Origin of the sequence: Prevotella sp., assembly GCF_036570325.1 — a bacterium.
Classification (GTDB): Bacteria; Bacteroidota; Bacteroidia; order Bacteroidales; family Bacteroidaceae; genus Prevotella.
The window spans coordinates 519,043-634,385 of sequence record NZ_DATCYK010000056.1 but is presented as its reverse complement, the minus strand read 5'-3'; the positions used below and the strand labels follow the sequence as shown (position 1 = coordinate 634,385).

Below are 115,343 nucleotides of genomic sequence, written 5' to 3'. Positions count from 1 at the left end.
TGGGCCCGTGTGCCGGTGGCGCAGTTTATTCTCCTGCCCTCACAGACTTTATTCTTATGATGGAAAATACATCATACATGTTCCTTACCGGTCCTAAAGTTGTAAAGACTGTAACAGGTGAGGACATAGATGCAGAGCATTTGGGGGGGGCCAGTGTACATGCAACTAAAAGTGGTGTGACTCAGTTTACTGCGAAAACAGAGGAAGAAGCCATGGAAATTATTAAGACTTTATTGTCTTATCTGCCTTCCAACAATACAGAAGAGGCTCCTCGCACAGAGTGTACTGACCCGATTGATCGTTGTGAGGATAGTCTTAATGAAATCATTCCTGATGATCCTAACAAAGCCTATGACATGTATAAGGTGATTACGGCTTTGACTGATAATAACGAATTCTTTGAAGTTCAAGCTAAGTTCGCAAAGAATATTATCACCGGATTTGCCCGCTTTAATGGCCAGAGTGTAGGTATTGTAGCTAATCAGCCTTCTGCTTACGCAGGTGTACTTGATACTAACGCAAGTCGTAAGGGTGCTCGTTTTGTTCGTTTCTGCGATGCATTTAATATTCCAATTGTAAGTTTGGTTGATGTTCCCGGTTTCTTGCCCGGAACCGGTCAGGAATATAACGCAGTGATTCTGCATGGTGCACAGTTGCTTTACGCTTATGGAGAGGCTACTGTGCCCAAAATCACTATAACTTTACGTAAAAGCTATGGTGGTTCTCATATTGTGATGGGATGTAAACAGTTACGTGCTGACTTGAATTTTGCATGGCCTTCTTCTGAAATAGCTGTAATGGGTGCTAGTGGTGCGGTAGCGGTATTGGCAGCTAAGGAAGCTAAAGCTGTAAAAGAAGCAGGTGATGATGTCAAAGCATTTTTAGCTCAGAAGGAGGAAGAATATACAGATTTATTTGCTAATCCTTACCAAGCAGCCCAGTATGGTTATATTGATGATGTAATAGAACCAAGGAATACACGTTTTCGTATTTGCCGTGGTTTAGCTCAATTGGCCACCAAGCGTCAAAGTTTACCGGCAAAGAAGCATGGTTGCATGCCTATGTAATTAATACAGAACATTAATATTAGAGCATAACTTAGTGATTATGGATAAAAATATACATGCGGCAATTGCAATGGCTCTCTTTGAATATGAGGGTAATAATGTACATGACAAAGAGTCTGGGATTATTACAATCAAGCCTAAAACCACTTTGTGGAATGCAAAGTTTTTGTCAATGACCCCTAAACCATAAATTAAACCAGATAAAAATGAAAGAGTTTAAATATACAATTGAAGGCAAAGAATATCAGGTTTGCATAGGTGATATTAATGATAATATCGCAGATGTAACTGTTAATGGTGAAAAATATGCTGTAGAATTAGAGCAGCCGGCTGAGCCTGAGAAGAAGAAAGTTGTTTTAGGTCAGCCTGTTCAAGAAGGTTCTTCAGAAGAAACAAGTGCTGCACAAAATGTAAATACAGCCAATGCCGTTAAGGCTCCCCTACCGGGTACGATTATTAATATCAATGTTGCCGTAGGCGATGATGTTAAGGCTGGAGATACTGTGTGCGTGTTAGAGGCTATGAAGATGGCTAATAATATTGAAGCTGAACGCGATGGTAAAGTTACAGCTATTCTCGTTAAGCAAGGACAGAGTGTGATGGAAGAGGAAGGCTTAGTTGTTATAGAGTAATTTATACCAGAGATACTTCTTTTCGTATAAAATAATCCCTTGGTTTTTCTAAGCTAAAGAAAACCAAGGGATTATTGTTTTATATTTAAAAAATGCCAATTTCTTTTAGGGGGATGTTGATTAAAATTAAAAAGAGAAACTTTGTCAAGATTTTTTAGTACCTTTGCAAATGTCAAATTTGAACGTATATGCCGAAAAAAGTTTTATTCATTAATCAAGAGATTACACCGTATGTGCCTGAATCTGAATTGTCTATAATGGGGCGTGATTTGCCCCAAAAGGTACAAGAAAGTTCTTTTGAGATAAGGACGTTTACTCCAAAATGGGGAACTATCAATGAGCGTAGAGGCCAATTGCATGAGGTTATTCGTCTTTCTGGAATGAATTTGATAATTGATGATACTGATCATCCCTTGATTATTAAAGTTGCTTCTATTCCCCAATCGCGTCTTCAAATTTATTTTATCGACAACGATGATTATTTTATGAAGCGGCAGATGGATGTTGATGAGACCGGCGAGGAGTATCCGGATAATGGTGAACGAGCTATTTTCTTTGCACGTGGTGTTCTTGAAACCGTAAAAAAACTTAGATGGTCTCCTGATGTTATTGTATGTCAAGGCTGGATGGGCGCAGTTGTACCACTTTATATAAAGAAAGCATATAATGACGAGCCATGTTTCGCAAATACAAAAGTTATCACATCTTTATTTCAGAAGCATCTTAAGAATGATTTAGGAGATAATTTCAAGAAGTGTGTAGGTTTTAGGGGAGCAGATTCTAAGTTACTGAGCAGCTATAATGAAACGTTTAATTTTATAGAGTTAGGTAAATTGGCACTTGATTATAGCGATGGAGTTGTTGTCGCAAGTGAAGCTGTTAATACTGAACTTTTGGATTATGCTCGCCAGCACGGCCTTCCTATTTTAGAATATCCCGGAGAAGATTATATTCAAGCATATACCGATTTTATCAATAAAGTTAGTGAATAGAATCAAATCTATCAAGAAAGTATTGCAGTACAATGAAAGCTAATATATTGGCAAGTTTATTCTTTGCCACTCTTACTCTCGCAGCTTGCGATGAATCAACAGACCAAATTGGAATTTCTTTAGTAGATAATGCTGATTTGCTTGAGGTTACGACTGATTCTTTTAATGTAAGTTCTAAGTCCGTATTGGTCGACGCAGTTCTTGGAAAGAATGGTATTGGCTACTTGGGACGAATCAAAGATCCGGAAACAAAAGACTTAATAAGTTCTAGTTTCATGTCTCAAGTTGCTACTATAGAAAACTATTCATTTCCTCAAAAAACGCTTATTGCGAACACTGTAAATGGAGAAGTACAAGCAGATTCTTGTGTTGTTAGTCTATATTTTTCAGAGTTTTATGGAGATTCTTTAGCTCCACTGAAAATTAATATGCAGGAACTTGTAAAGCCTTTGCCTGAAAGTTCAAATTATTATAGTAATTTTGATTTAGTAAAGAATGGCTATTTGCGTACGGATGGTATCAATTTAGATAAGGTCTGTACGCTAGCTGATTTTACATATTCTGATAAGGAGCGTTCTTCGTCTGCCAATGGTAAGCGTATTCAGTTTAGTCTAAATGCCCCTTATAAGGATAAAAGCGGTGTGACTTATTCCAACTATGGAACGTACATCCTGCAAACTTATTATCAACATCCTGAGTATTTCAAAAACTCTCAAACATTTAGAACTCACGTCGTTCCCGGCTTTAATTTCTCTGTGAAAAGCGGTTTGGGTGCGATGGTTTATATTACAAATGTGCAGTTGAATGTATTTTTGACACGTAAGGAAGCTGATAATAAGAAATCTGTTTACATGGCTTCCTTCCCCGGAACGCAAGAAGTATTACAAACATCTAAGGTCATAAATGACACAGATAAGCTTCAACAGCTTGTTGATGATAATTCATGTACTTATCTTAAAACGCCTGCTGGCATTTTTACAGAGTTAACGATACCAGTGGATCAGATTCTTAAAGGACATGAAAAAGATTCTATCAACTCTGCCAAGATTGTTTTGCAGCGTATTAATGAAGAATCCTCTGATGACTATCAGTTACCAGTTCCTACTCAATTGTTGCTTTTGCCTAAGAATCAGTTAAATACTTTCTTTGAAAATAGAATGATAAATGACAATGTTACATCATATATAGTTTCAAGAGATTATAATGTTGATGGCAATAATCGCTTCAGCAGCTATAAAAATACATATACATTTAGTAACATTGCCGGGCTTATAAAAGCTATGGCAAAGTCAAAGCAGAAGAACTCCACTGATTGGAATAAGGTTGTAATCGTTCCCGTAACAACAACAACTGCTACTATCAACCAAGCGACATATACCACGAGTATTCGTCATAATATGGCGTTAAGTAGTACACGGTTGGCCGGTGGAGAGAAAAATTCTCGTTCTCCTCTTAAAATCAGTGTGATTTATTCAAAGTTTAAATAAATAAGACTGTCGACCATGGCCGATAACTTTTTAGAGAAACATAGAGCTGCTTATGAAGAGCGTAAGGCAGAGTGGCTTAGAAAGAAAAAGTATTTGCCAAAGTATAAAAAAGGCTTGATGATAACCAAGCCTGAAGATGAATCTTTATAAGATAAAGCCATATCTAAACAGATAATGTTAGATATGGCTTTTAATTTATTACCTATTGCAAGAATCGTAGTCCATAGAAAAGGATTTTCTTTTCGTGTAGCTCTCCTATATTATATAGTAGTTCAAAGGGATATGCTGGGCTGATTAGGGAAGTAGCCGTATGGCATAAAATCCAATAAATCAATTCCTAAGTCCATATTATTTCCTTTTCCTATCCATTCGGAGAAAGTGAATCTCTCAGGCAACTGCTCAATTAACGTTATAATCTTTTCTTTAACTTCTTCTACTGTGCCTTGTTTTATATGATATGCAAAGTGCTGATACTCTTTTGGCATGATCTTATGCTTCAGCCATAGCGAATATTTATCCGGATGTTGGGCAATAGTTTTTTCTACGACTTTCAATTCTTTTTTCGTTGGTGGCCATATATAGCTCAGGCGTACATATTTCGGTGTATTGCGTTTGAGCCGTCCATCTTCATAGCAGAATTGCCGATACACAACAATTGAGTTTTTATAGTCGCCTTTGTTATGAGTCTTGGTATAACGCACTTTATCATCGAATATTTCATAATAGTACAATATGACAGCGTCTAACCTGCAATAGCCACTAATCCAATCACCTTCTTTTAAACTTTGTTGAAATAGTTCTCTTCTTGTCATAAGATCGTTTTCGTATGTTAGTCACGCCTATTTTCTTCTTATATCCATATAACTTACAAGAGCCATAGAGGCAAAGAAGTATTATAAAATTAGATATTTCTGCCAGCTCTGTATGGGAACTCCATAATATTTTTGATCAAATAATGGAGATATACAAGGAGGTTGAAGCAAATAGTTTTACGTAAAAAAGGAATCTATCAAGCGATGGATTCCTTTTATATAAAACATAAATAATATTGCTTTAAAACTTATAGCCCAATGTTATCAATAATTGATGACGTTTGAAGTTCACTTTCGATGGTGTAGGTAGATTGTCTTCAATAGACGGTGTTGGGTCTTTTGGATTGTCATAGTATGCCATGAATGGATAGAAATCTCCATTGGTAGCACTATACTGATAAGCTATGTCCGCAAAGAACTTACTAAATGTAAAGCCCATACCTGCTGTTATACGGTTGGTTGCCTTCCAATTTGTATAGTCCGTAGATGTTGCGTTTGCTGATCCTTGTGACAAGATAGAGCCATCTCTATACCCATTTTTATTAAACATGGGAGAAACATAGTTATATCCCAAGCGAACTGCCAAATTAGGCATGGCTTTAAATTCACCACCAATTTTCAATGTAGATACTCCCTTCAATGTCTCTTTTGTATGGGCGTTCATGGCCTCGTCAGAAGAGCTTGTATCATAGTAGTCGTAACCGTAGGGCGTATATTCATAATAACCACCGTCAATCACACGATTATCCATGGCTCCGTAGTCCGCATATTCATAAGTTGCGCCCAATGCCAAATAGTTTCCTACTGTATGCCCCAAGCTCAAACCAAACTTCCATGGAGTATATACTTTGTAATCTAATGAAGAATGATTGCTGACACTTCCATTATTAGGCCCGGTTGACTCATTTGTTTCTTTCAATCCATCAATATAGGCTGTACCCGTTCCGTGTAATGTCAAATCATACCATGTTGGCGTATTGACATAGAGACCAATTCTAAAAGGTGAAGTCTCTATGGGGCGGAATATAGCTCCTAACTTTATATCATAGCCACTGCCCTTGATAGAGAGTTCTTCTTCAGAGCCGGCAATGCCTCCATTTACTAAATCTTCTCCATATACACTAGCGCTTTTATTGCGGACACTGTGAAGGCCGAATGTCAATCCAAGGTAAATTCTATCCTTTATGTTGCCGCTGATATTAAAATCATACTCGCCTATATATCCCTTTTGATATTGAGCAAAGAGATAGTCTGACGCATTGAAATAGGCATACTTATCATCATTCTTACTATACTCTAACAACTTGCTGTAGCCATCATCTATAGCATTCCACATGTATCCGGCCATATTCTTGTCATTCAAGCTAACTCCATAATCATACTTTCTAACGGTTTGCTTGTTTTGAGAAGCATGTGTCAACTGGTTAGCTGCGGTCAAAAGCTGGTCAAAGTTTCTGCTTTTGTGATAATTAAAGGCTATGTTCAAATAAGAGTTACGACCAGTCTTTCTTGCCCAAACAAGACCTATCTGATCAAAACTGGCATTTGTCTTATTACCATTTATTTCCGCATTGGCCCCTCTGTATGATATTTTATTGGCTGCATCTTGTTGTGTCACTAATCCACCGGATAATGATAACTGTGATTTTCTAAACAATCCGATACCGGCCGGATTACTGCTGATCGTTGATATATCAGCCCCCAAGGCCTCCATGGCGCCACCCATACCTACGTAGCGGGCCGTTCCGTTTAGGTCATTGTCTATCAACTTTGTGTCTTGATAGGTTTCTTGGGCTACTGCCGGAGCTATGGCAAGGCTCCAAACAGAAAATAATATAATTGATTTTTTCATAATCGATATGTACAAAAATAAATAACTAATTGATTCTGTGGATATTCTTAACGGTGTCCGAATCGGCCTCCACCACCGCCAAAGCTGCCACCACTTCTGCCGCCTCCGAAGCTGCCACCGCTACTACTGCCACCTCTTGAGCCGAAGCTACCGCCTGATGGGAATGAGGATGAAGGTGTATAAGTGCGTGTAGAATTCTCATTACGCCCGGAGAAAGAACCATTCCTACCCTGATATACATTATTATATCCATTGTTATAGGAATTCCTGCGCGTATTTACAGAGCGGTTGCTTCCGCGTGAAGAGAATACTCTACCCTTTGAACTCTGATAGTTTCCACTTCTATTTCCAAAAGAATAAGTACGTACTCCGGCCGGAGTATTTTGTCTGGCGATATAGCCTCGATGGTAAGGCCAATATCCTCCACTCCAATAGCCACCATAATAGGGGTAGCCCCATCCGTAGCCATACCAATTAGAATAATACCACGGATCATACCAGCCATGATAACTTCCCCAGCGGCTATAATACCATGGATCATACCAAGGATTCATACCGTAGTATCTATGCCAATAATAGGGACTATTCATGCGGTATGAGTACATCCATGGATCATAAAAATCATCCCACATTCCCAGCCTTGCACTGTACCTATAGTCTTCTTCTCCGTCAAGAATGGTGTCAGAATAACGGCCTACGAAAGTAGTATCAATGTAGATGGAATCAGGATATACTCCATTTCCTTTCCGAAATTCTATAATGTCATTTCCATTCTTATCGGTACCAATTTTTTGATAATGGCTCCAAAAGTTTCCTTTTCTATTATATTCATCTACATTTCGTTGGCTGCCGGCATAGTATGTTGGCTGCTCCTTTGTAGTCTGGATATTGGAGATTTCTGTTTTCTCTGTCTTCTTTGGTGTAAAGTAGACATCGTCATCCTGTGCCATAGAAACAAGTGGCATGGCGCCTAATAGGATTAAGGATAAAAACATTTTATTCATAATTTCTACTCCTTTTTATTTGATTTATTATTTTATGATACAAAAATAGATATATCTTTCATGCAAATGTAAGGATTTTCCCTAATCCAAGATAGGATTATCCCTATTTTTTATATATTTGCAATCTAAATTAACAACAAGGCAAAATGAAATATTTTAGTTTTCGTTTTCAGTTTCAATGTTCTGATAGTGTTTTAGAAATCGCTAAGGATTTACTTGCTGATTTGGCTGCAGACTGTGGCTTTGAGTCTTTTGAAGATACAGCCGACGCATATATAGGTTATGTTCAACAAGATTTGGTAGACGAGGAATTGCTTCTTCAGTTGATTAAAACTTTTCCCGTTGCTGATGTGGTAATCACATATAAGAGGGAGGAAATTGTCGACCAAAATTGGAATACCGTTTGGGAACAGCAAGGGTTCGAGCCTATAAATATAGATGATAAAATTATAGTTTATGACGCCAAAAACATGTTGAGTGTTCCTCAAAATCCCAATTGTATTCATATTGGAATTGATGTTAATCAAGCATTTGGAACAGGAACTCACCACACTACTCAAATGATGATTAAGGCATTGTCTACGATGGACTTAAAAGGTAAGTCGGTGTTAGACTGTGGTTGTGGCACTGGTATTTTGGGGATTGCCGCTTCCAAACTTGGAGCGAATCAGGTATATGGATTTGACATTGATGAGTGGAGTGTCAATAACAGCCGGCATAACGCTGACCTAAATGGCGTAACGAATCTTGAAATCCTCCACGGGACAGCCGAAGTTATCCGGCATATTAATGTTTGTTTCGATGTAGTACTTGCTAATATAAATAGGAATATCCTTTTGGATGACATGGCTGAATATATAGCCTCCATGGCTGATGGTGCTCAAATGGCCATTAGTGGCTTCTATATCGAGGATATTCCGCTTCTACTGACTAAAGCCGAGACATTGGGATTGGTCGAAACAAAACGGTTTGAACAAGAAAATTGGGCCTGCGTCATTCTTGAAAAACGATCGATTTGAAGTAATCTTTCAATACACCTTTGTACCCCTTCTGTGAGTCTGAAAGCAAAATAACAACTTGTCTGTTATCGGGTAATTTAGGACCAAGGCACATTCCCTCATAATTTGCGAATGAGCGATTGGTCAAGTTGAAACGTGTGACCCACGAAGCAATCATTTTTTTATGGGTGGTTCCCATCCTTTCCGATCCACGTAGCAATGTTGTATAGTAGATTTTTGTCTCTGCTCGTGCCCCTATTTTATGCTTAGGCATAATGATTTCCCGCTGCAATACCAAGCAAGTAGAATCACTTAAAGCACATATCTCACTAACTCCTATGAACATACTGTTATATAGAGGTTTATCAATTTCAAACAAATATATACCTTTCTGTTTGAAATTTGTATTATATGCCGTGATATAGCATGGCGCTGACTCATTGGCTATAAGGATTGTATTGCCATCGGGAGCGCATGAAAGTGCTTCTAATCCTAAGTTTGCAGGCAAATTCTTATACGCTTGAGGTATGGAGAGTTGCCAATTTAAATAACGTCCCAATGTGTCATAGGCTAATACCTGATTATCTGCTTCCCCGCTAATGAGAATTGTTTGGCTTGGCCTATGAAAAGCTATTCCTTCCGCATCTCGGTTTTTCAGTGTGGAAGTGCGAAACTCTTTGCGTTCTACATGAATTATATCTCCGCTTAAAGAATCGATTTGAATATTGAAAATGTAGAATCCATCAGTTGCCGATTTATCATCCACAACAGCGTATTGGTTGTTTCCTAAATAGGTAATACCACTGTAATTGGCATGTGGTATAGTCCGATGAAACGACTTTTGCGTCCTTATCTGTACATCAAGATTTTGGGCACTGACGGAAGTTTGTGTCGCAACGATAAGATAGATTATCGTAAGTAATATTTTTCGCATGAATTATTGATTTCCGGTTACAAAGTTAATCAAATCATGCTGAAGCCTTCATCATTAGTTGGTATTTCTGAAAGAATTAAGGAGAAAAACTCTAAGCATGAATCCATTTTTTTGTAATTTTGCACCTATTAAATGGCAAACTGTGAGATATGGTTACTTTATTGTGTCTCGAGTGCTTTAAGATTATATGAAATTATCAGAGTTAAAGACAGGCGAACATGGCGTTATCGTTAAGGTAACGGGCCATGGTGGCTTTAGAAAGCGTGTCGTTGAAATGGGGTTCATAAAAGGTAAAAAGATAACCGTATTGTTGAATGCCCCACTCCATGACCCGGTAAAATATCAGATTATGGGCTACGAAGTGTCATTACGACATTCGGAAGCAGACAAGATAGAAGTCATATCAGAGAGCGAAGCAAAGGCTGCTAACTTACTTACGATCGACAAAGAGAAGCCCTTTTTGCAAGACAACTTGGCTGAGTCAGACCTTGCCGTGACCGATAAGCTGTTAGAAAGCGTAGCTGCCAAGCGCCGACATACCATCAATGTGGCTTTGGTTGGTAATCCTAACTGCGGAAAAACATCCTTTTTTAATTTTGCGTCAGGAGCGCATGAGCGTGTAGGAAATTACAGCGGGGTCACGGTTGATGCTAAAGTCGGGCATGCCAGCTTCGAAGGGTATGAATTCGATTTGGTAGATTTGCCCGGAACTTATAGCCTTTCTGCTTACTCACCGGAGGAGTTGTATGTGAGAAAGCAGATTATAGATAAAACTCCCGACGTTATCATCAATGTCATAGATACCAGCAATCTTGAGCGAAATCTTTATTTGACCACACAGCTTATCGACATGCACGTCCGGATGGTGTGCGCCCTTAACATGTTCGATGAGTCCATGCGGCGAGGCGATCATGTTGACTATGATAAACTTGGAGAGCTGTTTGGGGTACCTATGGTTCCCACGGTTTTCACTACGGGGCGTGGTGTTGAGACCTTATTTCATACGATCATCCAAATGTACGAGGGAACGGAAGACGCCGACTCCCACTTCCGACACATCCATATCAATCATGGGCATGAAATCGAGAAGGGTATCTTGGAAATACAAGAACATCTTAAAAAAGAAGAAAACCTTAGGGAGCGCTACTCTACTCGCTATTTGGCCATCAAGTTATTGGAGTACGATAAGGATGTGGAAGATTATGTCGCAACCCTTCCTGACGCCAAAGAGATATTTGAGCATCGTGACTTAGCGTCGCAGCGGGTAAAGGAAGAGACGGGTGATGATAGCGAGACAGCCATCATGGATGCGAAATACGGCTTTATCAATGGCGCTTTGAAGGAAGCAGAATATCGCACCGGGAATAAGAAAGATACTTATCAGATGACCCATTACCTTGATCGTATCATCACGAACAAGTATGTTGGCTTCCCCATTTTCCTTTGTCTATTATTTATTATGTTCTCTGCCACGTTTGTTATCGGTCAATACCCGATGGACTGGATAGAGAGTGGTGTCGCGTGGCTGGGCGAGTTAATTAACCAAGCCATGCCCCAAGGACCACTGAAGGATATGTTGATTGATGGCGTTTTGGGAGGAGTAGGCTCGGTTATCGTGTTTCTGCCACAGATACTGATACTTTATTTCTTCATATCCTTTATGGAAGATAGTGGCTACATGTCAAGAGCTGCTTTCATCATGGATAAGTTGATGCATAAGATGGGGCTGCATGGCAAGTCGTTCATTCCACTTATCATGGGATTTGGCTGCAATGTTCCGGCTGTCATGGCTACGAGAACAATTGAGAGCAGACGCTCGCGTATTATCACCATGCTGATACTTCCCTTTATGAGTTGCTCGGCCCGCCTGCCTATTTACATCATGATCACCGGCTCATTTTTCGCTTTGCAATATCGCTCTTTAGTCCTTATGCTTTTGTATGTCATAGGTGTGCTGATGGCAGTAGTGATGAGCCGTCTTTTAAGTCAGACATTGGTAAAGGGTGAGGACACGCCATTTGTGATGGAACTCCCTCCCTATCGCTTCCCGACTTGGAAGGCCATCGGCCGTCATACGTGGGAGAAAGGCAAACAATATCTTAAAAAGATGGGAGGAATTATCCTTGTTGCCAGTATTATCGTATGGGCATTGGGGTATTTTCCGCACAATGACCAACTGACAAGCCGCCAGCAACAAGAGCAGAGTTTCATTGGGCGAATCGGTAAAACCATCGAACCTGTATTCTTGGCCCAAGGCTTTGATTGGAAGTTAGACGTGGGACTGATTGCCGGAATGGGTGCCAAAGAGATTGTTGCCAGCACGTTAGGAGTGCTTTATAGTGATAATGCCAGCTTTGGAGATGACAATAGTTACAGTGAGAATGGTGGCAAATACGAGATACTTCGTAGACAAATGGTCTTCGATATTGCCCAATTACACGGTGTAGACGAGAAGGCCGCGGAGCCTATCGCAACCCTTACAGCCTTCAGTTTCTTGCTGTTTGTGCTGCTCTATTTCCCTTGTATAGCTACAATAGCCGCTATCAAGGGCGAAACCGGTAGCTGGGGATGGGCGCTTTTTGCCGCGGGATATACAACATTCTTAGCTTGGCTGGTCAGTGCCTTAGTATTCCAAATAGGAATGCTTCTACTGTAATTGGGAGTGAAAGATTATTTTCCCGATAGATATATACAAAGACTAATTTAAATATACGGATGAGTTTCAAGTTATCATGGTGCCTGCCAAGACGCCATCGGTTGATGGTTTTATTACTGATATGCTTGTTGTTGCTTGCTGCATGGGCGATATGGATAATAAAAGCTTATTCTGAACAGCAAGTTAAGAAAAGTATTCTACAATTGGAGCGTAGGTCTTATTTTGTACTCTATGCCAATGGCGAACCGCTACTTACGTTCTCCGAATTTACGCCTGACTCAGTAATGGCAGGTCTGTCTTTCTCTGAAGACTCCGTAAAGCGTACTCTTTTTACCGCAGGAGGCTTTTGGGTGAATCGACATGTAGCCTTTCCCTCTTGTAACGGGCGGGTGATGGCTGTTGTCAGTAAGTTGGGAGAGGTCATCCCAACACCCAATAATGCCAAGCTATTCTTACGGAAAGAAATCTCTTATCTCACTGCGGATTTGAAAGCCATGCGCCTTAGACAGGCTGAGTTGCGCTATTATTTGAGAGTTCACGGTGTGCAGGATGAGGGATATGACATTATCGCCAAATATGCCACACGTCTGCATGCGCAGATCGACACTACCCTTTCGGCACTTGAAAAGTTGAGAAAGATAGGTCCAAATACTACGATAAAAATAAATCAAAAGGCAAAGTTTACCGCTAAATTCCCTGATGGTAAAGGCCAATGGCAAGCCCATGAACTACGCATTGTCAAGCGTTCAACCGGCGGGCGCTACGCTCTTCTTCAGACACTTTCGGAAGAAACACCACAAGATGTCAAGCCTTTGGTTTTATTACCATGGAAATCAGAAAAAGGAAAGGAGGCTGTTGGAGCTTCATTCTTAACCAACGCTCAAGGGAAAATGAATAGCAGTCTGATAGAAAGCTATTTACAAAGTAACGGAAAATACTCGTTCTCTGATTATTTACTGAAAGATGGCTGTCCTATCTTCACTCCTAACGGTACATTTATCGGTATGAAAGTAGATACAACCATTATTTATCGGGAAGAATTAAAGCAGATTTTAAAGGAAGGAGATAATGAAAATAAATAATCTTTTGTTGCTTCTTGCAGTCGCTTTGAGCTCATGCACGGCTAAGTTAGGAACAAATGCTTATAAGCCGGCAGCTTTCGGACAACATGAGAGCTATCAGGGAGAAATGCAGTCGGGTAAGCCCCATGGCTATGGTCAGTTGATGCGAGGTGACAGCATTTTGTATGTGGGCTATTGGAAAAAGGGCCTTCGGCATGGCGAGGGGCAGATTACTGACGCTGTAAGCCGCATCATTAAGGGGCGGTTCAGGGCTGACACGCTCTATTGGGGCCGACGTGAAGATTATCGTGGGGTATATATGGGAGAAATGAATGCCCTTGGGCAGGCTTCAGGGCATGGTATTTATCGTGGTCGTAACGGCTTTAACTATGAAGGGCACTGGAAAAACGACAAGGAAGATGGCTTTGGCATAGCCATGACCGACCATCATCAACTGAAAGTTGGTGAATGGAAAGCAGGCCGGTTTCGGGGTGAACGCCTCAATTATACGTCGGACCGAATCTATGGTATCGACATTTCCAAGTACCAACATGTCATTAAGAAGAAAGTATATGGCATTGATTGGGCCCATCTACGCATAACTCATTTAGGAACATTGAGCCGTAAGAAGATTACGGGAAAGGTAGATTATCCCGTTTCGTTTGTCTATATCAAGAGTACGGAAGGTATCTCGGTGCGTAATAAATTCTATCCATCAGACTATAGGCAAGCCCAAAAACATGGCTATAAAACCGGTACTTACCACTTCTATTCTACCACTTCGCCTGCCCTTGCCCAAGCTCGGCACTTCGTTAAAAGCTCTTTTTACAAGGTGGGTGACCTGCCACCGGTTTTGGATGTGGAGCCGTCGAACCAGCAAATAGCTAAAGCCGGTGGCGCGGAGGCTCTTTTCAAAGGGGTTAGAACGTGGCTTAATTATGTACATGCTAAGTGGGGAGTGAAGCCTATCTTGTATATCAGCCAATCATTTGTAAACCAACATTTGCCCAAGGCGGAGGATTTGAAGCAGAATTATAGGGTATGGATAGCCCGATATGGGGAATATAAGCCCGATGTGAAGCTGATTTATTGGCAACTTTGCCCTGACGGGAGGGTGCAAGGCATACGGGGGGACGTTGACATCAATGTTTTCAACGGCTATCAGGATGAGTGGGACGAATACATAGGACGTATTTGGTAGGAGCATACAAGAGCTTCTCGCATGGTTGATAGCTTATAAAGTACAAAATAAAAGCAGCCTTATGACCTCGTCATAGTGGCTCTTTGAAGCGGTGAAAGCATAGCTTTGAGCAGGTCATAAGGCACCAATGAGAAAAGGTTGGGGCTGATGAAGAATAGAGAACTATAAGATGTGAGGGACTGAAGGGGGACAAACGGTTGACCTTCATAGGCTTTAGCCCGTATCGTAAGCTAATAAAATAAGGGGCAGCAAACTGTAATCTGTTTGCTGCCCCTTATGCTTTAGCGGGATAAGACTTTATTCAAAGACTTCGTCTATCTCATTCATGGGATCTTCTTCTCCCTCCTCTTTTATGCAAGGATTATAGTCGGGAGGAAGTTGGAAAGTAGCCTCCTCGTTATAGCCGAGCGACTTGTCCCTATAAACTTTGCGCATGAAGTAGGCCCAAATCGGTAAGGCCATGGTGGCTCCCTGCCCCATTCTCATGGAATCGAAGTGGATGTCACGCTCCTCACCACCAACCCAGCAGCCACTGACAAGCTCCGGCGTGAAGCCCATAAACCATGTGTCGCTGTTGCGGTTGGTCGTTCCGGTCTTGCCTCCAATCTCACCTTTGAAATTATATTTGTAGCGGAGACGCCCTGCGGTACCCTCATCGACAACAGCTTTGAGCAGTACAAGCATTTTATCCGCACTCTCCGAACTGATGACTTCATTCATACGAGGTTGGAAACGAGCCACGACGTTGCCCTCATTGTCCTCTATACGTGATACGAACATGGGGGCGGTGCGGATTCCGTGATTGGCAAATGTGGTATAGGCACTTACCATTTCGGCAACGGAAACTTCGCATGGGCCTAAGCACAGTGCCATTGAGGGATGGATGTCAGGATTGTTGATACCGAAATCATGGAGCATTTGAACAAACTGACGTGGGTTCATCTTACTCATCAGGTAAGCGGAAATCCAGTTGTTTGACTGAGCCAATCCCCATTTAAGCGTTACCATTTGACCATAACGGCTATGTGAGGTATTGCGAGGGGTCCAACGTTGACCGGCCACAACATAAGACCGCTGGATATTTGGAGCCACATCACAAGGCGAAAAGCCATTCTCCATCGCCATGGCATAAAGATAGGGCTTGATGGTAGAGCCAACCTGACGGCGGCCACCCATCACCATGTCATACATAAAATGATTATAGTCAAGTCCACCTACATAGGCCTTTACGGCTCCGGTAATAGGATCCATGCTCATGAAACCTGAGCGGAGGAATTTCTTATAATAGCGGATGGAGTCCATGGGCGACATAACGGTATCCAAATCACCGTGATAGGTAAAGACCGTCATGTCGATAGGTTTGCGGAAAGCCTCATTAATTTCCTGATCAGTGGCTCCGGCTGCTTTCATGACCCGATAGCGTTCGCTCTGTACCATCGACCTATTCATGATTTTACGTACCTGCGCCGCAGTGAGCTGATTGGTGAAAGGAGCGGTTGGCTTATGAGCTATTTCCTTATTGAATTCGGGTTGTAGGAATTTGGCCACATGCGCATAAACTGCTTCTTCCGCATAGCGCTGCATGCGTGAGTCGATGGTTGTAAACACTTTTAAGCCATCGGTATAAACGTTATAAGGTTTACCATCTTTCTTAAAGTTCTTGTTGCACCATCCGTAAAGCGGGTCAGTATCCCATGCGATGGAGTCGATGGTAAATTGCGATTGGCTCCATGAGGGATAATCCTCACGCTCAGGCCGTGTTGCCATCATGTATTGGCGCAGGAATTCCCTGAAGTATGTGGCCGTACCATCCTTATGATCGGTTCTATGAAAAGACAGTTTTAGTGGCTCATCGCTGTGCTGATGATATTCTGCCTTTGAGAGATAACCCACCTTTTGCATTTGTCCCAAAACGACATTGCGACGTTGTTGGCAACGCTCCGGGTAGCGCACGGGGTTGAAGAGTGAAGGGTTCTTGCACAGACCGATAAGCGTTGCGGCTTCAGTAATGGTCAAGTCCTTAGGTTCTTTGTTGAAATAAGTGTTGGCAGCAGTCTTGATACCGACTGCGTTATGTAGAAAATCAAAGTAATTAAGGTAGAGCGTCAATATCTCTTCCTTCGTATAGGTACGCTCCAATTTGATGGCTATCACCCATTCGATAGGCTTTTGCAGAAGACGTTCCTGCACGCTGTTGGCCGTAGAAGAATAGAGCTGTTTGGCCAATTGCTGGGTTATGGTACTGCCACCTCCCGCACTGGCTTGTCCCAAAATGCCTCGTTTGACGATGGCACGGCCAAGGGCTATGAAGTCGATACCAGAATGTTCGTAGAAACGTTCATCCTCCGTGGCGACCAATGCCTTTATTAAATAAGGTGAGATCTTGTCGTATGGAACAGCTATTCGATTCTCTTTATTCAAGTTCCACGTACCGATAACTTTTCCATCGCTGGAATAAACTTGAGTAGCAAAACGGCCTATAGGATTTTGTAAATCATTGATTGGAGGCATATATCCAATCCATCCATTCCAAATAGCAACAAATGCCAAAACTGTAGTTACTATCGCAATAGCCAAAACACTCCAAAGGAAATGTATAAGCGCTCTTCGCATAGGGTTGAAAATTAAATTTTGACAAAAATACAACTTTTCCATGAATTATAACTATCAAAATAAAAATTATGCCTAACTTTGACGTCGAATTCAGACCTATCCAAACAAAAAGATATGGAAAAACATAATTTTGTAACGATTGCTGACCTGAGTAAGGAACAGATTTTATACCTTATTCAAATGGCGCAGGAGTTTGAGCGCCACCCCAATCGTGAATTACTGAAAGGAAAAGTCGTGGCCACGCTTTTTTATGAGCCTTCTACCCGTACACGCTTGAGTTTTGAAACCGCCGCTAACAGATTGGGCGCCCGGGTTATCGGCTTCTCTGACGCAAAGGCTTCAAGTGTAGCAAAGGGAGAAACGTTGAAAGATACCATCCTGATGGTTGGCAATTATGCGGACGTGATAGCCATGCGTCATTATATAGAAGGGGCTGCGCAGTATGCGAGTGAAGTGGCTCCGGTTCCGATTATCAATGCCGGTGACGGTGCCCACATGCACCCTTCCCAATGTCTTCTCGACTTATACTCCATCTATAAAACACAAGGTACACTTGAAGACTTGAATATCTACCTTGTGGGTGATCTAAAATACGGTCGCACGGTTCATTCTCTTATTACCGCCATGCGCCATTTCAATCCTACTTTTCATTTTATCGCTCCGAAAGAATTGGCTATGCCCAATGAATATAAGTTATATTGTAAAGAGCACAATATAAAGTATCAGGAGCATACGGCATTCAATGAAAAGATTATAGCCGACGCCGATATACTTTACATGACACGTGTGCAAAAAGAAAGGTTTAGTGACCTTATGGAATATGAGCGTGTGAAGAATGTATATATCTTGCGCCGTAATATGTTGGGATTGGCCAAACCCAATATGAGAATTCTCCATCCGTTGCCGCGTGTGAACGAAATAGCTTATGACGTGGATGATGACCCACATGCTTATTACATTCAGCAGGCACAGAACGGACTCTACGCTCGTGAGGCGATTTTCTGCCATACATTGGGCATTTCGCTCGAGGATGTCAAAAATGATAAAACGATTATTGATTGACCAATATGGAAAACAAGAAAGAAAGACTTGTAGCCGCCATTGAGAATGGTACGGTTATTGACCATATACCGGCAGAGAAAACCTATCAGGTAGCCAACCTATTAGGATTAGATAAATTGGCCACGCCTATTACGATAGGTAATTATTTCGCCTCTAAGAAAGTGGGAAAAAAGGGAATCATCAAGGTAAGTGACAAGTTTTTTACGACAGAGGAGATTTCCAGATTGTCAGTCGTTGCACCCAAGGTGGTACTGAATATCATCAAGGATTATGAGGTCGTAGAGAAAAAAACGGTGGAAACGCCCGACGAGTTGCGTGGAATCGTAAAATGCAACAATCCCAAATGTATTACCAATAATGAACCCATGGATACCGTCTTTCATGTGGTGGATAAGCAAAATGGCGTCTTGAAATGCCATTATTGTGACAAGGAGCAGGAAATGGGCAAGGTAGAACTTTGTTAGTAAATGGCGTTTCCCTTTCCGACGAACAAGAATTTTTCATAACCAATAAACATTTTTATAATGAAAAGAGACCAAGAAATTTTCAATCTTATTGAAAAAGAACACCAGCGCCAACTGAAAGGCATGGAACTGATTGCTTCAGAAAATTTTGTGAGTGATGAAGTGATGGAAGCTATGGGTTCATACCTTACCAATAAATATGCTGAGGGCTATCCCGGTAAGCGTTATTATGGTGGTTGTCAGGTGGTTGATGAGGTAGAAACATTGGCCATAGAGCGTGTGAAGAAACTGTTTGGCGCAGAGTATGCCAATGTTCAGCCCCACTCCGGTGCGCAGGCTAACCAAGCTGTGTTCTTGGCCGTGCTGAAGCCGGGTGATACCTTTATGGGATTGGATTTGGACCAAGGTGGCCACCTTTCACATGGCAGTGAGGTGAATACGTCAGGCATGTTATATAACCATATAGGCTATACCTTGGATAGAGAAACCGGTCGTGTTGATTATGATGAAATGGAACGGTTGGCATTGGAGCATAAGCCTAAACTTATCATTGGTGGTGGTTCTGCCTATAGCCGTGAGTGGGATTATGAAAGAATGCGCAAGATCGCGGATGAGGTAGGTGCGTTGCTGATGATTGACATGGCCCACCCTGCCGGTCTTATTGCAGCCGGAATATTGAATAATCCATTGAAATATGCGCATATTGTTACGACAACTACGCACAAGACTTTACGTGGTCCTCGTGGTGGTGTGATTCTCTTGGGTAGGGATTTTGATAATCCTTGGGGATATACAACCAAGAAGGGCGAGGTAAAGAAAATGAGTACATTGTTGAATTCTGCGGTTTTCCCGGGCAACCAAGGTGGTCCCTTGGAGCATGTCATAGCAGCTAAGGCTGTGGCTTTTGGTGAAAATTTGCAACCATCGTGGGTTGAGTACGCTACACAAGTGAAGACCAATGCCGCGGTTTTGGCAGACTCACTGATACAGCATGGTTTTAGCATTGTGAGTGGTGGTACAGACAACCATTCCATGTTGCTCGATTTGAGACAAAAATATCCCGATTTGACGGGAAAAGTGGCAGAGAACGCACTTGTGGCTGCCGATATTACCGTTAATAAAAACAAGGTGCCCTATGATGAGCGCTCTGCATTTCAGACATCAGGTATTAGATTGGGTACGGCCGCAATGACGACTCGTGGCGCAAAAGAGGATATGATGAGGTTAATAGCCGACTTGATAGACGAGGTGTTGGCTGACCCTGAAAACGGTCAGGTAATTGCTCGCGTTAGACAAAAAGTCAACGATACAATGAAAGATTACCCCTTGTTTGCTTATTAATTTTCAACTTCATTCTTTAGGTATATGCAGATAGCGATTGTTAGTATTATTTTGTTGGTTTGTGCCATTTATGCGGGTTACCGTATAAGGGAGTCTATCAGGCACGCCAATGATAAATGCTACGGTTGTTCGGGCTGTGCCCTAAAGGACTTAAAGAATTGCAAAAAGAAATAAGCAAGACTATAAACAAATATAAAATAGCCATATCTAAATTCTCTAAGAGAAAAAGATATGGCTATTTCTATTGATAAAGAAGCAAATATTAATGGTCGAGAATCCAGTCAGCAATCCAACTGCCGACTTCTTCTGTTCCATATTGTTCGCCACCTTCTACTTGTATTTCAGGTGTGCGGACATTGGCTTCAAGACTTGCGTCGACTGCTTGTCTTATTAACTTGCCTTCATCGTAGAGCCCAAAATGTTCTAAAAGCATTGCCGCGGAAAGTATTTGGGCTATGGGATTAGCAACATTTTTGCCGGCTGCTTGAGGCCAAGAGCCATGTACTGGCTCAAAAAGTGGTGTATGCTCACCTATGGATGATGAAGGTTGCAGTCCCATTGAACCGGTAATACAAGATGTTTCGTCGGTCAGAATATCCCCAAATGTATTTTCCGTAACAATGACATCAAAGAATCTGGGCTCGGTTAAGACACGCATGGCTGCATTGTCTACAAACATATAGTCGGTAGTAACTTCGGGATAAAGCGGTTCCATTTCTTTTGCGATCTGTCGCCATAGACGAGAGCTGGCAAGGATATTTGCCTTGTCTACAACCGTTACATGTTTGTTACGTTTCATGGCATAATCGAATGCAACTTTTAATATTCGTTCAATTTCAGGCCTTGTATATATGTCAGTGTCGTACGCTTTATCATTGTCTTGATATTTTTCACCAAAATACATGCCCCCGGTAAGCTCCCTGATGACTATAAAATCAGCTCCTTTTATAATATCTTCTTTCAGCGGACTTTTGTGTAGCAGGCAGTCAAAAGTGGCTACCGGTCGGATATTGGCAAAGAGCCCGAGTTGTTTACGCATGGCGAGAAGTCCTTGCTCAGGGCGTACTTTGGCCGTTGGGTCATTGTCGAATATAGGATCACCGACAGCCGCAAAGAGAACTGCGTCTGCATTGAGACATGTTTGAAAAGTTTGCTCGGGAAACGGATCCCCTACTTCACGTATGGCGTGAGCGCCACAAATGGCCTCTTTAAAAGTGAAATGGTGATGGTATTTGTCTGCTATGACTTGAAGGACAGCCAACCCTTGTCTCATAATTTCAGGGCCGATACCATCACCGGACAAAATTGCAATTTGTAAATTCATATAATGTCAGGTGTTAAGATTGATATTTGGAAAAATTATCAGAGCGCTATCTATGAGAATTTATTGTCGCTTTCAAATTGGTTCAACATTTTGAAAGTAGCCTTGATTGCCGCTTCTGTTTGATCGGCGTCCAATCCTCTTGTTCGCCATATTTTGTTGCCTTCACGCCATGTGATAATCGTTTGAACAAGAGCATCGGTTCTTCCACCCGGCGGAATACTGACAGCGTAGTTGTCGAGTAAAGGGAATTCCTTGTTCAATTTTTCTCGATAGATTTTCCGCAGTGCTTTCACAAAAGCGTCATATTGACCGTCACCGGTGGAATCTGCCTCATAATCACTCCCTCGGATATTGACTTTTATACTTGCAATTGGCTTGAGGCCATACGAAGTAGAGACCATGTAGCTTACTAACTTTACTTGCTCTTCTTGTATGTTATGCTTCAAAACGTCATTTACAATATAGGGCAGATCTTCTTGGGTGACTAATTCCTTTTTGTCTCCAAGCTCTGTGATCCGTTGGGTAACGGCTTTTGTCTGCTCCGGTGTAAGTTCCAGTCCCAAGTCTTGGAGGTTTTTGACGATGTTGGCCTTACCTGAGTTTTTACCAAGAGCGTATTCTCGATGCCTGCCAAATCGTTCGGGAAGCAGGCGATTGCAGTAAAGATTGTTTTTGTGATCGCCATCAGCATGGACCCCGGCTACTTGCGTAAAGACATACTCGCCGACTACAGGAGTATTGGGAGCCACGGGAATGCCGCTGTAACCTTCTACCAAGTGGCTAATTTCGTTAAGCCGATTCTCATGAATATTGGTGTGGGCATGATACATGTCTTTTAAAATGACTTGAACAGAGGCCAATGGAGCATTTCCACATCTTTCCCCTAATCCGTTTACTGTGACATGAATGCCTTTCACGCCACAAAGTACGGCGGCCAAAGAGTTACTGACAGCTAAATCGTAGTCGTTATGGGCATGGAAATCAAAGTGGCATTGGGGATAGCGTTTAATCATTTTTCTAAGAAATTCTACACACTGTAGCGGATGTAAAATTCCCAAGGTATCGGGTAAAAGAAATCTTCGAATGCCTATATTGGATAGTGCATCCATAAGATGATATACATAATCAGGTGAGTCTTGCATGCCGGAGGACCAGTCTTCAAGATATAAATTGACTGTCATTCCTAAAGAGTGGGCATAGTTTACCTCATTCTTTATATCAAGTATATGCTCATCTGGCGATTTATTCAGTTGATGGGTGCAATGCTTTAGAGAACCTTTGGCAAGCATATTGATAACCTTACACCCACACGCATGAATCCAATCAATGGATTGGTGATGGTCAACAAATCCTAAGACTTCGACACGTTCTAAAATATTATGGGCCGCCGCATACTTGCAAATCATTGTCACTGCGTTTTTCTCACCTGTGGAAACGCGGGCTGAAGCCACCTCTATCCTATCGACATTGACATCGGTAAGTAGTTTTCTTGCAATGACTAATTTTTCATGAGGCAAGAATGACACTCCGCTGGTTTGCTCCCCATCACGAAGTGTGCTATCCATAATTTCGATAATTACATTTTCTTGTTTTCCCATGCAACAACTTTATCTTTATTTTCAACAAGGAAATCTACATCGTCAAGACCATTGATAAGACAATGTTTTTTATAAGCGTCAATTTCAAACTTCTCGCTTTGGCCGTTGCTTAGGTTGGTAACCGTTTGATTAGGCAAATCAACTTTTACTTGAGTTGCGTGGTCTTTTTCAATAGAAGCGAATAACTCTTTTAAAAAAGGCTCACTTACAACAACCGGCAAAACAAAGTTATTGAGTTCGTTATTTTTGTGTATATCGGCAAAAAACGAACTGATGACAACCCGGAAGCCGGCTCCCGCAATGGCCCAAGCTGCATGCTCACGTGAAGAACCGGAGCCAAAGTTTTTGCCAGCGACCAAGATTACCCCAGAATAAGAGGGGTTATTCATTACAAAGCTTTTGTTAAGATTGCCGTCCTTGTCGTATCGCCAATCTCTGAAAAGGCTTTCTCCCATCCCTTGCTTGTCTGTAGCTTTAAGAAAACGGGCCGGTATAATTTGGTCTGTATCTATATTCTCGTATGGTAGTGGGATACAAGAAGAAGTGATAACACTGAATTTTTGTTTCATCATTGCAGGTTTTAAAGAGTTCGTGGATCCGTTATCTTTCCGGTAATAGCAGCGGCTGCAGCAACTATAGGGCTGGCTAAGATTGTTCGAGAGCCCGGTCCTTGTCGGCCTTCAAAGTTTCGATTACTGGTGGAAATAGAATATTTTCCCGCAGGTATCTTGTCATCATTCATCGCAAGACATGCGGAACATCCCGGTTGGCGTATGCTAAATCCTGCATCATGAAGTATTGTGTCAAGTCCCTCTGCTTTGATTTGTTCCATAACAGCCCATGAACCGGGTACGAGCCACGCCGTAACGTGATCTGCTTTTTTCTTCCCTTTTACGATGGAAGCAAACGCTCGGAAGTCTTCTATTCTACCATTGGTGCATGCACCTAAGAAAACATAGTCAATGGTATGTCCTAAAAGAGACATGCCGGGCGTGAATCCCATGTAATCAAGGCTTTTGATAAAAGAGGATTGACTGGCCGTATCAATGGCTTCACATAATGGTATGGTCTCTGTAATGCCAATTCCCATGCCGGGATTTGTTCCATAAGTTATTCGAGGTTCTATGTCTTGAGCGTCAAAGGATAGCTCTTTGTCAAAAACAGCGTCTTGTTCACTCTTAAGAGTTTTCCAAAAGTTAATGGCTTTACTCCAATCTTCACCTTTTGGAGCATATTCTTTCCCCTTTATATATTCAAAGGTTGTATCGTCAGGTGCAATGAAACCACCACGGGCTCCCATTTCTATACTCAAATTGCACAGTGTCAGTCGTCCCTCCATACTCATTTCCTGAACTGCTTGTCCTGCATATTCAATAAAATAGCCTGTGGCTCCACTTGTTGTCAGCTTAGCTATTAAATAAAGTGCAACATCTTTTGGAGTTACGGCTTTTCCTAATTGCCCATTGATATTTATGCGCATGGATTTGGGCTTGGATTGGAGAATACATTGGGAAGCTAATACCATTTCCACTTCAGAAGTTCCTATCCCGAAGGCTATGGCACCCATAGCCCCATGAGTAGAAGTGTGAGAATCACCACAGACTATTGTCATACCGGGTAAGGATAATCCTTTCTCTGGCCCAACAACATGAATGATTCCATTATCTTTAGAATTCATTTTAAACTCGGTTAAGCCGAATTCTTTACAATTTGCGTCTAAAACTTCCACTTGCTTTCTTCCGATAGGATCTTCTATAGGCCTATCTTGATCGTGTGTAGGAATATTATGGTCGGGCATACAAAATACTTGTTGCGGACGAAATACCTTTAACTTACGTTCACGCAACCCATCAAAAGCTTGAGGAGAAGTAACCTCATGACAATAAAGGCGATCTATATAGAGCTGGCTAGGGCCATTGTTTACAATTTGAACAATGTGTCTGTCCCATATTTTATCAAATAAAGTGTTCATATAGAGATATTTAGCAGTATTAGGTTCTAAACTTGTTAATACAGTCAATATAGGCTTCAACTGCAGCAGTTACAATATCGGTGTTTGCTCCAAAGCCATAGTATATATGCTGATCATATTCTACTTGCATGTGCACTTTTCCTATATCATCAGACCCTTTATCAATGGCTTGGATTGTAAATTCCTTTAATATCATATCTTTTCTAATGATACGCTTTAAGGCTTTAATAGCTGCATCTACCGGACCATTGCCTGAAGATGATTCCTCAAAGCTTTGTCCGCTAATATTGAGTCCAATGCTGGCCACACTTTTTACACCTTTACCCGTAGTGACTTGCAGATAATCAAGTTTTATAGCATGAGTTTCCGCACTTTCAGCTCCGGCTAAAGCGAGGATGTCTGCATCGGAAATCTCTTTTTTCTTGTCGGCAAGTTCAAGAAACTTTTTGTAAAGGCTATCCAGTTTTGTTTCATCATTAACTTCGACACCGTTAATATGAAGTCTGTGTTTTAAGGCTGCACGTCCGGAACGGGCTGTAAGGACAATGGAATTATCATCAAGGCCGATGTCTTTAGGGTTGATGATTTCGTATGTTTGGACATTTTTCAAAACACCATCTTGATGAATGCCACTTGAGTGGGAAAAAGCATTTCGTCCAACAATAGCTTTATTAGGTTGGATTGGCATGTTCATCAAACTGGATACCATTCTGCTAATAGGGTAAATCTTTGTGGTATTTATGTTGGTGTCTATGCCAATGTTTTTATGACATTTCAGTATCATGGCAATTTCCTCTAATGACGTGTTGCCCGCACGTTCACCGATACCGTTAATTGTAACTTCTATTTGGCGTGCGCCATTCAAGACACCTTGGAAGGTATTAGCTGTAGCCATACCTAAATCATTATGGCAATGGGTAGAAATAATGGCTTTATCTATGTTAGAAACATTTTCCATTAGATATTTTATTTTGCCTCCATATTCTTCCGGTAAGCAATAGCCTGTGGTATCAGGAATATTGATAACCGTAGCACCGGCCTTAATAACTGCTTCTATGACTTGAGCCAAATATTCATTATCGGTGCGTCCCGCATCTTCCGCATAGAACTCAACATCCTCAACATATTGCTTGGAATATTTAACAGCGGCAACCGCTCGTTCTATAATTTCTTGACGATTAGAGTTGAATTTATATTTTATATGCAGATCACTTGTACCTATTCCCGTATGAATACGTTTGTGCTTAGCAAATCTTAAAGCCTCGGCTGCACAGTCAATATCCTTTTCCACTGCACGTGTCAGTGCGCAGATAGTAGGCCAAGTTACAGCTTTTGATATTTCAATTACAGAATTGAAGTCGCCGGGACTACTTATAGGGAATCCTGCTTCAATAACATCTACTCCTAACAGTTCCAAGGCTTTGGCTACTTGGATTTTCTCTACCGTATTCAGTTGGCAGCCCGGAACTTGTTCACCATCCCTAAGCGTGGTATCAAAGACAAATAATCGTTCTTTCATAGCTAATGTTATTTTAATTCTCTACTCTATCATGAATCATTATAAAAAAGCCTTTCACACTCATTGGAAGTGGAAAGGCTTTACTGATAATATTTTAAGTTCTTACATATATACGCCATCACTTCCAACTGAATATTGCAGTCGGTTTGACAAGATAATTGGGCATAAAAAATGTAGAACCATCATGTAATTCAAATTATGTATTTGATACAAAAGTATAAAATTAATTAGCAAATAGCAAAATAATTATTATAAAATAATGGATTTGTCTTATAAATCATAGATATTTGTATTTATCTTATTGCTCTTAAAAGGGAACAACCTCATCAGGAGTTGGTATAGGAGGCATTCCGATAGGAATGTCATTATTCATCTTAGAACCGATTATTTCTCCCTCCGGCCTATTTCCCATAGGAGCGGTTGCGTTTTCTTCGGGATTTTGGAAGCGTGTGTATTCACCTTTAAATGTTAATAGTACATCACCTGTTGCACCCTTACGATGTTTAGCAATAATAATCTGTGCCATTCCATGGAGATCATTTCCGTGCTCATCGGTAAATATATGATAGTATTCCGGTCTATGAACGAACAGAACCATATCCGCATCCTGCTCGATGGCTCCGGATTCGCGCAAATCGGATAGTTGAGGACGCTTACCTTCAAGGCCTTCGCGGTTTTCAACAGTACGATTCAACTGAGATAAAGCTAGGATTGGAATATCTAATTCCTTTGCCAAACCTTTCAAAGAACGGGATATGGTAGAGACTTCCTCCTGACGACTACCAAATTTCATTCCATTGGCATTCATTAATTGCAAGTAGTCTATCATTATAATTTTAACACCTTTCTCTCTTACTAATCGGCGGGCTTTTGTTCTGAGTTCAAATACAGACAAGCCGGGAGTGTCATCAATATAAAGAGGAGTACCGGTAAGCTTGCGTAAGTTCTTATCCAATCTTTCCCATTCGTCAGGTGTCAACTGGCCATTTAATATTTTATTGCCAGCAATTTCGCAGGTGTTTGATATAAGTCGATTGACAAGCTGTACATTATTCATTTCTAATGAGAAGAATGCGATAGGCTCATGATAGTCGACTGCTATATTTTTAGCAACACTCAAGGCAAAAGATGTTTTACCCATGGCAGGGCGCCCGGCTATAATTACCAAGTCACTTTTTTGCCAGCCGGACGTCATTTCATCTAATTTTGTATATCCGGTTGGAATACCGGTCAAGCCACCTGAATTTTGAGAGGCACTTTGTAAAATCTCTACCGCCTGCTGGATAACAGGATCTATCTGTATATAGTCCTGCTTCATATTTTTCTGTGATATTTCAAACAAGCTACCTTCTGCCTCTTGCATAAGCTCGTCTATATCTACAGTCTCGTCAAAAGCTTTGGTCTCAATACGACTTGAAAAACTAATTAATTGGCGAGCCAAGTATTTTTGAGCCAATATATGGGAGTGATATTCTATGTGGGCGGAACTGGCAACATGCGATGAAAGTTCCACAAGATAGGCTGGACCACCTACATCCTCTAATGTACCATTTTTTTGCAACTGGTTAATCACTGTAGCAACGTCTACAGGATTCTCATTCATATTGAGCGTACGGATGGCTTCATATATCTTCTGATTTCTTGGTTCATAGAACGTTTCTGGTACCAAAAGCTCAGAAACAATGGAGAAAGCGTCTTTGTCAATCATCAAGGCTCCTAAAACTATTTTCTCTATGTCAGTCGCTTGAGGTTGTAAATGACCATAAGTAGAATCTATATTGATATCTCTTTTTTTACGAGAAGGAGACGTATTGTCAGGCATATTAACTATATTTTATTTGTTGCAAAAATACAAATAAATAATCAGTATGTATATGCTATACCAAAAAAAGTTGTATTTTTGTATGATATACATAATGCTTTAAAAACGTAATAATGATTACATTTCCTTGTTGTAAAATAAATTTAGGACTGAATGTTGTCGAGCGACGTTCAGATGGCTATCATAATATAGAAACCGTTTTTTATCCAATTCCCCTTTGTGATGCGCTGGAAATAAAATTGATGAGTAATGATTTTCCCAGTGATGTTGATTGTGATTTAAAAATAACGGGTAATGCTGTTGAAGGTAATGAGCAAGATAATTTAGTTGTAAAAGCTTATAACCTTATTAAAAAAGATTTTGCGATACCAAGGATTCACACTCATTTATTTAAGCAGATTCCATCACAAGCCGGTCTTGGAGGTGGTTCCAGCGACGCTGCTTTTATGATTAGGCTCTTGGATGAACGCTTTAGGCTTAATATGGGCATTGCTGAAATGGAGAGATATGCCTCGATGATAGGAGCTGACTGCCCCTTCTTCATTACATCAGAACCCTCTTTTGCCACGGGGATAGGAAATATCTTTTCCCCTGCAGGCTTCTTATCGGAAAAGCTCTCTGGGTGCTACATTGCAATCGTAAAGATCAATGTATCTGTATCAACATCAGCTGCTTACAAAAAGATAGTACCACACCATCCCGCAAAAAGTTGTAAAGATGTAATAGCGCAACCTATAGAAACATGGAGGAATAACTTATATAATGATTTTGAAATACCAGCTTTCGAGGAGTTTCCTGCTTTAGAACAAATAAAGAATAAGCTATATGAGCAAGGCGCTATCTATGCCCAAATGTCCGGAAGTGGAAGCGCTATGTTTGGAATCTTTAAAGAAAAGCCACAAAACTTGGCGACAGAATTTCCTTCCGCATTTCTTTACAGCTGCCAATGTTAAAAAAGAAAAGGCTACGATATAGAAAATCGTAGCCTTTTCAAATATATGTGATATCAATTAGTTCTTAAAGAAATCTTTAACAGCTTCATTGGGGACCATCTGCTCATCGAACATATAAGCACCAGTCTTAGGGCTTTTTACCATTTTAATAACTTTGGAATAAGCTCTACCATCCGTAGAACCCTCATGAAGGGTTGCGACCGCTTTTTTTGCCATATTCTATAAATCTCCTTATTACTTAATTTCCTTGTGAAGAGTAACCTTCTTCAGGATAGGATTGTACTTCATTAATTCAAGACGCTCAGGAGTGTTTTTACGATTCTTAGTCGTAATATAACGGCTAGTACCGGGCATTCCGCTATTCTTCATTTCAGTACACTCAAGAATAACTTGTATTCTATTGCCTTTAGCTTTCTTTGCCATGATAATTATTCTCCTATAACTTTAATGTCCTTCCACTCGCAATAGCCTTTGGCTACAGCCTGCTTCAAAGCAGCGTCAAGACCTACTTTATTAATAAGACGAAGACCAGCAGCACTGATCTTGAGGCTAATCCAGCAACCTTCTTCTACATAGTAGAATTTCTTGCTGAAGAGGTTAACATCAAAGCTTCTCTTTGTACGGTGCTTTGAGTGAGACACATTGCAACCTATTTGTGCCTTCTTTCCTGTGATTTGACAAATTTTCGACATTTCTATCTCAATTTTTCTAATTCATTAATTGATACCTATTCCAAACAGGGTGCAAAATTACAAACTTTTTGTTAATACACAAAGAATATCTAATAATAATCAGTGTATTTAAGCTTTTTTATGCAATTACTCCTCTGTTATGTCTAACTTCTCTTTGATGAATTCTAAAAGAAGTAATAGGGCCTTGTTGGTTGCGATAGCTAAATTAATATCTCTACCAAAATTTTCCGTCAGTTTAAACGCTCTGACCTCATCTTTATCCCCATAACCAATCCATATTGTTCCCACTGGAATGTTGGGCATTTCTCCTCCGGGACCGGCTATACCTGTAACCGACACAGCAAAATCTACCCCCATCGCTTTGATTGCTCCAATCGCCATATCCTTGGCTACTTGTTCACTTACAGCAGTTTGCTCTTCTAAAACTTGTGGATCAACGGACAGAAGTGTTTCTTTAATATCATTGGTATAGGCTATTATGCTACCCTTAAAATAGGATGAGGCACCCGGTGTGGAGATAATCGCTTCAGCAATGCGGCCTCCCGTGCAGCTTTCTGCGGTTCCAAGGGTTTTATGCTTGTCGTAGAGAACTCTTTGTATTTCTCTACTAAGTATTTTACTTTCTAATTCCACTTTTACCTTATTATTAATTATTTGAAAGTTACTTTGCTGAATGCAGGTTTATCTATCGAACAGAAATCCTTATCTTTATATTTAAATGTTCCTACACAAGCTATCATTGCCGCATTATCGGTCGTGTAGCTGAATTTAGGAATATAGATAGTCCATCCATAACGTTCTGCGTGTTCCTTAAAGGCATTGCGCAAACCATTATTGGCAGAAACACCTCCGGCCACAGCCACGTGCTTAATGTTTGTCTGTTTTACGGCCATGCGGAGTTTCTTCATGAGAATTTCCACAATGGTATGCTCAAGACTTGCCGCAATATCTGTTTTATGCTTTTCTATAAAATCGGGATCATCTGTTGTCCATTTCTTCATATTATATAGAAATGAAGTCTTAAGACCTGAGAACGAATAATCCAATCCCGCAATGTGAGGCTCTGAAAAATGGTATGCTTTAGGATTTCCCTGTCGAGCCAATTTGTCAATAATAGGCCCTCCCGGATAACCTAATCCCATGACCTTTGAACACTTGTCTATGGCTTCTCCTGCTGCATCATCGATAGTCTGGCCAATTACTTCCATGTCATTATAGGCGTTGACCTTAACTATCTGTGAATTTCCACCGCTCACTAAAAGGCAAAGGAAAGGGAAAGGAGGTATGTTGTGGTCTTCATCATCCTCTTTAATAAAATGAGCCATCACGTGTCCTTGAAGATGATTTACATCTATCAAAGGGATTTCCAAACTGCGAGCAAGTCCCTTGGCAAAGCTGGTTCCCACCAATAGGGAGCCCATCAGTCCCGGGCCACGTGTGAAAGCAATAGCACTTAATTGTTCTTTACTGATACCGGCACGCTTTATCGCTTGGTCAACAACAGGAACAACATTTTGCTGATGTGCCCTTGAAGCCAATTCCGGCACTACTCCACCATACGCTTCATGAACCGCTTGTGAGGCTGTTATATTGCTAAGTAGCACACCATTTTTAAGCACTGCCGCTGAAGTGTCATCACACGAAGACTCTATTCCCAATATATATATATCTTGGCTTTCCATATCAGACTTATCAGTATGATAATATTTCTACTCCGGTTTCTGTCATAAGGAACGTATGTTCCCATTGAGCGCTGGGCTTCTCGTCACCGGTTATGATTTCCCATCCATAAGGATCATCAGCGTCTAAATATACTTTCCAAGTACCCATATTAATCATAGGTTCTATCGTGAATACCATACCGGGAACCAAAAGACAACCTGTTCCTCGATGACCAAAATGGACTATATCGGGCTGTTCGTGCATAGCCAAGCCTACGCCGTGGCCACATAAGTCTCTGACAACACCATAATGATACTTCTCGGCATGCTTCTGAATGGCATGTCCTATATCTCCAACAAAGCAGAATGGCTTTGCTGCTTCCGCGCCAATCTCAAGACATTCCTTAGTTACCTTGACTAATTGCTCTTTCTCTGGTGTCGTTTTACCTCCGATGATAAACATTCGTGATGCGTCACCATAATATCCATTTACGCACAGCGTCATGTCTACATTCACAATATCGCCTTCTTGTAAAACATCCTCTTCCTTTGGGATACCATGACAAACGACTTCATTGATACTGGTGCATACACTTTTAGGGAAACCCTCGTAATTTAAAGTGGCCGAGGTGGCATTATGGTCTTTACAATATTGTACACAAATATCGTCAATATCTTGTGTTGACATACCCGGGCGTATTGCTTTCTCTACCGCATCCAAACATCCTGTATTCACAGCTCCGGCAATCCGAATTCCTTCTATCTGCTCAGGAGTTTTTATCATATCGCGTGTAGGAACTTCCTTGCCCTTGTTTTCCCAATACATCACTTGTTTGTCAAGCTCCGTAATGGGCTGTCCGGATAGGCAGTGCCATCTTCTTTTCTTCAACATCATATAATAATTATTTAATTAATGTGCAAAAGTACAATAATACAATGGAAGTACAAAACAATTTGAAAAACTTTAAACATTCAGTTCATTTGCTAAAACATTCTGTTTAAAATCAACAAGAAACACCTTTAAAAGGCTTTTGGCGGCTGTATTTTATCATTCTGCATTCCTTATATTGATGGTTCTTCATCAGCCCAAAACTTAAAATAGTTAGCTCGATTTTGGAACATTAAGAAATACTCGTATGCTAAAATCTTTTAATAGCCCTATCCATTTCTCTCCTATCCTCTTTTTCTTTAAGCGTCTGTCGCTTATCAAACTCTTTTTTACCTCTTGCCAACGCAATGTCGACCTTAGCCCTGCCATTGTTATCTATGAATACAAGAGTGGGCACGATCGTGAACCCTACCTGCTTAGTAGCTTCTTCTAACTTATGCAGCTCCCGTCGGGTCAACAAGAGTTTCCTGTCTCGTTTGGCTTCATGATTAGAAAAAGAGCCATAAAAATAAGGACTTATGTTCATGCCTTTTACCCACATTTCGCCTCTGTGAATATAACAAAATGTGTCAACCAAAGAGGCTTTGCCTTGCCTGATAGACTTAATTTCTGTTCCTGTCAAAACGATTCCGGCAGTAAACGTGTCTACAAAATAATATTCAAAGGAAGCCTTCTTGTTCCTGATCTGTACCGGGCTTTTCTTTCTTATGTCTGATTCGTTCTTGCTCATTGCTCTTTATCTATCTTTGCAAAGTCCTCTATATGGTCATCAATATATGCGGCTACCATAGCAGTAAACTGCTCTTCACCTTCAACAAAGGCGTCATCGCAGTCATCGAATTGGGGCATAGCCTCAAACAATGCCATAAATTCTTCATCCGTACACTCTTGTTCTATACGCTCGTGATACATATTATAATATGAGTGGCTTTTATTGATTATGCGATATAGGTCGCGCAAACCCCATTCACGAAGTGCTTTGGCAAATGGGTTCTTATAAATGAACCCTCCATAGCCATTATGGATCAATTGGATAAAACCGCCATCCATCACTTCCTCATGAAGAATATCATATCCAAGCAGTGTAATTTGGTCGGAATTAAGTTGCTGCATGGCTTCCGCGGTCAATTCTCCTCCAATAGCATCCTTAATGGCTTGTACGAATATTCCTACAAATTCATCCATTCCTGCTTCTGCGGCTTTGCGCAAATCGCTATCTTTAATGACTATATCTATCATATTTATTCCTACTATTTCGGACAAAGTTAAATATTTAATCTCAAAAACTTGCAAAAAGAACAAGATTTATCTATCGTATAGCTTTGCGTGTTGTTAATAATCTCTGTAAGTCCCTTAAACATTCGTTCCATAAAAGAAAAAGCCTATAAAATTTGGTCATATTTAAAAAAACGACTACTTTTGCACTCGATTTGCCGACATATAAGGCGATGAGAGTGGGTTCCGTAGCTCAGCTGGATAGAGCAACAGCCTTCTAAGCTGTGGGTCTTGGGTTCGAATCCCAACGGAATCACAATCCCAAGAAAAAGAGAACTTTAAATTTAAAGTTCTCTTTTTTGTTTTTATACCCGCAATTTCCGCAAGGTGTTTTAACCTCCGAAACAGAATCACCCCCGAAGTTACACTACTTCGGAAATGAATATTCTACTCTACTGAAGTCTTTTTTATGTAGATACTTATTCCTACTTTTCCTCTTTTGTTTTCTTATGTTTGCAGGATTTTACATAGCTTATGAGTGCTGCTATCCAAATAAATGTGATATGAAGAATGATAGTTGACAAATGGAAAAATAGAATAACAAGGGAAGAACCATATTTTGCAAGGTCGGCATGGTAGAGGGAAAAGAAGATAAAATTGTATAGAACACATATCAATAATTCTATTTTCTTATGATTTTTTCTTTTCCTGAATGTCAAGATAGAAAAGATACAAACGCATATAAGAGCTATTGTGTAGATAAAATCTTCATTCATTGCCGGGTAAATATGTATTGTAGTTATTTCCTAAAGATTTTAATTTTAGGCAATTTGTCCGTAATAATATCAAAGCATTCATCAATGGTGTATATGAAAAAATGAATCTTTTTCAATTCGGAGTAACTTATTCTATCAAGCGGATTCAGCGCTGCCTCAAACAAATGTATTAAGTTTGAGTTTTCAACCGTATAAAAATTATTTTCATGACCGCCAATGCAGTCGGGCTCATTAGTCAAACAATAACTTGACACACTTGTCAATATATAAAATGGATCGTCAAGAGCAATGGTTATATGATAGCGCTCATTACTTAGTTTTACCTTAAATATAGAACTCGTAGTGCCGTACGATTCTCGGAAAAGCTCACCGGTATCTTCTCGTATATCATATTTTATAAGTATTTGAGATGGACGTTCTTTCATATAAAATACTGATCAGACGATATTTCATTTTTATTTGTCAATATGTACGAATTCCGTCCATTTCATTATAGACGCAGCCTTTCTATGGCGTCATTGGTGTTTAAAATAGCCGGTAGACAGTTCCAACATCTTTATGGAAGCGCCATAATAGTCTGTCATAAGATTATATATCGCATCTTCAGAAAGCACTCCTCTTTTTAGCTCCTTATCGATAAGTCCTTTCTCTTCGTTTGCCAAATCCTCCTGACGTTGGTCCGAGTAATAATAGTCTATTAACTTATTGAAGTCTTCTTGATTGTCTTTCAGATAATCCAAGAGGGCATTCAGTTCTTGTAGCTTCTTGCTATGGTTATCCAAAATGATTTCCATCACAGTAATATGTTTGTATTTTTGCATGTGGGTTATGTTGTTTTAGGGTTGTTAAATCATAATTTTGTCGGCCTCTTTTCTAATTTTTGGAGATTTTACGATTGCATATAAAATAGTCGGTTACGTCCTTGTCTATGTCATCAAGCGTTATCCCCATCTTTTCCAAATATGAAAGGACAATAGCGTTATTCAAACGTTGATTGGCACGTCTCTGCTTATAAAAGTCCGGATTTTCTATCGGCAATCTCTCTCCTACTTCATAAAAGACCCATTTATCCTCCTTATAGGCTATGACAACTCTGTCCTCTAATGATGCAGTTGCATACTTAAACAGATACAACGGTTCTACGGTCTCATCGGAAAGTGAGCACATTGTGTAGGCACATTTCAAGGTTTGATGAATCACATTACACAAGGTCGCCCGCCCATCTGCCGAATTCGATATAAAAAATAGCTTGCTATGATAGCGCTTCGACTTCCAAAAGCCAAACAAGTTGTCATGATCGCCACCGACATGTTGGGGCATGAAACTATCAAGAGAGAATGGATGAGGGAGAAATTCTGTGGTACTATTGCAGAAATCATCCTTGAACAACTCTTTAACCAAGCCCTTTATATCATCGAAAGAGGCATAATCGAAGATGGAAAAACTTAAATTGTTAAAGTGTATATCCATGTTATGAACATTGAATGAGATTTTATTGAATGTATTTTTATGCCATGAATATCTTTCTAAATGTACTCCTTCTATAGCTTATAATGTTGCTTTACGCCTCTCATAAAGTCGGTAAAGCCTTTGGGAGCCTTGTCTTTTACAACTATTTGGCCTTGTTGTTTAGAGAACATCAGGTAGAAGTTGGTGTCCGTTTCTTCGATACTGAACAGATTTTTATATGCTATGCTATCGCTCCCGGTGTTAGTTTTGACTTTGTAATGGTCTTTCCAAAAACTTAATTGCATTTGTATCCCCGCCAAGATCTTGTTTTGACGATATACCTTCCGTGCGTTTTTATCCACAGCATAAATAGCTTTATAATTATAATAGATTTGCAGGCAGACGAATAAACCTAACAAAATCCATATCTCCATGCTATTCATAAAAAACAAAATTACGATGTAAAAGATATTAAGGAGACTGTACCAGACATTTACGATCACCATGGAACGTTTGCCATGGAAAAACTTGTTTCGAACAAAACGGTTGAATTTAAGAAATTCCTCCTCCGTATGTTGCTCATCAAAAGTAAAGTCAGGTGGTGTCGTTTCCATCTCCTCGCTCCCGTTATCATGCTTGACGAGTGCTTCATTCCTTGTGTTGTCATCAAATTTTGTCATGTTTTCTTCGTTTGAGTTCTTTATTTTGACAGGTATTTTATTTTGCTATCAGGTCGTTACTAAGCCCAATCTAAAGTGTCAATATCCGTGGACTATGCCTCAAAAATACAACTTTTTACAAGAAATTGTAGGTTGATGAGCAATTATTTATCGCAAAACAAGAAAAATAAAACGGTTTCTACGTATTTTTGTGTGCCCCATCTGTGGGCAAACATTCATAGAAGCAAACCTTCAATCATTCATTATGGCAAAAATATATTTGGCAAGTAGCTGGCGCAATGCGTCACAACAACACTACGTAAGATTATTAAGAGCAGCGGGACATGAGGTGTACGACTTTGAGCATGCTAGCTATTCCGATGATAATAGCGCTGCGGAGGCAGCCGGTTTCAAGTGGAGCGATGTTGACAAGGATTACACTTCATGGACCGTCAAGGACTACCAGCGCGGGTTGGGTCATTCTATTGCCGCAGCAGGGTTCCAACGTGACATCGACGCCATGCAGTGGGCAGACACCTGCGTGTTGCTTTTGCCCTGCGGACGGTCGGCTCATTCGGAGGCCGGATGGATGAAAGGAGCCGGTAAGCGGGTATTAGTAATGGTAGAGAAGCTCGAGGAAGCCGAGCTGATGTATCGATTGTTCGACGCTGTTTGTGGCACGGAAGAAGAATTATTACAACTTTTGAATCCTTAAACGTCCCAAAACTTTTACGGAAATCCGTGGCGTTTTCTTTATGAATGTTCTTTACAAAAGCTATAACTATAGCCTTTTGTAAAGTATAAAGTTAAAGAATGGTGTGAAAAATCTCCATTCTTTGTTTGTTTGTAATTCATTTATAATCAATGCTTTAATAAAATATTAACAAACGAGAACCTTGCGCTTGACGCGCTAAAGCAGTGCTATTGCCCTGCAAGAGCCGTGCTTTCACGAGTCCAAAGTTGTCTTTTAGCTTCCTCAAAAGGTAGCTTTGAGTTTGTGAAAATGCCATCATCAGATAAAACACGAGGATTTTTGATTGAATGGGAGTAAATATGGGGTGCGATTGAAGTTAATTGATGTACTTTCTAACACAATTTTTCGGGCAAAAAACTGTACAAAACTTATTTTGTAAAATCTATCATTCATCGCTGTAAAATTATTTTAGCTAATGTTTAAAACGTTTCACGTAACTTGTTGATTATGCAGGGTGAGATTGTCAAATCATGTTCTTCAAGTCTTATCGGCAGTCCCTTTCAGGGTATTTCCCCGACTCTTGGGATTTATAAAATCTATGTTTTTAGGCGGCTCTATGCCGATAAGGAAAACTGTTTATTTCGATAATTCTTTCCTAAGAGTTTGATTGTTAAAGATTACAAAAAGCTCTTTTGTGATGGCGGTTGTTCAGATACTTTTCCGTAATCTTGCATGCCGACTGATAACAACCGTCATGACAATCCAACAGCAACAACGAACTTACATCGCCATCGACTTAAAATCATTTTATGCTTCGGTAGAATGTGTAGACAGAGGGCTTGACCCGCTGACCACCAATCTTGTGGTTGCCGATGTCAGTCGTACGGAGAAAACTATTTGCTTGGCCGTCTCTCCATCGTTGAAAGCCTATGGCATAGGTGGCCGTGCCCGCCTATTCGAGGTGGTCAGGAGGGTGCGTGATGTCAATGAAGAGCGCAGGCGGCTGGCCGGATTCAGGATGGTGGGCAAGTCGATCAGTGACCCTGAACTGAAAGCCCATCCCGAACTTGAACTCGATTATATTGCGGCACCACCGCAGATGGCCCATTATATAGAGGTGAGCACGAAGATTTACAGAACTTATCTAAAGTATATAGCCCCGGAGGACATCCACGTTTACAGCATTGACGAGGTATTCATAGACGTTACGCCCTATCTTGAGAGCTATCGACTGACACCTCACGAATTGGCGCTGAAGATGATTCGTGATGTGCTGAAGACCACGGGCATTACGGCAACTGCCGGCATTGGCACGAATCTTTACCTTGCTAAAGTGGCCATGGACATTGTTGCGAAGCACATACCACCCGATAAGGATGGCGTGCGTATAGCCGAGTTGGACGAAATGACCTATCGAAAAAAGCTGTGGAACTACCGACCTATCACCAAATTTTGGCGTGTGGGGCGTGGCATAGCGGCCAAGCTGGCCCCTTATGGCATTGATACGATGGGAAAGATAGCACGCTTGTCCGAACAGAACGAAGGGCTACTCTATCGTCTTTTTGGGGTTAACGCCGAATTATTGATTGACCATGCTTGGGGCTGGGAGCCTTGCACGATGGATTACGTGAAGCAGTATAGGCCCGAGTCGAAGTCGTTCAGCAGCGGCCAAGTGCTGCAACATGCTTATGATTGGACGAAAGCACGGGTCGTAGTGCAGGAAATGGCCGACGCCGTGGCGCTTGACCTTGTGGCCAAACGGCTCGTAACCGATCAGCTGATACTCACCGTTGGCTACGACATAGAGAGCTTGGCCCATCCTGAAATACGTGCGAAATATGCGGGACAGATTGCCGCCGATTGGTATGGACGCCCCGTTCCCAAGCATGCCCACGGAACGGCCAATCTCCATCGGCATACTTCCTCGTCACAACTGATTACCCATGCCGTCATGGAGCTATATGATCAAATAGTCAATCCCGATTTTCTTATACGGCGCATTAATCTTACCACCAATCATGTGGTAGAGGAATCATGGGCTGAAAAGCAGACCGGACCTCGGCAGCTTGACTTGTTTACCGATTATGAAGCCTTGGAAAGAAAGCGCCAAAAAGAGCGAGCAACGCTTGAAAAGGAACGCCGCATGCAGGAAGCACGGCTGGCCATCAAGCGCCGTTATGGCAAGAATGCCATTCTACGAGGCTTGAATTTTGAGGATGGAGCGACCGCCCGGGAACGCAATCAACAAATTGGAGGACACAAAGCATGAACGATAACTACGATGACATTATAGATTTGCCCCACCATGTTTCAAAACATCACCCGCCCATGTCTATGGAGAATCGGGCTGCTCAGTTTGCTCCATTCTCGGCATTGCCGGGCTATGAGGACGCCATAGAGGAAGCGACACGACTGAATATTGCCGAAAAGACCATGTGCCCTATGGAAAATTTGGGTGAAGACTGACTTTGTAAATACGATTCTTGCTGTGATTTTTTGCGTCCCAAGGCTTATGACAATGACCACATTAATATATTTTAGGGGAATAACTATTTACCTATTTTATTATTTATATTAACTTTGTAAAATCAATTGCTTGGCAGCCAAGGTGTAAGACCGCGATATGTTTCAAGTTGATTGGATCATGAAGGTATGATAAGTAAAGCTAAAATAAAGTATATTAAATCGTTGGAACAGAAGAAGTTTCGACGTTCTTCGGGGTGCTTTGTGGCCGAAGGTCCCAAGGTTGTTGGCGAACTGCTGGATGTAATGCAGCCTCGGATGGTTGTGGCCGAAAGCTCTTGGCTGACACGCAACGAGGAAAAACTTCAGAAACTCACGAAACAGCCCGGTCAAAATGGCTTTGTAGAAATTGTAGAGGTAGATGAAGAGGAGTTGAGAAAAGTCAGTTTCTTGCAACATCCGCAAGAAGTGCTGGGTGTTTTTACGATTTCCGAGACGCCTGCCGATGATGTTGTCAAGGCTGCAAACAGTGGATTGTCGCTGGCACTTGACGGCGTTCAGGACCCCGGCAACTTGGGAACCATTATCAGAGTGGCCGACTGGTTTGGTATTCGCACCGTTTTTTGCAGTCCGATGACGGCCGATATTTACAGCCCCAAGGCCCTGCAAGCGACTATGGGCAGCGTGGCCAGAGTGCAAACCGTGTATATGGATTTGGCGGAATTGTTCCATAAGATTGACAAGGACCTACCCGTTTACGGAACGTTCCTTGATGGTGACAATATTTATACAACCCCACTTTCTGATAAGGGTATCATCGTGATGGGCAACGAAGGCAATGGCATTTCGGCCCAAACAGCGGCTTTTATCAGTAAGCGCTTGCTGATTCCCAACTATCCCGTGGGCGTTGAGAGTGCTGAAAGTTTGAATGTGGCCATTGCTACGGCATTGACCTGCGCGGAGTTTAGGCGCCGCATGTAAGAAATCATAGTTTTTCCCTTATATAAAACACGATTAGAAAATGGATATAGAATTACAAAATAAAGGGGTGTTAGGCTGTGTTGGCGCAGCGTGGAGCCTGCTCTTGAAAAATAAGAGGCTCATATTCAAGAAGTCGTGGCTTGTGGCTGCGATCTATTCGGTTGTCGTTTCGCTCTTATTTTATGTCTCATTGAAGAGTATAAACAGTGTGGATTTTGTCGTGCGACATCCTTTTATGTTCCTCGTTCTTGTTGCTATTAGTCTTGTATTGCCCATTTTCTTGGATATATGGCTGGAGAGTCGGTTCTTCGGTTGTATCACGGGCGATTATAAGAAGATGTTTAAACGTTGTTTAGCAGTTAATTTATCGTTGTTGGGTACGCTGCTTGTTGTATGTTTAGGTGTCGGTGGTTTATGGCTGGGACTTGGGGCTATGGTTGCCAATAGTTCTGCCGTGGTGCAAACGTTGGTGCATGTTATGGTCATCGGTGTCGTGATAGCACTTGCCTTTTTTATGCTGCCGATTGGTTTTTCCGGCATGAAATACCTATTTGAGGAACCTGTACGCTTAAGCCATATCTTCACAAAATATTACAAGGAAGGCTTTCATTATAAAGGATTTATACTGCTGACAATCTTCGTTTTGTCATTGATTCTGTCGGTAATCTTGTTCATTCTGTGGCTGCCGGGTGTTATCCTGCTATCAGAATACGTATCTAACGTGCAGGGGATGTTGATGGGTGACGCTGATGGATTGCCCTCCTATTTTAGCTTTTTGCTCATAGCGGTGTTGATAGTCCTTCAATTCCTCACTCAATACGCAAAGGCATTTTGCTCCTATACTGCTTATTTTGTATATCTTTCGATTAATAAAAGAAATGATGAAAAAGCAAAAAATACTATTTATAGACCGTGATGGTACGCTCATCGCAGAGCCCGAGGACGAGCAGATTGACTCTTTCAGCAAATTGCGGTTTGTAGATGGCGTGTTTAAAAACTTGCGATTTATTTGTGAGCACCTTGATTTTAAGCTGGTTATGGTCTCTAATCAGGACGGATTGGGTACCCCTTCCTTCCCGGAAGAAACCTTTTGGCCGGTCCATAACTTTATACTGCAAACCTTAGAGGGTGAAGGTGTCAAGTTTGATGATCAGCTTATAGATAATCATTTTCCCGAAGACAATTCGCCCATGCGCAAACCGGGAACCGGAATGCTCACAGAGTATTTGAACAATCCGGCTTATGACATCGCAAACAGTTACGTGATTGGCGATCGTGAAACAGACGCACAATTAGCAGAAAACATAGGATGTAAGGCTTATATCTTAGGCAAGAATGGCATGGACTGGGCAAAAATAGCGGAATTGTTGTTTGCCGGTGAACGTATTACGGAAGTGAGACGAACAACTAAGGAAACCAATATTTATATAAAAGTGAATCTTGATGGTACCGGCCAATGTGATATATCAACGGGCTTGGGCTTCTTTGACCACATGCTGGAACAAATAGGCAAGCACGGCATGATGGACCTGACAATTCATACCAATGGTGACTTAAATGTGGATGAGCACCATACCATAGAAGATACTGCCCTCGCTTTGGGTCAATGTATCTTGGAAGCACTGGGCGATAAACGAGGTATAGAGCGCTATGGTTATTGCCTTCCCATGGATGATTGCTTGTGTCAGGTGGCTTTAGATTTTGGTGGAAGGCCTTGGCTCGTATGGGATGCCGAGTTTAAACGTGAGCGGATAGGTGAAATGCCCACGGAAATGTTTCTGCATTTCTTCAAAAGTTTGAGTGACGCCGCGAAGATGAATTTGAATATAAAGGCAGAAGGCACGAATGAACACCACAAGATTGAGGGAATCTTCAAAACCTTGGCACGTTCGTTAAAGATGGCTGTAAGGCGGGATGTGTACCATTTTAATCTCCCTTCAACCAAAGGACTTCTTTAAAAGAAGATCAGAACTATAAAATAACCTCAATTTATTAACATTATTAGTTAATGTTCTTTAATTTAGAAAGGATGATAAATTGTCAGGCAATAAAATAGTATAGTTTTTAGTAATTTTGCAGCCGATTTAGTCCGTTAAGGCTTAAAAAAGCGTTGACCTAATGTCAAACGCCTTGCGGAAAAACCGTTTATATTAATAATAATGTACGCAATTGTAGAAATTAACGGTCAGCAGTTCAAGGCTGAAGAGGGCAAGAAACTCTTCGTGCACCACATTAAGGATGCAGAAGCTGGCAAGACTGTTGAATTTGACAAAGTCCTTCTCGTAGACAATGAAGGTGCTGTCACAGTTGGTGCACCTACTGTAAGTGGCGCAAAAGTAGTAGTAGAGGTTGTGAACCCACTCGTTAAGGGTGAAAAAGTCATCGTTTTCAAGATGAAGCGTCGTAAGGACTATCGTAAGAAGAATGGTCATCGTCAGCAGTTCACAGAAGTAACAGTTAAATCAGTAATCGCTTAAACGTAGGAGGAACAAGAAATGGCACATAAAAAAGGTGTAGGTAGTTCTAAGAACGGCCGTGAATCCGCTTCACAAAGATTAGGCGTTAAGATTTGGGGTGGTCAGAAAATCGTAGCCGGTAACATTATCGTTCGCCAGCGTGGTAACAAGCACTATCCCGGTGTGAATGTAGCTCAGGGTAAAGATGATACCTTGTATGCTTTGACTGATGGTGTAGTTTACTTCCACAAGGGTAAATTCAATAAGAGCACCGTTTCTGTACTTTCACCAGAAGCTTACGCTGCCAAGACCAACGTCGAGGCTTAAACCAAAAAACAACTTATTCCAAACAAACATAGAAGCCTGCTCTATTTTAGAGTGGGCTTCTACTCTATTATGGATTTAAGAGCTAAGTTTTTATTCTTTCATACAGTCTGTTGTTCATCTTTTTCATATATTTATAAGCATATATTATTGTAAGAGCAGTACAATCAAATATTACTCTATGAAATTCATTTTTCTATAATGCTGAATCTGTTTAGTTGCATTGTCTATTTATTAGAACTGTCTTTGGTAAACATATTTGTGCCTATTCCTCATAAATGATTTGTCGTTTGGACTTTTATTTTTTAGGCAGTATCGTCATTTTATTTATAGCTCAAGTGGTAAGTATGCTTATTGCTTTATGCTTTAACAATCCAAAACTTAGGATTATTTCCTTAATAAACATACTCTTCTTTTGGGCAGAAACCTTTGATATAATACCGTATAGAAGCATTGTTTACTGTATTATCTCCACACTTACTTTCTGCTTGTATCTCCTACTTTTAAATCGATATATTTTCACAAATGATTAAAAGGAGGAATAATTGAAATGGCCCTGTTCAGGCAATAGGCTCTTTTCTGAGAAAAACTGTTGAAGAATAAGCCTTTATTAACCTCTTACTATTTTTGTTGCAATCAAAAAATATTGTATCTTTGCATATTGTATAGCTGTAAACTTCTCTTGAAATAAACTTTTTAACCGGGAATTTCAGCCATTCATTTTATAATTAGAAAATAATTTATAAATACAATATTTGTTATGCTTACATTAAAACTCATCAATGAGGAGACCGAACGTGTAATTAAAGGTCTTGAGAAAAAGCATTTTAAGGGTGCCCACGAAGCTGTAGAAAAAGTTTTGGAATATGATAAAATCCGTCGTGAAACCCAACAAAAACTTGACGCCGGCAAGCAGCAAGCTAATCAGATTTCAAAACAAATCGGCGCTTTCATGGCTCAAGGTAAGACAGAAGAAGCCAATGCCATCAAGGAGCAAGTTGCAGAATTAAAGGCTTCAAGCAAAGCTTTAGAAGAAATATTAGGCAAGGCTGAGCAGGATTTGACTGAATTACTTTGCCAAATTCCTAATCTTCCTTATGACGAAGTACCTGAGGGAAGCGATGCGTCAAGCAACGTGGTTGTTAAAGAAGGTGGTATTAAACCCGAGTTGGCAGCTGGTGCTTTGTGTCATTGGGATTTATTGAAAAAGTATAATCTTGTAGACTTTGATTTAGGTGTTAAGATCACCGGTGCAGGTTTCCCTATTTATGTTGGTAAGATGGCACGTTTTCAACGTGCACTAGAGGCTTTCTTCTTGGACGAGGCACGTAAGGCTGGATATTTGGAAATACAACCTCCTTATGTTGTGAATGAAGCATCGGGATATGGAACTGGCCAGCTACCAGACAAAGAAGGACAGATGTACCATGCCAATATGGATAATTTATTCCTTATTCCAACGGCTGAAGTTCCTGTGACAAATATTTTCCGTGATGTGATTCTTGATGAAAAGGAACTACCTATCAAGCGTTGTGCATATTCAGCTTGTTTCCGTAGAGAGGCTGGTAGCTATGGCAAGGATGTACGTGGTTTGAACAGACTTCACCAATTTGATAAGGTGGAGATTGTAAGAATTGATACTCCACAGCACTCTCAAGAAAGTCTGAAAGAGATGTTGAATCATGTAGAGAACCTGCTTCAGAAATTGGAATTGCCCTATCATATCCTACAGCTGTGCGGTGGTGACATGAGTTTTACATCGGCTATCTGCTACGATTTTGAAACATGGAGTGCTGCTCAAGGCCGTTGGTTAGAGGTTTCCTCTGTATCTAACTTTGACAGTTATCAGGCAAACCGCTTGAAATGTCGCTATCGTCATAGCGATGATAAGAAGATAGAACTTTGTCATACGCTGAATGGTTCTGCGCTGGCTTTGCCGAGAATCGTTGCGACCATCATCGAAAACAATCAGACAGAAGAAGGTATTAGAGTTCCGAAAGTGCTGGTACCTTACTGTAGCTTTGAAATTCTTGACGACAAGAATTTTGATTAATTAGAGAGCACCCTCTATCCATTTTGAACCATTAGACTATTTTCTTCCATACCTTAGGAAGGAGATAGTCTACTTAAATTAATCTTCCATGTATAAAATCGTCCATAAAGTTCAATTTTCCGAGAATGTTTTTCGCTTTGATATAGAGGCTCCTCTTATCGCAAAAAGCCGAAAGGCTGGTAATTTTGTCATCGTTCGTGTAGACAAAAATAGTGAACGAATGCCTCTAACCATCGCTGATGCGAATATGAAGGAAGGAACTATAACGCTGGTGGTGCAGCGGGTTGGCCTTTCGTCTACCAAGTTATGCGACAAGATGGAGGGCGAAACTATTGCTGATATAGTAGGACCATTGGGAAATCCTACACACATTGAGAACTTTGGTACGGTTATATGTGCGGGGGGCGGTGTAGGTGTTGCTCCTATGTTGCCTATCATCAAAGCGCTGAAGAACGCAGGCAATAGAGTTCTTTCGGTATTGGCAGGAAGAAATAAGGACTTAATTATCATGGAAAATGAAGTGCGTGCCAGTTCTGATGAAACGATCATTATGACAGATGATGGCTCGTATGGAGAGAAAGGTGTCGTAACAGTGGGCATAGAGAAACTCATCAATCAGGAGCACATTGATAAAGTTTTTGCGATAGGCCCTCCTATCATGATGAAATTTTGCTGCTTGCTGACCAAAAAATATAACATTCCTACAGATGTGTCTTTGAACACTATCATGGTTGATGGTACGGGGATGTGCGGTGCATGCCGACTGACGATTGGTGGAAAGACCAAGTTTGTTTGCATTGATGGCCCGGAGTTTGACGGATTCCAAGTAGATTGGGATGAAATGTTCAAGCGAATGGGGACATTTAAAGCAGCAGAGAAGGATGAAATGGAGCATTATCAAGATCATTTGCTGTTGGTTGAAAATCAAGAGACATCAATTGGTACCGATGTTGTAATGGATGTTTCACCTACGGATGATTCTATAGAAATCCTTACAGACCGTAATTCTGAGTGGCGACAAACCCTGCGGAAGAGTCTAAAACCCAAAGAGCGCACAGCTATAAGGCGAGTATCTATGCCTGAATTGGATCCGGCTTACCGTGCAACAACTCGATTAGAAGAGGTTAATCGTGGATTGACAAAAGAAATGGCAATGACAGAAGCCAAACGTTGTTTGGATTGTGCTAAGCCCACTTGCGTGGAAGGGTGCCCTGTCAATATCAATATTCCTTCGTTCATAAAAAACATAGAGCGGGGCCAATTCTTGGCTGCGGCTAAAGTTTTAAAGAATACTTCTGCCTTGCCGGCTGTTTGTGGCCGTGTTTGTCCTCAGGAAAAACAATGCGAAAGCAAATGTATTCATTTGAAAATGAATGAAGAGGCTGTTGCAATTGGCTATTTGGAGCGCTTTGCTGCAGACTTTGAACGTGAAAGCGGACAAGCTGTTATACCTGAAATCAGCAAGAGAAATGGTGTGAAGGTTGCGGTTGTAGGTTCTGGTCCTGCAGGGTTAAGTTTTGCAGGTGACATGGCTAAGCGAGGATTTGATGTATATGTATTTGAAGCACTCCATGAAATTGGTGGCGTATTAAAGTATGGTATTCCTGAATTTCGCTTGCCAAATAGAATTGTAGATGTAGAAATAGAGAATCTGCGTAAGCTTGGTGTCCACTTCCAAACAGATATAATCGTTGGCAAGACAATATCTGTAAAGGAGCTTGAAGATAAGGGCTTTAGGGGGATTTTTGTCGGTTCAGGTGCCGGATTGCCTAATTTCATGAATATTCCCGGTGAAAATGCGTTGAATATCATGTCTTCCAATGAATACTTAACACGTGTAAATCTTATGGATGCAGCCAATCCAAGAACCGACACACCTATTAATTTGGGCAAGAAAGTTGTTGTTGTTGGCGGTGGAAATACAGCGATGGACTCGTGTAGAACGGCGAAGCGCTTAGGAGCAGATGTAACTCTTGTTTATCGTAGATCAGAAGTGGAAATGCCGGCACGACTGGAAGAAGTAAAACATGCAAAAGAAGAAGGTATTAAGTTCATGACCCTCCACAATCCTAAGGAATATCTTGCAGATGAGAATGGAGCAGTAAAAGCTGTTATCTTAGATATTATGGAGTTAGGAACTCCTGACGCATCAGGCCGTTGTCGTCCGGAATCGACTGGGCAAACTGTAACCATCGGCTGTGACCAAGTAATTGTTGCTGTTGGTGTAAGTCCTAATCCCTTAGTTCCCCAAAGTATTGAGGGATTAGAATTAGGGAGAAAGAATACGATTGTCGTTAGCGAAGATATGCGAAGTTCCAGAGAAAATATTTATGCTGGTGGTGACATTGTTAGAGGAGGTGCCACTGTTATCTTGGCTATGGGTGATGGAAGAAGAGCTGCCGCAAGTATGGCTAAGGCGCTAGAAACGGCATAGAAGTATCATATTTTATGAGTGGAATTTATACAATATCGCTACTTGTCTTTAGCAATATATTTATGACATTGGCTTGGTATGGCCATCTGAAACTGCAACAGACTGGCGTTAGCAGCCATTGGCCATTATGGGGAGTCATTGCTTTTTCATGGATGATTGCTTTTTTTGAGTATTGTTGCCAAGTTCCCGCTAACAGAATAGGTTTTGAAGGCAATGGTGGCCCCTACTCTTTAGTTCAACTGAAAGTGATCCAAGAGTGTATTTCATTAGTTGTTTTTATGGCAATAGCTGGGTTCTTGTTTCAAAAAGAGACCATCCATTGGAATCATATAGCAGCTTTTGCATGTATAGTTGGTGCTGTTTATTTCACTTTTCTAAAGTAAAATTTCAATATGAAAAGAAATATAACCATATTTATATTAGCTTTCTTGGTATTTTTCAATGGATTTGCCCAGCGTAAAGCGGTTTCAAATAAACGTTTTCGGAAGGGTAATTCTACTAAAGAGAAAATAGCGACAAGCAATAAACAAACAAGTAATAAGTCGGATAAAAACTTATTACCCAAGGAACTATTGGCCTCCACAGCTAAGTTGATGTTTATAGATAGCATGGTTGTATCGAAAGAAGAATTTTATAAATATATTCCAACTGATAAAGAGTTAGGAGCTATAATTTATTCGGATAGTGACGTGCCGGTAGCTCCAATAGGAGGAATTGGGTTCTTGAATGGTATGAATGATCAATATCTTTTTACTCAAGGCGATTCTTTGTCTCTATCAATCTATGCATCAAATAAGTTAGATAAGGAATGGTCGCAGCCTAAGCGAATAGAAGAGATAAGCAAACTGTCAAGATTTGCTATCAACCCATATCAACTCTTTGATGGCGCTACCCTATTTTTTGCGGCAAAGACTCCACAAACTTTGGGCGAATATGACATATTCATGACGCGCTACAAACGTGAAGATGGTTCCTATTTCGCACCAGAGAATTATGGCTTGCCTTTTAATTCAACAGCGAATGACTATCTTCTTGCCATTGATGAAGTCAACTCTTTGGGATGGCTGGTTACTGACCGACGCCAACCTGAAGGACAAGTTTGCATTTACACTTTTGTTCCTACACATGTTCGTAAGACATTTGAAGGAGATAATTTAACGGATAGTGAGCTCTATAATTTTGCGACTATCAATAAAATTTCAGACACATGGAAATTTGGCGATAGAGAAGCTGCTATGAGACGATTAGAGAATCTGAAGGCAAGACAAGGTAAACTTCTGCAAACAACATCAGTTAAAAATGTCTTTACAATCAATGACAATTTGCAATATAGGAGCATTTCTGACTTTAGAAGTGCCAAGAGCAGAAAGTTATTCGAGGACTATCAAGAAGCGTTTGATAAAAAAAATAAGCTCAGCGAGAAGTTACAAGCGCTTCGAAATAGTTATAAACTTGCGACTGTAGATGCAAGAATACGCATGACAAATGAGATATTACAAATAGAAAAAGAATATATAACATTAACAGAATATATCAATAAGATACACAAAAGTGTTCTTATAGAAGAAAACAATCTAATTAACAATTAAGTATCATGAGTTTTTATCCAGAATCAGAATTAATTATCAACGGTGATGGTAGTATCTTTCACTTGCATTTGAAGCCCGAACAATTAGCAGATAACATTATCCTTGTTGGTGATCCCGGACGAGTACCATTGGTTGCATCACATTTTTCAGAAATAGAATGTGAAGTAACGAGTAGAGAATTTCATACCATTACGGGTGTTTATAAAGGCAAGCGCATAACTGTGCAGAGTACAGGTATCGGATGTGATAATATTGATATTGTACTCAATGAGATGGATGCGTTGGCCAATATCGATTTTGCCACACGCACAACAAAAGAAAAATTAAGGTCACTGGCCTTCATAAGAATTGGTACATGCGGAGGTCTGCAAGAATATACACCCACTGGAACTTATGTAGCCAGTGAGAAGAGTATCGGCTTTGACGGTTTGCTGAATTTCTATGCTGGTCGTGATGAAATATGTGACCTTGATTTTGAAAAAGCCTTTAAGTCACAAGTAAAGTGGAATGACCAAATAGGTAATCCTTATGTTGTTGATAACGATACCGAACTTCTCAATCGTATCGCAGGCGATGACATGGTTAGAGGTGTTACAATTTCATGTGGAGGCTTTTTTGGTCCACAAGGTCGTAAACTGCGCTTGCCGTTGGCTGATCCTGAATTGAACCAAAAAATCGAAGAATTTGCTTATGGGAAACTCAATGTAACGAACTTTGAAATGGAGAGTTCTGCATTGGCCGGCCTGAGTAAGTTAATGGGACATAAGGCGTTAACTTGCTGTATGGTAATAGCAAACAGAAGAGTTAAGGAAGCAAATACTGGCTATAAAAATTCTATAGACGGATTAATAGAAAAGGTATTGGAGCGCATTTAATGAATAGTGAAACTATCTGTGCATTGGCAACTCCATCAGGTGGAGCCATCGGAATTATACGTGTCAGCGGCAGCGAAGCTATTCGCTGCGTTGACACGTTATTTAGAGCTAAGACAAAGAAGAAACTGTGTGAAGTAAAAGGTGGAACATTTCATTATGGCGACCTCCTAGACCAGCAGGGGCAACTGCTTGATGAAGTTATCGTAAGTGTTTATAAAGCTCCTCATAGTTACACGGGAGAAGATTCTATAGAAATTTCATGCCACGGCTCACAGTATATTTTGAACAAAACCCTACAAGCACTTATTGATGTAGGCTGCAGACAAGCTCTCCCCGGAGAATACACTAAAAGAGCGTATCTTAATGGAAAGATGGATTTAAGTCAGGCTGAAGCTGTTGCTGATTTGATAGGTTCTGCCAATAAAGCATCGCATGAGCTTGCATTAAGTCAGTTGAAAGGACATTTCAGCAGCGAGTTGTCTTTACTACGTGAGCAATTGCTCAAGATAACTTCCCTACTCGAATTAGAACTCGATTTTTCTGATCATGAAGAATTGGAGTTTGCTAACAGAGATGAATTGATGGGCCTTGCCACCAAAATTCATGAGCGTATAGAGACGCTTGCACGCTCTTTTGAAACGGGAAATGCGATGAAGAATGGAATTCCCGTTGCTATTGTGGGAAAAACAAATGTAGGCAAGAGTACTCTTCTCAATAGTCTTCTTCATGAGGAAAAGGCTATCGTGAGCGATATTCATGGAACAACCCGTGATGTAATAGAGGACACGACTATCATTAATGGCATTGCTTTCAGATTTATTGATACGGCAGGTATTCGTAATACGCAGGACCAAATAGAACAGCTTGGTATAGAGCGTGCTTATCAAAAGCTGAATGAAGCCACTATCATTTTGTGGGTTATAGATACATTGCCTACACAAGAGGAAGTTGAAAACATGCTTTCTGCTGCTGAAAATAAGAAATTAATAGTTGTTCATAACAAAATAGATGTTAGTTCCCAAAAGATTTCTTCCGAAGACAGATTAATCAAAGAGACGGTACAAGGGATACAAGAAGCCTATATTTCCGCTAAATATCAGCAGGGAATTAAAGAATTAGAAGAAAAAATATTTGCAGCAGCCAATATTCCTGAAATTACAGAGAACAGCGTTATTGTTACAAGTGCACGGCATTATGAAGCATTAATCCGTTCTGATCAAAGTATCCTTCGGGTGATAGCGGCAATGAATGAAGACCTTAGTGGAGACTTAATAAGCGAAGACCTTCATATTTGTTTAGAACAATTATCTGAAATCACGGGCGGTCAAATAACTCCTAATGAAGTTTTAGGTAATATTTTCCAGCATTTTTGCATTGGGAAATAGAATATATAAAATCTATGATTTATCAAAAATATACTAATGTGCGCTTGCTATTTTAGATATGAAACTTAAACTAAAATACTAAGCTAATAAATATAATAGAATTATTTACCTCAACTCTTTCCCTAAAAATTTTCAGCAAATCTTTGAGATGATTTGTATTATTAGTATTCTTACATACACCCCAATAATCTATTAATAAAATTACAATATGGCATTGGCAAGTAGATGTTTCTATCATTCAACGATAATAGAGTTTCTAAATACTCCAGATGAAATTATATCTTCACATTTATCAAGTGAGCATTTGAAAAGTTTTAATTCACTGGCTGACACACAAAACAAGGCTTGGAATGAAGAAATATCTATATTGAAACGTATTTTACAAGGTAGGAAAGGCTATATTTGTTTTGAATATAATATCCCCCGAATGGGCAAAAGAATAGATGTGATAGTGCTAATTCATGGTATTATATTCATACTTGAATTTAAAGCCTTTAAAGCTGAATATACGCATCAAGATATAATGCAGGTGTGTGATTATGGACTTGATTTAAAAAACTTCCATGAAGAATCTCGTAATAGATTTGTCGTTCCTATTCTCATTAGCACAGGGGCAATTAATGTTTTTAATGAATATAAATGCACAAAAGATAGACTTTTCTTACCCATTTTAGCTAATGTTGATACTATTTCAAATACTATAGACAGTATACTAAATCAATATGCTTACAATAGAGAAGAGGTTATGTCTTCTGACGAAGAATGGGTATTGAGTACTTATTCTCCAACACCTACTATAGTAGAAGCTGCGAGTGCACTCTATCTTAACCACTCTGTAGAGGAAATAGCAAGACATGATTCAGGAGAAAATCTATCTAAAACCAGCAAATTTGTTTCTAAAATTATAGAATACAGTAAACAGAATAATCAGAAGAGTATATGCTTTGTTACTGGTGTTCCCGGAGCTGGTAAGACTTTAGTTGGTTTAAATGTTGCCACAGAGCAATTTAAGAAGAATGAAATCGCTACTTATCTATCAGGAAATTTCCCTCTTGTAGAAGTATTAACAGAAGCCTTAGCACGTGATAAAGTGAAACAGGAACGGCAACAAGGTAATCGTTTTACTAAAGCAAAGGCAAAGAGTGAAGTAAAAACTTTCATTCAAATGATCCATCACTACAGAGATGCATGTCTAGAGGGAACTAAGATTGAAGGCGAACAAGTTATTATTGATAATGATTATTTTGCTCGTATTGAGAATAAAGAAAAACACTATATTCCCCAAGATCATATCGCAATTTTTGATGAATCACAACGCGCATGGACGAAAGAGCAATTAGCTAATTTTATGGCAAGGAAGAAAGGCGTACAGAACTTTCCATATTCAGAACCAGAATACTTAATATCATGTCTTGATAGACACAAAGATTGGGCTGTTATTGTTTGCCTTGTGGGAGGTGGTCAAGAGATTAATACAGGCGAAGCAGGTATCATAGAGTGGATAAAAGCTTTAAATAGAAATTATCCTAATTGGCACGTATACATTTCTGATAAACTCTCTGAAGAAGAATACGGAGCTGGGAAAATAAAAGAGCTACTAAGTAAACGAGAGTATGTAATAACAAATCACAATTTACATCTATCTGTCTCAATGCGCTCATTTAGAGCAGAGAATGTTTCTAATTTCGTCCATTATCTGCTCGAAAGAGATAAAAAGAAGGCTGAAGCTACGTTCGTAAGCCTCGAAAAATACCCTATTTTATTAACAAGAGATATTAACAAAGCTAAAACATGGCTTAAACTTCAGGCCAGAGGGAGTGAAAGATATGGTATTGTAGCTTCTTCAGCCGGCGACAGACTACGTCCAGAAGGGCTTACTGTACGTTTAAAAGCTGATGTTGTTCATTGGTTTTTGGATAATGATTCTGATGTACGTTCTTCATTATTTATGGAAGATATAGCCACAGAATTTGATGTGCAAGGCTTAGAATTAGATTGGTGTTGTGTCGCTTGGGATGGAGATTTCCGCTATTCTGATAACGAATGGGAATATTTTCAATTTAATGGAGGGTTCCGATGGAATCATATAATAAAAGAAGAAAGGAAAATATATCGGAAAAATGCTTATCGTGTACTCTTAACACGTGCTCGTCAAGGCATGATCATATTTGTTCCTAAAGGAGATGCTAACGACCCTACTCGATTGCCAAAGTTTTATGATTCGACCTTCAATTATTTAAAAGAAATAGGGCTAAAAGAGATATAAAAAACGTGAGTTATTAAAAAAGAAGCTACCGATGTTGATTGAAGAAACTGCTGATATTAAAAAATATCACAAAAAACGAGTTTTTACAGTAACCTTCTCTTCTCTCTCCACCACTTCCTCTATCACCTTTGGAAAATATTTCATTTCGAGTTCATGTTCTTTTCGAGCTATATCATCGATGGAATCAGAGGGCAATAAGGGGGTACTATATTGTTCGATAATTTCTCCACCATCACATTCCTCCGTTACCCAATGCACGGTCATGCCGGTTTCCGGCTCACGGGCGGCATGCACAGCCTCATGAACATGGCGACCATACATGCCCTTTCCACCATATTTAGGGAGCAATGAAGGATGAATGTTGATGAGTCTGCGGTGATAAGCGTCAATCAAGAAAGACGGAATCATCTGAAGGAAGCCGGCCAAGACAATGAAATTGATACCATAATCTTTAAGCAACGGCAATAAGAATTGTTCTGTTCGCAATTGCTCTTTCGATATTATTTTCACGTCAACGCCATGCTTTTCAGCCCTGCCAACGACATTAGCCGTCGCCTTATCGCTCACTACTAACGCCACACTGATGGTGGCATGCGATTGAAAATAACGAATAATATTCTCACAATTAGAGCCGTTGCCCGAAGCGAAAATGGCAATTTTGGTTGGTGTCATTGCTTATGTCCTTCTAATTAAGATTGTCTTTATCAAGATAGCTGTTGCAAAAATAGGCAAAATATTCTGTCAAAGCAACTTCTTTCGGCTTTTTCCGAGGGGCGACTTCTTAAACCTCTGTCCACTTATGCCTTGTCGTTAATTTATCATAAAGCAATCAATTGCTTGCTTGTAGCTAAATTACAATTGTATAACTTTGCTATTATAATAATATATAATACCTCTTTCAACTTATTATAGGCATAGATTTAGTAATGTAAATCAATAAATATCGAGACTTATGAGAAAAATATTCATCGCCTTTTTGGCTTTACTCGCCACCACGGTTGTGGCTCAAAACAAGTTATATCGCTACAACGTAACCAATCAAGATGGGGAAACGGTATCGCTATCACAGTATAAGGGAAAGGTACTTCTTATCGTAAATACCGCCACCCGCTGTGGATTTACGCCGCAATACAAGGAGTTAGAGGCGCTTTATGAGAAGTACAAAAAGCAAGGGTTTGAGATTTTAGACTTTCCTTGTAATCAGTTTGGAGGACAGGCACCGGGCAGTGACGAGGAAATTCACCAATTCTGCACAGCCAATTTCGACATTCAATTCCCCCAATTCAGTAAGATTGATGTCAATGGGCCTACCGCCAGCCCACTCTATACATTCTTAAAGAAAAAGCAAGGATTTAAAGGTTTCGACCTCAATACGCCCACCGGGAAGGCCATGGACGCCATGCTTAGGAAGAAAGATGGCGATTATGACAAGAAAGCAGATATAAAATGGAACTTCACAAAGTTCTTAGTCGACCGTAAAGGAAAGGTCATTAAGCGCTTTGAGCCGTCAGATCCCCTCGATGAAAAATCGATAGCAGACCTGCTGGCACAATAATATAGCCCCACTCCAGCCCATTTTCTTAAACAAAAATATAAGCATTAGAGCTGAAATTTGTCATGAATTGGCAAATTCCAGCTCTAATTATATACAGTTAAATCGTCTCTACAATCTCTTCCAAGGCTTTTCGTTTCTTGGGATTTTGCGGACAATCATCCGCTATGTATCCAAGAGGAACGATAGCTACTGCCTCCCATTGCTCCGAGCCAAAGTAGCGATTTATCTTCTCCGTGTCGTAGTTGCACACCCAGCATGTCCCCAATCCACGCTCCGCAGCCGCCAAACATAAATGCTCTGTAACGATACCAAGGTCTATATCGCCGTGAGCTTTTCCATCCGCAGGCCTGATCCAGTTCTCGTTTACGTCCTTTAAGCAGATAATATAGATCGGCGCCGTCTTGAACCAAGGACGGTCGTAGCACTCCCGCAACTTATCTTTCGCATCCTCCGACTTTACTATCAAAAACTTCCAAGGCTGTCTGTTCACAGCCGAGGGAGCCATCCTCATCGCCTCGAAAATATAATCTAAATCCTCCTGCTCTACCGGCTTGTCCTCATATTTTCGGACGGCAAACCTTTGCTTGCATAATTCAAGAAATGTCATCATTTAGTCTTTAGTTTTATATTTATAACATAATATGTCGCGTTTTCATCTTACCTATCCTCTCGCCCACCCTGAGCCATCAAGCCGCAAGAAAGAATCCATCGATCAACTTCCGTGCTCCGACTATTTCCGGAGAACCATGCAAATATACGAAATATTCCTAACGGACACGCAATTCGTATTGAATAAATGAGCCACTGACCATACCCCCTTAGCTCACTATTGCTGTATAAAACCAACTTTTCATGTAAAAAAGTCATTCCCTCCAATTCTTTTTAGAACCCATTTAACTACCACTGAACTGCTTTAACTATCAAAATAAATCTTAATAATAGCAGGATATTCTATCCAAAATAGTTTAAAATAACATCGAAAAGTAATAAAAATCCATGCCAAACCACTACTTTTGCAACACAAAACGTATTAGTAATAATAAATTAATAGCAAAATGAAGAATGTATTAATAGTTTCCGGTCACACTGATTTGAATGATTCTGTGGCTAATAAGATTGTCCTCGAAGAACTGAAAAAGGCCCTTCCCAATGCCGAATTTGACATATTGAGCGAAGAATATCCCACTTTCAAGATAGATGTAGCAGCCGAGCAAGCCAAACTTGTCAAGGCTGATGTCATCGTTTGGGAGTTCCCGGTGTTTTGGTATAGCATGCCATCTATTCTGCATCGCTGGATTGAAGATGTTTTTGTGCATGGTTTTTCCCATGGTTCCACGGGTACGGCGCTCAAGGGCAAAAAACTAATCCCCTCGTTTACCACCGGTGCCCCTGAAGCTTACTACTCACACGAGGCTTTGGGCTACACAATGGACGAGGTATTGGGCTCTCAACTCAAGTCGATCGCAGGCCTATGCCAGCTCGATCTTCAGCCTTCAGTCTACACTGGTAACGTTTCTTACGCCATGCGCAACGACACCGAGCAACTCGAAGAGATTAAGCGAGTAAGCAAAGAGCACGCAGCCCGCCTTGTAGAACAGATAGAGAAAGCATAAACAATCACTTATTCCTTATATACCTACAGCCAATGCAAGTCACCTAAGACCGGCATTGGCTTTTTTCTTCCTTATCTTGCGGAAAAACAAATACAGTCTTATAGCCAACTTGCTACCAAGGCAAGAATGGCCAACGAGCCTTGCTTTAATATGATTTTAGGATTACTGGTAAGGCTACCATAGGCGGCCACGGCCACCACATAGCCCATCATACAACGCAACCAAAACCAGTCCCGTTGCCAAACGGCTATGAATATCAGCACTGCGAGCAAGCCATTATAAACACCTTGATTCTTAAACAAGGTACAAATGGCTGCGTCCGACAATTTCTCTTGGGACATATTAAATACCCGTGCCGTCGTGTTTGACTTCGTGGCGAACGTCTCCAAATACATGATATACAAATGTTCCAACGCCACAAGCGTAGCTAAAACTAAAGTTATATAGGTCATCATAGTTGCAAAAATACTATTTTTATGGGTAAATGTGGCCCATATTTATTCAAAATTGTTGAGAAAGATTACCATAAAAACCGACTATCCGCTTCCTCCATCTACGATTGTCATAAGGCTGCCATGGAGATTTTACCGACTAAAAAAGCCAAGTTTAGTCGGCTACAATCAACCCTTTATTGTCCCATAGCTATGCTTTCATACCGTTATTACCATCCTTTTGCCTCATAATTATAATGCTCCCATCCTCCCATTCCTTTGCTTTTAACCGCTCAAAGGCCTGCTTTTATCGGCTCAAAGCAGCCTTATTAGCCTATTAGTATATAACGGCAAAGTTACCAAAGCATAGCTTTTGTTTCATATTTTAATATAACTCACTGATAATTAATTAGATAGTAACTTTTAAATTCTTGACGATTCTTCACGCCGAATATAAGTTCGTGAATTTTAATGCCACTTTTTTAAGCCCATTTGTAAAGCAAATTCATAAATGTTTTGTATATTTGCAACCATACCAAACATAAAGTTATCAACAATGAAAAATATATTTTTAGCACTCGTAGGAGCCTTGGCTTCCTTTACAAGTTGTAACAACCAGTACGTCACAACCGTGGATGCGGATCAGTTTGAACAAATGATGAAGTCGCAGAAAATACAAATCATCGACGCCCGCACTGCCGAGGAATATGCTGATGGCTTTATCCCCACCGCGGTAAATATTGACGTGAACAAGAGCGATTTCAAAGCCAAAGCCGAGGCTTTCTTAAGTAAGGACAAGCCGGTAGGTATTTATTGCCGTTCGGGCCGACGCAGTTTGAAAGGCGCGCAGATTCTTTCAGAGTCGAAATACAAGATTATCAATCTACGCGGAGGTATCTTGGAGTGGACTGGGAAAGGAAAAACCATAGAAAAGCGGTAAGCCGCAGGCAAAATCATAGATGAATAGCAACGAGATTCAACAGCTGCTCTTAGCGCAGGCCGACGAGCAAAAAGCCATTGACCTTGCCCGCTTTTTCAAGACCGGCAAGGGCCAATATGGCGAAAATGATAAGTTTATGGGTATTACGGTGCCCAAGGTCAGGGCTGTAGCTCGGCTAGCTATGGACTTGCCATTGGCTGAAGTAAGCAAGTTGCTTCACAGCCAATGGCACGAAATGCGCTTGTGTGGACTGTTGATTCTCACCTTGAAATGCCGTCGGGAGGTAAGCCGCGAGGTATTTGATTTCTATTTGGCACATACCAAATATATCAATAATTGGGATTTGGTAGACCTTTCGGCTCCACAGATTATAGGTGGTTATTTGATTGATAAGCCTCGGTCGGTACTTGATAAGTTAGCCGAAAGCAGTAGTTTATGGGAAAATCGTATCGCCATGGTAGCCACTTATACCTTTATAAAAGCCAATGATTTAGACGAAACGTACCGACTTGCCACCCTACTTATGCACCATTCTCACGACCTGATGCACAAAGCCGTGGGATGGATGTTGAGAGAAGCGGGCAAAAGAGATAAGCAACGGCTCTACGACTACGTAGAACTGCATCGGCTTAAAATGCCAAGGACCATGCTGCGTTACGCCATAGAGAAGTTTGATAGCGAAACAAGGAAGTGGCTCATGCGGAAAGATAAAGCGATTGTCTCAAAGTGACAATCGCCTACGATCTAATATTTTTATTTCCTTCCCTTTGATTTGGATAATGCCTTCTTTCTCCAAATCCGATAGTACACGCAGTAAAGAGAACTTTTGTATGCCGAAAGAGTCGGCTATGGCTTGGCGCGATTGATGGAGAAGTACCGTGTCCGTACCCTGCTCACCGGCTTGTTCCAGCAGCATGTAGGCTACCTTTTCACGGATAGTCAGCAAGCTAAGGACACGCATTTTCTTTGTAAGGAAAACGTCGATATTACTTAATACCCTTATGAAATTCATGCGGATAACCTCATGAACGCCCAATAAGCGCTGCAATGTTTCGGGCTTCAATCGTAATACCACAACCTCACCGCTGGTTTCCACGCTAACGGGCATGGCTTTGTCTTTAGCAAAGATGAATGCGGGAGCTACAAGATTACCCGGCCGCAGACGGCTGACTTCCACCTGCTTACCCGAAACCGATGACATGCGACATATCAAAATGCCGGATAAAATTATGTCGGCCCACTTGCAAGGCATGCCCGCAAGGGTATAAACATCATGATTGGCGAAGCGCACTTGTCTATAGTCTAAGTCGGCTAAGACAAGTGCTATCTCGTCAGAAGTAAGGCCCGCAAATAGCGGGCACTTGGAAAGTACTTTGATTAATAAGTCGGTTGACATTGAAAAATACAAGAAATAATACGTCGTCTACTGCTTGAAGCGAACCTTACGCTTGGCCGCTTTACTCTCATTACTCATACGGTCGAGCGATGTAACGACGTAAACACTGCGTCCACTCATTTCGTTTGGCAACAAACGATACATCGTTTCTCGGGTTATCTTCACGATTTTGGCAGGATTCTTCAAATCGATTCGCTCTCCTTTCTTAAATCTGTAAACCACATACTGATGGGCTTTGTCGCCCCATTTCTTTCCTTTTGGAGCCGTCCAAAACAGCACCGGGCCATCTACTGTGTCGATGAGTTTCAGTTTTCGTGGCTTTTTGGGAGCCTTATGGTCAATGAATGGCATGAGCGGCATGAGCGCCGGATATTTCCAATAGTAGTCTCTTAACGTGCTACCGATGTTACCTACATTATCCACAGCGGCCTTGGCATACCATAATACCGTGCCTTGCACGTTCTTCATCTGCTGATGGAGCTTGTGCTTTGCGGGCAATTGATGGCTGTTTGGATTACTCGGATCAGCGAATTTTGCGGTTCTTGTAACATCTTCACCTATAAAGAGCGGGCGATTTGCCGCATGACGATTCCACCAAGTAATCAGTGTTTTATAGTCAGCAGCTTTGTTTCCAATCTCCCAATATAGCTGTGGCACCGTGTAATCTACCCATCCTTTGTTTACCCAAAACAATACATCGGCGTAAAGGTCGTCATAGTTGGTCAGTCCGTTGGTCTCACTGCCATTGACGGGGTCTTGCTTTTTATTTCTGTAAATACCAAAGGGAGAAACGCCAAACTTCACCCATGGCTTAATGGAATGGATGGTGTCGTTTAGTTGTTTTATAAAAAGATTCACGTTATCGCGGCGCCAATCAGCGATATTGCGGAAGCCGTTGTTGTGCCGGGCAAAGGTTTCCTGATCGGGAATGGCCAGTCCTGCGGGATAAGGATAGAAGTAATCGTCGATATGAAAGCCGTCGACGTCGTATCGTCTCAGTATATCAGCGGCTATTTCGCATATATATTGACGGTTCTCAGCTAAGCCGGGATTAAGCACCAAGAGCTGATCATAGTTGAAAACACGCTCCGGATGGGTTACGCCAATGTGGTTGGGAGCCAGTTGCGAGGTAGACTTGGTCTTTGCACGGTAAGGGTTTATCCACGCATGAAGCTCCATACCACGCTTGTGGCATTGGTCAACCATCCACTCCAATGGGTCCCAATACGGTTGGGGAGCCCTACCCTGAACACCCGTGAGAAACTTGCTCCAAGGCTCATACTTGCTGGGGTAAAGCGCATCACATTCGGCTCTGACCTGAAAGATGATAGCATTGACGCCATCACGCTGCAGCTCATTCAATTGATAAGATAAAGTAGTTTGCATTTGTTCCGTACTCATGCCTTGGAATTGTCCGTTTACTATTTGAATCCAAGCCCCACGGAATTCGCGTTTATTCTGCGCGTTCAAGTGAGCGGAAACGAATAAACACAAGATTAAAAGAAAATTCTTCATTTCGTTTAGTTTTAATTCGGCACAAAAATAAACATAAATTTTGACATTCAGAAAAAATCTTATACATTTGTAAATCGATGAAAGAACGACGCAAACATAGTGAAATCCTAACGAAATTGTTGTTGGGAATCGTTTTGGCCATGAGCTTTCAGCCATCGAGAAGTGTCGAGCGGCGTGATTCTTTCATGATTCGTAAGATTTTAAACTACACCCACACGGTAGATACTTCAAATATACAAGGGTCTACTACCTATGCTTACACCAAATACACGCTTAATGTAAAGAAAAGGAATTTGGCGCTCTTGGCAGTCCCAAGCATGTATGCCATAGCCCATGGAAAGAAGCGTAAATATATAACAGAAGCCTATGAGAAGGTTATGTTTAAGGGACTGAAGAAGTACGAGACGCAAAAGGTACTTGAGATAACGACCATTCCGCATAGGAGCAAGAGCATGTCGACCGTGCTGAAATACCTTACTCCGGAGATTTATCATGAGACTATTATAGAGAATACCATCTTTTCTCCTTTCCATACTAATAACATTCGATTTTACAAATATTATGTCAGCTTTCTGCCCAATGGTACTTCTCGCGTTGTATTTAAGCCCAAATATAAGAATACGCAGTTAGTTGAAGGACAAGCAATGGTTGACGGTGATAATGGAAGAGTTATCAGTGCAACGTTCAGTGGTGAGTATGATATGGTCCGATTCAATATGGCTATCAAAATGGGTGACGATGGTGTCAAGTCGCTTATGCCCAAGGATGTCCGCTTATTTTGCGACTTCAACTTTTTAGGTAGCCAGACCAAAGGTAGTTTCAGAGCCGTGTATGACCTGCCGGAATTGACTGGGAATAACCATGTTACGGAGGATAATTTTACTCGGATGGAGCGACTGCGCCCCATCACGCTGACCATGGAGGAATTGGCAATCCTTTCAGAATATGAGGAAGAGCAAAATCTGAAAAGACAAAACCGTGACACTATTGCGCGTCCTCCCTCTAAGTTAAAGACCATCATGTGGGATATGATAGGTGACAATCTTGTCAATAGAATCAAAAGTAACTTCGGAAATAGAAATCAAGGCTACATAAGAATCAACCCTCTTTTGAATCCTCTCTATATGGGATATGACCATAAGCGAGGTTTTACCTATAAATTTGATGTGCGTACGCAATATTTATTCACGCCCAATCAGGAACTAAACTTGCGCCTAAAGGCCGGATATGCTTTCAAACAACATCAATTCTATTTTAATATTCCACTCTATTTCTACTATAACAAGCGTAGAAATGGCTTTATAAACGTGGAGGTTGGTAATGGAAATTGGATAAGAAATCAGCGCATAAAGGACAATGCGGATGAGTTATTAGAGAAATCCGCACAACAGAATCAGGCCGGGCAAGACGCCACTCCCGAAGCTATTGACGGTAAGGAAAGTAGAAGAAACTTTTTCAAGGACACCAATCTCAAGATTGTCAATAACTATGATATAAGCGATAATTGGAGTTTTCAAGTGGGCTTTATGTACCACCGCCGATCCGCTGTTGAAAAAGCATTTTACCGCAAAGCCAAATTGCCTACCGTCTATCAGTCAATGGCGCCAATGATTGAATGGCAATGGCGCCCCATCGGATGGCAAGGGCCTTATATAACACTCGACTGGGAACGAGGAATCAATGGTTTCTTGAAAGGTGGAATCAACTATGAGCGTTGGGAATTAGATGGGCAATGGATTCTGAAACCTACTCGCCTGCATTCTATTCAAATGCGTTTAGGTACGGGTATGTACACGCTCAAAGATGGTTATACCTATTTTTTGGACTACTCAAACTTCAGGGTCAACAACATTCCCGGGGGCTGGAGTGATAATTGGAGTTGCGAGTTTGAGTTGTTGGGAAGTGACGAATATAATGTTTCCAATTGGTATGTCAGAAGCAACTTAACATACGAAAGCCCTATCCTTGTCGTTTCCCGCCTGCCTATTGTTGGGCATTTCATAGAAATGGAGCGTATCTATTTAAGCGGATTGTTCGCAAAAAACCTGCATCCATACATGGAAGCCGGACTTGGATTCACCACCCGGCTGTTTAGCATGGGTGTGTTTGTCAATAACCGCAATGGCAAGTTTAAAGAATGGGGATGCAAGTTCGGTTTTGAATTATTTAGGCGATGGTAATCGGATAATGGTATAAGATTATGACAAGTTTGACAGTATATAGGGCAAGTGCCGGCTCAGGAAAAACCTTTACATTGGCAGTTGAGTACATGACATTATTGATTAATAATCCTCATGACTTTAAACATATATTGGCAGTGACGTTCACCAACAAAGCCACTGCCGAAATGAAAATGCGTATTCTGTCGCAATTATATGCCATAGCCTACCCTCATGGCACTACAAAAAATGACTATCTGTTGCAAATTCAGGCTAAAACGGGCTTTGGAGAAGCGATGGTCCGCAAGAGAGCCAAAGTGGCTTTACATCTTCTTTTGCACAATTATAACTATTTCAGAGTAGAAACCATTGACGCATTTTTCCAAACCATACTGCGTAATTTAGCCCGGGAATTGGAACTGAATGCCAACTTGAATATCTCCCTGAATGACTATCAGATTGAGGGAAACGCCGTTGATGAAATGATTGAGGAACTCAATGAGCAAACGCCCGTCCTCAATTGGATTATGGAATACATAACCGACTCCATGCAAGATGATAAATCTTGGAATGTCATCGGTAAGATAAAAGACTTTGGAAGAAATATATTCAGCGACTGTTACAAAGAAAACGTAGTCGGACTCAATGCCATCTTTGAGGATAAAGACTTCTTCTATTGCTTTAAGAAGCAACTGAAAGAAATTGAATCTCAAGGCGAAAAGGCCATCATTACCCGTGGTGAAGAGTTCTTTTCTATCCTTCAGGGGCACGGTGTGGACCCTTCTGACTTTCTCAACAACGTGATTAACTACTTTACCAAGCTGAAACAAGGCGCTTATATGGACTCCGGCACGTCTGAAGTCTTTAACAAAACTGCCCAAAAGGCAGCAGCGAGCGCCGAGGATTGGGTGCGCAAAGCCGATCGGATAGCCGGAAATGCTGCGTATGAGCTTGCACAAAGTCAGTTGGTAGATTACCTAAATGAGACAGAAGAGATAAGAAAAAAACAACTGAAGTCCATCCTCAGCGCCCGAATCGTCAGGCAACATATTGACCAACTCCGCTTATTAAAGCACATAGAGGAAAAGGTTAAAGAGCAGAATGATAATCATAACCGTTTCTTGTTGAGCAATACATCTACGCTGTTGCATGAATTGATTGGCGACAGTGATTCTCCTTTCGTATTTGAAAAGATAGGTGTCGCGCTCAAACACATCATGATAGATGAGTTCCAAGATACAAGTAACATACAATGGAACAATTTTAAAGTGCTTTTAAAAGAAAGTATGAGCCATGAGAACGCCTTTAATTTAATTGTTGGTGATGTAAAACAGAGCATATATCGCTGGCGTGATGGCAATTGGCGCTTGCTCAATAACATTGAGAAACAGTTTAACCAACCGATAGAATCAAAGAGTCTCGCCACCAATTATCGCTCGGATGGGAATATCATACGCTTTAATAATGACTTCTTTACATTCGCTAAGGAGGAAGAATACAATGCGTTGAAAGATAATAATCCCGAGGAAGCCGAGGAACTTCGTAAGGCTTATGCCGATGTGGCCCAGCTTATTCCCGAATGGAAGAACGACGAGAAGGGACTGGTTGAGATAAAACTAATCGATGAAAGGGCCGATAGCTACCATGACAAGACCCTACAATTCATGGCAGAAAAGGTGGAAGAACTGCTGGAAGCGGGTGTACAAGAAAACAAGATAGCCATACTCGTACGGCAAAACTCTATCATTCAAGAAATAGGTGACTATTTTATGGAGCATGTTCCTCATGTACGGCTTATCAGCGACGAAGCTTTCCATTTGGATTCCTCGCTTGCCGTCAACATGATGGTTTATGCCATGCGGGTTATTATGAATCCTAATGACCAGCTATCCAAGGCCGCTTTACTGCTGAATTATAGAAAACATATTAACGAAATAGACGAGCCGGTGTCGGACATCCTTATTAGAGGCAAGGATATAGATAGCCAATTACCGCCCGATTTCATTCATTATCTTGATACATTGGCGGCAATGCCCATGATGGAAATGGCCGAGAAACTCTATCAACTCTTTGATCTTGGCAAATTAGAACAGCAAAGCGCGTATGTTTGCGCGTTCTTTGACAAGATGGCCGAGTATCTTCAAGATAACATAACAGACATTTCCTCATTTCTGAAGTATTGGGAAGACGAGCTAAGCACCACTTCTATTCAAAGCAGTGAGCACAATGGTATCAGGCTTATTACCATCCATAAGAGCAAAGGTTTGGAGTTTGATCACGTCATCATGCCCTTCTGTGATTGGCAGTTAGAGAAGCAAAATCTCATTTGGTGCAGGCCTACCGTCGCCCCATATAATCAACTCAGCCTTATTCCCGTTGACTTCAATAAATACAAGATGACCAATAGTATTTTTGAACAAGACTATTATCTTGAGCATTTACAGAACATTGTAGACAACCTCAACTTGCTTTACGTAGCTTTCACCCGGGCCAAAAGAAACCTCTTTGTATATGGTCAATACAATAGCAAAGCCAATGGTCGCTCGGCATTGTTGCAACAATTCATCCAAGGAGATACATTCAGCTATGGCACTTTGGATGTTCCTACTCCCCAACCGGAAGCTGCCGACCTCACGCATGCAAACGTGTTCGAGCGACAAGCGCAAGATATAATGGTTGAGATAGAAAACTACGACTCGATTGTAGACTTCCGTCAAAGTAACAAAAGCAAGGAGTTTGTAGCCGGAACTGATGATGACGAAATGGTACAACAACGCCAATATGTACGTATGGGTAATGTACTTCATCAGATATTCGCGTCTATCAGAACCACGGAAGACATACCCATGGTATTGTCCCAATTAGAAAATGACGGCGTATTGTTCGACCAACAACTCACCTTTGAGAAGGTGAAATCAATGCTTCAAAAGCGTTTTGAAAATCCGATAATAAAAGACTGGTTCTCTGATCGCTGGCAACTGTTCAACGAGTGTACCATCTTACGCTATGACGATACGACGGGGGAAGTCATCGAACGCCGGCCCGATAGAGTTATGAGTGATGGAACAGAAATGAAGGTAATTGATTTTAAGTTTGGTAAACCCAAAGAATCATATAGAGCGCAAGTACAAGAGTACATGCAACTTTTGAGCGATATGGGATACCGGCATGTGACCGGTTATCTTTGGTATGTATATACAAATGTGATAGAAGAGGTAAAATGAGAACATTTTTAAGCGATGTCGCCACTGACATTATTCATAAATACGGCAACAATTTATCAAGAATAGCCGTTGTTTTCCCCAACAAACGTGCTTCTCTTTTCATGAATAAATACTTGGCACAAGCCGTCGACCGCCCATTATGGAGCCCGGCTTACATTACCATTAGCGATTTATTCAGGCAACATTCCACGAAAACAGTCGGTGATTCCATAAAACTAATATGCGATCTTCATAAGAGTTTCAACGAGATAACCGGCCTTAATGAAAAGCTCGACCACTTTTATGGGTGGGGAGAATTGCTCTTATCCGATTTCGATGACATTGATAAGAACATGGGCAATCCCAAGTTGATATTCTCAAATCTAAAGGATATACACGAGCTTGATAGCCTTGATTATCTCACCGATGAGCAACGCGAAACGTTGAAACGCTTTTTTAGTAACTTCAGCGATACGCAAAACACGGAGTTGAAGCAGCGTTTTCTGCAATTATGGAGCAATATGGAAGCCATATACAATGGCTATAAACAAAGGCTAGAACAGCAAAACATTGCTTATGAGGGTATGCTCTATCGGGAGGTAGCGGAGCTTGAGGAGATTGATTTCAAGTATGACACCTACATTTTCGTAGGTTTCAATATGATGCACAAGGTGGAGTTGGCCATTTGTGACAAGCTAAAAAAACTGGGGAAAGCCAAGTTCTATTGGGATTTTGACGAATATTACATGCCCCATGATAATGAAGTAGACAAGGAGGCCGGCCATTACATAGCCTCTTATCTTAACTATTATCCCAACGAACTCGACTGTCGGGACGCCACTCTTTACAATCACCTCACCCAACCCAAAGATATTTCATTCGTCAGCGCCACTACCGAGAATATCCAAGCACGCTTTGTCAGCCATTGGTTAAAGGAAGGAACAAGAATGAAAGACGGCGCCAAAACGGCCATCATCCTATGTAATGAGGGACTCTTGCAAACAGTTATTCACTGCCTGCCCCCGACCCATGGTGGAGAAACGCTGAAAGTAAATGTTACAACCGGCTATCCATTACAACAATCACCGGTATCTACATTTGTAAAACTGCTGTTTTTATTGCAGACCGACGGCTTTAAAGCCAATATCAGCAAATACAGATGGCATTGGGTGAAGAAGATTCTCGCCCATCCGTATTGTACCTTCCTTTCACCGGCAGCACAGCCCTTAGCCGTCAAATTGGCGGAAAGTCACAAGACATTGATCAGCGAGGACGAGTTGGGAGTTGACGAAGGACTTAAACTTTTGTTTAAACATGTAGAGGGAAATGAGGCCTTATGCGGATGGATATGTGAATTGCTCCGGTTCTTGGGCACGGCTTTGGCCGAGCAGGCCGAGCGTGGCACGCAGACCATCGACCCACTCTTGCAAGAATCTCTCTTTAGAATGTACACCCTGATGAACCGATTAACGGGGCTGATACAGACCGGCGACCTGACGATTGACATCATGACGCTGCAGAAATTACTGCAACAATTAATAGCCTCTACTTCCATCCCATTCCATGGTGAACCCGTCATCGGGGTGCAGGTAATGGGTGTTTTGGAGACAAGAAACTTGGACTTTGAGCATGTCCTAATCCTTTCTTGCAATGAAGGCAATATGCCCAAGGGCATTAACGACGCCTCGTTTATTCCCTACTCCATCCGCAAAGCCAACCAACTGACTACCATTGACAATAAAGTCAACATCTATGCCTACTACTTCTATCGGCTTCTGCAAAGGGCAAAGGATGTAACCATTCTTTATAACAACGCCACCAATACGAAACAGACGGGAGAAATGAGCCGATTCATGCTCCAATTGCTGGTGGAAAGTGGCCATGACATTAAGCGTTATAACCTGAATGCGGGCCAAACACCGCTGACCTTGAAGAGCGCCGCTATAACCAAAGATGAGCAAGTAATGCAGGTTCTCAACGCCATGGAACGCATTTCTCCCTCGGCCTTGGGTATTTATTTGCGTTGTCAATTGCGCTATTATTATCAGTACATCGCAGGCATAAAGCAAACCGATACCGAAGACGAAGAGATTGATAACAGAATTTTCGGTAACATCTTCCATAGGGCGGCCGAGCTGTTTTATGAGCCTTACGTGGCACGAGGAGCCAAAATTACAGCCGAAGAATTGAAAAAGGCAAAGAAAGATGAGGTGGGATTAAAACGTCTCATAGACCGAGCGTTCAAGGAAGAGTTCTTTAAAACGGGCGTTAATGAGCGAGTGGAATACAATGGTTTACAACTCATTACACGCCAAGTTATACAGTCTTACTTTAAGAACCTGATTGACTTGGATATTAAAAAAGCGCCCTTCTACGTATTAGGAACGGAAAAAGATATTGACGCATGGTACACCATAGATACCCACAGCGGTCAACGCAAGATGAACCTATACGGAAAGATTGATAGGCTTGACCACCTTCCACAACGAGGATTACAAGTAATTGATTACAAAACGGGCCGTTCCTCCAAGACTTCCGCTCTAAATGACGTGGATGAAATATTCGTCCCGAAGAATATCGGCAAGCATGCTGATTACTATTTACAAGCCATGCTCTACTCCATGATGGTGAGTGAAAGCAAGGAAATCAATGCTGAAAACGCTCCGGTAAGCCCTGCTTTACTGTTTATTCAGAGCACTTTTGGCAACGATTACGACCCTACGCTGAAATTTGGGAAAGAAAATATAACCGACGTCGCGGACTATATAGAGGCTTTTAAAGAGAAAATAAAGTTCCTCATCGCCGAAATTCTCAATCCCGACCTACGGTTTGAGCCTGTTGAAGATAGCACACGGTGCAAGAACTGCCCTTACGTGCATATCTGTAAAAGCTCGGAGAACTGATGAATGGTTATGAGATTGTCGTTGGAAAAGTCTTCGGCGGTCTCATACTGCCACGTCGTATGGAAAGGTATGTGTACGGCGTGAGCCCCTATTTCAAGCGCGGGAATAATATCAGAACGCAGCGAATTGCCTACCATCAACAGCTCCTGCGGCTCTATTTTCAGGCTATCGCACAAACTACGGAATGCCTCCGGCGTCTTATCCGATACAATATGCGTCGCATGGAAATACCGTGTCAGGCCCGATCGTTGCAGTTTGTTCTCCTGATCAAGTAGCTCTCCTTTCGTAAATACCGCCAACTGATAAGGCGTGTGCCTATAAAGATGGGCCAAAGTTTGCTCCACGCCGGGCAACGGTGTGGCCGGGATATTAAGTAACGATTTACCTAAAGTCACTATCTCGGCAATGGTTGAAGCCGGAATGCCGGCATCGCTCATCTGTACGGCATTCTCTATCATTGACAGCGTAAAGGCCTTACAGCCATAACCAAGGGCACTCATATTGGCCGATTCGGTCTTAAACAGTGCCGCTTTTATCTCCTCCGGTGTTCCATAGTCCAGCAGGCGGGAAACATATTGGGCCTCTACCCCATCAAAATAGGACTGACAGTCCCACAAGGTGTCATCCGCATCAAAAGCTATTGCTTTAATCTTCATCTTAATTCCGGCACAATCGCTAAGTATTCTACATCCTCTGTGGTTTCATTCACGAAGTGGTGGGTATGTCCTTTGGGGCAATAATGCACCTGACCGGCAGCTACAAGCTCTCGCTCCCCATCAGCGTAAAAGGTCATTACACCTTTTAAAATGTAAATTACCTCACAATTGACATCATGCAAATGGTCGCCACTCGACGCCCCGGGCGTGAGTGCGCTCTTCATGATTTTAATATTTTCATCTACATAGTTGCGAGTTTTCAATTCTCCCTCTCCGCCTTTGAATCCAAAGACCGAGGCCTGCGCCATATTATCGAAGTCAATAACCATAATGAATTATACGTTGTAATGATTGATAAGGCAAAAGTAAAGAAAATAAATAATACTGGCAAGCATTTTATTTTCTTAGCTATAGAAAAACGTTTCATCCACCGCCATGGATTCATATATAAACAACGGATTTGTCAAAGCACAGCTATGAACTACCAAGAGTAGCTCTTTCAGCGCCTGAAAGCATAGCTTTGACCACATAAAAGCGTAGCTTTCACAAAGCCCTAAAGTCGCTCATGCAGCCCTCGCTCTTACGAATTAAAGAATGTCATTGGCTTGTTGATAAAACGATAATTTCAAGATTGAAACAAAAAAGACCGTATTACGTAGAGCTGTTGGTATAAAGAGAAAGCGGCGTGTCCTCTTTGGAACACGCCGCTCTATTGTATATAAGAATGTACTAATTACTTCTTTGAAATAAAATAGCCTACACCTTGTGGATTATTCTTATAAGAAGTCTTGTATGCGTAGATAGTGATTTCGTCACCTTCCTTTATGTTCAGTGTGCCAAATTTCTTGATTTCACCTCCCCAGCCTGTACTTACACCATAGATATAAGCACGGCCGCTGGCGTCAACCAAGTCGAAATTACCGTATGTTTGCAAATCAAGCTTATTGGCAGCGACAGTTGGTTTAGCTACCGTTCCGGTCAACATATAGAAAGTGTTCTTATCATCAGCCAGTTTAATAAACTCTGCGGCCGTTATCTTCTTAACCGATTTAGAGTCTTCTATCTTGGCTTTTGTCATCTGTATAGAGCCTTTATAATCGTCACGCTGACCTACAATCGTAATTATATCACCAGCTTTCAGACCTTTGCCCTTGAAATCACTCATGCCATAAACATAGGTTTCACCGGAGAAATCCTTGATATAGAAATTGCCCTTAGCTTCATCCTTAATGCTTGAGATATAAGCGTTCAGACGGCAAGTCTTACCTTTCTCGAGCTTCATGAAGTCTGCGATAGAAAGTGTAGCGATAGCACCTTCCTGCTTAACAGTATAGGTTACGGTTGAAACATTAGAGCCTGAATAAGACTTAAACTCAAGAACGGCCTCGCGCTCATTGCCCTCATTGGCAGCAACGTTCAATTTAAATTCGGCTGTATCTGCGGGGTTAGGCTCTTGATAGGTAGCTACGCCCTTATAATGTTTCGTATCTACACTTGAAATCCAGCTCTGCGCATTCTCTGGAATCGTAATAAAGGCACCATTACCTTTATAGGCTACTTTTACTGAAATAGTGCTCTTCGCCTTCGGAGCTTGCGCATTAGGCGATATTAACTTAATTAACGACTTGGTAATGCTGTTCACCATAACGTTAACAAGCTGAGCTTTACCCTTGTAAATAGACATAGGACCTTCAACTTCTATGACGTCACCAACTTCTATACCCAACTTAGCAAAGTTCTTGGCGGCACCATCCTTGTCGAGTACACCATAAATATAGAGATCGCCTGTACCGTCATTGATATGAATATTACCATATGTAGTATTCTCAATAGAGGTCACAGCACCTTTCACACGATAGGTCTTACCTTCTATACCTCCATTTACTTCCTTACAAGAAGCCAGCGATGGAGCCATCGAACCTTGGCGTACATTGATAAACTGTACTTGAGTACCAACAGAAATCTTAAGCGTAGCTTCACGACCACTATTGGTTTTGTCGGCACGGAACGTAACTTTTGTTTCGCCCGCAGCACCGGTCAGCGTGTTGGCAGTCAGCCAAGCGGGAAGCTCGGCATAGGTTGTAACATCTTTGCCGGTAGCGTCTTTAGAAGTTAGCTTAAATGCCTTATCAAACATCCATGCTTCTGTAGCATTGACGGTAATAGTGGCTTCGCCACCGGTTTCAGGTATCGAAAGGAATGTTTTGTCAACATTGATATTGGACAAACTGCCTATCGTGTCGTCAGTTGAGCATGCGGTAAAAAGCAACAATGACAGTGCTACGCTCAAATAATATTTTATTTTCATATATATAAGTCCTATAAATTAGTTAAAGATATATCTAACGCCAATAGAAGCATACCAGCATTGGCCGATAGAATAGTTAGGTAGCCATGTCTTCACGTCCTTTGTTACGGCATTGGGAGTAGAGAATACGGGATAACCTTCGGCGTCGGTGTTGGCATATTTCAAGATACGGCCCTCGTTAAGTGACGAGTTCATATACTTGGCAACACCCCAACTTGAGTTAAACAAGTTCATAAGGTTCTTCACGTCGAAGCTCAACTGAAGTGTATTCTTTTGGCCTGCAACCTTGAAATTGAAGTCGTGCTTGTAGCTGAAGTCTACACGGTGAACCCATGGTGAATAAACGCTATAGGCCTCAGCATATTCGCCCTGATGTTTCTTGAGGTAGCTGTCATTGTGAACATAGTTCATGAAGCGGTCGCGATCATCGGGAGATACAAAGCGGAACAAGTTCTTCTGTACTTCCTCATCTGTGGGAACGTAAAGCGCATCATAAGCGTAGCCATCACCATTCATGTCATTGGCCATCATGTATGAGTTGTTATAACCTCCACGCCATGTCTCGTAAATCAAGCTATAGTGGTTGCCGCTCTTGTCATGAGCAGATACAGAAGCCACGAAACGATCAGGAGTTACATACTGAGAGTTGTGCAACTTGATGTTGTTAGGACCGGCAACGGTGGGAACATAGGTAAAAGCAGACTCTGCGGCATTACCGGGAAGGCCCGTAAGTTCTTTTGATACAACGTGTGTATAGGCAGCCATCAGGTTAAGCCACTCTGTAGGACGTGCGTTCAAAGTAACGTTAGCTGTCCAACCATAGCCCTTGCTGGTATTCTCAAGAACAAAAGCCTTGGTCGTAGAACGGAAACCTGTGGGGTAAATGGGACGATTATCGGCACCATTCCAGCGGGCAAAACCCTCTGCGGGACGCATACTCCAATCAGAGATTGAGGTTTTGTTGATTGTCTTATTAAAGATTCCCTCTACCGTTACAGAGAATGGGAAAGATACCGGTATCTGATAGTCTACGGCCAAAGAAGTCTTCCATACTTGTGGCATTTTAAACTTAGGATCAATTGCGGAAATAGAAGAAGGCACGGTTCCATCCTCAGGAGAAATTGTAGAAGGATAACCCATAGAAACCAACTTGTCATAAAGAGCTTGTGTGGTAGCCTTACCCTCGGCATTCGTAACCAAGCCACCGGCAAACTGTTTCATATCGATGAAACGGTCACCATTGGCGTTTGTAGTATAAGCACCTGTATACTTCTCAAATCCTGATGTAGGAGCGCCCTTCTTGCCATCCCATACTTTCTTTGTGGCATTGAGCTGAGCCTGATATTGCACCATACCGCTATTGGTAGGCATGTTCGTGAAGAATACGAGGGGAAGACGACCGGAGAACAAGCCCGTGCCACCACGCACTTTTAAAGACTTATTACCAAAGACGTCATAGGTGAAACCAAAACGGGGACTTACGGTAATGCTGCTATTAGGCCACTTACCCGTATCGATATGACGACCGTTATAATCAAGCGCCAAAATGGCATTGTTGGTCATCAAATCGCTATTATCGAAGAAAATTCCGTCCAAACGAAGACCGTAAGTAAGTTTCAGTTTGTCTGTAGCCTGCCATTCATCCTGCGCATAGATACCGGCGGTATTGAACTGCACACGGGCTGCCGGACTCTTTTCTCCATTATAGCCGTAAGTAAGATTAACCACTTCCGGAGTTGCTCCATTCATGAAGTCGGCCATACTCTCATAACGATAATAGCCCGTTCCGTTACGCATATATTGGTTATCGGCCAATTGGTGCTCGAATTTCAGACCGGCCGTAATCTTATGATTACCTAAATAGTAGGTTGCATCGTCCTTAATATTCCAAATAGTATTGTGTACGGCGTTGTTCCAAGTGAACAATTCGTAACCCAATGACATATATTGAGAGGTAGTTTTGGTTCCGTCGAGGATGTCAATAAAAGGAAATTCGGAAGAATTAGTTGTACGAACGTCGTCCAATTTAGAATAAGTTGCAAGGAATTGGTTTGAAAGATTGTCCGTAATACGACTGTTCAAATCCAAAGAGAAAGAATGTACCAAGTTATCCATGCCATACATAGAATTGGCGAAAGACATGGCGTACATTGAGGTACGGGCAAAAGTAGAGCGTGTTCCACCATCCATTGATGAGGCGTTGGGAGCCATCCAACTGGTATTCTTGGTATAGTTGTAGCGCAATGCCAAATGGTGCATGTTATTGATGTTCCAATCTAAGCGCGCCAATACTTTATAATTGCTTTCATCAGCAGGGAAGCTGGTATAAGAACCGGTGTTATACTGATATTTCTTAGCGACGAAGTCAGAGATTGTCTGCAAATCAGAAAGCGTTGTGCGAGAGATATAATTAGTTTCATCAGCTACTCCGTCAACACTACCTCTCCAACGATTGGCAATAGTAGGAGTCTTGATCATTTCACCATTTACAAAGAAGAAGAGCTTATCTTTCAAGATAGGACCACCAAAGGTGAAGCCATAGGTTGTGCTACGATCTTTCTCACGTGCACCCTGAATTTGCTGACCATTTACCGCGTCACCACGTAAGTTCTCATTCTTGGCATAAACATAGGCACTTCCCTTGAAGGTGTTGGTACCTGACTTTGTAATCGCATTGACACCACCACCGATAAAGTTTGTCTGACGGACATCAAATGGAGAAACCACTACCTGCAACTCCTCGATTGCATCGAGTGAAATCGGGTTACCGCCACCGGGTAACTTGGAACTCAAACCGAAGTTATTGTTGAAGTTAGCGCCATCAACGGTGAAGTTAGCCGTACGACCATCGGTACCGGCAAAGCTCATTCCATTGCCTCCATAGGGAGATAAACGAGTAACGTCGGTAATACTACGGGTTACCGATGGCAAGTTTTGAATTTGCTGGTTGGTAATGTTGGTTGAAGCACCTGTCTTCTCCGCAGCGAATTTAGAGGCGGCGGCGCTAACGACTACTTCACCAAGCACTGTTGCGTCTTCTGATAATTTGGCATTTAAGTTATACACTTCACCAAGCTGCAACTGAACATTCTTAAAGATTTTAGTTTGGTGGCCCACATAACTGATGGTCACCGTGTAGGGTCCACCGGTACGCATACCTTGAATGTTAAACCGACCATCGGTGTTGGAAACGGCTTGATAGCGTGTTCCTGAAGGCTCGTGGAGCACCTGAACGGTAGCACCAATGACTTCCTCACTGGTTCCTTCAAGCGTAACCTTACCGCTCATCGAAGATGTTGTGACTTGCGCCATAAGTGATGTTGTAAAGCACAACAAAAGCGCTAATAAAAAATGCAATCTTTTTTGCATAGCTTTTAACTGAAATTTAATGAATAATTTGAGGGGATAAACCCAGTTAATTTGATTATTTTGCAAAAATACTTAAAATAACTCAAACTAACATTACATTACAGTTAAAAAAGCCATGCAAGGCGGCAAAATACAAGGAATTAGTCCTTACGGTGCCAAATTCTTAATATTTTTCGTCGTATCACTATGATATTCAACACAGAAACAAATATAAATAATATTCCTCCTAACATGATGGAAGGCAATAGGCTACTGTCGTTTATATCGGGTTGGAGTAACTGAATAACATCCATGTAATAACTTCTGACTATAAATAAAAGTATTAAGGATATAATCAAGACGAAAAAGTTAAGTCCTAATGTTAATAACTGGTACGGACGAGCAACAGCATTAGGGCTAAAACCTATTAATAATAGGTTCTCCAACTTTTCAGAATTCTTTTGTACCAACAGATAAACGCTGAGCATTAGAATATAAAAGCTCAATACGGAAATGATAAAACCTACTATCATGACCATAGACACGACTATTTTCAGGAAATAAATAGACTTCTCGGAATTGAGTTTATCATCTTCCAACTCATATCCTTTCTTGTCAAAGTATTTTGATATAGCCATGTCTGACGGATTACCAACCTCAATGATTGCTCGTGTAGGACTGAAAGTTTGACCTGAAGAAAAATAGTTATTACTCCAATCCATAAATGATTGAGGCACAAGGATGGAAGTCAGCCTATTGGAAAAGCCAATAACCTTGCCTTTAAACTTTTCCGCATGTTGATTGCCTTGGATAAACAATTGGAAATCAATCATACTAACCAAACCTTCGCTCAGTTTAGGCAGATTATGGCTTTGGGCAAATCCAAAATTATACATCGTAAGATAAGCACGAGGGAGTATAATCGGCACCTCGTGATCACCTTCTTTGAATTTCCATAATTCCTTATCTGTATCAACAAAATCATCGGGAATACTCTCAAAGAACATTTCCGTATTTGCAATACCCACCCCATTCACGCTCATGGTAGCCTGCACTTTATAAGATGTACTTGTGAAGGTCGCTATTTTCGTAACAAACTTTTGAGAAGATAACTCATCTATCTCATCATTGCTGAAAGCATTCGTTCGTCCCGATATTGTATTAGCAGTTCCTACTTTCTTGCTGACAATCAAGTAGCCTTGTTTCATAAAACTATCCTTACCGGTAAAGATAGGAAGCACATCCTGATAGAACTGATAGCCCAACAAGACTATCAGCATGCCAAATAAATTAGCGAAGATAAAGCCTCCGAATTGAGGTATGCTTATATGCTGACGCAACAATTTCCAAACTATATTCATGTAGCGATATTTATAATCTCAAGATTTTATCGTAAGATAATTCCATGTGTTTACCTATACTCGTGACAATGACGCCTGCTCCTTGCCGCCGGGATTCTTCCAACAAAAGTGCTCCCATTATTTGAGAATTACTTTCATCCAAATGGCTAATTGGCTCATCTACAAGGATAAAGTCAAAGGGTTGGACCAAAGCACGCATCATGGCCACACGTTGCTGCTGTCCGAAAGACATCAACTTAATAGGTGTGTCTATTTTATCGGCAATTCCCAACTGTTCAAACCAAGCGACTATCTCGGACTTTGACTTGAAGTTAGTGAGTTGATTCTTGATTTGAACATTCTCAAAGGATGTCAACTCCGGGAAAAGTCTAAGCTCTTGAAAAAGAAGACTGATATGTTGCTTGCGTATAAGAGTCCAATCTTGAATGCTTAATTCCTTGGTTGATCGGGAATCAAAAAAGATATTACCACTATAATCGTGGCGATAACCTTGTATATAGCTACAAAATGTACTTTTACCTTTGCCGCTATCGGCCTCTACCAAATACAGTTTTTCTTTATCAAAGGCTAGTTCCGTGTTCCATATCTCTGAACTCAAATTGCTTGTCAGGGAAGAAAATACATGTGGAACAACGGTATTAAAAATAATATGGTCCATTATTTTAATGTATATACAATCGTAGTAATATTGCCAACAATAGGTTTTAACATTTTATTTACCAAGTCGATATTGTCATTATGGATGGCCGCCAAACTTACAACGACCCCAACTTTCTTACCCCGCAATTGAGTTTGAACTTCGGATGAAAGAGGACTTGAGCTTTTTTGAATTGATGATTTTGCTAAGGCGGCAGTACTTCCACTAAAGAATAAGTTTGAGGGCGTTATGCCAAAATAATATGAAAGTTCATTGCCGGTATAATAAAAAGAACGTGATTCCCAATCAAGGATTTTTCCTCCTGCGGGACATGACTTCTTCCAATATGCCACATCCTCAATCCACTTATGGTGAGCAGTCTGAGCTGAGAGCGACAGTTGCAGCTTGTCATCTGAATAACTCGGCATGATGATAGCCATATCACCATCAAAACTTTTGATGATATTATCCATGTCTATGGCTGAATTTATGCCTAATAACAATCCTGCCAAAGATTTATTGTCATGCAGATGATGAATAAACTTATTTCCATCAACATTCATGAATAGACCTAATAAATCCTTATTAGACATGTTCCCGAGGAAAGTATCGGCTATAGGCCTATACTCCTTATATGCTTCCTTTAAAGAATGATTAATCGATTTATTGAAAGAGAACGTTTCTCCATCGATTTTCAGCACACCATTTTCTACTTTAATATTAGCTGCTACCAATATTTGCGACGCGTCCGCGTCCTTTGGTGCGCCAAGGGTGAATGGCGCAATGAATTTGTCGGGCAATGCTTGCATTTGCGTAACCATCGCCATAGGACTATCAATACTATCTAACTTGGTAAATAACTTACTGCTTCCAATACCTTGTTCGTCATCCTGCTTTAAATAGTTCGCCATATTTTGTCGGAGAATGGATTGGCCGGAAGCAGGGGTTGGCCCCATCACAAGAAAGCTTTGATCATTGAAGCCTATCATCCAAGAATCATTTAAAACAGCAAAATGCACTCCTCTATACTCTTGTAATGGCGATATTTTATTGGATTTATCCTCTTCTAAGAAAGAAACAACATCGCTCTTGCTTCTAATTTTTGCACACAAACCAAGATTCCCATCCTGCGATTCAAACATATAGATTTTTTCGGAAAAGTCTAATCCACTTTTACGAATGTCTTTTCCGGAAAACATTTCCAATAATGCAATATCCCCGTCCTTATTTAAAGATTTTGCATCAATAGATACCAAAGCAATACTTTCACTTGGAATGGCATTGGTATAACTTGCATCGTGGCAGGAAAGTAATAGTATAGAACAGATACAAACTAAGAATAAGAAGCGCAAGTTATAACGTAATTCTTTGGTTTTCATATTAGTTGTTTCTTTAAATGGGCCATCATCACAGCATAAAGCCCGGCAGTTTCTGTACGCAATCTGCTACGTCCCAACGATATAGACTGGAATCCATTCGCCATCGCCGCATGCACTTCATCTATTGAAAAATCACCTTCAGGGCCTATCAATATCGTAATGTCTTCATCTTGTGACATGTTTTCTAACTCTGAAAACAAATCAGTCTTCGAGATTTCTTCATAACAATGAGCTATAAACTTACGACCGGGTAATGGAGAAGTTATAAATTCGTTGAATGTGATTAAGCTATTTACTTGAGGAACAAAAGGCTTACGACTTTGTTTTACAGCTGAAAGAACAACCTTTTCGATTCTATCTTCACGAATAACAGTGCGCTCTGAATTGGTACAACGCAAAAAAGAGAGTTGATCAAAGCCTATCTCCGTAGCTTTCTCTGCCATCCATTCTATTCTATCAATATGCTTTGTCGGCGCAATACCTAAGTGTATATTGCCACTCCACTCTTTAGGCTGAACCAGCTTTTCAACTATATGGTAGAAACAATGTTTGTTTGATACCGTGTCAATTTGGGCTTTAAAGAAATATCCTTTACCATCAATTAAAAAAATATCATCGCCTTCCTGCAAACGTAAAACCTTAACTGCATGTGTTACTTCTTCTGCCGGCAACTCTGTTTTACTCTCTGCATCAGGCGCATAAAAAAATCTAACTTCTTTCATTTTTCCTTGAATTTAATTCATCACGAAGCTGAGAGGCCAATTCATAGTTCTCATCTTCTATGGCTTTTTTCAAAGAACGCTGAATCATCTTGGAGCTTAAAGAATTGATGGGTAGTGCCATTGAATGGGACATAGCCTTGTAAGGAACACTTTGAAAATTCATAAGATGTTCGTCTATTAATATATCTTGCTTAGAGATGATTGAGAGCAAGACTGCGTCTGCAGCACGCAATGAGAATGACTTGCCCAAAGCTACATTTCGTAATTCGGCTTTATATTCTCCATTATCCACGGAAGTAATATGTATTTCAAACTCACCATATTTCAAATTCTTAATATATGAAAGCATAACTTCTTGCAGAAAAGACTGTGTATCTATATCTTGCTCTACACTTCTCAACTGAATTTGGTCAACCATAAACTTGTCACATATTATATTCAATTGACGCTGCTCGAATTCATCGAGCAGCGTTATTAATCCGACATCGCTAATTCCAACGACTTCGGAGATAGACTTGTAATGTAATTTAATTTTCATTTGTAACTTTTTTCGGGCGGAACATCACGCCAAAACTCACGCATACCAATAATGCGTAGGCTGCAAATATAAACCAGCAAGCCTGCCAATTGGTTACACCATTAACAGTTTGCTCATTCACAATGGCCTGTGCGGACAATGTTCCGACTGTAGCACCAATACCATTTGTCATCAGCATGAAAAGTCCTTGAGCACTTGAGCGAAGCGCAGGGTCAGTAGATTGGTCTACAAACAGAGATCCTGATATATTGAAAAAGTCAAATGCTACGCCATAAACAAGCATAGAAAGGACAAACATCCATACTCCGGGCCCCGGATTACCTATGCCGAACAAGCCAAAACGCAGTACCCAAGCAAACATTGCTATCAACATAACATTCTTAATGCCAAAACGTTTCATAAAGAAGGGTATAAGCAATATACAACAAGTTTCACTTATTTGAGATAAAGAGATAAGTATATTGGCATGTTGCACTCCAAACGTATTGGCATATTCAGGGATTGCTTTAAATGAAGTAATAAAAGGATTGGCAAAACCATTGGTTATCTGCAAACTGACACCAAGCAACATTGAGAATATAAAGAAGATTGCCATTTTCTTCTGGCGGAACAATGTAAATGCCCTAAGCCCGAAAGCGTCAACCAAACTCGTAGACTTGGCTTCATTGTTTGTTTCGCAGTGAGGTAATGTAAATGAATAAAAGAAAAGCAACATGCTTACGACTCCTGAAGCATAGAATTGATTTTGATTGGGCTGAAAGCCTAATAAATCAACGAGCCACATCATACATATAAAGCCTATCGTTCCAAAAACACGAATCGGGGGGAACGCTTTAACCGTATCCATCCCTGCTTGTGCCAAACCCGAATAAGCCACAGAATTACTCAAAGCCAAAGTAGGCATATAGAAAGCCACACTCAATGTATATAAAGGGAATATGTAATTAACATTTCCTATCTGTCCGGAATAAGCGGCTCCGAACATACATAAGGCTGCCAAAAGATGACACATACCCAACAAGCGTTGAGCCGGAATCCATCTGTCAGCCACAATACCCATCAGAGCCGGCATGAAAATGGAAACTACACCTTGAATAGCATAAAACCAACCTATTTGTGACGCCATTCCTATATTCACCAAATAAGTACCCATCGAAGTTAAGTATGCGCCCCAAGCTGCAAACTCCAAAAAATTCATGATGGCTAAACGAACTTTCAAATTCATTGCTATTAAATTTAGATTATTGGATGCAAAATTAATATAATAATCATACTATGCAAAATAAAAGGCCTATTTTATACCTTATAATATAAAGGAGAGCCCTATTTTCTCCCCAAATCAGAATACTAATATGCTTCTTTGCAATTGTCTACAAAAGTCGTAAAAGAATATTTTTGACAGTTATCGAAAAAATACTTACATTTGCATTATAATATAAATAATTTGATTTATGAATAGACTTCTGTCACTCTTAATACTTGCCTTGTTTACAACAGCTCCTTGTGTATCTGCTAATATGAAGGATATTTGGTTGTCAATGCCCGACTCTATAATCCCCTATCTCGATAAGAACTTACGACTTCAATTTCTTGATTATGAAAGTCTGCATGTAAACACTACGGTCACTAACAAGCTCCATGGCGAGAGTAAGCTGGACACGCTAACCTCTGATTTTATCCGCGTACAGCTATCACAAAGTTCTTCTATCGAAATAAAACGACTACCTTATGCGGCAGGTGACAGTATTCTATGTGTAATAAAGACATACGGGACAGACATGAAAGAAAGTCAAATAGCCTTTTACAAACAGCAATGGGATACGTTGCCTATCCGAACAGACTTTCTACACAGCCATTCAGCCACATCCAATAATAGTCATACGTATGCAAATCATGCCCCGATTCCACAAGAAGCTACAATGATATGGCTTTCATTGGACGTAAGTAGCGAAAACCTGACTATCTATCAAACAGATCCTATAGGGAAAGAAAAGGCTGACAACTCCACAAAACAACAAAGGATTGTTAAATGGAATCTCAAAACTTTTAATTAATGTTTAATACTTTCATTAAACACCCACAAAGCTTTGCGTATTCAAATTTAATTAATAACTTTGTGACGTGTTTTTCATGGTATTAGATTATTAAGGTTAATAAAGATTGGTTGTCGTGAGACAATCAATTTTTTTATATCCCTATCCCTCCTATTTTTCTTTACTTATAACCAAAGAAAAACATTCACAATCCCTTTTAGTTTGCACGTGATTTAGTCGAGAAGTTGTTTTAACACCTTCACAGCTACTTTATCATTATTTTGTTTTGCACCAAAAGAAAAGAGGCAAGACTTTATAAGTCTCACCCCTTTGTTCTATTATAATCTGCTAAATTATTTTTCTACAGCTTCCTGAGCAGCTGCCAAACGAGCGATTGGCACACGGAAAGGAGAACATGAAGCATAGTTCATACCCAACTTCGCACAGAATTTAACAGAGCTGGGCTCGCCACCATGCTCACCACAGATACCGGTGCGTATATTAGGACGAACGTTATGTCCCTTTTCTACAGCCATCTTGATAAGCTGGCCAACACCTTCCTGATCAAGAACTTGGAACGGATCCACCTTCAAAATCTTCTTATCCAAATAAGCCGGCAAGAAAGAAGCGATGTCATCACGTGAATAACCAAATGTCATCTGTGTCAAGTCATTGGTTCCAAAAGAGAAATATTGAGCTTCCGAAGCTATCAAATCCGCGGTCAACGCTGCTCTTGGAATTTCAATCATTGTACCAATTTCAAACTCGAGCTTAAAGCCATATTCATCAAATGTTCTTCTAGCACTCTTCAAGATAACAGCCTTTTGCTGGCGGAACTCTGCTACAGTACCGATAAGAGGTACCATGATTTCCGGTTTAGGATTCTTGCCTTCCTTCTTCAATTCACAAGCTGCGCTGATAATAGCTCTTGTCTGCATTGCTGTAATCTCGGGGAAAGTGATACCCAAGCGGCAACCACGATGACCCAACATAGGATTGTTCTCAGCCAAAGAGGCTACACGGCGCTGAATTGTCGCTAAATCTACGCCCATTTCGTCAGCCATCACTTGTTGTCCGGCCAAATCATGAGGAACAAATTCATGCAAAGGAGGATCGAGTAAGCGGATATTTACCGGCAGACCGTCCATAGCTTCCAAGATACCCTTGAAGTCTGCTTTCTGATAAGGCAAGAGTTTATTTAGCGCTTTCTCCCGTCCTTCCGGCGTATCGGAGAGAATCATCTCACGCATGGCGATAATCTTCTTATCGTCAAAGAACATGTGCTCTGTTCGTGTCAAACCAATACCTTTGGCACCAAATGCCCTTGCAACCCTTGCATCATGAGGAGTATCTGCGTTTGTACGAACTTGCAGCTTCGTATATTTATCGCAAAGATCCATCAATTCCTTGAAGTCGCCGCTCAACTCAGCAGCCTTAGTTGGAACTTCACCCGAATAAACCTGACCTGTAGAACCATTCAAAGAAATATAGTCACCTTCTTTATATAAGTGGCCATCAATCTCTACAGTTTTTTCCTTATAATTTACATTGATCGCACCTGCACCTGATACACAGCACTTACCCATACCACGGGCAACAACAGCTGCGTGAGACGTCATACCACCTCGTGCTGTCAAAATGCCTTCAGCGGCAGACATACCGGCCAAATCCTCGGGAGAAGTCTCGATTCTTACCAAGATAACCTTATGACCGTCAGCATGCCAATCCTGCGCATCATCAGCGTGGAATACAATCTGACCACTCGCTGCACCGGGCGAAGCAGGAAGTCCCTGTGTTATCACATGTGCCTTCTGCAATTCTAATTTGTCAAATACCGGGTGGAGAAGCTCATCAAGTTTGTTGGGTTCGCAGCGTTGGATGGCAGTTTTCTCATCTATCATGCCTTCATGCAGAAGGTCAATGGCTATTTTAACCATTGCGGAGCCGGTACGTTTGCCATTACGAGTTTGCAGAAACCAAAGTTTTCCTTCCTGAACGGTAAATTCCATATCCTGCATATCATGGTAATGGTGCTCAAGTTTATCTTGAATATCATTCAACTGCGCAAAAATTTCAGGCATAGCCTCTTCCATTGAAGGATATTTACTTACACGCTCTTCCTCCGGAATACCGGCTCTCTCGGCCCATCTTACCGAACCGACTTTCGTAATCTGCTGTGGCGTACGAGTACCGGCAACAACGTCCTCACCTTGAGCGTTTACAAGATATTCACCATTAAAGAGGTTTTCTCCATTACCGGCGTCACGGCTGAAGCATACTCCGGTCGCCGAAGTCTCACCCATGTTACCGAACACCATTGCCATTACGGATACAGCTGTACCCCATTCATCGGGTATGCCTTCCATCTTTCTATAAAGAATGGCACGGTCGTTCATCCAGCTACGGAATACCGCGCAGATAGCTCCCCACAACTGCTCGATAGGATCATTAGGGAAGTCTTTACCTGTACGCTCCTTGATGGCTTCCTTAAACAGACGAACCAGTTTCTTCAATTCATCTACGCTAAGGTCCTTGTCAAGTTTAATACCACGCTCTGCTTTTACTGTCTCAATGATTTCTTCAAAAGGATCAATGTCTTCCTTGTTTTCGGGCTTCATTTCCAAAACCACATCACCATACATTTGAACAAAACGGCGATATGAATCATAAACGAAATGAGGATTATTGGTCTTTGCAACCATACCTTCAGCCACTTCGTCATTAAGACCCAAGTTCAAGATTGTATCCATCATACCGGGCATAGAAGCACGTGCACCCGAACGAACACTTACCAAAAGCGGATTGGTTGTATCACCAAACTTAGAATTCATCAAGGTTTCAATGTGCGCAACAGCGGCATTTACCTCATCTTGAAGAACACTGATAATTTTTTCTTGACCAATTTTGTAATATTCATTACAGCAGTCTGTAGTGATAGTAAAGCCGGGGGGAACAGGCACTCCTATTAAATTCATTTCAGCCAGATTGGCACCTTTGCCACCTAACTGCTCACGCATCTGCGCATTACCTTCAGCTTTTCCATTGCCAAAGGTGTATACCCTTTTTTCTGTCATAATAGATTTTAATCGTATATATTACTCAACTTTTTATGATGCAAATATATATGTTTTCCCACAGATAGGCAAACTTTTAATTCAAAAATTGCAAAGTCGAGATTACATTTACCTATGTTTGCGTACACAGAATTAAAAAGTTAGGGCCAAAAACTAAGCTATTAGCGTATTTTTCGTATTTTTGTACATAAATTTTATTTATCTATGACACGAAAAAAGAAGCCCCTTCCTATTTTTGAAGATATAGTAATCACTGATATTGCAGCCGAAGGCAAGTCACTCGCACGAGTTAATGACATGGTTGTTTTTGTACCTTATACCGTTCCCGGCGATATTGTTGATTTACAAGTCGTCAAGAAGAAACATCACTATTGCGAGGCTACGGTCCTTCAGTACAAGAAGTTAAGCGACACTCGAGCCACTCCTCCCTGCCAACACTTCGGCGTATGCGGTGGCTGTGCTTGGCAAATATTACCTTATGAGGAACAGCTTAAAGCCAAAGAAAAGCAAGTTGAAGACCAGCTTACACGAATAGCCAAAGTCCAACTACCTCCTATCAGTCCCATCATGGGATCGGTTAAGCAATATGAATATAGGAATAAAATAGAATTTGGGTGCAGTAACAAACGCTGGTTCACACGTGAGGAACTAGGAGACATGCCCCCAAAAAGCGATGAAGGTGCGCATTTTCGTGATGACATAAAGGCAAATAATGCCATCGGTTTTCACATTAAAGGCGCCTTTGACAAGATTTATCCCATCAGCAAATGCCACCTTATGGACAATTTGCACAATGATATAAGAAACTTTATTTTTGAAACGGCCAACCAAATGGGTATGACCTTTTATGATATTAGGGAGCAACATGGACTGCTCCGTGATATTATGATAAGGAACAGCAACACCACTGAATGGATGGTTTTGGTGCAATTCCACTATGACAAACCCGAAGACGAGCAGCAGAGTCTTGAATTGATGCAACGGGTGGCCGACCGTTTCCCTCAAATTACATCGCTTCTGTACGTTAATAATCAAAAAGGTAACGACACCTTTAATGATTTAGAAATCCAAACCTATAGAGGCAAAGACTTCATCTATGAAAAGATGGAAGGTCTTAGCTTCAAAGTAGGCGTCAAGAGCTTCTACCAAACCAACACCGAACAAGCCTATCAATTATACAGCGTAGCCCGAGATTTTGCGGGACTTACCGGTAATGAGCTTGTCTATGACCTCTACACCGGTACCGGAACCATTGCTAATTTTGTGGCGAAGGGCGCTAAGCAGGTTATCGGAATTGAGTATGTGGAAGACGCTATAGAAGATGCAAAGGTGAACAGCCGGATAAATGGAATCTCCAACACACTCTTCTATGCCGGCGACATGAAAGACATTCTTACCGATGACTTCATCGCTGAGCATGGCAGACCCGAAGTCATTATCACCGATCCTCCCCGTGCCGGCATGCACCCTGACGTTGTCAAGGTCATACTTAACGCCGCTCCACGCCGAATTGTGTACGTAAGCTGCAACCCTGCCACGCAAGCTCGTGACTTGGCACTGCTCGATGAGAAATACAATGTCATCAAAGTACAACCCGTAGATATGTTCCCCCATACGCCACATGTGGAAAACGTCGTGTTATTGGAACAAAAATAATCAAAATATAAACTATGAAAAAAGGTATTTTAATAGCCTTGATTGCCGTATCATTGACAACTGAGGCACAAGAAAAACAAAACTCTTGGTTTAACAACATCAAGCTTTCAGGCTACGGTATGACCCAATATCAATACAGCAGTCAGGAAAACGCTAAGTCAAACACCTTCAACCTGCGTATGTTACGCTTGTCACTAGAAGGCAGAATCAAAGAAGATTTCTATTGGAAAGCCCAAGTACAGCTCAATGGAAACACATCGACATTGGGAAGCAGCCCACGTGTTGTCGACTTGTTTGCCGAGTGGCAACGCTACACTGCCATCAGAGTTAAGATTGGTCAGTTCAAACGTCCTTTCTCATTTGAGAATCCTCTCCACCCTATTACCCAAGGTTTTATGAGCTATTCTCAAAATGTTCAGAAGTTGGCAGGATTCAGTGACCGCACGGGAGCTCACCCGAGCAACGGTCGTGACATAGGTGTTCAATTACAAGGCGATATTCTTCCCAATGCCTCGGGCCGCAACTTGCTCCATTATCAGGTAGGTGTTTTCAACGGGCAAGGTATCAACACGAAAGACGTAGACCAACGTAAGGATATTATCGGCGGCGTTTGGGTCATGCCAATAAAAGGTCTCCGCCTTGGTATGTTTGGCTGGGAAGGCTCCATTGCCCGCAAGGGAAAATGGAAAGAAGCTGATGGAACGGATCATTCCGGCGTACGTTCCCTTCCCCAGCACCGATATGCTATTAGTGGAGAATATATTACCAACGATTGGACTTTCCGTTCTGAATACATCCATTCTACCGGTAAGATGTTTTCAACTACCATCACCAACACCAACGATGATAACAGCAAGAACTGTGCACTCAGTGCTACGCGTGAAAAAGCTGATGGCTATTACGCCGTTGTAATTGCTCCAATCATTCAGAAGAAATTACATGTCAAAGCCCGCTACGACATTTACCGCCCCACAGCCGAGTGGTCAACGTCAAAGACTTTCTATGAAGTGGGCGCGGATTATGTGTTCCATCCCAATTTCCTGATTAACGTAGAATACGCCCGTGTCAACGATAGGTCGCTCGCAAAGCCCGACTATAACATGATTGATGTTGAAGTAGACTTTAAATTCTAAGGCTTATGAACAGTGAACATCATACACATCACCACCACCGCCATCATCATCACATGTCTGAAGAAGAGAGGCAGAAACAGTGGGGATTGTCCTTGCGCCACCGCCGTAAAGTCATCAGCAACATTTTCTTCGCTATTTTATGCCTTATAGCAATAGCGGTCTTATGCTATGCTTTCTATATTTATAAGGTGGAACCGAGTGACACACAGCAATTCATAGCTGTTTAGATAGAAACTAATTATAAAACTATACAAATGGCCCTTTTACTGCTTGAGAATCAACACCTCGGCAAGTAAAAGGGCCTATTCTTTACTTTTATAAGTATCTTTTTAAAGACCATGGGGCGTCAGCAGCGCCATGAGGGAACGGTATTAATAAACCCGCTCCCCAAAAATAGACGTTCCCACTCTTACAATGGTAGAACCGTGAGCAAGCGCAACCTTATAATCATGGCTCATACCCCACGACCTTTCACAAAAAAAATCTGCGTCAGCAAAGTATTGTTGCTTCACTTCTTCGAAGAAAGAGTCGGCCGCTGCAAACTCAGCGCCTACCTGCTCATCGTCATCCACATAGGAAGCTATCGTCATCAAACCGCAAATAGAAACATGCTCCAATGACCTCCAGCTTCCCTCTTTCAAAAGTTCCCGACAAGCTTCCATGGTCAGTCCGGACTTTGTTTCCTCACGAGCCACTTTCACTTCCAGCAACACCTTGATGATCTTATCACACTTTGCGGCCTGCCTGTCAATCTCTTGCAGAAGTTTCAAACTATCCACCGACTCAATCATAGATATATAAGGTACAATGTATTTCACCTTATTGGTCTGTAAATGACCGATGAAATGCCATTCAATATCCTTGGGAAGTGCCTCTACTTTTTGGCGCAATTCCTGCTCACGGCTTTCCCCAAAGACTCTTTGCCCTACTTCGTAAGCCGCTTGTATATAAGCTGTCGGATGAAACTTGCTGACAGCCACCAGTTTGGTTCCTTGAGGAATATCCCGTAAAACCCGCGAAAGATTGGAAGCTATGTCTATCATTGTTTCTTTAAATATTAACCTTGTTGCTCAGCTTCCTCGTACTCGGGAACGTCATTTTTCTCCTTTTTCTGAGCAGCCGACTTATGTTCAAACACGTCCATGACCTGTGTTTCCTGAATGGCACTGATAACATAATCAATCATGGTGCCACCCATTACCTCGTCAATATGCTTTACCGCAACGGGCAAGCTACCGGCCTGCACCAAATAAGTGACGGTTGACCGCTTTTCTTTCTCCGTTTTTTCGTCTATAGTAATAAACTGCAGTTTGGCCTTATACCATTTATCATCGGTGTCAGCGTCGCTAAAGAAGATTTCACCATAGCCGGCCATCTTGATGTCACGCACCTTGAAATCGCCCGAAATATAGACCGACATTTCCTCTATAATCGCGTTCTCGGCCTCTGTAAAGCTCAAAGCGTCAACCACATATTGCTCGGTGACCATCTTTTGAGAGCCATCTTCCATCATCTTCTCATAGCGAATCTTGGTTTCAAACCAAGAACTTGTTCTACTTCTCATTTATATTTGTCTTAATTGTTTATTTATATCGCAAAATTACCAATTATATTTTAAACGCAAAAATAATCCCCATCGGAATTCATATTTTTAAAAACAAATGATCGCATCCCTACTGTCCGTCCTTCCACACCATGATGTTCATGCCCTCATCAATAAAAAGACAAACTACAAATTCTGATTTACAGTTTTTATTTCCATCCTGAAATAACTGCAAATTTGTCAAAAAATATATCCGAAAAAAGTGTTCATGAAATGTGAGCATTTAGAAAATGACTTCCTGCTTTTGGTCGTTTCCCCAAACAATATGTTATTCAAAATCCAATGAAAGTGACGCTTTCTACATGTCAAAGAGCCACTTTCAACGCCTCTTATTGGCCTTACGACGCCACTAAAAAGCTACTTTCGGGAGCTGAAAACATAGCTATGGACTATAAACAAATGTCCTATCCATTTAACAAAATAAGTTATTATATTGATTATCATTTATTTATAAACAATTCAAAAAGTAGGCTTTTTCTGGTACGGATTGTTTTTATTTTCAAATAACGCAACCATCAGAAGACTTTTGTAAAATGTTTTCAGCATATTACTCTCACACTCCTATCTTTCACCAATTAACCTATGTAAGAATGGCGAAAAGCCCATTGTTTTTCCACACGAAATCAATAATCACGGGGATTTGCGTTAAAACTTTCCCATTCATGCGATTAATACAGCGATTTTTACTACTTTTGCGAGGAAAGAAACAATAAGATTATAAGACAATGCCCGAAATATCAGTACGTGGTATAGAGATGCCTGAGTCCCCAATCAGAAAGTTAGCGCCACTGGCTGTGGACGCTAAGAAACAAGGTCTCAAAGTTTATCATCTTAACATAGGCCAACCTGACCTTCCCACTCCCCAATGCGGATTGGATGCGCTCAAGAATATAGACCGATCGGTATTGGAATATTCGCCAAGCCAAGGCTATCTGAGCTACCGTCAAAAATTAGTAGATTATTATAAAAAATACGACATTCACGTGACAGCCGATGACATCATTATCACCGCGGGTGGTAGTGAGGCCGTGCTGTTTGCCTTCATGAGTTGCTTGAATCCCGGCGATGAAATTATCGTTCCCGAACCGGCTTATGCCAACTACATGGCTTTTGCCATCAGTGCGGGGGCAAAGATCAAGACCATTGCCACGACCATAGACGAAGGTTTCTCACTGCCTAAGGTAGAAAAGTTTGAAGAGCTCATCAATGAACGTACACGGGCTATCATGATATGTAACCCCAACAACCCCACTGGCTACCTTTATACCCGCCGGGAGATGAACCAAATAAAGGATCTTGTTAAGAAATACGACCTTTATTTGTTCTCCGACGAGGTTTATCGGGAGTATATCTATACGGGAAGCCCTTACATCTCGGCCTGCCACTTGGAAGGAATAGAGCAAAATGTAGTACTGATCGACTCTGTATCAAAAAGATATTCCGAGTGCGGAATAAGGATTGGCGCCCTCATAACTAAGAATGAACAAATCAGAAAGGCCGTGATGAAGTTCTGTCAAGCCCGCCTTTCACCTCCTCTTATCGGTCAGATTGTGGCTGAAGCGTCGCTCAATGCGCCCGAAGAATACTATCGTGACGTATATGACGAGTATGTAGAACGCAGAAAATGTCTCATAGACGGACTGAACAGAATACACGGTGTCTACTCTCCTATCCCCATGGGAGCCTTTTACACGGTAGCGAAATTGCCGGTAGACGACGCCGAGGAGTTTTGCAAATGGTGTCTGACCAGCTTCAGCTATGAAGGTGAAACCGTGATGATGGCCCCAGCCTCAGGCTTCTACACTACACCCGGCGCCGGTCGTAATCAGGTGCGCATCGCCTATGTGTTGAAAAAAGAAGATTTGGAACGGGCATTGATTGTTTTAAGAAAAGCCCTTGAAGCCTATCCCGGTCGTGTTGACGAAGATTAATTTATGAATTTCCCCCTGTTTATTGCCCAACGGCTGTTCAAAGAACAAAGCGACAAGAAGAAAGTATCACGACCGGCCATCCGAATTGCCACAGCCGGTGTGGCAATAGGATTGGCCGTGATGATTGTATCTATATGCGTTGTGTTGGGATTCAAACATTCCATCAGAAACAAGGTAATGGGCTTTGGCAGCCATATACAGGTGGCGGATTTCATGACCTTACAGACCTCAGAATCTTATCCTATACAAATGGGCGACTCCATGTTGCGGGTCTTGAAAAAGGTTCCGGGGGTGAAACATGTGCAGAGATTTGCGACAAAACAAGGTATTCTGAAGACTGATAATGATTTTCTTGGCGTCATCTTTAAAGGTATCGGCCAAGAATATGACACCGCGTTTATCCATGCGAACCTGAAAGCCGGCTCTATTCCTAAATTCTCCGACGCCAAATCCGGCAATCAAATTTTGGTGTCTAAGATAATGGCCGACAAACTGCGATTGGCTGTAGGACAGAAGATTTTTGCCTATTTCATCGATATGAACGCAGGTGTTAAGACACGTCGCTTTACAATTGCCGGTATTTATGAGACAAACTTGTCGCAATATGATCAGGCCATTTGCTTCACCGACTTGTATAGTGCAGTGAAACTTAACGGATGGGAAAGCGACCAAGCCAGTGGAGCAGAACTGACCGTACACGATTTTAACCAACTTAATAGGTCGGAAGATTATATTATCAAGAATGTCAATAGGACCATTGACAAATATGGCGAGACTTATAGTTCCAAGACAATACAAGAGATTAGCCCACAAATTTTCTCATGGCTCGATCTCCTTGATTTAAATGTTTGGATTATCTTGGCCCTCATGATAGCCGTCGCCGGTGTCACCATGATTTCCGGTTTGCTGATTATCATTCTTGAACGGACCACCATGATAGGACTACTTAAGGCGCTGGGAGCGAGAAACAGCACCATACGCCATACTTTCTTGTGGTTCAGTGCATTTATTATAGGTAAAGGATTGCTGATTGGTAATCTGATAGGTTTAGGATTGGTGGTTATTCAAAAGCTGTTGGGGGTCATAAAACTCGACCCCTCCATTTATTATGTGAACGTTGTTCCCGTGGAAATCGATTGGGCATTGATAATTCTTCTCAACATCGCCACCTTATTTATAAGTGTCTTTGTGCTCATAGCGCCAAGTTATCTTATATCCCATATCCACCCGTCTAAGAGCATGCGCTACGAGTAAAGCCGCATAGGTATTTTTAGGACAACCAATGTCGCAAACCGAACAATCGGCTTTTGCGTGGCTTTGTATATTGTAATGATTTCGTATTTTTCTGCACAAAACTTTTGGATTTGCGCAAATAACATGCTACCTTTGCACATAAATTTGAAGATTGTGCAATGAAATCATTACCCAGCTTTAACTCTTATATAGAACAAAGTATTTTAAACAATTGGGACAAAGATGCGCTTACTGATTACAAGGGTGTAACTTTACAATACCACGACGTTGCCCGCAAAATAGAAAAATTACATATTTTATTTGAAGAAAGCGGAATCGGTAAGGGAGACAAGATAGCATTATTTGGCAGGAACAGTTCACATTGGGCTGTTGCTTTTTTGGCTACTGTAACTTACGGCGCCGTGGTTGTTCCCATACAACATGAGTTTACACCCGAGCAAGTGTACAACATAGTTAATCACTCCGAGTCAAAGCTGCTTTTTGTTGGTGACTTCGCCGCACCTCAAATAGATTTTGATAGTATGCCGGAGTTAGGTGGTATTGTCTATCTTCCTGATTTTTCTATCATTGCACATCGTACTGACAAGTTGACTTATGCCCGAGAGCACCTGAATGAAATATTCGGACAAAAATATCCCAAGTACTTTAGAAAGGAGCACGTGAGCTACCATAGGGATGCGAATGAGGAGCTGGCCATGATTAATTATACCAGTGGCACAACCGGATACTCAAAGGGTGTCATGATACCCTATAGGGCTTTAGTCAGTAATGTGGATTATATTACACAAGTCATTGGTAGCAAATTAGACAAAGATAATAGAAATGTACTGTCTATTCTGCCCATGGCCCACATGTATGGGTTGCTCGTAGAATTCCTCTTTGAATTCTGTTTTGGTAACCATATCTATTTCTTAACTCGCTTGCCTAGTCCTTCCTTTATTGCGGAAGCATGCACAGAGATAAAGCCTGCGATATTGGTTTCTGTGCCACTGATAGTTGAAAAGATTATCAGAAAAAAGATATTCCCTATTTTCCAAACCCATAGGGTTAAATTCCTGCTCAACATTCCCGTGCTTAACAAGAAGCTAAAAGAACATCTTGTTAACATGGTCAAAGCAGAGTTTGGTGGAAAAATCTATGAGATTATGGTGGGTGGAGCACCCTTGAATAAGGAGATAGAGAAATTTCTTACCGACATAGGCTTCCCTATTACCATGGGATATGGAACGACGGAAACCGCTCCTATGATTACTTATAGCGACTGGAGAGATTTCGTTGCGGGTAGCTGCGGAACTCCTGCCTTGAATATGGAGGTGAGGATTCATGACGAAAATAATCCTGAAAGTAAAGAAGGCGAGGTTATTACCAAGGGAACCAATGTTATGTTAGGCTACTATAAAAATGAGGAAGCTACTAAAGCTGTAATCGATGAAGCAGGTTGGTTCCACACGGGTGACTTGGGTATGATGAGTGAAGACGGGCATGTATTTATCAGAGGCCGTATTAAGAATATGCTATTAGGCTCTAATGGTCAGAACATTTATCCCGAGGAAATAGAGGACAAACTGAACTCAATGACAATGGTAAGCGAAAGTTTGGTAATTCAAGAAGGCGAAAAGCTCGTTGGATTAGTTTATCCCGACCACGACGAAGTAGACTCTTTAGAACTCAATGAGAATGATTTAACTGAGATTATGGAGCAAAATCGTTTGGACTTAAATCAACTTCTGCCCCATTTTGCACAGCTGTCAGCGATACGAATCCATGACAAGGAATTTGAGAAAACGCCTAAGAAGAGTATTAAGCGCTATCTCTACCAATCTAAAAAATAAGTGATAATAAGAATATACAACATATAACTTAAAATAATTGATTATGGAAAATGTACCTAGTTTTAATGAGTTAATACAGAAATCCATTATTGACAATTGGGAGCTTGATGCATTAACAGATTTCAAAGGTGCAACTCTTCAGTATCATGATGTAGCACGTAAAATAGAGAAACTCCACATCATGTTTGAAAACAGTGGGGTCGTAAAAGGTGATAAGATAGCTCTCTGCGGGCGTAACAGCGCAAGTTGGGCAGTAGCCTTCTTGGCAACTTTGACCTATGGTGCCGTAGCTGTACCTATTCTTCATGAATTCACGGCGGAGCAAATACACAATATCGTGAACCACAGTGAGGCTAAGCTCTTATTTGTGGGTGACGTGGTTGCCACTCAGGTTGACCCCACCAAGATGTTAGGTTTGGAAGGTATTATTTATATCCCCGACTATTCATTGGTAGTTTCACGAACAGACAAACTTACCTATGCCCGTGAGCACCTCAATGAAATATTCGGTAAGAAATATCCCAAGTATTTCCGCAAAGAGCATGTGAAGTACTATATAGAAGAATCTCCTAATGAGTTGGCACTCATCAATTACACAAGTGGAACCACAGGTTTCTCAAAGGGTGTTATGATTCCCTATCGTGCAATTTGGAGTAATGCCGACTTTGCAAATCAGGTCTTAGGAGCTCACCTACATAAAGGGGACAGAGTAATCAGCATTCTTCCTATGGCCCACATGTATGGCATGTCTTTTGAATTTATCTTTGAATTCCTTTCCGGTTGCCATATCTTCTATTTGACGCGTGTACCGAGTCCTGCCATCATTGCACAAGCCTTTGCGGAGGTAAAGCCAAAGGTTATTATCGCAGTGCCACTCGTTATTGAAAAAATCATCAAGAAAAAGGTTTTCCCGAAGATTCAGAACAACAAGATGAAGATTTTGTTGAATATGCCCGTTGTCAATAAGAAGGTTAGGGAAAAGATTTGCGACCAAGTATCTAATGCGTTCGGCGGTGAATTCTATGAAGTTATTATCGGTGGAGCTGCCTTCAATCAAGAAGTGGAAAAATTCCTTCATGGCATGAAGTTTAAATATACAGTGGGTTATGGAGCTACGGAATGTGCACCAATTATTTGCTATGCCGACTATAAAGACTTCGTACCGGGTAGCTGTGGCAAGGCTGTGGTCCACATGGAAGTGAAAATAGACAGCCCTGACCCACAAAATGTGCCGGGTGAAATTCTCGCAAGAGGCATCAACGTGATGTTAGGTTACTATAAAAACGAGGAAGCCACAAGACAAACGCTTGACGCTGAAGGCTGGTATCACACCGGAGACTTAGGTACTATGGATGAAAATGGTAACGTATTTATCAAAGGCCGCTCTAAAAACATGCTTTTAGGAGCCAGCGGACAGAATATCTATCCAGAGGAAATAGAAGACCAACTCAACTCTATGCCTATGGTAGTAGAGAGCCTTGTCATTCAAGAGAATGAGAAATTAGTAGGTTTAGTCTTCCCCGATTTCGATGAAGCGAAAGCTATGGGACTCAACCAAGACGACCTCAACAATGTCATGGAACAAAACCGACAAGACTTGAATGCAACTTTACCGGCTTATTGTAAGCTAAGTGCTATACGCATTCATGATGAAGAGTTTGAAAAGACTCCGAAAAAGAGTATCAAAAGATACCTATATACAAAGTAAAAAGGCTGGTTTCAGCTTGCAATAGAGCAACTATTAAGGGGCCAAACACGTCATGTGATTGGCCCCTTGGTTATTTATTATACTCTTTCTTAGTATATATTGCTTTAAAAAGAGTTTCTTTTGGATTTTTCGTAGAATGACAAATGTATTGGAAATTAAATCCCGCATCCTTATAAACCCTCAAACTTGTATTGTCACTAATCCCTTTTGCCAATCCCTCTTTTATCTTCTGATAATTTTGATCAATAACCTTTTTATCATCAAACCTATCTGAAAACGAACAATAATAAGTATAGGTACGCGTGTTTTTATTAAAAATAACGCTATCGGTACGTGTAAAATTTGAAACAGGGGTTGGGCAATACTTTTGCGTAAACTCCTTTGCTTCTCTTTCAGCTCGTTCTTCTAAACTCTCATGTCCACACGAAGATAGAAACAAGCATGAAGCTAATATAAACAGATATTTATTCATATTCAATTATTTGTAGGCAAAGTTATCACTATTTTGATTATCTGCCAACTATTCAAAGAAAATTATCATACATCAAGGAAGCAAATCAATTAATTTAATTAACTTTGCAATTTAAAGAAGATAACCAATGAATCATATAAGAAATTTTTGTATTATAGCCCACATCGACCACGGAAAATCAACTTTGGCTGATAGATTACTAGAACATACAAAGACCATCCAAATCACGGAAGGCCAAATGCTTGACAACATGGACTTGGAGCGTGAACGAGGAATTACTATTAAGAGCCATGCCATTCAAATGGAATATACGGCCCATGACAATGAAAAGTATGTCCTCAACTTGATTGACACACCGGGACATGTGGATTTCTCGTATGAAGTTTCTCGAAGTATCGCTGCTTGTGAAGGGGCGCTCTTGGTGGTAGACGCTACACAAGGAGTGCAAGCACAGACGATTTCTAACCTCTATATGGCCATTGAGCATGATTTGGAAATCATCCCGGTAATCAACAAGATAGACATGCCAAATGCCATGCCTGATGAAGTTGAGGATGAAATCATTGATTTAATAGGATGTGATCGCAAAGATATTATCCGTGCATCCGGTAAGACCGGCGAAGGTGTAGAAGACATTTTGGAAGCTGTTGTTTCTCGCATTCCCCACCCCGTAGGTGATAAAGAAGCACCTGCTCAAGCACTTATTTTCGATTCAATTTTTAATAGTTTCCGCGGCATTATCGTGTTGTGTAAAGTCATAAATGGAACTATTAAAAAGGGAGAAAAGGTTAAGTTCTTCAATACTGATATGGAATATGTAGCCGATGAGGTAGGAGCATTAAAGATGGATATGGTTCCCAAGAGTGAACTTACTACCGGAGAAGTAGGCTACATTATAAGTGGTATAAAGACCGCCACTGAAGTTAAAGTGGGTGATACCGTAACTTCCGTGGCCAACCCATGCAAAACTGCCATATCAGGTTTTATGGAAGTAAAGCCTATGGTCTTTGCCGGTGTCTACCCTATCGACCCTAATGACTATGAGAACTTAAGGACCTCATTGGAGAAACTTCAACTGAATGATGCCTCACTTACATTCAGTCCGGAGAGCTCCATTGCCTTAGGCTTCGGCTTCCGTTGTGGTTTCTTAGGACTTTTGCACATGGAAATCATCCAAGAACGATTGGACCGAGAATTCAACATGGATGTTATTACAACCGTTCCTAACGTTTCCTACATGGTTTATGACAAACAAGGAAACTCAAAGGAAGTACATAATCCATCCGGATTGCCTGAACCAACGATGATAGACCATATTGAAGAACCCTACATCAAGGCTTCTATCATCACATCAAGTACATATATCGGGCCTATCATGAAGCTATGCCTTGATAAGCGAGGTGAGCTGATCAATCAAGAGTATGTCAGTGGAAACAGAGTGGAACTTCACTTTATGATTCCTTTGGGTGAAATTGTGATTGACTTTTACGACAAACTCAAGAGCATATCCAAAGGCTATGCTTCATTCGATTACCACATTGATTCATTCAGACCATCCAAACTTGCGAAGCTGGATATACTGCTAAATGGAGAACCTGTTGACGCTTTGTCAACACTTACTCATGATAGCAATGCCGTTACATTTGGTCGAAGAATGTGCGAAAAGCTGAAAGAACTGATTCCCAGACAGCAATTTGATATTGCCATACAAGCTGCTATTGGCGCAAAAATCATCGCTCGAGAAACTGTAAAGCAAGTCCGTAAGGATGTCACAGCTAAATGCTATGGTGGCGATGTCAGCCGTAAGAGAAAGCTTTTGGAGAAACAGAAGCAAGGAAAGAAAAGAATGAAGCAAGTTGGAAATGTTCAAGTACCGCAAAAAGCCTTCTTAGCTGTGCTGAAATTGGATTAAATTTCCACTTCACAATCACAAACTTTATTTATTTAACTTGATTATATTAACTCCATAAAGGAAAGGAAAAATGAAAGAACTTGTCAATACAACAAGAGATGTTGCACGAGAACTTGCTCGAAAGTATAGTACAATGACCCATGAGGAGTTGGACTTACTTGAGAATATTCTTGTACCGAGAAAATATAATAAGGGGCAGATTATCCTGAAAGAAGGAGATATTTGTGATAGCATTTACTATGTTGATAAGGGCCTTGTTCGTCAGTTCTATTTCAAGAATGAAAAAGAAGTAACAGAGCATTTAGGAGAAAACCATACTATATTCATGTGCATAGAGAGTCTTTTCAAAGAAGAACCCTCCAAATTGCAGGTTGAAGCCATTGAACCTTCCATCATTTACGCGCTTCCTAAAAAGGAATTGGAAAGCGTGGCGCTGCACAATGTCAATATACAAATACTGTATAGAAAGATTTTGGAAGAAAGTTTGATTCTTTCGCAAGTACATGCTGATCTTGTCAGATTTGAAACTGCACAAGACCGTTATCGGAAAATGTGCAAGCTAATGCCGCAAGTTGTCTTGCGGGCTCCATTGGTATATATAGCCAGCTACCTACAAATGACTCCGGAAACATTGTCAAGAGTAAGATCTTCTACCCTATTAGACTAAAGTCAATGCAGGGGAAGTTTCTTGAAAACTGACAACTATTATCACTCTCACACACATAAGCAAACAATAAGCGGGATGTCTATTTCATTTTGATTAGACATCCCGCTTACTTTATTTTAGCGTGAATAAAGATTATTCTGCTTCTTCTGCCGGCTTCATATTTGTATATACAGTTTGAACATCATCAAACTCTTCTAAACGCTCAACCATCTTATCAATCGTCTCACGCTCTTCAGCCGTAACATCCTTCAAATCATTTGGGATATAAGTAAACTCAGCACCGGTCACTTCAAAGCCCTCAGCCTCAAGGTGCTTCTGAATGTCTCCAAAGCTCTTGGGGTCGCCATAGATAGTTACTTCTCCGGCTTCCTCGTCCTCATCAAATTCATCTTCTACACCGTAGTCAATGAGATCAAGAATCAACTCGTCCATATCAAGTCCGTCCTTTTTCTTAAAAGTGAACACACTCTTATGATCGAAGAGGAATGACAAGCTACCGGTTGTACCCATGTTACCATTGAACTTATTGAAAACAGAGCGAACATCACCCACAGTACGGGTAGTGTTATCTGTCAGCGTGTCAACAAAAACCGCAACACCATGAGGACCATAGCCTTCATAAGTTACCTCCTTATATTCGCTTTGGTCCTTACCCATCGCATTCTTGATGGCACGCTCAATATTATCCTTCGGCATATTCTCACGCCTACAGTTAGCTATCAACGCACGAAGTGTGGGATTATTTTCCGGTTCAGGGCCACCGGCTTTCACAGCAATAGCAATCTGTTTACCTAATTTCGTGAATGTACGGGCCATGTGCCCCCATCTTTTCAGCTTTGCAGCTTTACGATATTCAAATGCTCTTCCCATTGGAATAATGTTTTATTAGTTATCGTTTATTATTTTATTCTTATCAATACTACTATCTCAACTGTGCATCCAATTTACTTGTAAGATTGGCAATCAGTTTCTTCATAATAGCTTCTATCTGCTTATCGTTAAGCGTTTTCTGCTCATCTTGCAAGATAAAGTTCACGGCATAACTCTTTTTGCCGTCCGGAAGATTCTTACCCTCGTAGACATCAAAAAGCTCAACCTTCTTCAATAGTTTCTTTTCAGACTGTCGGGCAATATCCTCTATTTGCTTGAATGTAACACTCTTATCTACCAGCAGGGCCAAGTCTCGGCTGACAGACGGGAATTTCGTTATTTCAGTGAATGTCACCTCATGCTTACGAATGGCTTTTGTCAAAGCTGACCAATTGATGTCAGCAAAGTAAACGTCCTTTTCTATATCAAACGACTTGCGGATAGACACGTCCAAAATACCAAGTTCGGCTAACACTTTACCACCTTTCGTCTCAAACCGTATAGATTTTGAGAAGATATTATTATCGTTATCCGAGACGATCAGCATATCGGGTGAAAGTCCAACACGTGCAAAGATATTCTCCGTATGGGCTTTCAACTCATAAAAACTGCTTTCCTCATCAGGATGAGCCCAACTTCCGGTAACTCGCTTACCGGTAACCCACAAGCCCAAATGATTCTCCTGACTATAGCCTCTAATAGGTTCTTCAGCCGTCCACTTATCCTCATGGAACGCATAAGTATTACCAAACTCAAAGAATTTCAAGTTAGGATTCTTGCGATTAGCGTTACGTACAATGCTCTCCAAGCCACCGAAGAGAATACTTTGGCGCATAATGCCCAAATCAGCGCTAAGCGGATTCATCACTTTCACCGTAGAACTCTCAGGATAGGTGTTCAAATCAAAGTTGGTATAATAGGCCGATTTAGAAAGAGAATTATTCAGAATCTCATTAAATCCACTACCTACAAGCTGCTCGCTGATGATGTTTTGCAACTTATAAATATGGTCTTCCTCACCCTGAACTGTCAAGGAGCTCTTTAATTGGGTAGGAATCTCCACATTATTATATCCATATATGCGCAGAATATCCTCTATCACATCGCACGGACGCTGCACATCAACACGGTAAGCCGGCACAAGGAGTTCCAAAGCAGTATCCGTTTCGGAAACAATTTTCATTTCCAAACTGGTTACGATGTTCTTAATCGTCTCCTTACCGATTTCCTTTCCTATGAGCGTATAAACATAATCGTATTTCAAAGAAACGGCAAAGTCGTCCATCTTTGTAGGATATACATCCTTGATTTCCATGCTTATCTTGCCTCCGGCCAACTCTTTACAAAGAATAGCAGCCTGCTTCAACGCATAAATTTGCCCATTAGGATCGATACCACGCTCAAATCTGAAAGATGAATCGGTAGACAATCCATGGCGACGGGCACTCTTACGAATCCATGTAGGATGGAAATAAGCACTCTCAAGCACAACATTCCTTGTCGTTTCGTAGGTTCCGCTACCCTTTCCACCGAATACTCCGGCAATACACATGGGCTCACTCGCATTGCAAATGCTCAAGTCATGCGTTCCCAACTCATGCTCCTCACCATCCAAAGTAACGAACTTGGTGCCCTCGGGCTGGGTGCGTACAACGATTTTATGGCCCTCCACCATATCAGCGTCGAAGCAGTGCATGGGCTGACCGTAAGCCATCATAACATAATTGGTTATGTCAACGATGTTGTTAATAGGACGCAAACCAATTACACGCAGCTTATTTTGCAACCATTCAGGACTTTCTTTTACTTCACAATCCGTAATGCTGACACACGCATAACGCTTGCAGGCTTCCGTATTCTCTATCTCAACCTCTATCGGCAAATCGTTATTATCCACCGTAAAAGCCGAACAATCAGGACGATGCAAGCTCGTCTCATAACCATTCTGCTTGAGCCAAGCATATAAATCACGGGCTACGCCATAGTGACTCAATGCGTCGGCACGGTTAGCCGTGATGTCTATTTCAAGTATCCAATCGCTTTCCAAGTGATAATATTCAGCGGCAGGCATACCCACTACGGCGTCCTCGGGCAATACAATGATACCGGCATGGTCGGTACCCACACCGATTTCGTCCTCCGCGCAAATCATACCATAGCTGTCTACGCCACGAAGTTTGCTTTTCTTGATCGTGAAACTCTCTTCACCATCATACAACACGCAACCCAAATCGGCCACGATAACCTTCTGACCAGCCGCTACGTTGGGTGCTCCACAAACGATCTGCTGCGCTTCACCCTTACCTAAGTCTACAGTAGTGACATGCAAATGATCTGAATTTGGATGGGGTTCACAAGTCAAGACTTTACCAACATAAAGTCCCTGAAGACCACCTTTAATACTTTGAACCTCTTCCAATGAACCGACTTCGAGACCACATGAGGTCAGCGCGTCCGCTGTTTGCTGTGGCGTCAATTCAAAGTCAACATATTCTTTAAGCCATTTGTAAGAAATATCCATTATAATGTTTATTTATATATTCACAAAAACGATGCAAAAATACTAATTTTCCAGCAGGTAACAAAATGTATATGGAATTAAATTCATATATTTGCAGCGCTATTATAAAAAGGATTTAACAAGTTATTTTTACACATTTATAATTCAAATTACACCTATGAAATTAAATGGCAGACGCGAAAGCACTAACGTAGAAGACCGTAGAGGAATGAGTAGAGGGGCCAAAGCCGGAATGGGTGGCATAGCCGGTATCATCTTCGCGGTCATCATTACCCTGATGGGAGGCGGCAACTTGGGCGACGCTTTAGGCACAGTGGTACAACAACAGCTACAAGGACAACTACAAGAGCAACCGGCCGGAAACCAAAGAGAGTTCACTGAAGAAGAGCAAGCGGCCGCGGAATTCTCCAAACAGATACTTGCCAGCCTTGAAGAAGTATGGACGGCACAGTTCCAACAGAATGGTATGCGCTACGAATACCCCACGATGGTGCTCTTCACCGGTAGCACCAGCACAGCTTGTGGCACCGGTTCCTCGGCCATGGGTCCATTCTATTGCAGTGGCGACCAAAAGCTTTACCTCGACCTGAGCTTCTTTGCTTCCATGAGCTCACAGCTGGGTATCAGCATAAGCGATAAGAGCTCGTTTGCCTACGCCTACGTTATAGCTCACGAAGTGGGCCACCACATAGAATACTTGAGAGGCACTTTAGCCAAAGCCCACGCCAAAATGAACCAACTCGACAAGGCTTCCGCCAATAAAATCAGCGTAAAACTGGAGCTGCTTGCCGACTATTACGCAGGCTGCTGGGCACATTATGAACAACAGAAATACGGTAGTCTGACCGAGCAAGACTTAGCTGACGCCATTGACGCAGCCCAAAAAATCGGCGATGATTACCTGCAAAAGCGCTCCCAAGGCTATGCCTCGCCCGATAGCTTCACCCACGGTACGTCGCAACAACGTATGTATTGGCTGAAGAAAGGCTTTGAATCGGGCGATTGGAACACGACAACTTTCGATGAAGGAGAATTGGACTAAGCCTAAACAAGGTGGTCTCCTTATCCCCTATTAAGTACATCACAATGAATCTGTAGACTTAGGATTCATTGTGATTTTTTATTACAAAAAGTCTCAAATGGCTGGCTTTTTCAAAAAAACTTTCCACTTTAGCCTGAAAAATCAATTGTAGCCAATAATTAATAAAACGCTTATAATCAACTAATTATAAACAATCAGATATATTATCTGCTAACAAAAAGCCCCTAAAACATGTGCTATGACAACACAAGAGTAGCCCTTTTAGAACCCAAACATAACGTTTTGAACCTCTAAAAGGGCCACTATGAATGGCTTATCGTGCGAAAAACGCAGTCTATTGCCTTAACTAAGAGAAAGCAAAAGGGCCAAAAGCTGCTAAAAACTGTGTAACTGCCGGCCCGTTATTTTCTATTTGAACAATTTAAACGAACACTTTTTTAGTGAACTTTTTCTTACAAATTCACAACCTATTCTCATCCATAAACAGTTAGGAAACAGCCTCCACGGCCACCGATTTTCATGCGCTGTTTACCCCAAAGCCGCCGCATAGAGCGCACAAGCCTCGGCACAACGCTCACCATCGATACCGGCTGACACGATTCCCCCGGCATAGCCGGCCCCTTCACCACAAGGGAAAAGACCTCTTAAGGTAACGTGTTGCAGGGTCTCACGGTCACGGATGATTCTTACGGGTGACGAAGTGCGTGTTTCCGCAGCTATCAATATGGCCTCGTTTGTCAAGAAGCCATGGCTGCGCTTGCCAAATTCAAGAAAGCCTTTTTGCAGTCTTTCACTCACCATTTTTGGAAGCCAAAAATGCAAAGGGCTGGCGATAAGTCCCGGCGCATAGCTACTTTTAGGCAAATCAGCGCTCAATCGACCATTCACAAAGTCGGCCATGCGCTGTGCCGGGGCCGTTTGGCGTCTGTTACCGTTCAACCAGCAATCTCTTTCTACCTTTTCTTGAAAGCGCATAACTGATAAAACATCGGCCGGGTCACCCACATCCTCGGGATGGATTTCTACAACCATGCCGCTATTACTCCACGCCGTACCACGATTACTCGGGCTCATACCGTTCACAACCAACTGTTCATCGCCCGTAGCGGCAGGAATGACAAAACCACCGGGGCACATACAAAAGCTATAAACGCCACGACCATTCACTTGAGTCACGAAAGAATATTCGGCAGCGGGCAGATATTTACCTCGACCTTGCCTATTGTGATATTGTATTTGGTCGATAAGCTGCGAGGGATGTTCCAACCTGACGCCTACGGCTATGCCTTTAGCCTCGATGGGAATATGCGCATCGGCCATGTAACGATAAACATCGCGGGCACTATGACCGGTCGCAAGAATAACCGGTCCTCTGTAAATTTCCTCGGCACCGGTCACTAAGTTGAGCGCCTCAACGCCCACCACGCTGCCAGCTTCGACCATTAGGCCCGTCATTTTAGTTTGAAAATGCACCTCACCTCCACACTGTAGAATCGTATTGCGCATGTTTTCAATAACCCGAGGGAGCTTGTCCGTACCGATATGAGGATGGACGTCAGACAGAATTGACGTGGAAGCACCATGCTGACAGAACACGTTCAGTATTTTATCTACACTACCCCGCTTCTTGCTCCGCGTATAAAGTTTACCATCAGAATAGGCTCCCGCACCACCCTCACCAAAGCAGTAGTTACTTTCAGCGTCCACTTTCTGCGTTTTGGTAATGAGCGACAAGTCCTTCTTACGCTCTCTGACATCCTTTCCACGCTCAATGACTATCGGGCGTAGTCCCAATTCAATGAGCCTGAGCGAGGCAAACAAGCCACCGGGACCTTCGCCGACAACGACAACGCTCGGCTTATCGCCCACATAAGGATAATCTGTTCGGGCGAACATATCATCTTGTGGTAATTCATTAATATAGACTCTGATGGTAAGATTGACAAAGATGGTGCGCTGCCGAGCGTCAATACTGCGTTTTAAAATCCGCACATGATTGATTGTACGCACATCTATACCTTTGTCTTTGGCAAAATAATCGGCAATAGTTGCTTCAGAAGCTGCCTGCTGGGGCAAAACTCTTATTTGGCATTCCTGTATCATGGTGCAAAGATAACACATTATTTATAAATATTTTTCCTCATTTATCATCATTCTGCAAAAAGCAAGTCGTATGTTTGAAAATAAAAGAAAAATGTTTGTTAGTATATAAGAATATTAGTAGTTTTGCAGCAATTAAATTAAAAGTAAAGCATTCGATGGCAATCTCGAACGTTGGTGAAGCCTACGCTACCGTTGTTGGGCCGAATAGATTTCGCTGATTTCAAGATTTCATGAATGGTTTATGAAATCATCAGACTCCCTGCTCGTTACGGGGTAAACTTAATTTTATAACAGAGATGAAAGTATTAAAATTCGGTGGAACATCCGTTGGTTCCGTCAAAAGCATTCTTAGCTTAAAGAACATTGTGGAAAAAGAGGCCCGTCAGGAGCCCGTAATCGTTGTAGTAAGTGCCTTGGGTGGCATAACCGACAAACTACTAAACACAGCCCAGTTGGCACTTAATGGTGATCAAAATTGGCGCATGGAATTCGACGAAATGGTCGACCGCCACCACAAAATGATCGATGCTATCATCTCTAACCCTACAAGCAGGGAGCAATTATTCAACACCGTAGACTCTCTTTTAGACCAGCTCAAGAGCATTTATTTCGGAGTATATCTCATCCATGACCTCAGTGAGAAAACGCAGGATGCGATTGTGAGCTACGGAGAGCGCCTCAGTTCCAATATCGTCGCAACCCTCATCAAGGGCGCCAAATGGTTCGATTCCCGAAAGTTTATCAAGACCGAGCGCCTTAATGGCAAGCATACGCTGGATAGCGACTTGACTTATAAGCTGGTTAAAAAGACTTTCAGCGACCTTCCCCATATATCACTTGTTCCCGGCTTTATCAGCCGTGATAAGACTACCGAGCGTACGACGAACTTAGGACGTGGAGGTTCCGATTATACGGCAGCCATTATAGCGGCGGCCCTCGACGCTGAGTGTCTGGAAATTTGGACCGATGTGGATGGTTTCATGACCGCCGATCCCAAGGTTATCAAGACTGCCTATACCATCAATGAGCTGAGCTATATTGAGGCTATGGAGTTATGTAACTTTGGTGCTAAAGTGGTTTACCCACCGACAATCTATCCGGTTTGTGTTAAAAACATTCCCATCAGGGTAAAAAATACGTTCAATCCCGACAATCCGGGGACTGTAATCAAGCAGAAAGTTGAGAACGACCTCAAACCGATCAAAGGCATTTCGAGTATCAGCGGTACTACTCTTATCACGGTTACCGGCTTGTCAATGGTAGGTGTAAGAGGTGTGAACAGACGCATTTTCACGACATTGGCCGACAATGGTATCAGCGTGTTCATGGTGTCGCAAGCCTCTTCTGAGAACTCCACTTCTATCGGTGTAAGAGATCAGGACGCAGCCCGTGCCGTGGAGGTGCTCAACGCGGAGTATGCCAAGGAAATAGAAACGGGAGCCATGTTCCCCATGCACGCCGAAAGCGGGTTGGCCACCATCGCTATCGTTGGTGAGAATATGAAGCATACACCGGGTATCGCAGGCAAGCTCTTTGGTACTTTGGGTAGGAGTGGTATCAGCGTGATAGCTTGTGCACAAGGAGCTTCCGAGACCAATATCTCGTTCGTTGTGGATGGAGAGTCGTTGAGAAAGTCACTTAATGTGCTCCACGATTCCTTCTTTCTTTCGGAATATAAGGTGCTCAACTTGTTCATCTGCGGTGTAGGAACCGTGGGAGGAATGCTCATTGAACAAATCAAAAGCCAGTATGAAGAACTGAAAGATAGGTCAAGACTCAAACTGAACGTTGTGGGCATAGCCAGCTCTAAGAAAGCCATCTACAACCGTGACGGCATAAATTTGGATAATTACCACGAACTCTTGGAGCAGTCTGAACCCAGCAATCCTGACAAGTTGAAAGCCAATATCCTTAGCATGAACATATTCAACAGCGTTTTTGTTGACTGCACAGCCAGTAAGGATATTGCCGGACTCTACCAAGATTTCTTGGAACACAACATCAGTATCATCGCTGCCAATAAGATAGCGGCTTCCAGCACCTACGAGAATTATGCCTTGCTAAAGCAAACCGCCCTTCAACGTGGGGTTCTTTTCAGATTTGAAACCAATGTGGGTGCCGGTCTTCCGATTATCGGAACAATCAATGACTTGCGCCATTCGGGTGACAAGATTCTAAAGATTGAGGCCGTACTTAGTGGCACGCTGAATTTTATTTTCAACGAATTATCGGCGGAAGTTCCTTTCTCTGAAACGGTGAAACGAGCGAAAGAACTTGGCTATTCAGAGCCCGATCCCAGAATAGACCTTAGTGGGACTGACGTTATTCGTAAACTTGTTATTTTAAGTCGCGAAGCAGGATACCGTGTAGATGTAGCTGATGTTAAAAAAGAACTATTTGTTCCGGCCGACTTTTTTGAAAGTACAATCGAGGACTTTTGGAAAGCTCTGCCCTCCTTAGACAAAGACTTTGAGGAAAGAAGGCAACTACTTGAAGCCCAGCATAAAAGATGGCGTTTCGTGGCAACTATGGAACGTGGAGAAACAAAGGTTTCGCTAAAGGCCGTAGGCATGGATCATCCCTTCTATAATTTGGAAGGTTCTAACAACATCGTGCTCCTTACAACCGAACGCTATAAGGAATATCCCATGCAAATACAAGGCTATGGTGCCGGAGCTGGGGTAACGGCTGCGGGTGTTTTTGCAAATATCATGAGTATAGCCAACATATAATGACAAGGCTATATGAAACATATTATCATATTAGGCGATGGCATGGCGGATCATGCCATCGACCGCCTTGGTGGTAAAACGCTTTTGCAATATGCCGAAACACCTTATATGGATATGTTGGCAAAGCAAGGTAAAACCGGCAGGTTGATTACAATTCCCGAAGGTTTCCTACCGGGTTCTGAGGTTGCCAATACGGCCATACTGGGCTATGATTTGAATTTGGTTTATGAAGGTCGCGGCCCTTTAGAGGCTGCCAGCATTGGATATGACATGGAATCTGATGATTTAGCATTACGATGCAATATCATCACCTTGCATGATGGCGTCATACAGACCCACAATGGCGGCAATCTGACAACCGAGAATGGAGATTTACTGATAGAAAGTCTCAATAAAGAATTAGGTAATGACCAAATTCGATTCATTACCGGAATCCAATACCGCCATTTACTTATAATAAAGAAAGGCAGCAAACATATTGTTTGCGCACCTCCCCACGACCATCCGAATGAGCCGTGGAAACAACTTTTGGTTCAGCCCGAGCCGGGATGGGAGCATAAAAAGGAAGAAGGAAGAATGTCAGCACAAGAAACGGCAACTCTCCTTAATAACCTTATCATTCAAAGTCAGGCTGTACTAAATAGCCATCCTTACAATTTGGGGCAGATAGCCCATGGAAAGCGTCCAGCAAATTGCGTATGGCCATGGGGCGGAGGTTATCGGCCGGCTATGCAAACACTGCGTGAAATGTTTCCTGCGATAAAAAGTGGCAGTGTTATCAGTGCCGTTGACCTCATTCGCGGTATAGGATATTATGCGGGACTTAATATTATTAAGGTCGAAGGTGCTACGGGGCTTGCCGACACCAACTATGAAGGTAAGGCTCAAGCGGCCATAGACGAGTTAAGAAAAACCGATTTTGTATTTCTTCATATCGAAGCCAGTGATGAGGCAGGGCATGACGGTGATTTGGAATTAAAGCTGCAAACTATTCGTTCGCTTGACCAACGAATCGTCAAACCTATATGGGAAGAAGTGAAACAATGGGATACTCCCGTTTGCATCGCTATCCTCCCCGACCATCCTACGCCCGTCGAAATCAGGACACATATTGACGAACCCGTCCCATTTCTTATATGGCACAACCTCATTCAAGCGGATGAAGTAAAACACTTTGACGAAATCAGTTGTGCAAATGGCTCGTATGGACTTTTGAAACTTAATGAATTTATGCAAGCGTTTATGAATGCTTAGCATGCGTTTCCTTATAAATAAAACTATTTATGAAATATTACAGCACCGGCCACAAGGCTCCCTATGCTTCTTTGGAAAAGGCCATCATCAAAGGATTGGCCGAGGATAAAGGGCTTTATATGCCAGAATGTATTAAGCCATTGCCCACTACATTTTTTGAAGAAATAGAAAACTATTCATTCCAAGAAATAGCCTTAAAGGTTGCCGAAAGTTTCTTTGGAGATGACATAGAAGATAATGAGCTAAAAAAGATTACCTATGACACGCTAAATTTTGATTGTCCGACGGTGGCTGTTGAGGAAAACATCTTTGCTTTAGAACTTTTCCATGGCCCGACACTGGCCTTTAAGGATGTGGGTGCCCGTTTCATGGCCAGAGCTCTGCAATATTTTATCAATAAGAAGCAACAAACTGATAGTCAGAAGGCTCGGGGCATGAATGTGCTTGTCGCTACATCGGGTGATACCGGCTCTGCCGTGGCCAATGGCTTCTTAGGGGTTGAGGGAATACACGTCTTTGTTCTTTACCCCAAAGGCAAGGTGAGCAATATACAAGAAAGTCAATTTACGACCTTGGGTAAAAATATTACCGCCTTGGAAGTGGATGGCACATTTGATGACTGCCAGCGTTTGGTAAAGGAAGCCTTTATGGACAAAGACTTAAACGAGTCGATTAGGATTACAAGTGCTAATTCTATCAACGTCGCAAGATTTCTTCCTCAGGCTTTCTATTACTTCTATGCTTATGCACAGCTCAAGAAACAAGCTAAATATCGTGACAAGCTGGATAATCATTTAGTTTTTTGCACACCTTCAGGAAACTTCGGCAACATAACAGCCGGCTTGTTCGCTAAAGAGATGGGGCTACCGGTCAAACGTTTTATTGCCGCCAATAATGCCAATGATGTTGTATATCAATATTTAAAATCAGGTATTTACCATCCTCAACCGAGTATCCCTACCCTCGCGAATGCTATGGACGTAGGAGATCCCAGTAACTTTGCGAGAATATCAGAATTATACCACAACTCATGGGAAGTAATTTGCACACAACTGCAGGGAGTTACTTATAACGATGATAGGATTAAAAAAATAATGCAGCATTGCTATAAGGAAAACGGATATATATTGGATCCACATGGTGCATGCGCATACCAAGGACTGAAAGATTGTTTGGCAAACGAAGAAGTTGGAGTATTCTTAGAAACTGCTCATCCCGCCAAATTCAAAGAAAAGGTCGAAGATATTTTAGATATTGAGCTCAATATTCCCGCTCGTTTGCTAAAATTTATGGAAGGCGAAAAGCAAAGCATAGAAATAGAAAATAACTATGCGGGCTTTAAACAATTATTACTAAAAAGGGCTTTATAATCAAAGCTATTCGGCGATAATCATATACTTTCCATTAACCATATTATCGCTGAATAGCAAGTTTTTTCAAATCATAATACGAGCCATTATAAATATTAAAATCGACATACCCTTTTATCCCCGGTAATTGCCCGGCGTCGGTATGTTGCCAGAATTTCCATGCTCCCTTGTACTCCACTTTATCTACATAATAGTGGGCTATCCAATAAGGATAGTCATCAAAAACCGGAGCTGATAAATACTGCTGCTTAAATTTATAATAGGTATAGATAATAGGTTTTACATGATATTTGTCCTCTACGATATGCAACCAAGTCAGCACATCGGTTTGAAATTCTTCTATGGAAACATTAGCAGGCTTATGCTCTATATCTAAGACTGGCGGTAAATCACCTTCCTTTAGATGTACCTTTTTCAAAAAGAAGTAAGCTTGTTCACGCGCAGATGATCGAGTACTCCAAAAGTGATAAGCCCCTCTGATATAGCCATAATCCCGAGCATTCTCGAAATTATCATAAAATTTTTCATCTAATTTAGAGGCTCCTTCTGTAGACTTTATAATGATAAATCGTAAAGGACAACCCTCAATCATCGCATGCTGAAGTTTTTCCCAATCAATATTTCCCTGATAATGAGAAATATCAATGCCATGTATCTCATAACCATCAGGATATTTGGGATCACCATATAAAGCTCTCCACCTAAACCCTGTTGGTCCAACAAAAAAATAGTAGAAAACCCAAATGTAAATAGCAACAATTCCCAAACCACCTATCAGCCATGCGATTTTATTTTGTTTTCCCTTAAAGAAAGACTTTTTACGCTTCTTTACGGGACGCTTTGTCCGAGTTTTTGGTTTTGTTGTTGCTGCCATAAATAAAAAAGAAAGGATACAGATTCAAAACGTTCTTGAACCTGTATCCTTACATTATACAAATAGTTTATTTAGATTGCTCTAGTTGCAAAGTCTTTGTAGTTTGATCACAAACCTCAGATGGTCCCCAATACTGGATAGGACCGGGATATACATAGCATGTATTCTTAGCCCAATCTTCACGCTGTGATGCAAAAGTTTTAAACGGTTTACCATCCAACTCTACGAGAGCCTTACGAATAACGGGCTTCATTTCACCGTTTCTTCTCTCCATATTCATCATCATTGTGATTGGCACACCACCTGCTTTCCACTCATCTGTACCTGCTGTGGTATTCTTTACGATAGCCATATAACCCGTTTTACCGGCGGCAATCAACTGAGCTGCACTTGTACCAAGCGCATAGCAATAGTCCGCATCAAAGTTAGAAGGAGCTGCACAACGGCCTTCGTAACCGAAGAAATGGTGCTGTGCGGCGAACTTACCATTATATTTACCTTCCTTAGCCCACTTTGCAAGCAATGCTTCTACCATTGCGCTGAGCAACTTTTCGGTCTCTATAAGAGAAACTTGTACGTTTCCATGGGGATCACGATCAAGACTTAACTGACGAGCTACATCTTCCGGAAGTGTTTCGAAGGTTGCGGCATTTTCTGCAGAAAGATGTTTCAGGATATATTCACGCTGTGCTTGCTTATCAAGATCTTTATAATCAGCTCCATGAGAAGCGAGCAAATCGTTCAACTCTTGAATCAATCGACCGATAGCAGGGATGAATTCTATCAATCCTTCGGGAATCAATACAACACCAAAGTTGTCACCTTGCGCCGCACGACATGCCACAACTTCAGCTATATTCTCAACAACTTGATTCAAAGTCATGTCATTCTTTTCGATTTCCTCTGAAATCAAACATACATTTGGCTGTGTTTGAAGGGCACACTCCAAAGCGATATGTGATGCAGAACGTCCCATCAACTTAACAAAATGCCAATATTTGCGGGCAGAATTACAGTCGCGTTCAATATTACCAATCAACTCTGAGTAAGTCTTGCAGGCTGTATCAAAACCAAACGATGTCTCAATTTGATCATTCTTCAAGTCACCATCAATTGTCTTTGGGCAACCAATAACCTGAACACCATACTTTTTAGCAGCATAATATTCTGCAAGAACACAGGCATTTGTATTAGAGTCGTCGCCACCAATGATAACAATAGCCTTAATATTCAGCTCACGAATAACCTCAAGTCCCTTCTCAAATTGATCCTCCTTTTCAAGCTTTGTACGGCCTGAGCCAATCATATCAAATCCACCGGTATTGCGATATTGGTCGATAAAATCAGAGGTAATTTCTACGTATTTATGATCTACCAGACCACCGGGGCCCATCAAAAAGCCAAAAAGCCGATTAGAAGGATTCAGTTTCTTAACTGCATCAAAAAGACCACTGATGACATTATGTCCGCCGGGAGCTTGACCTCCGGAAAGAATTACACCGATATTTACTTCTGCAGAGTTAGCTTCTTCACCGGGAACAAACTCCACTAAAGGCATTCCATAAGTGTTTGGAAAAAGCTCTTTGATTTCCTGCTGGTTCGCAACACTCTGAGTAGGTTCTCCTTCTTTCAATTTAACTGCACCCTGAAGAGCCTTTGGCAACTTAGGTTGATAAGCAGCTCTTTCCTTTTGCAATGCACTAATTTCCATCATTTATTTATTGAATTTATTTATAAAAAATCATCAAACTAACTTTGAATAATTGCTTGCAAAATTAATTTATTTAATTGATATATGAAAAGAATCACTCAAGAATTACTGCTTATAACGCATATTTTGAGGTTAAAATCTTGCTAATTCCTTTTTTTTCTCTATCTTTGGCATGTAATACAAGTATTCATCTAATTCTAAGTTATTTCTAATTATTTATTTTATGGCCAGCAAAAGAACATTAAAACATCAAATTAATTATATTTGCAGTGAACTGTTTGCAGAGTGCGTAGCTGCCGCTTTATACAATAAAAAAGCCAATGACAGCAGTTTTGACGCAATCCTAACTTCGATAATGGTTGTCAACAGTGAATTTATCAAACGCGTTTCCCACCCGCAACCGGGCATGAAAGCTAAGCTATATTACAAAGATTTGATCTTAGGATTTAACAAACAGATTGACGAAATCATTGACCAAATCTCCGCATTAGAATGATAAAGACTTTTTTTAGCACTCTTTTATACAAATGGATGGGATGGAAAAAAGAAATTTCTTTTGACTTCCCATCCAAATATATTATTTGTTTAGCGCCTCATACCAGTAATTGGGATTTTGTTATTGGGCAATTATTCGCGAAAGCAGAAGGTATCCAAAGCAATTTTCTAATGAAGAAGGAGTGGTTTGTATGGCCATTAGGTATT

Annotated in this window: 99 protein-coding genes and 1 tRNA gene (2 of these 100 only partly in view); 53 read left to right on the top strand and 47 right to left on the bottom strand. The window is 41.3% G+C overall.

The window, feature by feature from the left end:
* The 6 genes from VIR50_RS06830 to VIR50_RS06805 form a co-directional block, all read left to right on the top strand.
* Positions 1 to 1,067: the 3' portion of an acyl-CoA carboxylase subunit beta gene (locus VIR50_RS06830; RefSeq protein WP_331934385.1), read on the top strand. 499 nt of this gene lie to the left of the window's left edge; the window shows 1,067 of its 1,566 coding nt (coding positions 500–1,566); its start codon lies beyond the left edge, outside the window; its stop codon occupies positions 1,065 to 1,067.
* Positions 1,068 to 1,107: 40 nt separating this feature from the next.
* Positions 1,108 to 1,257, top strand: a complete 150-nt coding sequence (locus VIR50_RS06825; protein ID WP_331934384.1) for a hypothetical protein — start codon at positions 1,108 to 1,110, stop codon at positions 1,255 to 1,257.
* A gap of 16 nt (positions 1,258 to 1,273) precedes the next feature.
* The gene (locus tag VIR50_RS06820; protein WP_331934383.1) at positions 1,274 to 1,699 is read left to right on the top strand and encodes a biotin/lipoyl-containing protein; all 426 of its coding nucleotides are present in this window, start codon (positions 1,274 to 1,276) and stop codon (positions 1,697 to 1,699) included.
* A gap of 188 nt (positions 1,700 to 1,887) precedes the next feature.
* On the top strand, positions 1,888 to 2,691 hold the full coding sequence (locus VIR50_RS06815) for a glycogen/starch synthase (RefSeq protein ID WP_331934382.1): 804 nt from the start codon (positions 1,888 to 1,890) through the stop codon (positions 2,689 to 2,691).
* Between the two features lie 32 nt (positions 2,692 to 2,723).
* Positions 2,724 to 4,178 (top strand): DUF4270 domain-containing protein, encoded by a 1,455-nt coding sequence (locus VIR50_RS06810; protein ID WP_331934381.1) that lies wholly within the window; start codon positions 2,724 to 2,726, stop codon positions 4,176 to 4,178.
* Between the two features lie 15 nt (positions 4,179 to 4,193).
* A complete protein-coding gene (locus VIR50_RS06805; RefSeq protein WP_331934380.1) occupies positions 4,194 to 4,328 on the top strand; it encodes a dehydrogenase in 135 nt (44 codons plus the stop codon).
* Positions 4,329 to 4,450: 122 nt separating this feature from the next.
* On the opposite strand, the gene VIR50_RS06800 is transcribed toward VIR50_RS06805, so the two are convergent.
* The 3 genes from VIR50_RS06800 to VIR50_RS06790 all read right to left on the bottom strand — a co-directional run bounded on the left by VIR50_RS06800 (position 4,451) and on the right by VIR50_RS06790 (position 7,846).
* On the bottom strand, positions 4,451 to 4,990 hold the full coding sequence (locus tag VIR50_RS06800; RefSeq protein ID WP_331934379.1) for a hypothetical protein: 540 nt from the start codon (positions 4,988 to 4,990) through the stop codon (positions 4,451 to 4,453).
* 241 nt (positions 4,991 to 5,231) lie between these two features.
* Positions 5,232 to 6,842, bottom strand: coding sequence for a hemin receptor (locus VIR50_RS06795; protein WP_331934378.1), 1,611 nt, complete (start codon positions 6,840 to 6,842; stop codon positions 5,232 to 5,234).
* A gap of 47 nt (positions 6,843 to 6,889) precedes the next feature.
* Positions 6,890 to 7,846, bottom strand: coding sequence for a hypothetical protein (locus tag VIR50_RS06790; protein WP_331934377.1), 957 nt, complete (start codon positions 7,844 to 7,846; stop codon positions 6,890 to 6,892).
* Between the two features lie 146 nt (positions 7,847 to 7,992).
* On the opposite strand from VIR50_RS06790, the gene prmA reads away from it, so the two are divergent.
* Positions 7,993 to 8,865 (top strand): 50S ribosomal protein L11 methyltransferase, encoded by an 873-nt coding sequence (gene prmA / locus VIR50_RS06785; protein ID WP_331934376.1) that lies wholly within the window; start codon positions 7,993 to 7,995, stop codon positions 8,863 to 8,865.
* Here the strand turns inward: prmA and VIR50_RS06780 are convergent.
* Complete coding sequence (locus VIR50_RS06780; RefSeq protein ID WP_331934375.1) at positions 8,840 to 9,778, bottom strand: esterase-like activity of phytase family protein; 939 nt, start codon at positions 9,776 to 9,778, stop codon at positions 8,840 to 8,842. The genes prmA and VIR50_RS06780 overlap by 26 nt on opposite strands.
* A gap of 187 nt (positions 9,779 to 9,965) precedes the next feature.
* Here VIR50_RS06780 and feoB point away from each other — a divergent pair, with 187 nt between their 5' ends.
* The 3 genes from feoB (at position 9,966) to VIR50_RS06765 (ending at position 14,696) form a co-directional block, all read left to right on the top strand.
* Positions 9,966 to 12,434 (top strand): ferrous iron transport protein B, encoded by a 2,469-nt coding sequence (feoB, locus tag VIR50_RS06775; protein ID WP_331934374.1) that lies wholly within the window; start codon positions 9,966 to 9,968, stop codon positions 12,432 to 12,434.
* A 104-nt stretch (positions 12,435 to 12,538) separates the two neighbouring features.
* Positions 12,539 to 13,516, top strand: coding sequence for a hypothetical protein (locus tag VIR50_RS06770; protein WP_331934373.1), 978 nt, complete (start codon positions 12,539 to 12,541; stop codon positions 13,514 to 13,516).
* Positions 13,503 to 14,696, top strand: coding sequence for a GH25 family lysozyme (locus tag VIR50_RS06765; RefSeq protein ID WP_331934372.1), 1,194 nt, complete (start codon positions 13,503 to 13,505; stop codon positions 14,694 to 14,696). The genes VIR50_RS06770 and VIR50_RS06765 overlap by 14 nt, the downstream gene beginning before the upstream one ends.
* 297 nt (positions 14,697 to 14,993) lie before the next feature.
* Here VIR50_RS06765 and VIR50_RS06760 read toward each other — a convergent pair whose 3' ends face one another.
* Complete coding sequence (locus tag VIR50_RS06760) at positions 14,994 to 17,309, bottom strand: transglycosylase domain-containing protein (RefSeq protein WP_331934371.1); 2,316 nt, start codon at positions 17,307 to 17,309, stop codon at positions 14,994 to 14,996.
* A 114-nt stretch (positions 17,310 to 17,423) separates the two neighbouring features.
* Here VIR50_RS06760 and pyrB point away from each other — a divergent pair, with 114 nt between their 5' ends.
* From pyrB to glyA, 3 genes are read left to right on the top strand one after another with little or no spacing between them, the layout of a single operon-like run.
* Positions 17,424 to 18,371 (top strand): aspartate carbamoyltransferase, encoded by a 948-nt coding sequence (pyrB, locus tag VIR50_RS06755; protein ID WP_331934370.1) that lies wholly within the window; start codon positions 17,424 to 17,426, stop codon positions 18,369 to 18,371.
* A gap of 5 nt (positions 18,372 to 18,376) precedes the next feature.
* A complete protein-coding gene (locus VIR50_RS06750; protein WP_331934369.1) occupies positions 18,377 to 18,835 on the top strand; it encodes an aspartate carbamoyltransferase regulatory subunit in 459 nt (152 codons plus the stop codon).
* A gap of 60 nt (positions 18,836 to 18,895) precedes the next feature.
* Positions 18,896 to 20,176, top strand: coding sequence for a serine hydroxymethyltransferase (glyA, locus tag VIR50_RS06745; protein WP_331934368.1), 1,281 nt, complete (start codon positions 18,896 to 18,898; stop codon positions 20,174 to 20,176).
* A 262-nt stretch (positions 20,177 to 20,438) separates the two neighbouring features.
* Here the strand turns inward: glyA and leuB are convergent, their stop codons facing one another.
* From leuB to dnaB, 6 genes are all read right to left on the bottom strand, one after another.
* Positions 20,439 to 21,500: a 3-isopropylmalate dehydrogenase gene (leuB, locus tag VIR50_RS06740; RefSeq protein WP_331934367.1), complete on the bottom strand. Its 1,062-nt coding sequence runs from the start codon at positions 21,498 to 21,500 to the stop codon at positions 20,439 to 20,441.
* 50 nt (positions 21,501 to 21,550) lie between these two features.
* On the bottom strand, positions 21,551 to 23,098 hold the full coding sequence (locus VIR50_RS06735) for an alpha-isopropylmalate synthase regulatory domain-containing protein (RefSeq protein ID WP_331934366.1): 1,548 nt from the start codon (positions 23,096 to 23,098) through the stop codon (positions 21,551 to 21,553).
* Entirely contained in the window at positions 23,077 to 23,667 is a 591-nt protein-coding gene (gene leuD / locus VIR50_RS06730) for a 3-isopropylmalate dehydratase small subunit (protein WP_331934531.1), read from the bottom strand. The genes VIR50_RS06735 and leuD overlap by 22 nt, the downstream gene beginning before the upstream one ends.
* Before the next feature lie 11 nt (positions 23,668 to 23,678).
* Positions 23,679 to 25,070, bottom strand: a complete 1,392-nt coding sequence (leuC, locus tag VIR50_RS06725) for a 3-isopropylmalate dehydratase large subunit (RefSeq protein WP_331934365.1) — start codon at positions 25,068 to 25,070, stop codon at positions 23,679 to 23,681.
* Between the two features lie 19 nt (positions 25,071 to 25,089).
* A complete protein-coding gene (locus tag VIR50_RS06720; protein ID WP_331934364.1) occupies positions 25,090 to 26,589 on the bottom strand; it encodes a 2-isopropylmalate synthase in 1,500 nt (499 codons plus the stop codon).
* A 307-nt stretch (positions 26,590 to 26,896) separates the two neighbouring features.
* Positions 26,897 to 28,411 carry a replicative DNA helicase gene (dnaB, locus tag VIR50_RS06715; RefSeq protein ID WP_331934363.1) on the bottom strand — a complete coding sequence of 505 codons (1,515 nt, stop codon included), beginning with the start codon at positions 28,409 to 28,411 and terminating at the stop codon, positions 26,897 to 26,899.
* Positions 28,412 to 28,524: 113 nt separating this feature from the next.
* Between dnaB and ispE the strand changes: the two genes are divergently transcribed.
* Complete coding sequence (ispE, locus tag VIR50_RS06710) at positions 28,525 to 29,364, top strand: 4-(cytidine 5'-diphospho)-2-C-methyl-D-erythritol kinase (RefSeq protein ID WP_331934362.1); 840 nt, start codon at positions 28,525 to 28,527, stop codon at positions 29,362 to 29,364.
* 57 nt (positions 29,365 to 29,421) lie between these two features.
* Here the strand turns inward: ispE and VIR50_RS06705 are convergent, their stop codons facing one another.
* From VIR50_RS06705 to VIR50_RS06670, 8 genes are all read right to left on the bottom strand, one after another.
* Complete coding sequence (locus VIR50_RS06705) at positions 29,422 to 29,580, bottom strand: DUF4295 domain-containing protein (protein WP_331934361.1); 159 nt, start codon at positions 29,578 to 29,580, stop codon at positions 29,422 to 29,424.
* An 18-nt stretch (positions 29,581 to 29,598) separates the two neighbouring features.
* Positions 29,599 to 29,787, bottom strand: a complete 189-nt coding sequence (gene rpmG, locus VIR50_RS06700; protein WP_331934360.1) for a 50S ribosomal protein L33 — start codon at positions 29,785 to 29,787, stop codon at positions 29,599 to 29,601.
* A 5-nt stretch (positions 29,788 to 29,792) separates the two neighbouring features.
* The gene (rpmB, locus tag VIR50_RS06695) at positions 29,793 to 30,056 is read right to left on the bottom strand and encodes a 50S ribosomal protein L28 (RefSeq protein WP_021590625.1); all 264 of its coding nucleotides are present in this window, start codon (positions 30,054 to 30,056) and stop codon (positions 29,793 to 29,795) included.
* 126 nt (positions 30,057 to 30,182) lie between these two features.
* Entirely contained in the window at positions 30,183 to 30,689 is a 507-nt protein-coding gene (locus tag VIR50_RS06690; protein ID WP_331934359.1) for a CinA family protein, read from the bottom strand.
* A gap of 17 nt (positions 30,690 to 30,706) precedes the next feature.
* Positions 30,707 to 31,738, bottom strand: a complete 1,032-nt coding sequence (gene tsaD, locus VIR50_RS06685) for a tRNA (adenosine(37)-N6)-threonylcarbamoyltransferase complex transferase subunit TsaD (RefSeq protein WP_331934358.1) — start codon at positions 31,736 to 31,738, stop codon at positions 30,707 to 30,709.
* Between the two features lie 10 nt (positions 31,739 to 31,748).
* On the bottom strand, positions 31,749 to 32,612 hold the full coding sequence (map, locus tag VIR50_RS06680) for a type I methionyl aminopeptidase (RefSeq protein ID WP_331934357.1): 864 nt from the start codon (positions 32,610 to 32,612) through the stop codon (positions 31,749 to 31,751).
* Positions 32,613 to 32,856: 244 nt separating this feature from the next.
* Entirely contained in the window at positions 32,857 to 33,336 is a 480-nt protein-coding gene (gene smpB / locus VIR50_RS06675; RefSeq protein ID WP_331934356.1) for an SsrA-binding protein SmpB, read from the bottom strand.
* Complete coding sequence (locus VIR50_RS06670; protein ID WP_331934355.1) at positions 33,333 to 33,845, bottom strand: DMP19 family protein; 513 nt, start codon at positions 33,843 to 33,845, stop codon at positions 33,333 to 33,335. Before VIR50_RS06670 ends, smpB begins: the two co-directional genes overlap by 4 nt.
* Before the next feature lie 218 nt (positions 33,846 to 34,063).
* Here VIR50_RS06670 and VIR50_RS06665 point away from each other — a divergent pair.
* Positions 34,064 to 34,137 (top strand) — tRNA-Arg (locus tag VIR50_RS06665).
* Between the two features lie 483 nt (positions 34,138 to 34,620).
* On the opposite strand, the gene VIR50_RS06660 is transcribed toward VIR50_RS06665, so the two are convergent.
* The 4 genes from VIR50_RS06660 to VIR50_RS06645 form a co-directional block, all read right to left on the bottom strand.
* The gene (locus VIR50_RS06660) at positions 34,621 to 35,022 is read right to left on the bottom strand and encodes a hypothetical protein (protein WP_331934354.1); all 402 of its coding nucleotides are present in this window, start codon (positions 35,020 to 35,022) and stop codon (positions 34,621 to 34,623) included.
* Positions 35,023 to 35,112: 90 nt separating this feature from the next.
* Positions 35,113 to 35,418 (bottom strand): DUF4298 domain-containing protein, encoded by a 306-nt coding sequence (locus VIR50_RS06655; RefSeq protein WP_331934353.1) that lies wholly within the window; start codon positions 35,416 to 35,418, stop codon positions 35,113 to 35,115.
* Positions 35,419 to 35,470: 52 nt separating this feature from the next.
* Complete coding sequence (locus tag VIR50_RS06650) at positions 35,471 to 36,067, bottom strand: hypothetical protein (protein WP_331934352.1); 597 nt, start codon at positions 36,065 to 36,067, stop codon at positions 35,471 to 35,473.
* A 71-nt stretch (positions 36,068 to 36,138) separates the two neighbouring features.
* Positions 36,139 to 36,726, bottom strand: a complete 588-nt coding sequence (locus VIR50_RS06645; RefSeq protein ID WP_331934351.1) for a YcxB family protein — start codon at positions 36,724 to 36,726, stop codon at positions 36,139 to 36,141.
* 244 nt (positions 36,727 to 36,970) lie between these two features.
* Here VIR50_RS06645 and VIR50_RS06640 point away from each other — a divergent pair, with 244 nt between their 5' ends.
* The 15 genes from VIR50_RS06640 (at position 36,971) to VIR50_RS06570 (ending at position 54,225) form a co-directional block, all read left to right on the top strand.
* Positions 36,971 to 37,420, top strand: a complete 450-nt coding sequence (locus VIR50_RS06640) for a hypothetical protein (protein ID WP_331934350.1) — start codon at positions 36,971 to 36,973, stop codon at positions 37,418 to 37,420.
* 733 nt (positions 37,421 to 38,153) lie between these two features.
* Positions 38,154 to 39,668 carry a Y-family DNA polymerase gene (locus tag VIR50_RS06635; RefSeq protein ID WP_331934349.1) on the top strand — a complete coding sequence of 505 codons (1,515 nt, stop codon included), beginning with the start codon at positions 38,154 to 38,156 and terminating at the stop codon, positions 39,666 to 39,668.
* Positions 39,665 to 39,865 (top strand): hypothetical protein, encoded by a 201-nt coding sequence (locus tag VIR50_RS06630; RefSeq protein WP_331934348.1) that lies wholly within the window; start codon positions 39,665 to 39,667, stop codon positions 39,863 to 39,865. The genes VIR50_RS06635 and VIR50_RS06630 overlap by 4 nt, the downstream gene beginning before the upstream one ends.
* A gap of 186 nt (positions 39,866 to 40,051) precedes the next feature.
* Positions 40,052 to 40,843: an RNA methyltransferase gene (locus VIR50_RS06625; RefSeq protein WP_331934347.1), complete on the top strand. Its 792-nt coding sequence runs from the start codon at positions 40,052 to 40,054 to the stop codon at positions 40,841 to 40,843.
* A gap of 40 nt (positions 40,844 to 40,883) precedes the next feature.
* Positions 40,884 to 41,759 (top strand): hypothetical protein, encoded by an 876-nt coding sequence (locus VIR50_RS06620; protein ID WP_331934346.1) that lies wholly within the window; start codon positions 40,884 to 40,886, stop codon positions 41,757 to 41,759.
* Positions 41,725 to 42,801 carry a bifunctional histidinol-phosphatase/imidazoleglycerol-phosphate dehydratase HisB gene (gene hisB, locus VIR50_RS06615; RefSeq protein ID WP_331934530.1) on the top strand — a complete coding sequence of 359 codons (1,077 nt, stop codon included), beginning with the start codon at positions 41,725 to 41,727 and terminating at the stop codon, positions 42,799 to 42,801. Before VIR50_RS06620 ends, hisB begins: the two co-directional genes overlap by 35 nt.
* A 201-nt stretch (positions 42,802 to 43,002) precedes the next feature.
* Positions 43,003 to 43,320: a 50S ribosomal protein L21 gene (gene rplU, locus VIR50_RS06610; protein ID WP_331934345.1), complete on the top strand. Its 318-nt coding sequence runs from the start codon at positions 43,003 to 43,005 to the stop codon at positions 43,318 to 43,320.
* An 18-nt stretch (positions 43,321 to 43,338) separates the two neighbouring features.
* The gene (rpmA, locus tag VIR50_RS06605) at positions 43,339 to 43,626 is read left to right on the top strand and encodes a 50S ribosomal protein L27 (protein ID WP_331934344.1); all 288 of its coding nucleotides are present in this window, start codon (positions 43,339 to 43,341) and stop codon (positions 43,624 to 43,626) included.
* A 757-nt stretch (positions 43,627 to 44,383) separates the two neighbouring features.
* Complete coding sequence (serS, locus tag VIR50_RS06600; RefSeq protein ID WP_331934343.1) at positions 44,384 to 45,676, top strand: serine--tRNA ligase; 1,293 nt, start codon at positions 44,384 to 44,386, stop codon at positions 45,674 to 45,676.
* Between the two features lie 88 nt (positions 45,677 to 45,764).
* The gene (locus tag VIR50_RS06595) at positions 45,765 to 48,110 is read left to right on the top strand and encodes a bifunctional dihydroorotate dehydrogenase B NAD binding subunit/NADPH-dependent glutamate synthase (RefSeq protein WP_331934342.1); all 2,346 of its coding nucleotides are present in this window, start codon (positions 45,765 to 45,767) and stop codon (positions 48,108 to 48,110) included.
* 14 nt (positions 48,111 to 48,124) lie between these two features.
* On the top strand, positions 48,125 to 48,493 hold the full coding sequence (locus VIR50_RS06590) for a DMT family protein (RefSeq protein ID WP_331934341.1): 369 nt from the start codon (positions 48,125 to 48,127) through the stop codon (positions 48,491 to 48,493).
* Positions 48,494 to 48,502: 9 nt separating this feature from the next.
* Positions 48,503 to 49,699 (top strand): hypothetical protein, encoded by a 1,197-nt coding sequence (locus VIR50_RS06585; protein WP_331934340.1) that lies wholly within the window; start codon positions 48,503 to 48,505, stop codon positions 49,697 to 49,699.
* A 5-nt stretch (positions 49,700 to 49,704) separates the two neighbouring features.
* Positions 49,705 to 50,574: a nucleoside phosphorylase gene (locus tag VIR50_RS06580; RefSeq protein ID WP_414703533.1), complete on the top strand. Its 870-nt coding sequence runs from the start codon at positions 49,705 to 49,707 to the stop codon at positions 50,572 to 50,574.
* Positions 50,574 to 51,959 (top strand): tRNA uridine-5-carboxymethylaminomethyl(34) synthesis GTPase MnmE, encoded by a 1,386-nt coding sequence (mnmE, locus tag VIR50_RS06575; RefSeq protein ID WP_331934339.1) that lies wholly within the window; start codon positions 50,574 to 50,576, stop codon positions 51,957 to 51,959. The genes VIR50_RS06580 and mnmE overlap by 1 nt, the downstream gene beginning before the upstream one ends.
* Before the next feature lie 208 nt (positions 51,960 to 52,167).
* Positions 52,168 to 54,225 carry a DUF2075 domain-containing protein gene (locus tag VIR50_RS06570; protein WP_331934338.1) on the top strand — a complete coding sequence of 686 codons (2,058 nt, stop codon included), beginning with the start codon at positions 52,168 to 52,170 and terminating at the stop codon, positions 54,223 to 54,225.
* Positions 54,226 to 54,291: 66 nt separating this feature from the next.
* On the opposite strand, the gene VIR50_RS06565 is transcribed toward VIR50_RS06570, so the two are convergent.
* Entirely contained in the window at positions 54,292 to 54,897 is a 606-nt protein-coding gene (locus VIR50_RS06565) for a phosphoribosylglycinamide formyltransferase (protein WP_331934337.1), read from the bottom strand.
* A 280-nt stretch (positions 54,898 to 55,177) separates the two neighbouring features.
* Between VIR50_RS06565 and VIR50_RS06560 the strand changes: the two genes are divergently transcribed.
* Positions 55,178 to 55,780 (top strand): glutathione peroxidase, encoded by a 603-nt coding sequence (locus VIR50_RS06560; RefSeq protein WP_331934336.1) that lies wholly within the window; start codon positions 55,178 to 55,180, stop codon positions 55,778 to 55,780.
* Positions 55,781 to 55,877: 97 nt separating this feature from the next.
* On the opposite strand, the gene VIR50_RS06555 is transcribed toward VIR50_RS06560, so the two are convergent.
* Positions 55,878 to 56,387: a nitroreductase family protein gene (locus VIR50_RS06555; RefSeq protein WP_331934528.1), complete on the bottom strand. Its 510-nt coding sequence runs from the start codon at positions 56,385 to 56,387 to the stop codon at positions 55,878 to 55,880.
* A gap of 448 nt (positions 56,388 to 56,835) precedes the next feature.
* Between VIR50_RS06555 and VIR50_RS06550 the strand changes: the two genes are divergently transcribed.
* Positions 56,836 to 57,393 carry an NAD(P)H-dependent oxidoreductase gene (locus tag VIR50_RS06550; RefSeq protein WP_331934335.1) on the top strand — a complete coding sequence of 186 codons (558 nt, stop codon included), beginning with the start codon at positions 56,836 to 56,838 and terminating at the stop codon, positions 57,391 to 57,393.
* 98 nt (positions 57,394 to 57,491) lie between these two features.
* On the opposite strand, the gene VIR50_RS06545 is transcribed toward VIR50_RS06550, so the two are convergent.
* Positions 57,492 to 57,848 (bottom strand): DUF1304 domain-containing protein, encoded by a 357-nt coding sequence (locus VIR50_RS06545; protein ID WP_331934334.1) that lies wholly within the window; start codon positions 57,846 to 57,848, stop codon positions 57,492 to 57,494.
* Positions 57,849 to 58,380: 532 nt separating this feature from the next.
* On the opposite strand from VIR50_RS06545, the gene VIR50_RS06540 reads away from it, so the two are divergent.
* Together VIR50_RS06540 and VIR50_RS06535 are read left to right on the top strand one after the other, a co-directional pair.
* Complete coding sequence (locus tag VIR50_RS06540; RefSeq protein WP_331934333.1) at positions 58,381 to 58,764, top strand: rhodanese-like domain-containing protein; 384 nt, start codon at positions 58,381 to 58,383, stop codon at positions 58,762 to 58,764.
* A gap of 19 nt (positions 58,765 to 58,783) precedes the next feature.
* Positions 58,784 to 59,494, top strand: a complete 711-nt coding sequence (locus VIR50_RS06535; RefSeq protein WP_331934332.1) for a DNA alkylation repair protein — start codon at positions 58,784 to 58,786, stop codon at positions 59,492 to 59,494.
* Here the strand turns inward: VIR50_RS06535 and VIR50_RS06530 are convergent.
* Positions 59,486 to 60,160 (bottom strand): Crp/Fnr family transcriptional regulator, encoded by a 675-nt coding sequence (locus VIR50_RS06530; RefSeq protein ID WP_331934331.1) that lies wholly within the window; start codon positions 60,158 to 60,160, stop codon positions 59,486 to 59,488. The genes VIR50_RS06535 and VIR50_RS06530 overlap by 9 nt on opposite strands.
* 27 nt (positions 60,161 to 60,187) lie before the next feature.
* Entirely contained in the window at positions 60,188 to 61,675 is a 1,488-nt protein-coding gene (locus tag VIR50_RS06525) for a glycoside hydrolase family 10 protein (RefSeq protein ID WP_331934330.1), read from the bottom strand.
* 77 nt (positions 61,676 to 61,752) lie between these two features.
* Between VIR50_RS06525 and VIR50_RS06520 the strand changes: the two genes are divergently transcribed.
* The 3 genes from VIR50_RS06520 to VIR50_RS06510 are packed head-to-tail and all read left to right on the top strand — an operon-like array spanning position 61,753 to position 69,940.
* Positions 61,753 to 63,855: a DUF5686 family protein gene (locus VIR50_RS06520; protein WP_331934329.1), complete on the top strand. Its 2,103-nt coding sequence runs from the start codon at positions 61,753 to 61,755 to the stop codon at positions 63,853 to 63,855.
* Between the two features lie 20 nt (positions 63,856 to 63,875).
* Complete coding sequence (locus tag VIR50_RS06515; RefSeq protein ID WP_331934328.1) at positions 63,876 to 67,058, top strand: UvrD-helicase domain-containing protein; 3,183 nt, start codon at positions 63,876 to 63,878, stop codon at positions 67,056 to 67,058.
* Positions 67,055 to 69,940 carry a PD-(D/E)XK nuclease family protein gene (locus VIR50_RS06510; RefSeq protein WP_331934327.1) on the top strand — a complete coding sequence of 962 codons (2,886 nt, stop codon included), beginning with the start codon at positions 67,055 to 67,057 and terminating at the stop codon, positions 69,938 to 69,940. The genes VIR50_RS06515 and VIR50_RS06510 overlap by 4 nt, the downstream gene beginning before the upstream one ends.
* Here the strand turns inward: VIR50_RS06510 and VIR50_RS06505 are convergent.
* The 10 genes from VIR50_RS06505 to VIR50_RS06460 form a co-directional block, all read right to left on the bottom strand.
* The gene (locus VIR50_RS06505; RefSeq protein WP_331934326.1) at positions 69,907 to 70,596 is read right to left on the bottom strand and encodes an HAD family hydrolase; all 690 of its coding nucleotides are present in this window, start codon (positions 70,594 to 70,596) and stop codon (positions 69,907 to 69,909) included. The two genes, VIR50_RS06510 and VIR50_RS06505, sit on opposite strands and share 34 nt — an antisense overlap.
* Positions 70,593 to 70,925 (bottom strand): cupin domain-containing protein, encoded by a 333-nt coding sequence (locus tag VIR50_RS06500; RefSeq protein WP_331934325.1) that lies wholly within the window; start codon positions 70,923 to 70,925, stop codon positions 70,593 to 70,595. Before VIR50_RS06500 ends, VIR50_RS06505 begins: the two co-directional genes overlap by 4 nt.
* A gap of 404 nt (positions 70,926 to 71,329) precedes the next feature.
* On the bottom strand, positions 71,330 to 72,904 hold the full coding sequence (locus VIR50_RS06495) for a BACON domain-containing protein (RefSeq protein WP_331934324.1): 1,575 nt from the start codon (positions 72,902 to 72,904) through the stop codon (positions 71,330 to 71,332).
* An 18-nt stretch (positions 72,905 to 72,922) separates the two neighbouring features.
* Positions 72,923 to 76,273: a TonB-dependent receptor gene (locus tag VIR50_RS06490; protein WP_331934323.1), complete on the bottom strand. Its 3,351-nt coding sequence runs from the start codon at positions 76,271 to 76,273 to the stop codon at positions 72,923 to 72,925.
* Positions 76,274 to 76,413: 140 nt separating this feature from the next.
* A complete protein-coding gene (locus VIR50_RS06485) occupies positions 76,414 to 77,613 on the bottom strand; it encodes an ABC transporter permease (RefSeq protein WP_331934322.1) in 1,200 nt (399 codons plus the stop codon).
* Between the two features lie 10 nt (positions 77,614 to 77,623).
* Positions 77,624 to 78,271: an ATP-binding cassette domain-containing protein gene (locus VIR50_RS06480; RefSeq protein ID WP_331934321.1), complete on the bottom strand. Its 648-nt coding sequence runs from the start codon at positions 78,269 to 78,271 to the stop codon at positions 77,624 to 77,626.
* The gene (locus tag VIR50_RS06475) at positions 78,271 to 79,629 is read right to left on the bottom strand and encodes a DUF4836 family protein (protein WP_331934320.1); all 1,359 of its coding nucleotides are present in this window, start codon (positions 79,627 to 79,629) and stop codon (positions 78,271 to 78,273) included. The genes VIR50_RS06480 and VIR50_RS06475 overlap by 1 nt, the downstream gene beginning before the upstream one ends.
* Positions 79,626 to 80,351, bottom strand: coding sequence for a 16S rRNA (uracil(1498)-N(3))-methyltransferase (locus tag VIR50_RS06470; RefSeq protein ID WP_331934319.1), 726 nt, complete (start codon positions 80,349 to 80,351; stop codon positions 79,626 to 79,628). The genes VIR50_RS06475 and VIR50_RS06470 overlap by 4 nt, the downstream gene beginning before the upstream one ends.
* Entirely contained in the window at positions 80,338 to 80,889 is a 552-nt protein-coding gene (locus tag VIR50_RS06465) for a bifunctional nuclease domain-containing protein (RefSeq protein WP_331934318.1), read from the bottom strand. Before VIR50_RS06465 ends, VIR50_RS06470 begins: the two co-directional genes overlap by 14 nt.
* The gene (locus tag VIR50_RS06460) at positions 80,879 to 82,114 is read right to left on the bottom strand and encodes a nucleoside permease (protein ID WP_331934317.1); all 1,236 of its coding nucleotides are present in this window, start codon (positions 82,112 to 82,114) and stop codon (positions 80,879 to 80,881) included. Before VIR50_RS06460 ends, VIR50_RS06465 begins: the two co-directional genes overlap by 11 nt.
* A 226-nt stretch (positions 82,115 to 82,340) precedes the next feature.
* Between VIR50_RS06460 and VIR50_RS06455 the strand changes: the two genes are divergently transcribed.
* Positions 82,341 to 82,943 (top strand): DUF3256 family protein, encoded by a 603-nt coding sequence (locus VIR50_RS06455; protein WP_331934316.1) that lies wholly within the window; start codon positions 82,341 to 82,343, stop codon positions 82,941 to 82,943.
* A gap of 332 nt (positions 82,944 to 83,275) precedes the next feature.
* Here the strand turns inward: VIR50_RS06455 and ppdK are convergent, their stop codons facing one another.
* Complete coding sequence (gene ppdK, locus VIR50_RS06450) at positions 83,276 to 85,996, bottom strand: pyruvate, phosphate dikinase (RefSeq protein WP_331934315.1); 2,721 nt, start codon at positions 85,994 to 85,996, stop codon at positions 83,276 to 83,278.
* A 204-nt stretch (positions 85,997 to 86,200) separates the two neighbouring features.
* On the opposite strand from ppdK, the gene rlmD reads away from it, so the two are divergent.
* The 3 genes from rlmD to VIR50_RS06435 are packed head-to-tail and all read left to right on the top strand — an operon-like array spanning position 86,201 to position 89,012.
* Positions 86,201 to 87,652 carry a 23S rRNA (uracil(1939)-C(5))-methyltransferase RlmD gene (gene rlmD / locus VIR50_RS06445; protein WP_331934314.1) on the top strand — a complete coding sequence of 484 codons (1,452 nt, stop codon included), beginning with the start codon at positions 86,201 to 86,203 and terminating at the stop codon, positions 87,650 to 87,652.
* Positions 87,653 to 87,666: 14 nt separating this feature from the next.
* Entirely contained in the window at positions 87,667 to 88,785 is a 1,119-nt protein-coding gene (locus VIR50_RS06440; RefSeq protein ID WP_331934313.1) for a porin, read from the top strand.
* A gap of 5 nt (positions 88,786 to 88,790) precedes the next feature.
* Positions 88,791 to 89,012: a hypothetical protein gene (locus tag VIR50_RS06435; RefSeq protein ID WP_331934312.1), complete on the top strand. Its 222-nt coding sequence runs from the start codon at positions 88,791 to 88,793 to the stop codon at positions 89,010 to 89,012.
* Positions 89,013 to 89,156: 144 nt separating this feature from the next.
* Here the strand turns inward: VIR50_RS06435 and VIR50_RS06430 are convergent, their stop codons facing one another.
* Positions 89,157 to 89,828, bottom strand: coding sequence for a YggS family pyridoxal phosphate-dependent enzyme (locus tag VIR50_RS06430; protein ID WP_331934311.1), 672 nt, complete (start codon positions 89,826 to 89,828; stop codon positions 89,157 to 89,159).
* A gap of 14 nt (positions 89,829 to 89,842) precedes the next feature.
* On the bottom strand, positions 89,843 to 90,349 hold the full coding sequence (locus tag VIR50_RS06425) for a DUF4494 domain-containing protein (protein WP_331934310.1): 507 nt from the start codon (positions 90,347 to 90,349) through the stop codon (positions 89,843 to 89,845).
* 764 nt (positions 90,350 to 91,113) lie between these two features.
* On the opposite strand from VIR50_RS06425, the gene VIR50_RS06420 reads away from it, so the two are divergent.
* From VIR50_RS06420 to VIR50_RS06405, 4 genes are all read left to right on the top strand, one after another.
* Positions 91,114 to 92,319 (top strand): pyridoxal phosphate-dependent aminotransferase, encoded by a 1,206-nt coding sequence (locus VIR50_RS06420; RefSeq protein WP_331934309.1) that lies wholly within the window; start codon positions 91,114 to 91,116, stop codon positions 92,317 to 92,319.
* 3 nt (positions 92,320 to 92,322) lie between these two features.
* The gene (locus tag VIR50_RS06415; protein ID WP_331934308.1) at positions 92,323 to 93,573 is read left to right on the top strand and encodes an ABC transporter permease; all 1,251 of its coding nucleotides are present in this window, start codon (positions 92,323 to 92,325) and stop codon (positions 93,571 to 93,573) included.
* Between the two features lie 158 nt (positions 93,574 to 93,731).
* Positions 93,732 to 95,405, top strand: coding sequence for an AMP-binding protein (locus VIR50_RS06410; RefSeq protein ID WP_331934307.1), 1,674 nt, complete (start codon positions 93,732 to 93,734; stop codon positions 95,403 to 95,405).
* Between the two features lie 43 nt (positions 95,406 to 95,448).
* On the top strand, positions 95,449 to 97,113 hold the full coding sequence (locus VIR50_RS06405) for an AMP-binding protein (RefSeq protein ID WP_331934306.1): 1,665 nt from the start codon (positions 95,449 to 95,451) through the stop codon (positions 97,111 to 97,113).
* 70 nt (positions 97,114 to 97,183) lie between these two features.
* On the opposite strand, the gene VIR50_RS06400 is transcribed toward VIR50_RS06405, so the two are convergent.
* Positions 97,184 to 97,585 carry a hypothetical protein gene (locus tag VIR50_RS06400; protein WP_331934305.1) on the bottom strand — a complete coding sequence of 134 codons (402 nt, stop codon included), beginning with the start codon at positions 97,583 to 97,585 and terminating at the stop codon, positions 97,184 to 97,186.
* A 127-nt stretch (positions 97,586 to 97,712) separates the two neighbouring features.
* Between VIR50_RS06400 and lepA the strand changes: the two genes are divergently transcribed.
* Together lepA and VIR50_RS06390 are read left to right on the top strand one after the other, a co-directional pair.
* A complete protein-coding gene (lepA, locus tag VIR50_RS06395) occupies positions 97,713 to 99,497 on the top strand; it encodes a translation elongation factor 4 (protein ID WP_331934304.1) in 1,785 nt (594 codons plus the stop codon).
* A 70-nt stretch (positions 99,498 to 99,567) separates the two neighbouring features.
* Positions 99,568 to 100,164, top strand: a complete 597-nt coding sequence (locus VIR50_RS06390; RefSeq protein ID WP_331934303.1) for a Crp/Fnr family transcriptional regulator — start codon at positions 99,568 to 99,570, stop codon at positions 100,162 to 100,164.
* A 132-nt stretch (positions 100,165 to 100,296) separates the two neighbouring features.
* On the opposite strand, the gene VIR50_RS06385 is transcribed toward VIR50_RS06390, so the two are convergent.
* Positions 100,297 to 101,034: a YebC/PmpR family DNA-binding transcriptional regulator gene (locus VIR50_RS06385; protein ID WP_331934302.1), complete on the bottom strand. Its 738-nt coding sequence runs from the start codon at positions 101,032 to 101,034 to the stop codon at positions 100,297 to 100,299.
* Positions 101,035 to 101,086: 52 nt separating this feature from the next.
* Positions 101,087 to 103,555, bottom strand: a complete 2,469-nt coding sequence (pheT, locus tag VIR50_RS06380) for a phenylalanine--tRNA ligase subunit beta (protein ID WP_331934301.1) — start codon at positions 103,553 to 103,555, stop codon at positions 101,087 to 101,089.
* Positions 103,556 to 103,712: 157 nt separating this feature from the next.
* Here pheT and ypfJ point away from each other — a divergent pair, with 157 nt between their 5' ends.
* Entirely contained in the window at positions 103,713 to 104,597 is an 885-nt protein-coding gene (gene ypfJ / locus VIR50_RS06375) for a KPN_02809 family neutral zinc metallopeptidase (protein ID WP_331934300.1), read from the top strand.
* Positions 104,598 to 105,125: 528 nt separating this feature from the next.
* On the opposite strand, the gene VIR50_RS06370 is transcribed toward ypfJ, so the two are convergent.
* Positions 105,126 to 106,700 carry an NAD(P)/FAD-dependent oxidoreductase gene (locus tag VIR50_RS06370; protein ID WP_331934299.1) on the bottom strand — a complete coding sequence of 525 codons (1,575 nt, stop codon included), beginning with the start codon at positions 106,698 to 106,700 and terminating at the stop codon, positions 105,126 to 105,128.
* 296 nt (positions 106,701 to 106,996) lie between these two features.
* Between VIR50_RS06370 and thrA the strand changes: the two genes are divergently transcribed.
* From thrA to thrC, 3 genes are read left to right on the top strand one after another with little or no spacing between them, the layout of a single operon-like run.
* The gene (thrA, locus tag VIR50_RS06365) at positions 106,997 to 109,432 is read left to right on the top strand and encodes a bifunctional aspartate kinase/homoserine dehydrogenase I (protein ID WP_331934298.1); all 2,436 of its coding nucleotides are present in this window, start codon (positions 106,997 to 106,999) and stop codon (positions 109,430 to 109,432) included.
* A gap of 12 nt (positions 109,433 to 109,444) precedes the next feature.
* Positions 109,445 to 110,686, top strand: coding sequence for a cofactor-independent phosphoglycerate mutase (locus VIR50_RS06360; protein WP_331934297.1), 1,242 nt, complete (start codon positions 109,445 to 109,447; stop codon positions 110,684 to 110,686).
* 29 nt (positions 110,687 to 110,715) lie between these two features.
* Positions 110,716 to 112,056, top strand: coding sequence for a threonine synthase (thrC, locus tag VIR50_RS06355; protein WP_331934296.1), 1,341 nt, complete (start codon positions 110,716 to 110,718; stop codon positions 112,054 to 112,056).
* Positions 112,057 to 112,099: 43 nt separating this feature from the next.
* On the opposite strand, the gene VIR50_RS06350 is transcribed toward thrC, so the two are convergent.
* Positions 112,100 to 112,930, bottom strand: coding sequence for a glycoside hydrolase family 25 protein (locus tag VIR50_RS06350; RefSeq protein ID WP_331934295.1), 831 nt, complete (start codon positions 112,928 to 112,930; stop codon positions 112,100 to 112,102).
* A 67-nt stretch (positions 112,931 to 112,997) separates the two neighbouring features.
* The gene (locus VIR50_RS06345) at positions 112,998 to 114,641 is read right to left on the bottom strand and encodes a diphosphate--fructose-6-phosphate 1-phosphotransferase (RefSeq protein ID WP_331934527.1); all 1,644 of its coding nucleotides are present in this window, start codon (positions 114,639 to 114,641) and stop codon (positions 112,998 to 113,000) included.
* A 223-nt stretch (positions 114,642 to 114,864) separates the two neighbouring features.
* Here VIR50_RS06345 and VIR50_RS06340 point away from each other — a divergent pair, with 223 nt between their 5' ends.
* Entirely contained in the window at positions 114,865 to 115,137 is a 273-nt protein-coding gene (locus VIR50_RS06340; protein WP_331934294.1) for a hypothetical protein, read from the top strand.
* Positions 115,134 to 115,343, top strand: the 5' portion of a protein-coding gene (locus VIR50_RS06335) for a 1-acyl-sn-glycerol-3-phosphate acyltransferase (protein WP_331934293.1). Its footprint extends 339 nt past the window's final position; 210 of the gene's 549 nt are visible here — the first part of the coding sequence; the start codon lies at positions 115,134 to 115,136; the stop codon falls past the right edge of the window. Before VIR50_RS06340 ends, VIR50_RS06335 begins: the two co-directional genes overlap by 4 nt.

Bases quoted from the DNA above. Each gene is read 5' to 3' on its own strand.
- VIR50_RS06825 (WP_331934384.1), top strand. From the start codon at position 1,108: ATGGATAAAAATATACATGCGGCAATTGCAATGGCTCTCTTTGAATAT.
- pyrB (WP_331934370.1), top strand. From the start codon at position 17,424: ATGGAAAAACATAATTTTGTAACGATTGCTGACCTGAGTAAGGAACAG.
- leuD (WP_331934531.1), bottom strand. From the start codon at position 23,667: ATGAAACAAAAATTCAGTGTTATCACTTCTTCTTGTATCCCACTACCA.
- VIR50_RS06810 (WP_331934381.1), top strand. From the start codon at position 2,724: ATGAAAGCTAATATATTGGCAAGTTTATTCTTTGCCACTCTTACTCTC.
- VIR50_RS06410 (WP_331934307.1), top strand. From the start codon at position 93,732: ATGAAATCATTACCCAGCTTTAACTCTTATATAGAACAAAGTATTTTA.
- ypfJ (WP_331934300.1), top strand. From the start codon at position 103,713: ATGAAATTAAATGGCAGACGCGAAAGCACTAACGTAGAAGACCGTAGA.
- hisB (WP_331934530.1), top strand. From the start codon at position 41,725: ATGAAAAAGCAAAAAATACTATTTATAGACCGTGATGGTACGCTCATC.
- rplU (WP_331934345.1), top strand. From the start codon at position 43,003: ATGTACGCAATTGTAGAAATTAACGGTCAGCAGTTCAAGGCTGAAGAG.
- VIR50_RS06570 (WP_331934338.1), top strand. From the start codon at position 52,168: ATGGCATTGGCAAGTAGATGTTTCTATCATTCAACGATAATAGAGTTT.
- VIR50_RS06535 (WP_331934332.1), top strand. From the start codon at position 58,784: ATGAATAGCAACGAGATTCAACAGCTGCTCTTAGCGCAGGCCGACGAG.
- VIR50_RS06550 (WP_331934335.1), top strand. From the start codon at position 56,836: ATGAAGAATGTATTAATAGTTTCCGGTCACACTGATTTGAATGATTCT.
- VIR50_RS06475 (WP_331934320.1), bottom strand. From the start codon at position 79,629: ATGAAAACCAAAGAATTACGTTATAACTTGCGCTTCTTATTCTTAGTT.
- VIR50_RS06385 (WP_331934302.1), bottom strand. From the start codon at position 101,034: ATGGGAAGAGCATTTGAATATCGTAAAGCTGCAAAGCTGAAAAGATGG.
- VIR50_RS06530 (WP_331934331.1), bottom strand. From the start codon at position 60,160: ATGTCAACCGACTTATTAATCAAAGTACTTTCCAAGTGCCCGCTATTT.
- VIR50_RS06580 (WP_414703533.1), top strand. From the start codon at position 49,705: ATGAGTTTTTATCCAGAATCAGAATTAATTATCAACGGTGATGGTAGT.
- VIR50_RS06805 (WP_331934380.1), top strand. From the start codon at position 4,194: ATGGCCGATAACTTTTTAGAGAAACATAGAGCTGCTTATGAAGAGCGT.
- VIR50_RS06515 (WP_331934328.1), top strand. From the start codon at position 63,876: ATGACAAGTTTGACAGTATATAGGGCAAGTGCCGGCTCAGGAAAAACC.
- pheT (WP_331934301.1), bottom strand. From the start codon at position 103,555: ATGGATATTTCTTACAAATGGCTTAAAGAATATGTTGACTTTGAATTG.
- VIR50_RS06360 (WP_331934297.1), top strand. From the start codon at position 109,445: ATGAAACATATTATCATATTAGGCGATGGCATGGCGGATCATGCCATC.
- VIR50_RS06820 (WP_331934383.1), top strand. From the start codon at position 1,274: ATGAAAGAGTTTAAATATACAATTGAAGGCAAAGAATATCAGGTTTGC.
- VIR50_RS06590 (WP_331934341.1), top strand. From the start codon at position 48,125: ATGAGTGGAATTTATACAATATCGCTACTTGTCTTTAGCAATATATTT.
- VIR50_RS06560 (WP_331934336.1), top strand. From the start codon at position 55,178: ATGAGAAAAATATTCATCGCCTTTTTGGCTTTACTCGCCACCACGGTT.
- map (WP_331934357.1), bottom strand. From the start codon at position 32,612: ATGATGTTGAAGAAAAGAAGATGGCACTGCCTATCCGGACAGCCCATT.
- tsaD (WP_331934358.1), bottom strand. From the start codon at position 31,738: ATGGAAAGCCAAGATATATATATATTGGGAATAGAGTCTTCGTGTGAT.
- VIR50_RS06790 (WP_331934377.1), bottom strand. From the start codon at position 7,846: ATGAATAAAATGTTTTTATCCTTAATCCTATTAGGCGCCATGCCACTT.
- VIR50_RS06655 (WP_331934353.1), bottom strand. From the start codon at position 35,418: ATGCAAAAATACAAACATATTACTGTGATGGAAATCATTTTGGATAAC.
- rpmB (WP_021590625.1), bottom strand. From the start codon at position 30,056: ATGTCGAAAATTTGTCAAATCACAGGAAAGAAGGCACAAATAGGTTGC.
- VIR50_RS06635 (WP_331934349.1), top strand. From the start codon at position 38,154: ATGACAATCCAACAGCAACAACGAACTTACATCGCCATCGACTTAAAA.
- VIR50_RS06405 (WP_331934306.1), top strand. From the start codon at position 95,449: ATGGAAAATGTACCTAGTTTTAATGAGTTAATACAGAAATCCATTATT.
- VIR50_RS06470 (WP_331934319.1), bottom strand. From the start codon at position 80,351: ATGAAAGAAGTTAGATTTTTTTATGCGCCTGATGCAGAGAGTAAAACA.
- VIR50_RS06435 (WP_331934312.1), top strand. From the start codon at position 88,791: ATGAACAGTGAACATCATACACATCACCACCACCGCCATCATCATCAC.
- VIR50_RS06645 (WP_331934351.1), bottom strand. From the start codon at position 36,726: ATGACAAAATTTGATGACAACACAAGGAATGAAGCACTCGTCAAGCAT.
- leuB (WP_331934367.1), bottom strand. From the start codon at position 21,500: ATGAATTTACAAATTGCAATTTTGTCCGGTGATGGTATCGGCCCTGAA.
- VIR50_RS06760 (WP_331934371.1), bottom strand. From the start codon at position 17,309: ATGCGAAGAGCGCTTATACATTTCCTTTGGAGTGTTTTGGCTATTGCG.
- rlmD (WP_331934314.1), top strand. From the start codon at position 86,201: ATGACACGAAAAAAGAAGCCCCTTCCTATTTTTGAAGATATAGTAATC.
- VIR50_RS06510 (WP_331934327.1), top strand. From the start codon at position 67,055: ATGAGAACATTTTTAAGCGATGTCGCCACTGACATTATTCATAAATAC.
- VIR50_RS06770 (WP_331934373.1), top strand. From the start codon at position 12,539: ATGGTTTTATTACTGATATGCTTGTTGTTGCTTGCTGCATGGGCGATA.
- VIR50_RS06595 (WP_331934342.1), top strand. From the start codon at position 45,765: ATGTATAAAATCGTCCATAAAGTTCAATTTTCCGAGAATGTTTTTCGC.
- VIR50_RS06490 (WP_331934323.1), bottom strand. From the start codon at position 76,273: ATGCAAAAAAGATTGCATTTTTTATTAGCGCTTTTGTTGTGCTTTACA.
- VIR50_RS06765 (WP_331934372.1), top strand. From the start codon at position 13,503: ATGAAAATAAATAATCTTTTGTTGCTTCTTGCAGTCGCTTTGAGCTCA.
- VIR50_RS06780 (WP_331934375.1), bottom strand. From the start codon at position 9,778: ATGCGAAAAATATTACTTACGATAATCTATCTTATCGTTGCGACACAA.
- VIR50_RS06340 (WP_331934294.1), top strand. From the start codon at position 114,865: ATGGCCAGCAAAAGAACATTAAAACATCAAATTAATTATATTTGCAGT.
- lepA (WP_331934304.1), top strand. From the start codon at position 97,713: ATGAATCATATAAGAAATTTTTGTATTATAGCCCACATCGACCACGGA.
- mnmE (WP_331934339.1), top strand. From the start codon at position 50,574: ATGAATAGTGAAACTATCTGTGCATTGGCAACTCCATCAGGTGGAGCC.
- VIR50_RS06480 (WP_331934321.1), bottom strand. From the start codon at position 78,271: ATGGACCATATTATTTTTAATACCGTTGTTCCACATGTATTTTCTTCC.
- rpmA (WP_331934344.1), top strand. From the start codon at position 43,339: ATGGCACATAAAAAAGGTGTAGGTAGTTCTAAGAACGGCCGTGAATCC.
- VIR50_RS06625 (WP_331934347.1), top strand. From the start codon at position 40,052: ATGATAAGTAAAGCTAAAATAAAGTATATTAAATCGTTGGAACAGAAG.
- VIR50_RS06420 (WP_331934309.1), top strand. From the start codon at position 91,114: ATGCCCGAAATATCAGTACGTGGTATAGAGATGCCTGAGTCCCCAATC.
- VIR50_RS06520 (WP_331934329.1), top strand. From the start codon at position 61,753: ATGAAAGAACGACGCAAACATAGTGAAATCCTAACGAAATTGTTGTTG.
- rpmG (WP_331934360.1), bottom strand. From the start codon at position 29,787: ATGGCAAAGAAAGCTAAAGGCAATAGAATACAAGTTATTCTTGAGTGT.
- prmA (WP_331934376.1), top strand. From the start codon at position 7,993: ATGAAATATTTTAGTTTTCGTTTTCAGTTTCAATGTTCTGATAGTGTT.
- VIR50_RS06750 (WP_331934369.1), top strand. From the start codon at position 18,377: ATGGAAAACAAGAAAGAAAGACTTGTAGCCGCCATTGAGAATGGTACG.
- VIR50_RS06650 (WP_331934352.1), bottom strand. From the start codon at position 36,067: ATGGATATACACTTTAACAATTTAAGTTTTTCCATCTTCGATTATGCC.
- VIR50_RS06500 (WP_331934325.1), bottom strand. From the start codon at position 70,925: ATGGTTATTGACTTCGATAATATGGCGCAGGCCTCGGTCTTTGGATTC.
- VIR50_RS06630 (WP_331934348.1), top strand. From the start codon at position 39,665: ATGAACGATAACTACGATGACATTATAGATTTGCCCCACCATGTTTCA.
- VIR50_RS06430 (WP_331934311.1), bottom strand. From the start codon at position 89,828: ATGATAGACATAGCTTCCAATCTTTCGCGGGTTTTACGGGATATTCCT.
- VIR50_RS06505 (WP_331934326.1), bottom strand. From the start codon at position 70,596: ATGAAGATTAAAGCAATAGCTTTTGATGCGGATGACACCTTGTGGGAC.
- VIR50_RS06735 (WP_331934366.1), bottom strand. From the start codon at position 23,098: ATGGGAAAACAAGAAAATGTAATTATCGAAATTATGGATAGCACACTT.
- VIR50_RS06705 (WP_331934361.1), bottom strand. From the start codon at position 29,580: ATGGCAAAAAAAGCGGTCGCAACCCTTCATGAGGGTTCTACGGATGGT.
- VIR50_RS06670 (WP_331934355.1), bottom strand. From the start codon at position 33,845: ATGATAGATATAGTCATTAAAGATAGCGATTTGCGCAAAGCCGCAGAA.
- VIR50_RS06795 (WP_331934378.1), bottom strand. From the start codon at position 6,842: ATGAAAAAATCAATTATATTATTTTCTGTTTGGAGCCTTGCCATAGCT.
- glyA (WP_331934368.1), top strand. From the start codon at position 18,896: ATGAAAAGAGACCAAGAAATTTTCAATCTTATTGAAAAAGAACACCAG.
- serS (WP_331934343.1), top strand. From the start codon at position 44,384: ATGCTTACATTAAAACTCATCAATGAGGAGACCGAACGTGTAATTAAA.
- VIR50_RS06370 (WP_331934299.1), bottom strand. From the start codon at position 106,700: ATGATACAGGAATGCCAAATAAGAGTTTTGCCCCAGCAGGCAGCTTCT.
- VIR50_RS06345 (WP_331934527.1), bottom strand. From the start codon at position 114,641: ATGGAAATTAGTGCATTGCAAAAGGAAAGAGCTGCTTATCAACCTAAG.
- VIR50_RS06620 (WP_331934346.1), top strand. From the start codon at position 40,884: ATGGATATAGAATTACAAAATAAAGGGGTGTTAGGCTGTGTTGGCGCA.
- ispE (WP_331934362.1), top strand. From the start codon at position 28,525: ATGATTACATTTCCTTGTTGTAAAATAAATTTAGGACTGAATGTTGTC.
- VIR50_RS06400 (WP_331934305.1), bottom strand. From the start codon at position 97,585: ATGAATAAATATCTGTTTATATTAGCTTCATGCTTGTTTCTATCTTCG.
- VIR50_RS06455 (WP_331934316.1), top strand. From the start codon at position 82,341: ATGAATAGACTTCTGTCACTCTTAATACTTGCCTTGTTTACAACAGCT.
- VIR50_RS06460 (WP_331934317.1), bottom strand. From the start codon at position 82,114: ATGAATTTGAAAGTTCGTTTAGCCATCATGAATTTTTTGGAGTTTGCA.
- VIR50_RS06440 (WP_331934313.1), top strand. From the start codon at position 87,667: ATGAAAAAAGGTATTTTAATAGCCTTGATTGCCGTATCATTGACAACT.
- VIR50_RS06350 (WP_331934295.1), bottom strand. From the start codon at position 112,930: ATGGCAGCAACAACAAAACCAAAAACTCGGACAAAGCGTCCCGTAAAG.
- VIR50_RS06565 (WP_331934337.1), bottom strand. From the start codon at position 54,897: ATGACACCAACCAAAATTGCCATTTTCGCTTCGGGCAACGGCTCTAAT.
- thrC (WP_331934296.1), top strand. From the start codon at position 110,716: ATGAAATATTACAGCACCGGCCACAAGGCTCCCTATGCTTCTTTGGAA.
- VIR50_RS06390 (WP_331934303.1), top strand. From the start codon at position 99,568: ATGAAAGAACTTGTCAATACAACAAGAGATGTTGCACGAGAACTTGCT.
- VIR50_RS06815 (WP_331934382.1), top strand. From the start codon at position 1,888: ATGCCGAAAAAAGTTTTATTCATTAATCAAGAGATTACACCGTATGTG.
- dnaB (WP_331934363.1), bottom strand. From the start codon at position 28,411: ATGCCTGACAATACGTCTCCTTCTCGTAAAAAAAGAGATATCAATATA.
- leuC (WP_331934365.1), bottom strand. From the start codon at position 25,070: ATGAACACTTTATTTGATAAAATATGGGACAGACACATTGTTCAAATT.
- VIR50_RS06720 (WP_331934364.1), bottom strand. From the start codon at position 26,589: ATGAAAGAACGATTATTTGTCTTTGATACCACGCTTAGGGATGGTGAA.
- VIR50_RS06485 (WP_331934322.1), bottom strand. From the start codon at position 77,613: ATGAATATAGTTTGGAAATTGTTGCGTCAGCATATAAGCATACCTCAA.
- VIR50_RS06545 (WP_331934334.1), bottom strand. From the start codon at position 57,848: ATGATGACCTATATAACTTTAGTTTTAGCTACGCTTGTGGCGTTGGAA.
- VIR50_RS06495 (WP_331934324.1), bottom strand. From the start codon at position 72,904: ATGAAAATAAAATATTATTTGAGCGTAGCACTGTCATTGTTGCTTTTT.
- VIR50_RS06555 (WP_331934528.1), bottom strand. From the start codon at position 56,387: ATGACATTTCTTGAATTATGCAAGCAAAGGTTTGCCGTCCGAAAATAT.
- thrA (WP_331934298.1), top strand. From the start codon at position 106,997: ATGAAAGTATTAAAATTCGGTGGAACATCCGTTGGTTCCGTCAAAAGC.
- VIR50_RS06800 (WP_331934379.1), bottom strand. From the start codon at position 4,990: ATGACAAGAAGAGAACTATTTCAACAAAGTTTAAAAGAAGGTGATTGG.
- VIR50_RS06465 (WP_331934318.1), bottom strand. From the start codon at position 80,889: ATGAAAATTAAATTACATTACAAGTCTATCTCCGAAGTCGTTGGAATT.
- VIR50_RS06540 (WP_331934333.1), top strand. From the start codon at position 58,381: ATGAAAAATATATTTTTAGCACTCGTAGGAGCCTTGGCTTCCTTTACA.
- VIR50_RS06585 (WP_331934340.1), top strand. From the start codon at position 48,503: ATGAAAAGAAATATAACCATATTTATATTAGCTTTCTTGGTATTTTTC.
- VIR50_RS06525 (WP_331934330.1), bottom strand. From the start codon at position 61,675: ATGAAGAATTTTCTTTTAATCTTGTGTTTATTCGTTTCCGCTCACTTG.
- VIR50_RS06425 (WP_331934310.1), bottom strand. From the start codon at position 90,349: ATGAGAAGTAGAACAAGTTCTTGGTTTGAAACCAAGATTCGCTATGAG.
- VIR50_RS06640 (WP_331934350.1), top strand. From the start codon at position 36,971: ATGGCAAAAATATATTTGGCAAGTAGCTGGCGCAATGCGTCACAACAA.
- VIR50_RS06660 (WP_331934354.1), bottom strand. From the start codon at position 35,022: ATGAAAGAACGTCCATCTCAAATACTTATAAAATATGATATACGAGAA.
- smpB (WP_331934356.1), bottom strand. From the start codon at position 33,336: ATGAGCAAGAACGAATCAGACATAAGAAAGAAAAGCCCGGTACAGATC.
- VIR50_RS06415 (WP_331934308.1), top strand. From the start codon at position 92,323: ATGAATTTCCCCCTGTTTATTGCCCAACGGCTGTTCAAAGAACAAAGC.
- ppdK (WP_331934315.1), bottom strand. From the start codon at position 85,996: ATGACAGAAAAAAGGGTATACACCTTTGGCAATGGAAAAGCTGAAGGT.
- feoB (WP_331934374.1), top strand. From the start codon at position 9,966: ATGAAATTATCAGAGTTAAAGACAGGCGAACATGGCGTTATCGTTAAG.